Raw genomic sequence first — 115,343 nt, 5'->3', positions numbered from 1 at the left:
ACATCCTCATTTAGCCGCAGATACTCGGGCGCTCTCCCGCCGGGGATGAGCAGCGCGTCGTAGTCCTGCTCCTTTACGGCGGAAAAATCGGCGTTGAGGGTAAAGCGGTGACCGGGTTTTTCGCTATAGGTCTGGGCGCCGTCGAAATCATGGATTGCCGTTATGATGTAGTCGCCCTTCGGTTTGTCGGGGCAGACGGCATCCACCTGATGACCAACCATCTGCAACGCCTGAAAAGGCACCATGGTTTCGTAATCTTCGGCATAATCGCCCACCAGCATCAGGATCTTCTTGCTCATCATTCCTCTCCCTTGTCATTAAAGATGATTAAGATATAGCCTGGCGTGGCTGAAATGCCGGAAATAAAAAAAGCCCGTCAGAGCACGGGCAACATAAGCAAGTGAATAAGTGATTCGTTATCAACGTAGTTGGAGGATAACGACGCGTATCTTACGCGGCCGTCAGGCTGGCAGATACCTGACAAATTCGGTAGGTGAAACACGATATTAAACGTGAGTTAAGGGGCGTCGAAGGTCGGGTAAAGACTATTTTCGAGAAACTCGACGAGATACCAGATTTCCCCGCTAAAAATAAACCAGAAGCCAAATATAATAAGGAGCAAAATAATTAAGGTGAGTATTATTTCTGTTTTGCCCATTGCAGATTTTACCCACCTGACGTTAATTTATTCGAGGCAGGCATTGTAGCGGGGCTTTCCCGTATACTCCAGTTTCATGCTGCAAGGACTTTATTGCGCCCATCATTTTTAGCGCGATACAGCGCATCGTCTACACGCTTAAACAGCTCATCAATCGTCTCCCCCGGGTTATGTCGCGCGACGCCAATGCTGACGGTAAACCGTGGTAAGCCCGGAATCGTAATGCGGGCAACGGCTGCACGGATCGACTCGGCAATCTGCAACGCGGTGTCGAGAGAGGTATGCGGCAGCAGGATGACGAACTCTTCGCCCCCCCAGCGGAACACCATGTCGTTCTCCCGGCTACAGGCTTCCAGCGTTCGGGAGAGGGCAATAAGCACCTCATCGCCCTTCAAATGACCAAACAGGTCGTTGATGTTTTTGAAGTGATCGGTGTCCACCAGCAGCAGGCTAAACTGCTGTTGGGCAGGTCGATTATTCAGATTGTTGGCGTCGGTAATCGCGTAGAACTGGCGTCGGTTGAGTAACCCGGTCATGGAGTCACGTAACGCGGCATGTTCCAGCTCTTGCTCCAGTCTTTTTTGCTCGGTGATATCGTGGATGATGCACAGCATCAGCTTGTCACCGTAGATCTCAATGGGTCCGGCATACGTCTGAACATGGCGGGTGGAACCATCGGCAAGGCGGTGAACAAAGTTGAGCGGCTTATGGCCGCCGGGCAGCGCGGCAATCGCGGTCATAATGGGCATCACGTCTCGCCCCAGGGTATTGATTTCCCAGGTATGCTTGCTGCACATACCATCATGCGAGTAACCGTAAAAATTGAGCGCAGCCAGGTTGGCATCAACAATCTGACCATCGCGGGCAGGATCGATTAACAGCATCGGCGCGCTGTTGGTCTGAAAAAAACGGGCGTAAAACCCCTGTTTTTTTCGCCGGTAGGTTGCGGAGCGGCTGGCCTTCAGTCCTGAGAGGATATGTTGGGCGATCCCCTCGAAGACAATCACATCCCCCCAGGGGGCGTAACGGGCAAGCGAGAGACGACAGCTTAACGGCGTATCCAGCCCATCCCGGCTTCTTATTGTCCAGATTTCGACGATCTCCTGCTCGGTTTTCAGTTCAGGTACATACATCGACAGGAGAGCTTGTGCATTCGCGGAATAGATGCCTTTACGCAGCTGATCGAGCGTCTTATCTCCCATAAGCTGCGTTGCGACCACGTTCGCAAAAACGATCTCTTCCGAAACGGGTGAAATAAGCCACACGGGTGTTTTAATGACGTTCAGCGCTTCAAAACCGTTTTGCGACATAGGCATTTCCTGTTCATCGGCTTAATACGCCTGACAATCATGACAGACGTGACTCGTGTGTTCTGCTTTGAAACATACTCTACTAAACCCCGTCAGGCATGGTTTTTTTGTGAAATAAATGCGGCGTCCGTTTGAATTTTATTAAGGGGGATAATTTGCCTTTCTGAGTTTATCTGCAGAAGCAACCACGGCACCTGTTCGGCAGGTAAGGGGCGTGAGAAGAGGTAACCCTGCAGGTAGTCGCAGCCGAGACGGGTGAGAACCGCCTGCTGTTCTTCCGTTTCAATTCCTTCTGCCACCACGTTCATCTCCATGGTGCGGGCGATACTCATAATGGTTTCAACCAGCTTGTAGGTTTTTTCATTTTCCAGCATCGACGTTACAAAGCTTTTGTCGATCTTGAGCTCTTTTGCCGGCAGCACGCTCAGCATCAGCAGGTTGGAGTAGCCCGTACCAAAATCATCAATCGAGACGGTGATCCCCGCATGATTAAAAGCGTTGAGCAACTCAATGCTGCGATCGAGATTTTTCAGCGCGGTGCTCTCCGTGACCTCAAGGATCAGCCTGGACGGGGACAAGTTATATTTTTCCAGCATCGACGATACGATGTGGAAAATGTCCGGCTGCTCGAACTGGACGGGGGATAAGTTGAGCGATAACGTCCACTGGCTGAACCCTTGTTCAGTCCAGAAATGCAGCTGTCGACATGCCGCTTCAATGGCCCAGTTGCCCACCGGAATAATTAAGCCGGTTTGCTCCAGCGAGGGGATAAACAGACCCGGCAGAACAACGCCTTGCTCAGGGTGCCGCCAGCGCAGCAGGGCTTCAAAACCATGGATAGTCTTCTCTTGCGCATACCAGGTTGGCTGGTACCACAGTTCAAACTGATCGCGCTCAAGCGCCTGAGAGAGCTCCTGAAGAAAACCGGGTTTTGCCGGGATTGCTGTCGACATCTCGGTTCTGTAACGCGCCCAGCCGTTGCGTCCGTCGTCTTTGACGTGATGCAGGGCTGCATCTGCTTTGAGTTTCAGTTCATGCAGCGTTTCGCCATCCTGAGGATAGAGGCTGACGCCCGCACTGATTGTTGTGTTAAGCGTATGACCACAGATCGAAAGAGGACGTCGCACATCCTCGAGCAGCGACGCGAGCAGGGCGTTGAGTTTGTCGTCGTCACATTCCGGCACCAGCAGGATAAAAGCGTCTCCTCCCAGCCTTGCCAGGGTCATCTCACGCGAGAGCCGGGAAGTGATGCGCTGTGCGACGGTGATCAATAACTCATCGCCGACGCTGTGACCCCAGGTATCGTTGACGCGTTTGAAGTGATCGACGTTCAGGAATATAACGGCAAATTGCCTGTTGCTCAGCAACGCGCTGCGCAGGCAGTCCTGCATGCGGAGATCCATCTGATGGCGATTCGCGAGTCCGGTGAGCGCATCAAAGCGCGCCTGGAGCTCAAGCTGCCGATTGAGTTGTCGAAGATTATCCGTCAGCCGGCCGGTGCGACGGTGAGAATCGATAAGGGAAATAATTAACATCACGCCAAGCAGGCAGAGCGTGGTGACAGAAACCCAGATGGATAACCCCAGCTCGCCGATCCCGCCGGGGAGGGTATGCGACATTTCCGGGTAATGCGCAGCGCTCATGCCGGTATAGTGCATCGCACAAATGGCGGCACCCATGACCAGGGCGGCGAGAAGGCGCTCGATAAAAACCCCTTTGTCTCGCAGGCGGAAAGCCAGCCACAGCGCCGTGCCGGACGCCACCACGGCAATGACCACCGACAACCCCACAATACGGCGATCCCAGATAATGCTGCCATCCAGCATCAGGGCAGCCATACCGATATAGTGCATAGATACCACGCCTGCGCTCAGGATAGCCGTGGCAACGATCGGTCGAAACGAAGAACGTTTTTTTCCCGCGACGGCAATATCAAGGGCCGTGGTCGACGCAATAATCGCGACGCCCAGAGACGCAAGGGTTAACCAGAGGTCATAGCGCATCATCATCGGCATCTGCATCGACAGCATGCCGATAAAGTGCATCGACCAGATGCCGATCCCCAGCGTCATACCCCCGGCAATGCGCCAGAACAGGGCAGCCTTTCGGCTGGAAAGGGGGATCTTTCCGGCACTGTCCAGCGCCACAAAGGAGGCGATAAAGGCCACCAGATAAGAGATAGCGATTAACACAGGGTCCCACGATATATTGAGCATTATGCAATCCCACGCCTGAGAGGGTTACCGATTTCGCCTGCCGGGCACATCTTAATCTGGCAACGAACATGCGCATTCAAACAATATTAGTTATTTATCGTGAAGCATGACCAGTCATATTAATACTCTACATCGCATTAAGAATATAAAATATATTCTCATTGTTAACGTATTAAGCATTGCTAAACAAGAGCGAATAATAGTAGCAAAGCTCCTTAAATATAACGGCGATTGTATCGGTTCGCCGCAGCGGATGGTATCGCTTAACGTGGCGGCAGACCAGTATCACAGCATGCTGCGAAGAACATTTTCACTAATACGCTTTTTTCATCTGACTTAAGCTAAATCCCAGGCTGCTAACGGCGAAACAACAAACCCGTGAAGTTTCCGAGGAAAAACGTTTGTGCCAATGCTATAAGTCTAGATGCCGACCAAAATATAAAATGTGGGTATCATCATGCTAAGAAATATTAGTGTCAGAACCTTTATTATCGGGTTCCTTTTATCGCTATTTTTGGTAAACGCAGGTGTCGTTGTTCTAATTTCCAGCAAGCCCTCTCTATTTATTTCCCTTAACGCTATCAATTTCGTTGCGCTATTTTTGCTTTGGGTCTATATGACCCGGTATCTTGTGACGCCGATCAATACGGTGAAGAAAAGTATTGAAGAGGTGACTGCCGGCAACCTGGGGGTTTCTATCCCGGAGTTTGGCAATAACTGTGCGGGGCGACTCATTCCCGGGATCAACAGCCTGTCCGGCAACATTGCGACGCTGGTGCGCGAGATCAGGGCGTCATCGCAAACCGCCATGACCTTATCGGATCAGCTCTCAACACGTAGCGCTCAGCTCTCGGTCAAAACCGAACAGCAGTCTGCGTCTTTAGTGCAAACCGCAGCCAGCATGGAGCAAATGGCGGCGAGCACTAAAAATAACGCCGATAACACCCGCCTGGCGAGCGAACAGGCGAATATGGCGACGCTGCAGGCGCGTAAGGGCGGGGAGCTGATGGGGCAGGTTGCCAACAATATGCAGTCCATTACCGAATGCGCCCAGCAGATGACGGAGATCATTTCGCTGATTGACGGCATTGCGTTCCAGACCAATATTCTGGCGCTCAACGCGGCCGTTGAGGCGGCAAGAGCGGGCGACCATGGAAAAGGTTTTTCTGTCGTTGCGGAAGAGGTCAGAAACCTGGCGCACCGCAGCGCAGAGGCCGCGAAGAATATCAAAGCGCTGATTGAAGTCACCAGCAGTAACGTCACGCAGGGCGCGACCGTGGTGTCGCAGGCAGAGAAGAATATGCATGAAATCGTGACGGGCTCGGGAAACGTCAGTCGCTTAATGGATGAAATCTCCGCGTCGACGTCTGAGCAGGAGAAAGGTATTTCCCAGATCACGCTGGCGCTATCGGAGCTGGAGCGGGTCACGCAAAGCAACGTGGCGATGGCGGAGGAACTCAACGGCTCCTCGGATGTACTGCGCAATCAGGTGATTGAACTCCAGGCCCGCACGCGGAATTTTAGATTGGATCACGGGTCTTCGTCCCCATTACCGACCGGCTCCCCCTCCTTCCTCCAGCAGCCAGAACACTCTCTCTGAAAGCGACACGAAGCCTGTCATGCCAGGCTTTTTTCATACATCTGCCCACCCAGCTCAATTCCCGAGCGATTTCAGCGCGATGGAATACATAGTTGTTGCTTAACCCCTTATGAAAGCTAGACTGACACCGAAAGAGTTAAAAAGGTGGAGGTGCTGTGGAAAGCATTAAAGGATCTGAACTTAACGTTCCTGACGCAGTTTTTGCGTGGGTGCTGGACGGCCGCGGCGGTGCCCGACCGCTGGAAGATAATGATGTGATCGACAGTGCGCATCCCTGCTGGCTGCATCTGAACTATACCCATCCGGACAGCGCTGACTGGCTGGCGTCGACCCCGCTCTTGCCCAATAACGTGCGCGATGCGCTGGCGGGTGAAAGCCTGCGGCCCCGCGTAAGCCGCATGGGTGACGGGACGCTGATTACCCTCCGCTGTATTAACGGCAGCACGGATGAACGTCCGGATCAGCTGGTGGCGATGCGGGTCTATATGGACGATGGGCTGATTGTCTCCACCCGACAGCGTAAGGTCCTGGCGCTGGATGACATCGTCAACGATCTGAAAGAGGGCACCGGGCCGATCGACTGCGGCAGCTGGCTGGTGGACGTCTGTGACGCGCTTACCGATCACGCCAGTGAGTTTATTGAAGAGCTGCACGACAAAATCATCGACCTGGAAGATAACCTGCTCGATCAGCAGATCCCGCCGCGTGGTTTTCTGGCCTTATTGCGCAAGCAGCTGATTGTTATGCGCCGCTACATGACGCCGCAGCGCGACGTGTATGCGCGGCTGGCCAGCGAAAGGCTCGCCTGGATGAACGACGACCATCGACGCAGAATGCAGGATATTGCCGACAGGCTGGGCCGCGGGCTGGATGAAATTGATTCCTGTATTGCCAGAACTGCGGTGATGGCGGACGAAATCGCGCAGGTGATGCAGGAGTCGCTGGCGCGAAGAACCTATACGATGTCCCTGATGGCGATGGTGTTTTTACCGAGCACGTTTCTGACCGGGTTGTTTGGCGTCAACCTGGGCGGAATTCCGGGTGGCGCTTATCGCTACGGTTTTACGGCGTTTTGCGTGATGTTAGTTGTTTTGATTGGGGGTGTTGCATGGTGGTTGCATCGTAGTAAATGGCTGTAAATTTACGCTTTTTTCATCTTTTCCCGGGATTAAAACGCTCTTTTAATTGAGCGAAGTCAATAAACATCTACCCCGTAAGGTGCAATATTACTCCCGCAGGTGAATGCAACGTCAAGCGATGGGCGTTGCGCTCCATATTGTCTTACTTCCTTTTTTGAATTACTGCATAGCACAATTGATTCGTACGACGCCGACTTCATAGTCGGCTTTTTTTTGCCTCCTGATTCTGAGCGTCTACCCTAAAAGGGATGACAGCAAATTATGGAGGGAATGATGAGCATCCTTAACGCTCTGCTACTGCCACAATCGCGTCAATCCGATCCTATCCCCAGCGATCCGGTACCTATGCCCGATCCCATCCCGCGTCCCCAGCCGATGCCCGACCCGCCGCCCGATGAAGAACCGATTAAATTGTCGCATCGGACCGCGAGATCTGCGAGGATACGCGCCATCTGACCGCAAAGATCACCACGAGAGACAATTGTGACCGCTTTTTCTACCCTGAATGTTCTGCCCGATGCCCAACTCGCTAACCTCAACGAGTTGGGATACCTCACGATGACGCCTGTTCAGGCGGCCGCCTTACCCGCCATTCTTGAGGGCCGTGACGTGCGCGTGCAGGCGAAAACGGGCAGTGGGAAAACGGCGGCCTTTGGCCTTGGCCTGTTGCAGCATATCGATGCGGCGCTTTTTCAGACCCAGTCTTTGGTGCTGTGTCCGACCCGCGAGCTGGCAGACCAGGTTGCGGGTGAACTGCGTCGCCTGGCACGTTTCCTGCCAAACACCAAGATTTTAACCCTCTGCGGCGGGCAGCCGTTCGGTGCCCAGCGTGATTCGCTTCAGCATGCGCCGCACATTATTGTCGCGACGCCGGGACGCCTGCTCGATCACCTGCAAAAAGGCACGGTCTCACTGGATGCGCTACAAACGCTGGTGATGGATGAGGCCGATCGGATGCTGGATATGGGCTTCAGCGAGGCCATTGACGAAGTGATCCGTTTCGCACCGGCCGATCGCCAGACGCTTCTGTTCTCCGCAACCTGGCCGGAAGCTATCGCCGCCATCAGCGGGCGCGTGCAGAAAAATCCTCTTACCATTGAAATCGACAGCGTAGATGCGCTGCCCGCCATCGAACAACAGTTCTTTGAAACCTCGCAGCAGGGGAAGATCCCGCTCCTGCAGAAATTACTGAGCCAGCATCAGCCTGCCTCCTGCGTGGTGTTCTGTAACACCAAAAAAGACTGTCAGTCGGTTTGTGATGCTCTGAATGCCGCCGGGCAGAGCGCGCTGTCGCTGCATGGCGATCTTGAACAGCGCGATCGCGATCAGACGCTGGTCCGTTTCGCGAACGGCAGCGCCCGCGTGCTGGTGGCGACCGACGTCGCTGCGCGCGGTCTGGATATCAAATCGCTTGAGCTGGTCGTGAACTTTGAACTGGCATGGGATCCGGAAGTGCACGTGCACCGTATTGGCCGCACCGCGCGCGCAGGAAACAGCGGTCTGGCGATCAGCTTCTGCGCACCTGAAGAGGCGCAGCGCGCCAATATTCTCTCTGAGATGCTGCAGATTAAGCTGAACTGGATGAATCCCCCAGCCGGCGTCAGCCTTGTGCCGCTGGAGGCCGAAATGGCGACCCTGTGCATTGATGGCGGTAAAAAAGCCAAGATGCGTCCTGGTGATGTACTCGGTGCACTGACCGGGGATGTGGGGCTGGACGGGGCGGATATCGGTAAGATTGCTGTCCATCCGGCGCATGTCTACGTCGCGGTTCGCCAGGCGGTTGCCCATAAGGCATGGAAGCAGCTGCAAAACGGGAAAATTAAGGGTAAAACCTGCCGCGTACGTCTGCTGAAATAAAGCATGAAGCGTCTCAGACGGTGTTTCTGAGACGCTAACCGCTTACTTCACTTCAAGCACGTTCAGACGCAACGCTTCAAACTGATTGTCATCGTCTTCCGGCTGCCAGCCTGCTGGCTGCATCGGGATCTCTTCCCGGTCAAACGCCAAATCTCCGCCGTTCACGACTTCTGACTCGTGATTGATGCCTTTAAAGTCGAACAGTTCCACATCCGCGAGATGGGAAGGGACGACGTTCTGCATGGCGCTGAACATGGTTTCGATACGTCCCGGATAGCGCTTATCCCAGTCGCGCAGCATGTCGCCAATCACCTGACGCTGCAGGTTCGGCTGAGAGCCGCAGAGGTTACATGGAATGATCGGGAACCCTTTCGCCTGAGAGAAACGCTCAATGTCTTTTTCACGGCAGTAGGCAAGCGGGCGGATCACAATATGTTTACCGTCATCACTCATCAGCTTAGGCGGCATACCTTTCATCTTGCCGCCGTAGAACATATTGAGAAACAGCGTTTGCAGGATATCGTCGCGATGATGGCCCAGGGCAATTTTGGTCGCGCCCAGCTCGGTCGCGGTGCGATACAGAATACCGCGGCGCAGACGAGAGCACAGAGAGCAGGTGGTTTTCCCTTCAGGAATTTTCTCTTTCACAATACCGTAGGTATTTTCTTCGACGATTTTGTACTCAACACCCAGATTTTCGAGGTATTCCGGCAGAATGTGCTCCGGGAAGCCCGGCTGTTTCTGGTCAAGGTTGACCGCCACCAGGGAAAAATTCACCGGCGCGCTTTGCTGAAGATTACGCAGGATCTCCAGCATGGTGTAGCTGTCTTTACCCCCTGACAGGCAAACCATAATGCGGTCGCCTTCTTCAATCATGTTGAAGTCTGCAATGGCTTCGCCCACGTTACGGCGCAGTCGCTTTTGCAGTTTATTCAGGTTGTATTGCTCTTTTTTGTTAATCTCTTGATTCTGTTGCATTGAGTAATACCTTCGGAGCCAGCAGGGGCAAAAATTGTATGCCGCGTATGGTACGGATTCCGGCGGCGAATGCCAGCACGTTTTACTGTTGCGTGAAATCTGGCGCCGATACGTGATAAAGGGTAGTGTTCAGACGTTTGGATACGATAGCGACTTTACGGCAAACGGCGCAGTTGTGGCGCAATCATCTCCGCCAGTATCAATGTTGAAGATTAGCAGTAAGCATGCTGTAATGAGCTTACTTAATTTGAGGGTAACTTGAGCTTAGATTTAAAAATGATAAAAACTTCTACTCTTTTCCTTTGTACTTTCTTATTTTCAAGTATGGCTTTTGCAGAAAATTACTACATACCTCTACTTTATAACTTATCGACTAGGTTTGATTTCAATCCAGTTAAGGGGGCTGTTAAATCCTTAGATACTGATGTTGAGGAGAATGGAAAAATCACTTATAAAATCTCCATCAGACTGAATAAAAATGGTTGTGTTGATAGCTTAAACCTTGATAATGTTTCTTCTGGGCATGAAACCATTCTAAAATATACAAATGGAAGTCTTATTGGCCATAGAGATGGCAAGCCTTTCTCAATACAACTTGATGAAAAATGTCACATTTTGAGTGAAAATGAAAATGGTGACGAGTTGCGTTACACTCTTTACCCGAATGGATTAATTAAAGACACCTATTTTTTAGGCAAAAAAATATCTGAACATTTTTATGATGAAGACGATAATTTGACGCGCTCTGAATTTTATAGTTCAGAAAGCGTTATGTCTAAAAATGAAATATCTTATGTTGATAAAAAAAGAAAGCCTCTTGATTATAAACTAATAAACTCATCAGTTTTCTCGGAGGGGTATACAGCAACCAGCTCTTGTCATTATAACGAAATGCTTGTGCCTGAAATATGTAATGCCACAGTACAGAACGCAGGTAATCCGGCACCGAAACCAGTTTCAATGACAGCACATACGAAAGTTGAATTCTACTAGATTAAAACGATTCCAATAAGCTACCTCCGGCGTCATGGTGTTTTATCGGGACGAGTTCAATGAAGGCACTGGCTTAATGTAAGAGGAATTTAAGATGAATATAGAAACGGTCCGCTTAATCCTGGAACCCTTTAATGATTCACATTATGAAGGCTTAAGGGTAATGGATAGTGATGCTGAGGTGATGCGCTATATCAATAAGGGTATCGTTAAAACGCCCGAAGAAACCTGGGAGGGCATCAGAAAGGTGCAGGCTCGCTGGGATAAGTATCACTTCTCGTGGTGGGCTATCAGAGAGAAATCTACTGGTGCGATCGTTGGTGCGGCATGCCTCCAGCACCTGGCGAACGTGGAGGGGGCACCATTAGAGATTGGCTGGCGCCTCGTGCCTGAACACAATGGCAAAGGCTATGCTACAGAGGCAGCGAAAGCGATCGTTGATTACGCTGTAGAACGGGTGGGAGCATCTTATCTGGTGGCCGTGGCCGATCCAGAAAATATCGCATCGCAGCGTGTAATGAAAAGGTTAGGTATGTCTTATAAAGCCATAGAGCGGCATTACGATACGGAATGCGTTGTGTACGAGCTTAACATGAGTAAGCCTGCTTAATTAAGCGACACATCACTGCCACTTTATCTCAGCTTACAGCACCTCAACCAATTCAAATTCTTCTGCGATCAGTTCCATATCTTCAGAAAAATGGCCTTCGCGGAAGAAAAATCGCTGATGCTCTTTCCGCCAGTATTCAAGGCTTAAATCACCTTCACCCTCTTTGCGAGCGAATTCCTCATTAACATCGCAAAAACGCACCAGTCGCATGGAAACCAGCCGGATCACACAGACCGGGACATTCTGACCATCAAGGATTATGTTGTAGCTTCCTATCCGTGGAGCAGAGACATCCTGCGAGTACGAGGCAAAAGATCCGCAGGTGGCCGTTTTGAGCCCTTTTTTAATCAGGTCCGCAAGCGCGTTCGCCAGTTCCGGGCTGTCACCCATTTGCCAGGCCGCTGCGCCTGGGTACTTCATTTTTAATTCCTCAACCTTAACCATTGAAATCCCTTCTCAACCCTTGACCATAAGAAACATAATAGCGGTTTTAGCATAAACTCCCTCGATATTTGAAGCGTAATCGGCTTTACTTCTACTTTTGAACACAGGCTGGCTGGAATACAAAGGGTTGCATGCATTGGTTGTGTAAATATATTCTTATGGGGGTATCTGTGTGGTGAATCTGCTGCCTGCAGCCCGGCGCGTGACGTTATAATCAGTAACGAGTCATCGGGATGCTATCGGCACCACGCATTTTCTGTAACTTTTATCCCATTGGAAGGGGTTAGCGTGTTCAAGCTTAATACATCTCTACTGGCGGTTTTGCTGCTGTCAGGCTGTAGCTCCGATCTGGTTCTCAACCCACCTAAGCAACCTGAATACAAGTCGATGCCTGAAATAACGCAGTCTGTGACGCCATCACAACAGCGTGCAATCATGGCTGGCGAGCGGCCTGACTGGTCAGAAAGAACGCCGGTCAAGACAATAAAGCAATACTGATAAGCACTTAACAACCAGGGCTGCCGTTCGGCGGCCTTTTTATTTACCCATTTGAGAAGGTGCAAAGACGGAGCCTGGTTTGGGGAAAATTTCTGACGGCGGACATGGTATTTCTTTCTTTATCAACCATGCTTAAGGCGAAGATAATTCAATCACTTCAGCATCACCGAAGCGGCAACGTCACTCGAGTCGAGAACCCTGAATGCGCCATGCACCTATCTCCATAGCTGCAGCCACGGCAATTTTTGTGCTGGGCGTTTTTATCATCAATATCCAGGTCTGGTACTCGGCGCGGGCTGACAGCCTTGCCGGGGCGCACTACGTCGTCAGGAATATGCACGTTATTCTTACAGAAGCGCATCATGCGACCCAGGTTGCAATGCGGCTTGCTGAGAATGAGTGTGATGCTGAAGGACAGTATCGGCTCGGCACTGAAGCGGCATTACAACCCCATCTGAGAACGATCGTTATTCTGAAAAAAGATGCGGTATGGTGCTCCTCCTTGCCGGGAAACCGCGTGTTGTTGGTGAACGGCTCAGCGCTGCCTGAAGCGCCATTGCTACTTGTTCCATCGAAAAGTACGGTCAACGGCCTGCCGGTTCTCTTATACCAGACAAATCATGCCGGCAGCCGAATCATGGTGAGCATCAGCGACAGCCATATCCGGGATGCGCTGAATATGCCACTACGTGGCGTGGCGTATTCGCTGCTGGTCGGCAATCGTCGTTTAGGCCAATCAGGCGATGTCTTGACGGCAGCCCATTCAAACAACGATGTTCTGACGGTAAAAGCCGCTGATTATGCCTTCGCGATTCAATTTAACGCTCCGCCTCTTTTTAGCCTGACGCGATTATTCGACCAGGCCGGTGGAGTGGTGTTATTTCTACTGCTCGTTTCCTCTCTTTCTGCTTATCTTCTGCAGCGATATCTGTCTAAGGATATTTCACCGGAAGAATCGCTGCGTACCGCCATCTACAGAAATGAAATTATTCCCTATTACCAGCCCGTCGTGAGCGGAAAAGAGGGCACCTTGCGCGGTGTAGAGGTGCTGGCAAGATGGAAGCATCCGCAATCCGGGTTTATTTCTCCCTCGTCATTTATTCCTCTTGCTGAGAAAACAGGGCTAATAATTCCACTAACCCAAAGCTTAATGCGTCAGGTTGCAACGCAGATGAATGCTATTTCTACGCTGCTGCCGGAAGGATTTCATGTCGGGATTAACTTCAGTGCGTCTCATATCGTTGCCTCTACCTTTTTTGAAGAGTGTCTGAATTACAAGCGCAGCTTTGTTCAACAGGATCTTAATCTCGTTGTGGAGGTGACCGAGCGTGAACCTCTCCACGTAGATGAACATCTCGTTAAGACCCTGAATGCGCTACATGAAATAGGGTTTGCCATTGCCCTGGATGATTTTGGAACGGGATATTCCGGCCTGTCCTACCTGCAGGACCTGCACATTGATTACATCAAAATCGACCAAAGCTTTGTTGCCAGGGTTAATGAGAATGAGGATTCCACCCTGATCCTGGATTCGGTACTGGAACTGGCAAAAAAACTGTCAATCCGTATTGTGGCGGAAGGGGTTGAAACCCAGGAACAGCTTGATTACCTCATGCGCAATAACATCACGTTTTTACAGGGCTACTTCTTCTACAAACCCGTTCCTTTTAAGGAGTTGATAAAAATTCTGTTATCGAAGCCAAAGGTTAAAGTGAGGGTGGAGTGACTTTGTCCCGTTGTCAGCAATTCCCGCCCGATACATTCATAAGTAGCGTATAATGCGGCGTCGAAAACCGCTCAACACTTCTCTGGCCAGTACTATGACCCTCAATCGCGTTTGTTATTTACTCCTGCTCTTTGCTGCGATCGGCAGTCTTTTTACCTCGAGCCCTTTGGCTATGTGGTTTCTGCTGATCAATATGCTGACGTTGGTCATGTATGGCGCCGATAAAATAGCGGCGCGGAAAGGCATGCGCAGGGTTCCGGAAGCCACGCTGCTGGTATTTGGCGTAACGGGCGGCTGGCCTGGCGCGATTGTGGGCCAACAGCTCTTTCGCCATAAAACACAAAAGCAGCCGTTTAAAACCTACTTTTTCTTAAGCATTGTCGTTAGCATCGCCGTGATGGCGGCGGTTTACCATTTCTCGCCTGTTTCTTCTTTATGGCCGTTTTGACATCAAGTTAACCTGAGTTTTTCAGATGCCAGCACTACGTTGATAAGAACGGTCATTCGGATAGCGCGTCGTGAATAAATCCTCCATCACTGCCAATAGTAGTAGGACTATTCTTAAGTTGTTGCTGTTTTTTGCACAATCTGAATAATACGTGCAACTACACGGACGACAACATCCCATGAAAATAGTCTCTATTACGCTGGCAGCGCTGGTGCTTTATTCTGCACCTGCCTGGTCCGCTTTTCAGGAGCGGGAATATAATACCTGGTATATGAAAAATGCGGTGCTTTACGATATGACGCAGACCTCAGAAGGTTTTCCCGTCATGGTGAGCGTATCCCAGCCTGGGAAAAAATCCGCTAATTTGCTGGTGTCATATATTACGGAAGGCCGCTGTGGTGAGAATAACCTGCCGCTTAATGTGAATGGTAAGGTGCTGCCCGCCAAATATAATTGTGTTCAAATAGGAAAGAACAGAATTGAACATTTTTCAGTGGTGGATGCGGAAAGCGTCAATGGCATGGTGACGCATCTGAAATCTGATTTCACTATTCTCCTGCAAAACGATATCAAAATTTGGGCAGCAAATATCAAAGCGCCAAAATACGGGCTAACCCCGCGCTTTTAAAATCATGCTACGCTTGTTTGTTGTATCAGGAGCATGAGTATGAAGAACAAAGACGAACAAACAGGATTAGTGGGGCTGGCGATTGGGGCGGCCGTTATTGGGCTGGTTTCTGCCCAGAAACCAATCGATCGCGACAGCATTGTTGATGAGCTGGTCAGGCTCGGCAGGCAGAAAGGCGATGGTGTAGAAGATGAGGTTTTCGTCAAGGCTGCTGACCTGGTGAGGAAGGGGATCTAGCCATGGCTGATATTCGTCATGCGCAGTGCCATTGTGGCGCGGTGGCCTTTACCGTTGCGCTAACGGATGGCCTGAATACCGCGCGGCGCTGCAGTTGTTCCTTTTGTCGCATGCGGGGGGCGGTCGTCGTCTCTGCGCCGCTGTCAGGGATTACCGTGACCAAAGGTGAGGATAAGCTCACGGAGTACCGCTTCAATACGGGAACGGCACGGCACTTTTTCTGCTCGGTGTGCGGAATTTACACGTTCCATCAGCGGCGTTCTAATCCAAACGAATATGGCGTGAATGTGGCCTGCTTTGATAACGTCTCACCGTTCGATTTCCCTGAAGTGACGGTGATGGACGGGGTTAACCATCCCTCGGATGGAGATAGCGGGGTGTTTGGCTACCTCTCTTTTCGCAAGAAAGGAACAGGTCAGGCGTAATTGCCGCCTGGCCACTCTGTAATTAGCCTGGCTATAGTGGAGGGTGGTTATCTGAAACAGGAGAAACTATGCTTTGTGTTGAAAAAGACGATCCGCGTGAGGCCCCTGAATCAGGTGATAAAAAGCCTCAACCCGTAAAAAAATAACGCAACCTGTGCGTTTTCCCGCCACCGGCACTGCTGGTGGCTTTTCATTTCTCAGGGAATACTGTTAACCGCCATCCAGGTGGTTCAACACAGCACTGAGATGCCCGACAATATCAGCAAAATCAAAAATTAACGCCATCCAGATGAGCGCTAAAAGAGTTAGTACGACAACGGATACACGACCAAACAACGCTGTTATCCTTAGTGATGGAAAGGCTATCACCTGAGTTTAAACAGCTTTACCTCAACTTACCCTCAACCACGTGATTTCAGAACCTGCTTTTTGTGATGAACGTCAAGAGATGGGTGAGCCCGCATACTGATGCGGGCTCTGGCAATCAGAACTGGTAAACCAGGCCCAGTGCCACGACATCATCCGTGCCGATGCCGTTGTTTTTGTAGAAGCTGTCATCTTCATCCAGCAGGTTGATTTTGTAATCAACGTAGGTGGACATGTTTTTGTTGAAGTAATAGGTTGCGCCGACGTCAGCGTACTTAACCAGATCCTGGTCGCCCTGGCCGTTGCCAAGGTCCTTGCCTTTAGACTGCAGGTAGGAAAGGGACGGACGCAGGCCGAAGTCGAACTGGTACTGTGCGGTCACTTCGAAGTTCTGGGTTTTGTTGGCAATACCGCCGCCTGAAGTGCTGTCACTGGAACCGTATGGCGTCATATTGCGGGTTTCAGAGTACATTGCCGCCAGGTAGATATTGTTAGCGTCATATTTCAGACCCGCGGTCCATGCGTCCGCTTTATCGCCGCCAGCATATTGAGATGCTGCACCGGTGCCTGCGATCACCTGGTCATTAGTACGATCTGAAGAGGTATACGCTGCACCCGCAGTAATCCCCATGCCAAAGTCATAGGTTGTGGAGATACCGAAACCGTCACCGTTTTGGTTACGAATGTTGTTATCAGAACGGTTGTTCGTTCCTTCCTGAGAACAACCATTCTCGTCACAGTTGCTGCCTTCATTTTTGCCCTGATACTGCAGCGCAAAGTTCAGACCCTGCACCAGACCATAGAAGTCGGTGTTACGGTAGGTTGCTACGCCATTGGCGCGGCCGGTCATGAAGTTGTCGGCTTTGGTGTAGGAGTCGCCGCCGAACTCAGGCAGCATATCGGTCCAGCCTTCCACGTCGTACAGTACGCCATAGTTACGACCGTAATCGAAGGAACCGTAGTCGCCCACTTTGATACCGGCGAAGGCCAGACGCGTCCAGGACTGGTTATCAGACCCTTCGGTGTTATTGGCCTGAATGTTGTATTCCCACTGTGCGTAGCCAGTCATCATGTCGTTGATCTGGGTTTCGCCTTTAAAGCCCAGACGCATGTAGGTTTGATCCCCGTCAGCGCCTTTATCATCGGAGAAATAGTGCAGACCATCTACTTTTCCGTACAGATCTAATTTGTTACCGTCTTTATTATAAATCTCTGCTGCATGAGTTGCGCCAGCCATTAACAGAGCCGGAATCATCAGGGCCAGTACTTTTCTTTGCATTTTGATATTCCTTTGCGGTTGTTTTTATTTAATTACCTGTTGAACTTTCCGAATACGAAAGTTGTCTCATGCTAAATCACTCCCGTGTAAGAGTAATAAATTATAATTGTTACGAACTAAGTAAAATCTAAACTGAATACATCAACGGTAATGGTCATTGGTTTGGTGAATGTTTTAAGGCTATACATAATAAATTAAAATTATTAATCAGGTGTGAGTTAAGCTATTCTTGATGGCGTTATATGCCTTTAAGATTATTTATCCATAATTCGCATGAATAATATTTAGGGAACTAAATAGATATTTAATGATTATCTGGATTCGCCCGGTGTGAATACACCGGGTTTTTTTATGGCAAAAAAATGCCCGGACGCGCCGGGCAGAGAGACTAGTCGCTGGTCGATTTTTCGGCTTTACCCGCCAGCTGCGCCAGGAAGTCATACCGTTTTTGCAGATCCGCCGCAGCGTCTTTCCATAGCTGTTCGGCCACTTCCGGCTGCTGCGCGTTAAGGCGACGGAAGCGCTGTTCCTGCATTAACGTCTCGGCCAGAGCATCTGACGGCGGACGCGAATCCAGCGCCAGCGGTAATTTACCCTCGTCCGCACGGCGCGGATCGAACCGGTACAGCGGCCAGAAGCCGGTCGCGGTTAGCTGTCGCATCTGATCGTGGCTGAGTGCCAGGTCGTAGCCATGCTCTTCACACGGGCTGTAGGCAATGATCAGCGACGGGCCGGGATACGCTTCCGCCTCCTGGATCGCCTTCACCGTCTGGTTAAGCTGTGCCCCCAGCGAGATTTGCGCGACGTAAACGTGACCGTACATCATCATGCTCACCCCGAGATCTTTGCGTGCCTTGCGTTTCCCGTGCTCACCGAATTTCGTGACGGCACCCAGCGGCGTGGCTTTCGACGCCTGACCACCGGTGTTGGAATAACACTGCGTATCCAGCACCAGGATATTGACGTTTTCGGTCAGGCTTAGCACGTGGTCCAGCCCGCCAAAGCCGATGTCATAAGCCCAGCCGTCGCCGCCAATCAGCCAGATCGATTTTTCGACCAGGGCGTCCGCGTCGGTCAGCAGCTGTTCAGCGCCCGCCACGCCCTGAAGCGCCTGACGCAGCTCTGCAACCTGCTCACGACGTACCTCTGGCGTCGCGTCGGCGTGAAGCGCGTCATTGAGCCCGGCGGGGATCTGCCCGGCAAACTGCTCCAGCAGGCGCATCACGCGCGCGCGGTGCTGGTCAACGGTCAGGCGGAAGCCCAGACCAAATTCGGCGTTATCCTCGAACAGCGAGTTGGCCCACGCGGGACCGCGGCCGTTGGCGTCAGTGGTATACGGCGTAGAGGGCAGGTTGCCGCCATAGATAGACGAACAGCCGGTAGCGTTGGCAATCAGCATCCTGTCACCGTACAGCTGGGTAAGCAGCTTGATATACGGTGTTTCACCGCAGCCCGAGCAGGCGCCGGAGTATTCAAACAGCGGCGTGATCAGCTGCGAAGTGCGAATATCAATGCGTTCCAGTTTGCTGCGATCGATTTCCGGCAGATTCAGGAAGAAGTCATAATTCACTTTCTCTTCTTCGACGTGCTCCAGACGCGACATCATATTGATGGCTTTAATCTCCGGGTTCTGCCTGTCTTTCGCCGGACAAACCTCGACGCACAGGTTACAGCCGGTGCAGTCTTCCGGCGCGACCTGCAGAACGTATTTCTGTCCGCGCATATCGCGGGATTTTACATCCAGGGAATGCAGGCTGGCCGGGGCGGCCTCCATCTCTTCCGGCGACACTACTTTGGCACGAATGGCAGAGTGCGGGCAGGCCGCCACGCAGTGGTTGCACTGGGTACACAGATCTTCTTTCCAGATGGGGATCGCTTCGGCGATGTTGCGTTTTTCCCAGCGGGTGGTGCCCATCGGCCAGGTGCCATCCGGCGGTAGGGCAGAGACGGGCAGGGCATCACCCAGCCCGGCCAGCATCGCCGCCGTCACGGTCTTCACGAAATCAGGTGCCGCATCAGACACCACCGGAGGGCGGTTCGGGCTTGCGGCGTTGACCTGCTGCAGCGGGACCTCAAACAGCGACTCGCGCGCCAGGGCCAGCGCCTGCCAGTTACGCTCGATCAGCTCCTGGCCCTTGCTGCTGTAGCTTTTGGCAATCGCGCCCTGCAGTTCCGCCAGCGCGCTGTCGCCCGGCAGGATATTCGTCAGATGGAAGAAGGCCATCTGCATAACGGTATTAATACGCGCGGCAAGGCCACATTCGCGGGCAATTTTCGCCGCGTTAACCACATAGAAACGGGCTTTTTTCTGGTTCAGCACCGCCTGCACTTCCTGCGGCAGGCGCGACCAGACTTCATCCGCGCTGTATGGCGTATTCAGGAGGAAAATACCGCCAGGCTTCAGGCGCTCGGCCATCTGGTACTTATCAATGAACTGCAGCTGGTGACAGCCAACAAAATCAGCCTGAGAAATTAGATACGCAGAGCGGATGGGCTGTTCGCTCACCCGTAGGTGGGAAACGGTCAGGCCGCCGGCTTTCTTGGAGTCATAGACGAAGTACCCTTGGGCGTACCACGGCGTGGAGTTCCCGATGATTTTGATGTTGTTTTTGGTCGCGGAGACGCTGCCGTCACTGCCCAGACCATAGAACAGCGCCTCGAGTTTGGCGGTCGAGGGCAGGGTGTTTTCCGGCAACGTCAGGGACAGATTCGTCACATCATCATAAATGCCGACGGTAAAGCGCGGCTTGGGCTTCGCTTCGCTGAGCTCGTTGAAGACCGCCAGCACGCAGTCCGGTCCGAACTCTTTGGAGGACAAACCGTAACGCCCCCCGATCACGCGCGGCAGCGTTTCACGTTCGCCATGATTAAAGGCCTCGGCCAGGGCGGTCATCACATCCAGATACAGCGGTTCCGCCTGCGCGCCCGGCTCTTTGGTGCGATCGAGCACCGCAACGGTACGCGCGCTTTCCGGCAGCGCAGAGAGGAGATGTTTCGCCGAGAACGGCCGATAGAGACGCACTTTCAGCACGCCAACTTTTTCGCCGCGCGTCAGCAGCTCATCAACAACTTCCTCGCAGGTGCCAATGGCCGATCCCATCAGCACAATGACCCGTTCCGCCTGCGGATGGCCGTAATACTCAAAGGGTTTGTATTCCCGACCCGTTGCGGCAGCAAAGTCATTCATCGCCTGTTCAACATGGTCGTAAACCGCGTTGTACCACGGGTTGGTGGCCTCGCGGGACTGGAAATAGGTATCCGGGTTCGCCGACGTGCCGCGAATCACCGGGTGTTCCGGATTCAGAGCGCGGGCGCGATGCGCGTCAATGTCCGCCTGCGGAAGCAGATTCAGAATTGTCTCGTCAGCCAGCGGAACGATTTTGTTAATTTCGTGGGACGTACGGAAACCATCAAAGAAATGAATAAACGGCACCCGGCTTTTGAGCGTGGCGATATACGAAATCAGGGCAAAGTCCTGGGCTTCCTGAACGCTGCTGGCGCACAGCATCGCGCAGCCGGTCTGGCGAACGGCCATCACGTCAGAGTGATCGCCAAAGATAGAGAGCGCGTGGGTGGCAACGGTACGCGCAGCGACGTGCAGAACGAAGGGAGTCAGTTGTCCGGCAAGTTTGTACAGCGTCGGGATCATTAATAACAATCCCTGGGAAGAGGTAAACGACGTGGAAAGCGCGCCGGTCTGAAGCGCGCCGTGGACCGTGGCAATCGCACCGGCTTCCGACTGCATTTCAACCACTCGCGGGACATCGCCCCAGACGTTTTTTAACCCGTTACCCGCCCAGGCGTCCGCCTGCTCAGCCATGGTAGAACTTGGCGTAATCGGGTAGATGGCGATAACTTCACTGGTGCGAAACGCGACTGAGGCAACTGCACCATTACCGTCAATAGTTTGCATAGGACAACACCCTTACATTGCGCAAAAAAATAGGGGTCTGTATTACGGCAACAAACCCTGAATATTATCTGTGTATTCTAGCAAACGGGGGATTTTTCGATTTTCGCTTTTGTGTCCTCGTTATTCCTGCCATCAATGAGTAGATCAAACTTTTGGCAGAAAAATTGCGAGAAATTGTTTCAGGAGCGCATAAATACGCACTTCCGCTCTCGACGACACGGGATGGGATGCCTATTATGCATAGGTTTCGCATTATTCATGGGGGAGAGAGCATGCGCTCAGCATTTTTGGTAGGGTGTGCCGCATTATTGTTGTCGGCATGCAGCAGTGAACCTGTCCAGCAGGCAACGGCCGCGCATGTGGTGCCGGGTATGAAAGCCGCGATGTCCAGCTCCGGTCAGGCCAACTGCGCGATGATTGGCGGTTCGCTGTCGGTAGCTCGCCAGCTTGATGGTTCAGCTATCGGGATGTGCGCCTTGCCAAACGGCAAACGCTGCAGTGAACAGTCGCTTGCCGTTGGAACTTGCGGTAACTACTGATTATTCTGCACGCTTAAACATCAGCGTTTTATCGGCTGTCGCCAGCGTTAACTGGTCTTCAGTCAGGTCGACCTGCGCACCTTTGCGCAGCATGTCGCCGATGGCCTGATCCAGCTCGTTAAGCTGCGGCTCACTACAGAGCTTGCGCGTCATGGCCAGCGTTTTCACCTTCAGCTCGCCTTCGGACAATTTCCCCTGTCCGTTGAAGCGGTTACACATCTGGCCAGAAACGCTGATGTTATTCACCAGGCTGATATCTGGCAGTGCGCTAAAACCGATCTCAGGTTGCGTTGTCGCGGTCTTCACGGCCTTACCGTCCACACTTTCCAGCACAAAGCGGTGGTTCTTAAGTTGCTCCGGCTGAACGGAGGCTTTACCCGGATTAACGCAGCCGGTAAGGACAAGACTGATAACACTTAACGCAATGAGCTTTTTCATTTTTCTTCTCAAACTATAAACACTGTGAATCTTTTTCCAGTGTAACGATACTCTGCCATGCGTTAATGGGGTTTATCTGAAAGTGCGGGGAGGAGCCGGGCAACGCAGCGGTTGCCCGGGATGACGTTAATGTGATTTAAACCCTGCCGCCGTCATCAGCATACGGAAGAGCATACTGACCGCAGCCAGCGCCAGTACGCTGCCGCCCCAGATAATGGCCAGCCACAGTAATCTTTTCCAGACCGGTTGTTGCATCAGTGATAACCCTCCCCATGCTGAACTTTGCCGCGAAAAACGTAGTAACTCCAGAAGGTGTAGACCAGGATAACGGGAATGATCAACAGCGCGCCGACCAGCATAAAGCCCTGGCTTTGCGTCGGTGCGGCGGCCTGCCACAGGGTGATTGACGGTGGAATGATGTGCGGCCAGATGCTGATCCCAAGCCCGCTAAAGCCGAGGAAGATCAGCCCCAGCGTCAGGATAAACGGTCGGCTATGGCTGTCGGGATTATTCAGGCAGCGCCACTGATACAAACTAAAAATCACCACCAGGGCCGGGACGGGCAGCAGATAGAACAGATTCGGCAACGTAAACCAGCGCGCCGCGATGGCCGGCTGCGCCAGCGGTGTCCAGAGGCTGATCGCCGCAATAAACGCCAGCAGTACGAGTAACAGGGTCTTCGATACCTGACGCATCCGCTGTTGCAATGCATTTTCGCTTTTCATTACCAGCCAGGTCGAGCCTAACAGCGCGTAGGCCACCACCAGGCCCGCGCCGCAAAACAGATTAAACGCGGTAAACCAGTCAAAGGGGCCGCCGGTATAGGCCCGGCCGGTGACGGTAAAGCCGTTAATGACGGCGCCCACCGTCACGCCCTGGGTAAACGTCGCCAGAATGGAACCGCCTATAAACGCCTTATCCCAGAAAGGACGGTGTGCTGGCGTGGCTTTAAAGCGAAACTCAAACGCTACGCCACGAAAAATAAGACCGATCAGCATTAATGTGAGCGGAATGGTGAGGGCATCGATAATCACGGCGTAGGCCAGCGGAAAGGCGCCGAACAGGGCGGCCCCGCCAAGCACCAGCCAGGTTTCATTCCCGTCCCAGACCGGCGCGACGCTGTTAACCATCACATCGCGATCGTCGGCGTTCTGCGTGGCCGGGAACAGAATGCCAATCCCCAGATCAAAACCGTCCATCACGATATACATCAGCGTGGCAAAGACGATGATCACAAACCAGATAATGGAAAGATCGATACCCATTACGGCTGCTCCTTATGTTCAGTTGTGACGGCAGAAAGCGGGCGCGCCGGACGTCCGTCGGACTCGGTGGCGAAAGATTCATGCGGCTGCGGGCCTTTTCGGATGAGGCGCACCATATAGCTGTAACCCACGCCAAATACCGAGGTGTAAACGACGAAGAAGGCCAGCAGGCTCACGCTCATATGCAAATCGCCATGGGCAGAAACCGCATCCTTCGTGCGCTGGAGCCCATAGACCACCCACGGCTGGCGGCCCACTTCGGTGGTGATCCACCCGGCCAGAATGGCAATCAGCCCGGATGGCCCCATCAGCAGCGCAAACCACAGGAAAGGGCGCGATGAATAAACGCGCTTTTTATAGCGCAGCCAGAGTGCCGTTACCCCAAGCAGCAGCATCAGCATGCCCAGGCCAGCCATAATGCGGAACGACCAGAAGACGATGGTGGAATTTGGGCGGTCTTCCTTTGGAAACTCTTTGAGCGCCGGAACCTGTTTATCCAGACTGTGTGTCAGAATAAGGCTTCCCAGCGCCGGGATCTCGAGCCCAAAGCGGGTGCGCTCCTGTTCCATATCCGGCCAGCCAAACAGCAGTAGCGGGGTAGGCTCGCCCGGCGGGTTTTCCCAGTGCCCTTCAATGGCGGCAATTTTCGCGGGCTGGTGCTTTAAGGTGTTCAGCCCGTGCATATCGCCCACCATGGCCTGGAGGGGCGCGACAATCAGCGTCATCCACAGCGCCATTGAAAACATTGCCCGGATGGCGGGGGTATTATTCCCGCGCAGCAGATGCCATGCCGCGGATGCGCCAACAAACAGGGCGCTGCTCAGGAACGCGGCTATCGACATGTGCAGCAGGCGGTAAGGGAAGGAGGGGTTAAACACCACGGCGAACCAGTCCACCGGTACCACCTGACCGTTGACGATCTCATAGCCCTGCGGGGTTTGCATCCAGCTGTTGGAGGAGAGGATCCAGAAGGTGGAGATAATGGTCCCCAGTGCCACCATGCAGGTGGAAAAGAAGTGCAGCCTCGGCCCGACTTTATTCCAGCCGAACAGCATCACGCCGAGGAACCCGGCTTCGAGGAAGAAGGCGGTAAGCACTTCATAGGTCAGAAGCGGGCCGGTAATACTGCCCGCAAACTGCGAAAAGCCGCTCCAGTTGGTGCCAAACTGGTAGGCCATCACCAGCCCGGAGACCACGCCCATGCCAAAGTTGACGGCAAAAATCTTCGACCAAAAATGGTACAGCGAGCGCCATACCGGATTTTTTGTTTTCAGCCACAGCCCTTCGAGTACGGCAAGGTAGCTTGCGAGACCAATGGTGATGGCCGGGAAAATAATGTGGAAGGATACGGTAAAGGCAAACTGTATCCGCGCAAGGTGAAAAGCATCTAAACCAAACATGCACAGCCTCAATGTCAAACGGTGTGCTGTTATGGTATAGGGGCGAAGATCGGACGAGCAGACGCAGAAAAGCGAATTTTAACCATAACAGTTGGCGTAAATTTCACGCTTTAGCCATCTGATATACCTCGCCGTTGTGGAATAAAAATATTCTTTTTATGATTTTTCCGCATTAAACCGCTTGCTTTGTCGTCAGCGTCGTGCGTTAATGGCCTTCTGGTTTTGAGTCCAAATAAATATCTGACGTAGTTTTATAAAGCAGTTCTCATCACGTTGTGCCTCTCCGCAGCCTCTCTTGGGTCTTTATCTACATTCCGATTCGTTTTGTTTAAAACCATTATGCCCAATCGGCCCATTAGTAATTTACGTTTTTACGTTTCAGGAGAAACCTATGACTTCATATATCCATTTTCGCTGCCCATGCTGTCATGGCTCGCAGTACCGTACCTCAGCCTTTGATGTGTCTGAGAAAAACCCGTTTGGCGCGAAATGCATTTTTTGCAAATCGTCGATGATCACGCTCGACCACCTGGCCGCCGCGCGTTCCGCTCAGAGCCACGTGACCGAATACCGTAAGTAAATCATCTTCCAGACTATAACAGTTCGCTAAATCTTCTCTTTTTCTCCTGCTGATATACACTGTCGGTCTTAAGGAGAATCTGATGAAAAAATACCAGCGTCTGGCGCAACAAATAATCTCGCAGATTGAGCTTGGCGTATGGCTGCCGGGCGATAAGCTGCCTTCCCTGCGAGAGCAGGTGGCAAGCAGCGGCATGAGTTTTATGACCGTTGGCCACGCGTATCAGATGCTGGAAAGTCAGGGGCGCATTGTCGCCAGACCGCAGTCGGGCTATTACGTTGCCTCGCGCCCGACCGCACAACAGCCTGCGCCACCCGCTCAGGTGATGCGTGACGAAGCGGTGGATATCAATACCTACATCTTCGACGTCTTACAGGCCAGCCGCGACCCGTCCGTTGTTCCTTTTGCTTCCGCGTTTCCCGACCCCAGGCTTTTCCCGCTTCAGCAGCTCAACCGTTCGCTGGCAAACGTCAGCAAAACCGCGACGGCGATGAGCGTGATTGAGAACCTGCCGCCGGGAAACGTCGATCTCCGCCACGCCATTGCCCGCCGCTACGCGCAGCAGGGGATGAACATCTCCCCGGAAGAGATCGTGATCACCGCAGGCGCGCTCGAAGCGCTGAATCTTAGCCTTCAGGCGGTAACCGAGCCGGGTGACTGGGTGATTGTCGAAAACCCCTGTTTTTACGGTGCGCTGCAGGCGCTGGAACGCCTGAAGCTCAAAGCGTTGTCGATTGCGACGGACGTTCGCGAGGGGATCGATCTCAATGCCTTAGAGCAGGCGCTGAATGAATACCCGGTTAAAGCCTGCTGGATCATGACTAACAGCCAAAACCCGCTCGGCTTCACGCTGAGCGCGGAGAAAAAAGCCCAGCTTGTCGCCCTGTTAACCCAGCACAACGTCCCGCTGATTGAAGATGACGTCTACAGCGAGCTCTATTTTGGACGTGAAAAGCCGCTCCCGGCGAAAGCGTGGGATCGTCAGGACATGACGCTACACTGCTCGTCCTTTTCAAAATGTCTGGTGGCCGGTTTTCGCATCGGCTGGGTGGCGGCAGGAAAACACGCGCGGCGCATTCAGCAGCTGCAGCTGATGAGCACGCTTTCAACCAGTTCTCCCATGCAGCTGGCGCTGGTGGATTACCTGGCGACCAAACGCTACGACGCCCACCTGCGCCGCCTGCGGCGTACGCTGGCCGAGCGAAAGCAGCAGGCCTGGCAGTCACTTCTTCGCCATATGCCTGCAGGCGTTAAAATTCACCATAACGACAGTGGCTACTTTTTATGGCTGGAACTGCCGGCGCAGCTGGACGCGGGGCTGCTGAGCGAAAAGGCCTTAACGCACCATATCAGCATTGCTCCCGGAAAAATGTTTTCCACCTCTGACGCGTGGACGCCGTTCTTTCGTTTTAATACCTCCTGGGCCTGGGGAGAGCGGGAAGAGCAGGCGGTCATTCAGTTAGGAAAATTAATTAGCACGATGCTGGAATAATCCTTTTTCCGTTATTTAAATAATCAATTCTTATCCTGATGACGGCGCTGCGACTATTTCGCGGTGACCCGTCATAGGAAATCTGCATACCGTCTCTCGCGCCTAACCCCTTGTCTATAATCCAGTTAACGGGGAATGCGCCCTCGGTCACACCTTGATGAAATTTCCTGAAGCCGAACGGTGCGGCGCATTTGCGCGGTCTACGTTTAATAAGGGAGATATTTTTACGGCACGGCTGCCGCTAAATTTCATTGCGACAGGAGTAACTCTTATGAGCAAAAAATTTGCCCGCAGCAGCCTGTGCGCGCTCGGCATGACTATCATGACAGCGCAAGCCGCAGAACCACCAAAGGCCATTGGCGACGGGGAAGGTCGACTGGATATTATCGCCTGGCCGGGATACATCGAGCGGGGGCAGACGGATAAAAACTACGACTGGGTCACCCAGTTTGAAAAAGAGACCGGGTGTGCGGTCAACGTCAAAACGGCGGCCACGTCGGATGAAATGGTCAGCCTGATGGCGAAAGGGGGATATGACCTGGTGACCGCCTCAGGCGATGCCTCCCTGCGGCTGATCATGGGCAAACGCGTCCAGCCGATTAACCCCGATCTTATCCCCAACTGGAAAACCCTCGACGAGCGGATTGTGAAAGGGGAATGGTTTAACGTCGGCGGTAAAGTCTACGGCACGCCGTACCAGTGGGGACCAAACCTGCTGATGTACAACACCAAAACCTTCCCGACGCCGCCGGACAGCTGGAGCGTCGTCTTTACCAAACAGGATCTGCCGGACGGTAAAACCAATCAGGGACGCGTACAGGCGTATGACGGCCCGATTTACATCGCCGATGCGGCGCTGTTCGTTAAAGCCACGCAGCCGCAGCTGGGTATTAAAGACCCGTACCAGCTCACCGAAGCACAGTATGCCGCTGTGCTTAAGGTACTTCGCGACCAGCATGCGCTGATCCACCGCTACTGGCATGACACCACCGTCCAGATGAGCGATTTCAAAAACGAGGGCGTGGTGGCCTCCAGCGCCTGGCCGTATCAGGCGAATGCCCTGAAGGCCGAGAACCAGCCCATTGCCACCGTCTTCCCGAAAGAGGGGGTGACAGGCTGGGCGGACACCACCATGCTGCACGCGCAGGCTAAACACCCGATGTGCGCCTACAAATGGATGAACTGGTCGCTGACGCCGAAAGTGCAGGGCGATCTGGCCGCATGGTTTGGCTCCCTGCCCGTGGTGCCGGAAGGGTGTAAAGCCAGCACGCTGCTGGGCGATAAAGGCTGCGAAACAAACGGGTATAACGAGTTCGACAAAATCATGTTCTGGAAAACCCCCATCGCAGAAGGCGGCAAATTTGTGCCTTACAGCCGCTGGACGCAGGATTACATCGCCATCATGGGCGGTCGTTAATTGCCCGGGAGCAGAACATGACGTACGCAGTCGAGTTTAACAATGTTTCCCGTCTGTACGGCGACGTCCGGGCGGTGGATGGGGTCACCATTGCGATCCGCGACGGAGAGTTTTTCTCCATGCTGGGGCCTTCGGGCTCCGGCAAAACCACCTGCCTGCGTCTGATCGCCGGTTTTGAACAGCTGTCAGGCGGGACGATTTCCATCTTCGGCAAAGAGGCGAGCGAACTGCCCCCCTGGGAACGGGACGTGAACACCGTCTTTCAGGACTATGCGCTGTTCCCGCATATGTCGATCCTCGACAATGTCGCCTACGGGCTGATGGTCAAAGGCGTCGACAAGAGAAAACGCCATGCCCAGGCCCGCGATGCTCTGGAAAAAGTGGGCCTGAGCTTTGCCATCGCCCGCAAACCTTCGCAACTTTCCGGCGGCCAGCGTCAGCGTGTCGCCATCGCCCGCGCGCTGGTAAACGAACCGCGCGTCCTGCTGCTGGACGAGCCTTTAGGGGCGCTCGATCTCAAGCTGCGGGAACAGATGCAGTTCGAGCTGAAGAAGCTTCAACAAGAACTCGGCATCACCTTTATTTTCGTCACCCACGATCAGGGCGAGGCCCTTTCCATGTCGGACCGGGTGGCGGTGTTCAATAACGGGCGCATCGAGCAGGTGGATACCCCACGCGATCTCTACATGCGTCCGCGCACGCCGTTTGTCGCCGGTTTTGTCGGCACCTCAAACGTTTTTGATGCGGGCCTTGCGCAGACGCTTTGCGGCATGGAGGGCACCTTTTCCCTGCGCCCGGAGCATATTCGCCTTAATGAACAGGGTGACGTTCAGGTTCAGGGCGTCGTGCAGGCCGTACAGTATCAGGGGGCTGCCACGCGTCTGGAGCTGAAGCTCGCCGATGGCGCCAAACTGCTGGTGAGCCAGGCTAACTTCAGTGACGCCTCGCCGCTGAGCGGCATTGCGCCGGGGCAGGCGGTCATGGCGTCATGGTCGCGCGATGCGATGATCCGCCTTCACGAGGAGAGGTGAAATGGATATGAGCGTTGCGCATCCTCCCGCCCCGCGCGGCCGTCTGAGCCGCGTGACGGCCCTGTTCTGGCGAAAGCCGTCGCTCGGTCTGTTCCTGCTTCTGCTTGCGCCGCTGATGTGGTTTGGCATCGTCTATTTAGGATCGCTGCTGACGCTGCTGTGGCAGGGGTTTTATACCTTTGACGATTTCACCATGGCGGTCACGCCGGATCTCACGCTGGCGAACATTCAGGCGCTTTTCAACCCGGCAAACTACGACATCATCCTGCGCACGTTAACGATGGCGATTGCGGTGACCATTGCCAGCGCCATCCTTGCGTTCCCGATGGCCTGGTACATGGCGCGATACACCAGCGGCAAGTGGAAAGCGTTTTTCTATATCGCCGTGATGCTGCCAATGTGGGCGAGCTACATCGTCAAAGCCTACGCCTGGACGCTGTTGCTGGCGAAGGACGGCGTGGCCCAGTGGTTTCTCAGCCATCTCGGCCTGGAGCCGATTCTGACCTCAATCCTGACGCTCCCGGCAATTGGCGGCAACACCTTGTCCACCTCCGGGCTGGGACGGTTTCTGGTCTTCGTTTACATCTGGCTGCCGTTTATGATCCTGCCCGTCCAGGCGGCGCTGGAACGCCTGCCGGCCTCGCTGCTGCAGGCCTCAGCCGACCTCGGCGCGCGTCCCCGGCAGACGTTCCGCTATGTCGTTCTGCCGCTGGCCATCCCGGGCATTGCGGCGGGTTCAATCTTCACCTTTTCCCTGACGCTGGGGGATTTCATCGTTCCTCAGCTGGTCGGCCCGCCGGGCTACTTCATTGGTAACATGGTCTACTCCCAGCAGGGCGCTATCGGCAATATGCCGATGGCCGCCGCGTTCACGCTGGTTCCCATCGTGCTGATTTCTCTTTATCTGGCGTTCGTGAAACGTCTGGGAGCATTCGATGCACTCTGAACGCGCACCGCTGTTCCTGAAAGTGGCAGCGTGGGGAGGCGTCATCTTCCTGCACTTCCCGCTGCTGATCATCGCGACCTATGCCTTCAACACCGAGGACGCCGCCTTCAGCTTTCCGCCGCAGGGGCTGACGCTGAAGTGGTTTAGCGTGGCGGCGGGGCGCGGCGATATCATCGATTCCGTGACGTTGTCACTTCAGATTGCCGCGCTCTCTACCGCGATAGCCCTTGTGCTTGGCACGCTTGCTGCAGCGGCGCTGTGGCGAAGCGCGTTTTTTGGCAAGAATGCGATCTCTCTGCTGCTGCTGTTGCCGATTGCGTTACCGGGGATCATCACCGGCCTGGCGCTGCTGACGGCTTTCAAAACGATCAATCTTGAGCCGGGGTTTTTCACCATCGTGGTCGGACACGCCACCTTCTGCGTGGTGGTGGTGTTTAACAACGTGATTGCCCGGTTCAGACGCACCTCCTGGAGCCTGGTGGAGGCGTCGATGGATCTCGGGGCTGACGGGTGGCAAACCTTTCGCTATGTGGTGCTGCCCAATCTGGGTTCCGCGCTGCTGGCCGGGGGAATGCTGGCGTTTGCCCTGTCGTTTGACGAGATCATCGTCACAACATTTACGGCGGGACACGAGCGCACGTTACCGCTGTGGTTGCTCAACCAGCTCGGGCGTCCGCGTGACGTGCCGGTCACCAACGTCGTGGCTCTGCTGGTGATGCTGGTGACAACTATCCCCATTCTGGGAGCCTGGTGGCTAACCCGCGACGGCGAAAACATTGCCGGCAGCGGGAAATAACAGTGAATTCAACAGGAAAATGCTATGCAAAAACATCTGCTGATAAACGGTGAGCTGGTTGCCGGAGAGGGTGAAAAACAGCCGGTTTATAACCCGGCCACCGGAGAGGTATTGCTGGAAATTGCTGAGGCGTCAGCGGCCCAGGTCGACGCGGCGGTGCTGGCGGCTGACCGTGCTTTTGCGGCGTGGGGACAAACGACGCCGAAAACCCGCGCCGAGTGCCTGCTGAAGCTGGCGGATGCGATTGAAGCGCACGGTGAGGCGTTTGCCCGGCTCGAGTCCCTCAACTGCGGCAAGCCGCTGCACTGCGCGCTGGGGGATGAAATTCCTGCGGTGGTCGACGTTTTCCGTTTCTTTGCCGGGGCCGCCCGCTGCCTGAACGGTCTGGCAGCGGGCGAGTACCTTGACGGTCACACGTCGATGATTCGCCGCGATCCGGTGGGCGTGGTGGCCTCTATCGCGCCGTGGAACTACCCGCTGATGATGGCAGCCTGGAAGCTGGCCCCCGCGCTGGCGGCAGGGAACTGCGTGGTGATAAAGCCCTCTGAGATCACGCCCCTGACCGCGCTGAAGCTGGCAGAGCTGGCAAAAGATATCTTCCCGGCGGGCGTTCTGAACGTGCTGTTTGGTCGCGGGAAAACGGTCGGCGACCCGCTCACCGGGCACGAGAAGGTCCGCATGGTTTCGCTAACCGGTTCGATTGCGACCGGGGAACATATCATCGGCCATACGGCGTCCTCGATTAAACGCACCCATATGGAGCTGGGCGGCAAAGCGCCGGTGATCGTGTTTGATGATGCCGATCTGGATGCGGTGGTCGAAGGGGTGCGGACGTTTGGTTTCTACAATGCCGGGCAGGACTGTACGGCAGCCTGCCGCATTTATGCCCAGAAGGGAATTTATGCCCAACTGGTGGAAAAGCTGGGCGCCGCGGTTGCCAGTCTTAAAATGGGTGCCCCGGAGGACGAGGCTACCGAACTCGGTCCGCTCAGCTCGGCCGCCCATCTATCACGCGTCTGTCAGGCCGTCGATGAGGCGAAAGCGCTCGGCCATATCCGGGTTGTCACCGGCGGGAGCAAAAAAGAGGGGGCGGGCTACTACTTCCAGCCAACCCTGCTGGCGGGGGCAAAACAGGACGATGCCATCGTTCAGCGCGAGGTGTTTGGCCCGGTGGTGAGCGTCACTGAGTTTGATGACGAGGCACAGGTGCTGGCCTGGGCAAACGACTCACAATACGGCCTGGCGTCATCGGTCTGGACCAAAGACGTGGGGCGCGCCCATCGCCTGAGCGCGCGCCTGCAGTACGGCTGCACCTGGGTGAATACCCATTTTATGCTGGTGAGCGAAATGCCGCACGGCGGCATGAAATTATCGGGCTACGGGAAAGATATGTCGATCTACGGGCTTGAGGATTATACGGTTGTCCGGCATGTCATGATCAAACACTGATCCGCTTAGCCTGTCCGCTTGCGCGGTCAGGCGTTCTCTTTGCCCGCCAGATGTGTTACGTAAGATACTCAATTGTTATTAGCCATAATTTTTAAGTGGTTATTCTGTAACGAAAAAACTTGATCTGTGTCAACATATGACGCATATTGCGTGCGGTTATTTTTTCGGCTCTGGTATACAGAATGACGTTGTATCAAAAGATGTTGGTTTTTTACGCAATCATGGCTTCCATCTGCGCGTTAATCACCTGGTTCCTCTCAAAAGACCGCAAACGTATCCGCCTGCTGAGCGCTTTCCTGGTGGGGTCAACCTGGCCAATGAGCTTTCCCGTTGCGCTGTTGGTCTCGCTTTTCTGAAGCACGCTTCCAGTTTTAAAAGATGAACATAGCATTCCTGATGTGATGACTGTATAAATACACAGTGCATCATAAAAGGAGTGCTTATGAACAGTTTTTACTCGCAGCAGGCCGGTTGCACCGTGCGCTGGCACGACTTGCCCGGCTCCGGCGATCCCGTGGTGTTCATTCACGGGCTGGGCTGCGCCGCTTCCTATGAATATCCCCGCGTCGTTCGTGACCCGCTGTTTGGCGCGCGCAGAGCGATTCTCATCGACTTGCCCGGCAGCGGCTACAGCGATAAGCCTGAGCACTACAGCTACAAAACCACCGACCAGGCGCACGTTGTGGCGGAGCTGATTGACCATCTTAAACTGGATTCCTTCTGGTTATACGGCCACAGCATGGGCGGCAGTATTGCTATCGAAACGGCGGGGCTTTTGGCTACGCGCGTGAAGGGGCTGATGGTGTCAGAACCCAATTTTCACGCGGGTGGGGGGATGTTCAGCCGGTCAATCGCGGCGCAAAGCGAGCAACAGTTTCTGGAGCAGGGTTACGACGCCATGCTCAGCGCAGAAAAAACGGCGTGGGCAGGGTGCCTGCAGAGCAATGCGGCTTATGCCGTCTGGCGCGGTGCATCCAGCCTGGTGGCGGGCGTTGAACCGGAATGGGAAGCGCAGTTTCTGTCACTTCCTTGCCCGGTAACGTTGATTTTTGGCGAGCTCTCTCTGCCGGATGACGATGTGAAAAATCTGCAACAGAAAGGCGTTGAGGTAAAAATTATCCCTGCGGCGGGGCACTCTATGTCGTGGGAAAACCCCTCTGCGCTGGCGCAGGCATTAGCCGGGTGTATGACGATGTGATTATTGTGCAATGTATCATCGTTGCGCAATGTAGGCCGGGTAAGCGCAGCGCCACCCGGCAAGAAGGCGGCTACATTATTAAAGCACGTAGTGCCTGACGAGCGTCAGGCTGAACATCATGCGGGTGATGGTAATCAATGTTCTCGATCGCGCGGCTATAGAGTGCGACCAGCCAGTCGTAAACGTACGCGGTAGCCGCATGGACCGGCTGTTCACCCAGACGCGTCAGGCGGGGCTCGGCGCTGCTCACCACCGGGGTGACGAAGATGGCCTGCCCCTTGCGGATGCGGCTTGCCGGGCGCGTCGCCACGGGGGTCTTGTCGTAACCCAGCCAGCCAACGAAATTGCCCATCACGGCATGCAGTTGCGCAGCGCTACTCTTATCCGCTTCGACAATTCGCTGCAGCTGCTGAGGCAGATCCAGCCGGTAGCTGGTGACCACCAGCACATCCGCAATTTGCTGTAACACCGCAGGATCCAGCCCAAGACGGGCGGCTGTCGCCTCGTTGCGGCTCCACTGGCGCAGATGATTTATCCAGACTTTGTGCGCCAGGCGCGCTTTGTCTTTGGTCTGGTACAGACCGGCGCTTTCCTGGGCGTTCTCGGCAAACAGGTCAATGGTATCCGTAAATAGCCCGTTAACCTGCTCCTCGCGCGGCTGCTGAACGGCCAACAGTGTTTCAAAGGCCTTCAGCGGCGGCAGCAGGCCTTCAAGCAGCTCGCCGTGGCGGGCGGCACTGCTTTGCAGCGTGCGCACCATGTTTTCTGCCTGAGCGCGTCGAATACCTGGCTCCTCAACCAGCGGTGCCAGGTAGGTTTGCATCATCGCCGAGAGCTCCAGACGCAGCGCGTTTTTGAGCGTGCCGAGACGCTTCTGTCGCTGCGCGGGCAGCGTGGCCTGAGACAGCCACTCAATGACGCGCTGCATGCTGTGGCTGTCCAGAGCCTGCAGCGTGCCCCAGCGCAGGCCGGGCTTCCCGAGCAGATGCTGTACGGCTTCATCGAGATTCTGCCGGGTGGTAAAGCGAGCGTCGTGCGGGGTGATCGCCCATACCAGACCCGGCAGGGCAGATTCTTCCGCAGGCTGCGTCTCCCTGACCCAGTTCATTAACACTTTTGCTTTTTTGGCCGTCTGTTCGTGCTGCGCCGTCGCGTTGCAGATGACCAGCACATCCGGCTGGAGCTGTTGACGATAGTGCTCAAGCAGCCACTGGGATTTTGCCTGGCGTAGCGGATCGGCATGGCGGTCTTCAAACACCGGGATATCAATGATATCGACATTATCCAGCGCGCCGTTCTCAACCGGAAGCACCAGCTCGCGGGTCAGGAAGGCCAGCACATCGACGGGGAGGCTGATGGCGTTCAGCATCTCACCGTTGTTCAGCGGATGGAGAAGCGTCTCTTGCGTATTCTGCAGCGCTACCGAGCCGTCGTGCGTTAGGAACCCTTCGCCAGGCAGCCCAAAGCTGTCCACCAGCAGGCTAAGGGGGGCCGCAATCTCGCTGGCATGGCTGGTCTGGTGCAGCACATGGGCCAGATTTAACCACTGCTGGGTCAGTTCCTGCTGCTCGCCCCACAGCAGCGACCAGACGCTGGCGCGGGTGCTGAGATCGAGCGAAGGCACCAGTTGGGCGAACTCGTGCCACAGGGCATCATCAATTTGCTGTTTCGCGGCGGGTACCGTGCTCTGCCAGAAGCGGGCAATCGCCCCCACGTCCTGCGCCGTGATGCCGGGCACGCTCTGCGGCTGGCGCAGACCGCGCCATTTCTCCAGGCGGGTCTCAATGACCGCCTTATCCACCGCGCGCATCTGCGGGTGCAGCGTCGTGCGGGCAATAAACAGCTGCACCAGCTCGGCCTCGGTGACCAGGCTCAGGCGCAGCGGAAACGCCTCGTCAAGCGCTTCCGGGGTTTCCCGGGTGAAGCGGACGGCCATGTTGGTCAGGGCATGTCCCGGATTGATATGCGAAAAATAGTCAAAGGTGCGCTGGCCTGGCGTCACGTTCAGGCGTCCATTGCCGCTGCCGCACAGCGACAACAGCAGGTGCGCTTTCGCGCTCTGCGAATGGCCGTAAAGCCCGATGCTGCTCTGGCGGGTCACGGCGCGTTCAATGGCCTGCTCGCGCGCCTGCGCCGCGTTGATGCGGGCAAGCAGGGCGTCGGCATCGTTATCCAGCACGGGGGCGTTCAGGCGCGTCTCGTTGATCCACCCGATTAAGGCCTGAGTGGTGGTGGTCGTCGCTGTCATTTCAGGTATACGCTCCCGCTGTCGATCCAGTAGTGGCTGCCGCTGTGTCGGCGGTCGGCCAGGGTATTCAGTTTGAAGGTTAAGGCGTCAGGCGCCACCGGCGTGCCGTCCTGCAGCCAGGCATCGCTCAGCTCGAAGGCCTCCGGGCCTTCATGCTTGCTGCCGCCGCAGAGCTTGAGCCGCACGTTCAGCACGCCGTCGCCGGCAATCGCTTTTGCCAGTTCGGCCGAGTTAATGCTGAGCGTGTAGAGCGGCGTGGCAGGCCAGCGCGCGTTCGCCAGCTGGCGGAAGCCGAGGGTGACGTTACCGCGCAGCGGGAAGTGCAGACGCGCGTCAAGCTTCGCACCGGGTTTATCAAGATCGATATCCTGATACCAGACGTTTTCCTCGCGCAGGGTATTGACGGTGTTATCCAGCACGCCCAGATAGCGCACGGTGGAATACGCGCCAATGTCCGCGGCTTTAAAGTTGAAGCGCGGCAGACGCAGGTCAAGCGCAAGGCTGCAGAGCATGGCCCCCACGGCAGCGGTCGATTTCGGGTTGCCAATGCGCCCCTGCTGGCTGAACGGATACCACTCATGCACCTGGTATTTATCCAGCCAGACGATGCGGTTGACCGGCACCGGCTGCAGGTGGCGAATCAGCGCCTGAACGCCAGGCAGGCAGCCCGGGCGTCCGGTGATCAGCAGAATGTCGCAGCTATAATGGGAGATCGCCTCACACACCGCGTGGAGCGGGGAGGCCAGCGTAAACTGCCCGGCCAGCATCGCATCCTGCATTTCGCGGAAATTGACGTGCAGCGGCACGGCGAAGAGGTCAAAAGCGTCAGAACCCGCAGGCAGGGCATGGTCGATCGCCTGCTGCAGATAGTTCATCACGTTGCGGGTCGGCTTCTGCGGCAGGAGATCGCCAAAGGTGGCGTGCAGACCAGCCAGCGGATCGTCAACGTCGCTGGACTCCCACCCGGCAAGAATCGCATGGCCAAGCGGCATAAACAGCTGCAGCGCCGTCTGCTGGCGCAGTACGGCCTGGGTATCAATGCGCCCGGAGTCGCCGAACAGTGAAGCCATCAGGAGCGAGGCGTCTGCGATACCGGATTTTTGCAGCTGCGTTTGCAGGGCGGGCAATACGTAGCGCTGAATCACGTCCAGAAGCGTATCGTCGCCCGCGACCTTAAACCCTTCCCGGAACAGCAGCTGCGGGGTGATTTTGACGTTATTGCCGGAGCCGTCGTCCAGCTGGTAATGGGTGATCGCCATATCCGTTGTGCCGCCGCCGATGTCGATGGACGCGACGCGCAGCGCGCGTCCCGGCTGGCTGCCCGGCTCAGGCTCACGGTCCGGACGGGCAAGGGAGGCGAAGAAGGCTTCGGTCTGGCCGCCAAAGCGGGAGATGGCTTCGTTATACAGCCAGACCAGCTGACCGCAGCTGGCTTCATCCCACTCCATCTGGATTTCCGGTACCGGCACCACGCTTTTTTCCTGCTGTTTGCGGGTGACAAAATCCTCATCCTGCGGGTGCCAGCCCATCGCTTTCCAGACAATGGCGATGGCTTCAAACATGCGGCGTCGGAAGATCTCGCGCTCCTGCTTTGGCATGGCGGAGGGCAGCGTCAGGATCAGCGTGCGCAACTGGCGCGGCGAGGCAGGGAAGCCCAGGCGCAGGCGCGTGGCGACGCTGTTGATCTGCCCCAGCGCCTGTGCCAGCAGCTCGCACAGCATATGGGTCATCAAGGTGCTGCGGCTGTACTGCGGCGAGAAGACCGGCAGGCGCTCGTCCTGCGGCAGCGTGAAGAGCGGCTCGCCGTCATCGTTCATCAGGTTCATCAGCGGGAACGCGGTGGCAAGCGGTTCACGCTGGGTCTTGCTGTTCATCTGGCTAAAGCGCCAGTCCTGCACGACCGGGGTTTCATCCCACAGGTAGCGACGCGGGCTGGAGATACCGCTGTTGCCCTCGGTGCCCAGACGCTGCATCGCCAGCTTGCGGGCTTCATCACCGACGCGGACAATCGACGGCCAGACGAAGGCATCTTCGCGACCGCTTTCCACCGAGAAGTGCTGCTTGCCAAAACGCGCTTCCGAAAACTCGAGACGGCTGGTGAACAGCGGTTCGTTCAGGAACTGCGGCTCGCTGAGCGAGCGGACCTGCAGCTCGGCGGTCTGGCGCAGCCCATCGTTGGCATCGCCGTGGTCTTCAATAATGACGCCGCAGGTGTGGGTATTGCCCACGTCGAGGATCAGGTCGACCGGAATGGCAGGCGTGCTGAGCGTATGGGTGACAAATTTCACTTCCGGCACGGTGAGCTGTTCACCGAGCATGGTCAGCAGGTTGAGCCAGTGGGCCTGATACTCAAAGCTGCGCATCGCCTGCTGCAGGTCGCGTTCAGAGCGGTTCTCAACGCCGTCGGCATACTGGGTAAACGCCTCGCGCAGCCAGCCGTCAATCCAGGTCTGATCGAGGAAACTTTCTACCTCGCTATCGCGCCAGGCCAGCGCGAAGCGGGTGCCGTTCAGAATATCGTTTTCCACCGGAGAGAGCGCGGACGTGGCATGGTCGGCAATCTGGCTGTCAAGCGCGAGGGTCACGCGGTGGGTATTGCCTGCCGTGTCCGGGGTCTCAAGCTTGCGCACCTGAACGCGCGCCCAGTTATCCGGCCCTTCCACAAACGTCCGCGGCGGGTTGAAGCGCAGGAACGGAACCGGAAGCCAGACGCCATCCAGTACCGCCAGCGACTGATGTAGCGGGATAGTGGTTTCCGGCTTGACCACTTCAGGCTGGCCGCCGTTCATGCCGGGCAGGGTATAGCGACCGTTGACCAGGTCGAAATCGAGGCGCAACAGCGGGCCGTTCGCGGTTTTACGTACGAAGCGCCCGTTGCTGGCGGAGTCCTGCGGCGTCAGACCGAAATCGAGGAACTGCACGCCGCTGTTGGCAATAAGCGTGACGCTTTGTTTATAGTCGCAAAGATTTACCAGCATAGGATCAGGCACCTGCTTTCTTGAACGTCAGTGGGACGACGGTGTTGGCATCATAACGGGCGCGACATTCTGCGATATCGCTGGTGCCTGCTTTACAGGCCACTTCCGGCATCGGGTAGCGGGAACCGTCGGTGCAGCGGGCAGTGCCGCGACTCTTGATCATCAGTTCGCCATTGCTGTGCAGCCCGGAGAAAACCTCCGCGCGGCAGACAATGTTGTCGCCGTGGACAACGCGGGCGAAACCTTTGTTGTTCTGGATCTGATAGCGCAGCGACGGCGGCTTGCCGGTGACTGGATCCTTCACGTCGAGGATGGCGCGCCAGGTGCCGTTCAGGAAGCGCGTCGATCCTGCTTTCACCTGATTCGCTTCCATCACCATGGCGTCTTTCGGAATGGCGACAATCACCACCGGAGCGGGTTGTGGCGCAGCTTCAGCTGGAGCCGCTTCTTTTTCTTTGCTGGCCATGACCTCCGCCTGATGCAGCGGTAGCTTCATCGCCAGCGGTTCAACCGCCTTGATCTGCTTTGGCGCAATCTCCACGGGTTCAGGTGTGGGAGCCGGGGCGGGCTCAGCGGAAGGTGCCTGTTTTGGCCACAGCAGCGGGGCGGCAATGGCGGCGACGATCACGGCGGCAACCGGCAGGGTCCAGAGGGGAACGCGGCGCTTTTTCACGACGTTCGCCGGAGCAGGCGCCTGAACAGGTTGTGCAACGACGGGGGCCGGTTCGGGCTCATACAGCTCCTCCGGCGTAATACGCACCACCGTGGATGGGGCGATCAGCGGCTCGTCAGCGTGCTCAAAGGTCATCACCGGCTCTGGCTCAGGCTCGGGTTCAGGATCGTCAATCACAACGGGGGCTGGCTCAGGGATCAGGGACTCACGCAGGCAGTCGAGGACATCGTCGCGCGCGTTCTCGTTCAGGTTTACAAACCCCCAGAAGCTAATGACCGGCTTTCCGTCCACCAGGAAGAGGAAGTTTTCGCCCGGGAACTGAAATGCTTTCGACAGCAGAGAGCCAAAGAGCTGTTGCGCGGTTTTGGGCGACTGCAGGCATTTCTTGCTTAATGACTCGACGCTGGCGAGCGTGTTTTCCAGATAGCGCAGGGCGCGATAGCGATCATCTTCATCGGCCGCTTTCCAGCTGGTTACGCTCCCTTCAACCGGGGAATACCAGTCCACGCGGTCGCCGCTGTCGTTGACCTGAGGGATCGCCAGACAGTCGACGATGGCCTGTTGTTTGCGCAACCGGAGCGCTTCCCGGATTTGCAACGCTGATTCGAAAACGGCTTGTCCGCCGCCGCCAACGGCCTGAAAATCATCCAGATTACCGCTGCGTAAAAGAGTTTTTGCCACGATTTGATCCCATATACTTCTTCACACCATTACTTTAACGAACCGAGGACGCAACCAAACGGAGGAAGAGACGCTAAAAGCGCCGATTTCTTGCGGCATAGAAAGTGACGGTTGTGCTTGACGAATAATGGCACTTAAGGCAAATCGTCTTTCTGGGTGCTGGCGGTTAAAACAGCAAAAACCGCGGCTTTAGAATAACCTGATAGTGTTTCGTTATTTGCCAGGTCAAAACGCCTGTGCTGTTATTACTGTCCTATATAATAAAACTGTCAGGGTTATAACCATGTCTACAGGGAAAACACTGCTCGCCCTTGCGCTGAGCGCGCTGTTACCAGCCGGTGCCGCATGGGCGGCAAACAACGACACCCTTATTTACTGTTCAGAAGCCTCCCCCGAGTCCTTCAACCCGCAAATCGCCAGCTCTGGCCCGTCTTTTGTGGCCAGCTCTCAGGTGCTGTATAACCGCCTGATCAATTTCGACCCGGTGAAAAATACTCCGGTGCCGTCGCTGGCGGAGTCCTGGACAATCTCCCCGGACGGCAAGACCTATACCTTTATCCTGCGTAAAGGGGTGAAGTTCAACAGCAACAAATACTTCAAACCGACGCGCGATTTTAATGCCGATGACGTTATTTTCTCGGTCATGCGCCAGAAAGACCCTAAACACCCGTACCACAACGTGTCGCAGGGCAACTACGAATACTTTAACGATGTGGGTCTCGATAAGCTGATCCAGGACGTTAAAAAGGTCGATGATTACCACGTTCAGTTCACCCTGAGTGAACCCAACGCCGCGTTTCTGGCCGACTGGGGGATGGATTTCGCCTCGATTCTCTCCGCGGAATACGCCGACGCAATGCTGAAAAAAGGCACGCCTGAAAACGTTGACACCTGGCCGATTGGTACCGGGCCTTACGTGCTGCAGCAGTACAAAGTGGATTCGCTGATCCGCTACGTCGCGAACCCGAACTACTGGGAAGGCGAGGTGCCGACGAAGCATCTCATCTTCTCCATTACGCCAAACGTGGAAACCCGCCTGGCGAAGCTGCAGACCAACGAGTGCCAGATTATTCCTGCGCCATCCCCGGTTCAGTTTGACGCCATCAAGAACAACAAAGACCTGACGCTGCACGTCGTCGATGCGCTGAACGTCGGTTATCTGGCGTTTAACACCGAGAAAAAACCGTTTGATAACGTGCTGGTGCGTCAGGCGCTCAACTACGCGACCGACAAGAAGGCCATCGTTAATGCGGTCTTTATGGGATCGGGCACGGTGGCAAAATCGCCGATCCCGCCAAATATGCTGGGCTTCAATAAAGACCTGAAGGACTACAGCTACGATCCTGAAAAAGCGAAAGCCCTGTTGAAGCAGGCGGGTCTGGAGAAGGGTGCGGAAGTCACGCTGTGGTCAATGCCGGTGCAGCGTCCGTATAACCCGAACTCGCGTCGTATCGCGGAGATGATCCAGAGCGACTGGGCGAAAGTCGGCGTGAAGGCCAAAATTGTCTCCTACGAGTGGGGCGAATATCTCTCCGGAATGCGTAAAGGCGAGCATGACTCCGCGCTGTTTGGCTGGATGTCCGATAACGGCGACCCGGACAACTTTGCCGATGTGCTGCTCGGCTGCAACAGCATTAAAACCGGCTCAAACGCCGCGCGCTGGTGCGATAAGGGGTATGATGCCCTGGTACAAAAAGCGAAGCTGACCAGCAGCCCGGCCGAGCGCGCGAAGCTTTATGGCCAGGCGCAGGAGATTTTCTATCAGCAGGCGCCGTGGATTGCGCTCGCAAACGGGAAAACGTTCTACGCGACCCGCAGTAACGTGAGCGGGTACAGCGTAAGCCTGATGGGCAGCGATTTCTCAAAAGCGAAGCTGAACTAAGCCTTTTTAGCCGGGTGGCGGCTCCGCCTTACCCGGCCTACATTTGGCACCTGTAGGCCCGGTAAGCGTAGCGCCACCGGGCACATAACGAGGAGTGACAATGTCACATTTAAACGAAGTTATCGCCCGCGTCGATGCCGCTATCGAAGAGAGCGTGATTACCCACATGAACGAACTGCTGATTGAATTAAGCGATGATGCGGAGCTGAGTCGTGAAGATCGCTACACTCAGCAGCAGCGTCTGCGCACCGCGATTTCGCACCACGGCAAGCAGCATAAAGAGGAGATGGACGCGCGTGAGGAACAGCTGACGAAAGGCGGCACCATACTGTAACCATCAAAACTGGCGTCGCGCTACCAGCCAGGCCCCGACCACCAGCATCACCGCGCCGCACACCGGGCCGATCAGGGCGCGCAGCGGGATGCCCTGGCTCCTCAGCACGTCCAGCACCAGCCCGCCAATCAGCTGGCTTGCCACCAGCACGGCGATGGTCGTCGCCGCGCCAACGTTCTGATAACCGCTGATGCTGGCAAACACAAAAAACGACCCCAGCAGCCCCGGGATAAGCGTCCACCAGCGCACCGTTGCGGCGAGCTCGCTGAACCCGGCGACGCCCTGTTTCAGAAGCAGAATGCTGACAAACAGCACGATGCCGACCAGCGAATTCAGCAGCATCGCGATAAGGATGGTGGAGGAGGACTGGGTGATACGCACCATCAGGGTGTTTTGCACCACCAGGCCAATGCCCGCCGCCACCAGAAACGCCAGCGTCAGTGACTGATTCATGGGATCGCGTCCGGGTCGCTGCGCTCGTCCAGCTGCAGCTGCATAAAGGTTAAGTCCAGCCAGCGGCCAAACTTGGTTCCCACCTGCGGCATTTGTCCGGTCGTCACAAAGCCGAGCGTTTCATGGAGATGAATCGAGGCATGGTTTTGCGCTTCAATCCCGGCCACCATCACGTGTTTCCCGATGGCGCGGGCCTCGTTAATCAGCGCCTTCATCAGCGTGCGGCCAATCCCTTTGCCCTGATGGGCCGGGTGGACATAAACCGAGTGCTCAACCGTATGACGAAAGCCGTCAAAGGCGCGCCAGTCGCCGAAAGAGGCGTAGCCGGTGATTACGCCGTCTTCCTCGCTCACCAGAACCGGGTAGCCCGCAAGCGAGCGCGCCTCAAACCAGGCGATTCGGTTATCGGTATCGACGGTTTTATCGTTCCAGATCGCGGCAGTGTGCAGCACCGCGTGGTTGTAAATCTCGCCTATCGCAGCGCAGTCTTCTTTGCAGGCATGACGAACGATCATGATGAAGCCTCTGTGTGTTGTTCACTATAGTATTACGTTATCACTACGATATTACACAACTGTATCGCCCGGTCGCTACGGCATAAGCCATATTTTTTTGTTATCAAAAGCCCATTGAATTGCCGTTCATACACTATAGTATGACGTCATGAACACCATAACAGACACAATGAATCAACGGATTAGCGCAAGAATTCGCCTTGAACGCGAGTCTCGCGGGTGGTCCCTGAGCGAGCTGGCGGAGCGGGCAGGGGTCTCCCGCGCCATGATCCATAAAATCGAGCGCGGGGACAGTAGCCCGACAGCCACCTTGCTTGCCCGCCTGTCGGGCGCGTTTGGCATCAGCATGTCAACGCTGATTGCCCGGGCCGAAATGCAGGAGGGCAAGCTGCTGCGCCTGGCAAATCAGCCCGTCTGGCGCGACCCGCAGACGCACTACCTTCGCCGCCATGTTTCCCCCCGTACCGATCTGCCCATCGACCTTGTTCAGGTTGAACTGCCTGCGGGCAGCGATGTTCCGATGCCGGCCTCTTCTTACGCGCTGGCGCGTCAGCTTATCTGGCTGCAGTCCGGTGAGCTGGTGTTTCAGGAGGGCGATACGCGCCACGAGATGCGCGCCGGAGACTGTCTTGAGCTGGGGCCGCCTAATGACTGCCGGTTCATTAACGAGACGAACGAAACCTGCATCTATCTGGTTGTACGGCTTAACCAGTCTGGCTCGTAATGCTAATGCGATAACGCCGAACGTGAGCCAGGCTGTAATGACATTTGTACCAGAAGGAGATCCTGATGAATCACTCTGTTTCGCATAACCGCCGCTGGGTGCTGGCCTCTCGTCCACAGGGCGCACCGGTCGCGGAAAATTTTCGTCTGGAAACGCAGCCTGTTCCGGAAGCCGGGGCGGGGCAGCTTCTGCTTCGTACCGTCTGGCTGTCGCTGGATCCTTATATGCGGGGTCGCATGAGCGACGCGCCATCCTATTCACCGCCGGTTGAGCTCGGTGCGGTGATGGTGGGGGGAACGGTCAGCCGCGTTGAGCAGTCAAACCATCCCGACTACAAAGCCGGTGAGTGGGTGCTGGGCTACAGCGGCTGGCAGGAGTATGAACTCTCGGACGGCAGCGGCCTGGTGAAGCTGGGCGAAAATCCGTCGCATCCTTCCTGGTCGCTGGGCGTACTGGGTATGCCGGGCTTTACCGCCTATATGGGGCTGCTGGATATCGGGCAACCGAAAGCGGGTGAAACGCTGGTGGTGGCGGCGGCGACCGGCCCGGTGGGCGCGACGGTTGGGCAGATCGGCAAAATCAAAGGTTGCCGGGTGGTCGGCGTCGCCGGTGGCCCAGAGAAATGCCGCCATGCCGTTGAGGTGCTCGGGTTTGACCTGTGTCTGGATCACCACGCCGCGGATTTTGCCGACCAGCTCAAGCAGGCCTGCCCGAACGGCATTGATGTCTACTATGAAAACGTCGGCGGGAAAGTGTTTGACGCCGTGCTGCCCCTGCTGAACACCTCCGCGCGCGTGCCGGTGTGTGGCCTGGTGAGCGGCTACAACGCGACGGGCTTGCCTGACGGGCCAGACCGCCTGCCGCTTCTGATGGCGACCCTTCTCAAGAAACGCATTCGGATGCAGGGCTTTATCATCGGCCAGGACTATGGACATCGCATCCATGAGTTCCAGGAAGAGATGGGGCGCTGGGTGCAGGAGGGAAAAATCCACTATCGCGAACAGGTCACGGACGGGCTGGAAAACGCCCCCGAGGCGCTCATTGGCCTGCTGGAAGGACGAAACTTCGGCAAAGTCGTGATTCGCGTCGCGAGTGACAATAAATAAAGCGCAATATGGCGGGGTTTCCCGCCATATTTATTTGTGAAGATACGATATATTGTCTTTAATTACTGGACATGACTTTTCGCGCCATCATCCCCGATGAGCCCGAAAACGATAAAAAAAATGACGTTTACTTTTTTTGCTGTTTTTTGTACTTCCCACCACCAGGCATGACGATACAGGATATATCGTACCGGCGCCGTTTTATTAAAACTGGCGTTTAAAAATAGCATTAAGTTTTAGCTACAGGAATTCCACATGCTTGATTTGGATCACTTAGAAAAAGCCCAAAGGGTTAGCCTTACCATGCAGGTTGAACACAGTTTGAAAGGGGCGTTAATTACAGGCTCTCTCAAACCAGGAGCACGACTGATTACGAAAGAGATTGCTGATAAATTAGGCACCAGTATTACGCCGGTCCGCGAAGCGCTGCTGCGCCTGGTCTCCTCAGGCGCGCTTCACGCCACGCCCGCACAGGCATTTCTGGTCCCTGAAGTGACGCTGGAGCGTTATAACGAGATTAACGCCATCAGAAAACAGCTTGAGCCAATGGCGGTCGCCGCAGCATGCCAGAAGATGTCAGACGGCAAGCTGGAGGCGTTGCGCAAAATGTCAGAGGCTTTCCATGAGGCCATGCGCAATGGAAACGTTCAGCAGGCATTGCATGCGAATCGTATCTTCAGGTTTACGCTTTATCAGTATGCGGAAATGCCTACGCTTAATGCCTTAATTGAACAGCTATGGGTCCGCATCGGGCCCTGCATGAACTACCTGCATCACGAACTTAACGACATCAAAACGGCAACGTATCACTATGACGAGCTTCTTTCGGCCCTTGAGCGGAGAGATGTTGATGCGAGCCAGAAGGCGATTGATAAGTTGATTGATGAAGCAGATTCTCTTTTACAGCGACAATATTTTAACTGAGAGATTATTTATCAGAGCGACTATATACCGCCGCTAATTATTTATCTGGTGAATAACTCCTGATGGCTTATTGCCATCAGGAGGGTTATTTCATTTATAAAATAAACTTTTCTTTTTTGCTTACTCGAAGCGATAAGAGACCGACAGCCCGACGCCATAGTTTCGGCCTGGTGCAGGCTCGTAATAACGACCGTTGGACTCGTTTACAATTACCGAGCCTGCGTACTCTTTGTCGAACAGGTTATCGACGCGGCCAAAGACGTCCATTCCCCAGTTGCCGTAGTTAAATTTATACCCGGTATTCAGCCCGACTACCGTATAGGAAGGCGCTTTCGCGGTGTTTTCGTCGTCGGCCATGATATCGCTCATGTAGCGCACGTCTGTCCCCGCATACCAGCCTTCCTCCGGCTGCCAGCCAAACGAGGCGAAGCCCATGTTGCGCGCAATCCCCGGCATACGGTTACCGTTACAGTCTGCGTCGCTGCAGACGTTAGTCCGGTAGGTGGCATCCAGGTACGTCCAGGCCATCTTCAGCTTCCAGTTCTCAGCGAACTGCTGATCCAGGGAAACTTCGACACCCTGACGACGGGTTTTCCCGGCATTTTTATAGGTTGTACGGCCGCCGGAACTGGAGTCCACCACGATCTCGTCATCCGTATCGGTGCGGAACAACGCCGCCGTCAGCAGGCCGTTGCCGATGCGGGTTTTGCTGCCCACTTCATACGTATTATTCGTGGACGGCTTCAGGCCAATATTCAGACCGCCCTGGTTATCGGCGCGATAGGAGAGCTCGTTGATGGTTGGCGTTTCAAAGCCACGCCCTGCGGCAGCGTAGAGGTTCCACGCATCCGTCACCGCATACTTCACGGCGCCCGCCGGGAGCCACTTGTGGTAGCTCGCGTCACCGCTGTCATCGCCGTTGCCCGGCGTAACGTAGTGGTCGTTGGAATCAAACCAGACCGAACTGTAGCGGACACCCGCGTCGACAGAGAGTTTCTGCGTCAGCTGCCAGCTCGTTTGCAGATAAGGATCGACGTTCCACATCAGGTTGCGTTCGTCACGACGTTTATCGCCTTTGACGCCGTAGTCCGGCACGCCGTTGCGCATCACGAAGTTCTCGTATCCGCGACGGTCTTCGCTCATGTTTTCGTAGTTCAGACCGGTGGTGAAGGTCACCGGAACCAGCAGCTCGCCGCGGTGTGTCCAGCGAGTGTCCACGCCCTGATAGTGGCGCTGCATATCAATCACCCCGCCGGAGTGAGTGGCTTTTAGCTGCGGCTGATACGGAATCGACTGATACTGCGTCATTTCACGCTCGCCGGCGTACATCATCACGCTGAGGTCGTCCTGAGCGCTGAGCTGGCGATCGTAGCGCAGGCCGGCCTGGGTCTGCTTGATGGTCTTACGGGTGTTGTACTGATCGCCGCGCGGCGACTGACGCGGGTTGTCCCGCCACTCCTGGTAATTCAGTCCACCCGGATCGTTGGCCTTCATGTCCACGCTGTTGAAAATCAGCGTCAGCTTGCTGGCGTCGTCAATCCGTACACCCAGTTTGGCGTTAGCGAGATTTTTCCGCGCGCCGCTGTGGTCGCGGTAGCCTTTGGTGGTGAAGCGGGTGGTGGAGACGGTGTAATCCACGTCCCCGGCGTGGGTGCCGTCACCCATCGCGCCGGTGGCTTTCATGCCATAGCGCCAGGTCCCGTAACTGCCGTAATAGCTGCTGGCTTCAATGGTTGGCGGCTGCTGCCCGGTCTGGGTGTTGATGTTGATTACGCCGCCAGAGGCGTTGCCGTACAGGGCAGAGAAGGGACCGCGCAGCACTTCAACGCTCTCCACGCTGGAAAGGTCGATGTTGGAGGTCTGGCCCTGTCCGTCCGGCATGGTGGCTGGAATACCATCGACGTACATACGGATACCGCGCACCCCGAAGGTTGAGCGGGCGCCAAATCCGCGCATCGAAAGCTGGAGATCCTGGGCGTAGTTTTGACGGTTCTGAATTTGCAGCCCGGGTACGCTGCCAAGGGATTCAGACAGGTTAATGCGGGGCGCGGCCTGGCGCATATCGTCGCCATTGACGACGCTGACCGCGGCCGGAGTATCAAGCTCCGATACGGTTTGCGGCGTGGCGCTGACGATCATGGTCTGTTCCTCTGCGCTCACGGCGGTGAGCGGCGCAAAAATAACAGGAACCAGCAGCAGCGGGAGAGAAGCCTTACGGGCAGAAATGATTTTCATGAATAAAACCGGTTGTGGTGTATAAACGAACCAAATGGAACATGTCCATATATGTTAAAGGTTTTGTAAAAGTTTTGAAAACTATAACCGCACATTGCGTTAATGGAAGGCGAAGCGGGAAAGAAAAACTCCACATTTAACACATTAATGATTACTATTCTCATTATCAAAAGACAATGCCATGACGTTGTCTGCCGGAAGTGATGTCAGCCCAACCCCACTTTTCAGAAAAGGAATTGATATGTCTTTACGTCAACTGTGCTCGCCGCGTCTGAGCCTGTCGCTGCTGTCTGCCACTTTACTGCTTGCCGGGACGTTCCAGGTGCATGCCGCCGAAGAGGTGCTGCGTAAAGCGGTGGGCAAAGGGGCGTATGAAATGGCCGTGAGCCAGCAGGAGAATGCGCTGTGGGTGGCAACCTCGCAAAGCCGTAAAACCGACAAGGGCGGGGTTGTCTACCGCCTTGATCCGGTCACGCTGGACGTGACGCAGGCAATCCATAGCGATCTGAAACCCTTTGGTGCCACCTTTGACAAGGCGACTCAAACGCTGTGGTTCGGCAATACGATCAACGGCGCGGTAACCGCGATTGATGCAAAAACGGGTGACGTAAAAGGGCGGCTGGTGCTGGACGGGCGTCAGCGCAGCGAAACCGTCAAACCGCTGCAGCCGCGCCAGCTGGTGGCAGATGACGCGAGCAACACGATTTACATTACCGGTGTCGGTAAAGAGAGCGTGATTTGGGTCGTGGATGGCGCCACGCTGAAGCTGAAAGAAACCATTGCCAATACGGGCACCTACAGCACCGGCCTGGCGCTGGATGCGCAGGCGAAACGTCTGTACACCACGAATGCGGACGGCGAACTGGTGACGATTGATACGGCCAGCAATAAAATTATTGCCCGTAAAAAGGTGCAGGATGACGGTAAAGAGCACTTCTACCTGAACCTGAGCCTCGACACTGCCGGTCAGCGCGCGTTCCTGACCGATTCAAAACAGCCGGAAGTGCTGGTGGTGAGCCTGAAAGACGGTAGCGTGATCGAGAAAATCGCCGCGCCGGCATCCCTGGCGGTCCTGTTTAACCCGACCCGCAATGAAGCCTACGTGACGCACCGTGAAGCCGGCAAGGTAAGCGTCATTGATGGGAAAACGTATAAGGTGACTAAAACCTTCGACACCCCGGTCTACCCGAACAGCCTGGCGCTCTCTGCGGATGGCAAAACCCTGTACGTGACGGTGAAACAGAAATCCACCCGCCAGCAGGAAGCCACCCAGCCTGACGATGTGATGCGTATTGCTCTGTAAGATGGGATTGCCCGGTGGCGCTGCCGCTTACCGGGCCTACAAAACCATGAAATGTAGGCCGGGTAAGGCGAAGCCGCTACCCGGCTTTTTTATTAACGCGAGGTTTCTTCTACCAGCGGGGCGTCGTGTTTTTCATCGTCAGGATGAACCGGCGCGGTGCTGTGAATTTCATGAACGCGTTTACGCACGCCGAACCAGCCCGCAATCAGCAGCACGGCCAGCAGCGGAATGGTCGCGATGGTGTAGGTTCCGTTCGGGTAGTCGAAGGCCATCAGCACCAGCACGCTGAACAGGAAGAGCAGGGTGAGCCAGGAAGTCACCGGCGCGCCAGGCAGCTTAAAGCTGACGTCAGCGGCTTTGCCTTCTTTAATCGCCTTGCGCAGACGCATCTGGCAGACCACGATAAAGCCCCAGGACGCGATAATCCCCAGTGCCGCCACGTTCAGAACGATTTCGAATACCTGAGACGGCACCAGATAGTTCAGGAACACGCCGAAGACATAGACCACCAGCGTCGCCAGAATACCGGCGTACGGCACGTGCTGCTTGCTCATCTTGGACATGAACTTCGGCGCAGAACCGCCCATGGACATGGAGCGCAGGATACGTCCGGTCGAGTAGAGGCCGGAGTTCAGGCTGGAGAGCGCTGCGGTCAGGACCACGATGTTCATGATGCTGCCCACGTACGGCACGCCCAGCTTCGAGAAGAAGGTCACGAATGGACTCTGACCCGCCTGATAGGCGTTCCACGGCAGCAGCAGCACCAGCAGTACCACGGAACCGACGTAGAACAGACCGATACGCCAGATCACGCTGTTGATGGCTTTTGGTACCATCGTCTGCGGATCTTTACATTCACCTGCTGCGGTGCCCACCAGCTCGATGGAGGCGAAGGCGAACACGACGCCCTGAACCAGCACCAGCGCAGGCAGCAGACCGTGCGGGAAGAATCCGCCGTTATCGGTTATCAGGTGAAAACCGGTGGCATTGCCATCCAGCGGCTTACCGCTGCCGAGGAAGACGGTACCCACGACCAGGAACACCACGATGGCCAGCACTTTAACCAGCGCAAACCAGAACTCCATCTCCGCGAACCACTTCACGCCGATCATGTTCATGGTGCCGACAATCGCCAGCGCGCCAAGCGCAAAGACCCACTGCGGCACATCGCCAAACGCGCCCCAGTAGTGCATATACAGCGCAACGGCGGTGATGTCGACGATACCGGTCATCGCCCAGTTGACGAAGTACATCCAGCCCGCGACGTAAGCGGCTTTTTCACCGAGGAATTCACGGGCGTAAGAGACGAAGCTGCCGCTGGAAGGGCGATGCAGTACCAGTTCGCCCAGCGCGCGGAGAATGAAGAAAGAGAAGATCCCGCACACCAGATAGACCAGGGCGAGAGCCGGGCCAGCCATCTGCAGGCGTGCACCCGCACCTAAAAACAGACCCGTTCCGATAGCGCCGCCGATGGCGATCATTTGAACCTGACGGTTGCCCATCGCTTTGTGGTAGCCCTCTTCGTGGGAGTTCAACCAGCGACGTTTAGCAGCGTGATGATCGGCTGCGCTTTTATTGCTTGTTTTCATTGAGTTACCTGTTTGCCTGTCTGAACCATTATCGTGATAGTCCTGCCTGGCAGAGCGCAATACAAACGATTGCTTCTGCGCAAACACATGTCGCCTTCCCAGTCATTCTGCGTATGGATAAGGCGAAACATGGCGAGGCATCCTACCTGCAATTCATAAGCGACGCAAAATATAACCGTGCCGAAAGTGATGCACGTCGAAGGAAATCGTGTGGTCAGAGCAGACGGGGATCACAACACGCTGAAACGTGGTGAGTTTTTAGTCAAAACAATGGCGGGGTTGATTATTTAATCATCAGATTCTCTTAATTATTACCAGATGGTATAAATTTTTGCTGCTGCAGGGCATCGAGAAGTAACCTGAACGCGGTTGTGTGCTGCCGACGGCTCGGATAATAGAGGTGGTATCCTTCAAACGTGGGGCACCACGATTCAAGGACCCTGACCAGCCGTCCCTGATTCAGAGCGTCCAGAACCGAGGACTCGGGCACGTAGGCTAATCCGAGACCATTCTCCGCGGCGTCGATGCGCTGCGACAGGTTATTCAGCGTAAGCTGTCCGTCAACCCGCACGCGAAGCTCGCGCCCGTCGCGCTCAAATTCCCAGTCATACAATCCCCCTCGGGTGGGCAGGCGGAGATTGATACAGCGGTGTTCACCCAGCTGCTCCGGCACGAGCGGCACGCCAAAACGAGCCAGGTAATCCGGGGAGCCGACAACCGCCATGCGCATGTCCGGCGCAATCCGCACCGCAATCATGTCTTTTGCCACCTGTTCACCCAGGCGAACCCCCGCGTCGAAGCGGCCATCGACGATATCTGTCAGGCCATTGTCGACCGTCACTTCGACGTTAATGTCAGGATACTGCAGCATAAAAGCCTTCAGTACCGGCCAGAGCACGGCGTCCATCGCGTGCTCGCCGGCGACGATGCGGATAGCGCCTGCGGGTTTGTCGCGGCTGCTGCGAAGCGCCGTGAGTTCCTGTTCGATCTCCAGCAGATGCGGGCTGAGGCGCGAAAAAAGCTGCTCACCCGCGGGTGTCGGAACCACGCTGCGGGTTGTGCGGGTTAACAGGCGAACGTCTAATCGTGCTTCAAGCTTGCGCATCGCATGGCTCAGTGCCGATTGCGAGACGCCCAGCTGCGCCGCTGCGCGCGTAAAGCTGCGCTCGCGGGCCACCACCATAAAGGAGAGCAGATCGTTGAAATTATCTTTTAGCATCGCGGTTCTATTTATGAGTTTCAGTCATGTGTCCTATCTGATTATGCACCCTAATGCTGCGGAGTGCTTTGCGCTACTGTTAACGCAACAGTCAACGAGGAGCATAAGATGAAAATTATCCGTAGCGGTTCATTACCTTCAGTACGAGGACCGGAAGCCTGGTTCACCGGGGCTGTTCGCATTGACGCGCCCTTTCAGGCGACCGAACCTGCCAGCGTCGGCGGGGCAACCGTAACCTTTGAGCCGGGCGCGCGCACGGCCTGGCATACGCATCCCCTGGGACAAACGCTGATTGTGACGCAGGGTCGCGGCTGGTTACAGGCGTGGGGCGAAGAGGCGGAAATCCTGAATCAGGGCGATATCGCCTGGATCCCACCCGGCGTGAAGCACTGGCACGGCGCAAGTGCGCAAACGGCGATGACGCATCTTGCCATCGCCGAAGCGGTAAACGGCAGCCCGGTAACGTGGCTGGAAAAAGTGACCGACGAGCAGTACCCTAACGGCTAACCGCCAAAAACGGCAATCGCCTGCTGCAGGCGCGTCGTCCGCTGCGTCAGGTGATTCGCGGCGTGAGTGACATTATCCACCATCCCCGTATTGCTCTGGGTCATTGCGCCGATACGGGAGAGGGAGGCGTTGATGAGCGTCAGCGCCTGGGTTTGCTCCTGCGTGGCGAGGCCAATCTCCTTAATCAGGGTGGAAACCTGCAGAACATGGTCGATCATAACCGTCAGCTGTGATTCGGTTTGTCCCACCTTCTCCACGCCAGCGTTGACGCTGGCAACGTTTTTCTCGATCAGCGCTTTGATCTCTTTCGCCGCCGTCGCGGAGTGCTGCGCAAGATTGCGCACCTCAGCTGCGACCACGGCAAAGCCGCGGCCGGCTTCACCCGCGCGCGCCGCTTCCACGGCGGCATTCAGCGCAAGAATATTGGTCTGGAAGGCAATACGATCGATAACGCTGATAATATCGACGATCTGGCCGTTATCCTGCGAAACGGACTGCATCATACCGATGGTCTCTTTCATCATCGCTTCACCGCAGTGGGCGCTGTCGCGGGTGCGATCCGCCATCTGAATCGCCTCGTTCGCGGTTTCGGCCGTCTGCTTCACGGCGCTGGCGATCTCTTCCACCGCAGATGCGGTTTGCTGCAGAAAATCGGCGGTTTCTTCAGAGCGCGTCTGCAGCGCCGCGCCTTCTTTCGCGACCTGCTGGCTGATGGTGCCAATACCGCTGATTTGCGCCCCGACATCATCAACCAGCGAGTTCAGGTTTAAACCAGACTGATTCACCAGGCGCATCATCAGCCCGATATCATCGATTCTGTCAAAATGGTAATAGTCCGTTTTACGTCCTGAAACCACGCGCTGCATCTGTTGAACAATGGATTTTACCGGCCGGGCGATCTGCGCATGGAGATAACAGGACAGCGCAGAAAAAAGCAGCACCAGAGTGGCGGCCTGAACGAGACGATCGCGGAATAAATACATCGCCAGGCAGGAAAGTAACGCCGTCGCAGTAATACCAAGCTGAATTCGTTTTCCGGTACTGAGACATTTAAAGAGCGACAAAAAGGAAAATATACCGCGCCGAACGAACAGTCCTTTATAAAAACGATGATGTTTTAATTCGTTATTACGCACTTTTGCATACAGTTTTTCACTGGCCGCGATCTCTTCCCGTGAGGGGATATTGCGCACCGAAATATAGCCGGTCAGGGATTCCCCCTGCCAGACCGGCGTCACGTTGGCCCGCACCCAGTAGTGATCGCCATTATGACGACGGTTCTTCACCAGACCTGTCCAGGTCTCGCCCTGCTGGAGGGTAAACCACATGTCGCCAAACGCTTCGGCAGGCATGTCGGGATGGCGGATGAGGTTATGCGGCTCCCCCAGAAGATGCTCTTCTTTATATCCGCTGGCTTCTATAAAAGCCGAGTTAGCATAGGTAATATGACTTTTTATATCGGTAGTGGACATTAACGTCGAACCGGCGTTAAGCAAATACTCGTTTTGTGTAACGGGGGTGTTACGCCTCATGAGTAACTCCATGATGTTGTGCAAGAATAAAAAAGCCCGGAAAGCGCTCCGGCAAGATAAGTGTGATTATTTTAATAACGGTCTGGATATATTCTCGCTGAAATTGAGACTCTCCGAAATACCCGGCATTCATTATTTTTAATCTGTTAATGTTGTCGAATGTAATAAAATTGAAAATATTTTAGTGGGTGTTATTTTGAATCGACTTAAATAAATGACATAAGCCAAACTGCAAGAGGGAGATCGTCTCTCTGGAAAAATTGTCATGCTGAAATAGCGTTTCGTTAACAGGATGAAAACGCTATCATTTGGTCACATTTTCGTAAATACAGGGAGGCTGAGGTGAAAATTAACGTCATCGGTACCAGCGGGAGCGGAAAAAGCACGCTGGCGAAGCAGATTGCGACCGCGCTGTCTATTCCCTGTATCGAGATGGACAGACTCTACTGGCAGGCTAACTGGCAGGGCACGCCGGACGACGAGTTTCAGGCAAAGCTGGCGCAGGCGCTACAGGCTTCGTCAGACTGGGTGCTCGACGGTAACTACAACCGCACGCGACCGGTGAAATGGCGCAATGTGGATGTGGTGGTCTGGGTGGATTATGGGTTTACCCGCACCCTCTGGCAGGCCGTCACGCGAGCAATAAAGCGGGCCTGGCGTAAACACGAGCTTTGGCCGGGAACGGGAAACAAAGAGAGTTTCCGACGCGCGTTCTTCAGCAGAGAATCCATTATCATCTGGACGATGAAAACCTGGCGTAATAACCGTACGCGCTATGAAGCCGACCTGCAAAACCCGCAATATAGCCATATTCGCTTCGTCCGCATTACCCGTCGGGAGCAGGTGGAAACGCTGATTGCCTCCTTAAAATCTTATTCTTAGCAGGGTTTTATATATCTGTTTTCCGGCAAACTAAATGTAAATTAATTGTTTCTCAGAGGTGAAATGCGCCTTTAATAATGTCGACATGTTAAGTCAAACGAGAACGCAACATGTCATGGCGAATCAGCATTCTGGATAAAAGCCCCATCGCTGAAAACGAAACGGCTGCCGATGCACTGGCGCGTACCCTGGCGCTGGCGCAGCAGGCAGAAAATCTGGGCTATCACCGCTTCTGGATTGCCGAACACCACAACACCCCACAGCTTGCCAGCCCTTCGCCGGAGCTGCTGATTGCCTGGATCCTCGGGCAAACCACGCGCATTCGCGTCGGGTCCGGCGGCGTAATGCTCCAGCACTACAGCCCTTATAAAGTCGCCGAGAACTTCAACGTGCTGGCCGCGCTGGCGCCTGGCCGCGTCGATCTCGGCGTTGGAAAAGCCCCCGGCGGATTACCGCTCTCAACCCGCGCGCTGCAGCAGGGCCTGAATCAACAGGAAAAGGGCAGCTTTGCCGAACAGCTGGCCCAGCTCGACCGCTGGATCCGTCCTGAGCATCACGCTATTGAAGAGGCCGTCCGCGCCACGCCGCTGCCGCCGTTGCCTGCTGAGGCTTTCCTGCTGGGCGCGAGTACCGAAAGCGCGCTGCTGGCCGCCAGGCTCGACTGGCACTTTGTGTTTGCCGCACACCTGAACGGTGACCCGGACCTGCTGCGCGAGGTGGTATCGACCTGGCGTGAGAACAGCGCGCGGGACGTGATAGTGGCGGTGCAGGCGATTGTCGCGCCGACGCAGGCCGAGGCAGACGCGCTGGCGCAGAAGGTCGAAGTGTGGGGCGTTGAGCTGGCAAACGGGCAGCGTGTCACCGTGGCCAGCGAAGAGCAGGCCTACGCGTTTGCGCGCCAGGCGGGCAGTGAGCCGGTGCGCATTGCACGCCGGGCGCAGTCGCTGCTGGCGGGCACCGCTGAGTCGGTAGTGGAACAGCTCAACGCGCTGCACCAGCAGTGGGGCATTGACGAATTTATCATCGACACGCCGGTGGCGGAGGGGGCTACGCGCGTCGCGTCGCTGCGTCTGCTTGCCGGGGCGCGTCTTTACAAGGAGGTCACCGTATGAGTTTTGGCGAACAACTGATTGCCTGGCGCCGCGAACTGCACCAGAACCCGGAGCTGTCCGGCCAGGAGGTCGAAACCACCGCGCGCCTGCGCCAGTGGCTGACGAATGCCGGGATCGCCCCGCAGCCTTACGACCTGTCGACCGGGCTGGTGGCGGAAATCGGGACGGGCAGCAGGCTGGTTGCGCTGCGCGCCGACATTGACGCGCTGCCGATCGAGGAGCGCAGCGGCGTACCGTTTAGCTCACAGCATGCCGGGGTGATGCACGCCTGCGGACACGATATCCACACCAGCGTCATCCTCGGCGCCGCGTTAAAGCTGAAAGAGCGGGAGGCCTCGCTTAACGGCCGGGTGCGCATCCTGTTTCAGCCTGCTGAAGAGAACTTTGGCGGTGCGAAGAGCATGGTGCGGGCCGGTGCCCTGCGCGACGTCAGCGCGATTTTCGGTATGCACAACGAGCCTGGCCTGCCGGTTGGTGAGTTCGCCACCCGCGGCGGGCCGTTCTACGCCAACGTCGACCGCTTCGTGATCCGCATTACCGGTAAAGGCGCGCACGCCGCACGTCCTCATGAAGGCAACGACGCCATCGTGCTGGCAAGCCAGCTGGTAACGGCGCTGCAAAGCGTCGCCAGCCGTAACGTCAACACGCTGGATTCGGTGGTGCTGAGCGTCACCCGCATTGCGGGCGGCAACACCTGGAACGTGCTGCCGGAAAGCGTCGAGCTGGAAGGCACGCTGCGTACCCATCGCACGGAAGTGCAGCAGAATGTGAAAGCCCGCGTGGGTGAAATTGCCGCCGGGTTTGCCAGCGCCTTCAGCGCGCAGATTGACATCACCTGGTATGCCGGGCCTACCGCGCTGGTGAATGACGAACGCTGGGCCGACTTCGCCACCTCGGTCGCGCGTGAGGCCGGTTATGAAACCCGGCACGCGGAACTGCATATGGGCGGGGAAGATTTTGCGGTCTATTTGCAGTCTGTTCCCGGCGCGTTTGTCAGCATTGGCAGCAACAGTCCGTTTGGTTTACATCACCCGGCCTTTAACCCGGATGAAGCACTGATTGAGCCCGCCGCCCGCTATTTTGCACAGCTTGCGGAAAAAGCCCTGCAACACGTTTAATTCAGGAGAGGTAAAGATGTCAGCAACCCGACAACTGCGGCTGGGCACCATTCTGCATGGTGCATCCGGGAATATGTCCGCCTGGCGCCATCCTGCGGCGATCGCCGACGCCAGTATTAACTTTGACTTCGTGAAAGCAACGGCGTTAAAGGCCGAGGAAGGGAAGCTCGATTTTCTCTTCGTGGCCGATGGTCTCTATATCAACGAGAAATCGATCCCCCATTTTCTGAATCGGTTTGAACCGTTAACCGTGCTTTCCGCACTGGCCAGCATTACCTCGCGCCTGGGGCTGGTGGGAACCTTATCCACCTCCTACAGCGAGCCCTTTACCACGGCGCGCCAGTTCGCCAGCCTCGATCACCTGAGCAATGGCCGCGCGGGCTGGAACGTGGTGACCTCACCGCTGGAGGGGTCGGCGAAGAACTTTTCCCGCGAAAAACACCCCGAGCATGCGCTGCGCTACCGGATTGCCGATGAGTATCTCGACGTGGTGAAAGGGCTGTGGGACTCCTGGGAAGGGGACGCGTTTATCCGCAACAAAGAGAGCGGCCAGTTTTTTGACCCGGCCAAACTGCATACGCTCGATCACCACGGTGACTTCTTCCAGGTCGCCGGTCCGCTGAATATTGGCCGCACGCCGCAGGGGCGACCAATTGTCTTTCAGGCCGGGGCGTCGGACGACGGGAAAAAGCTGGCGGCGAAACATGCCGACGCCATTTTTACCCACCACGAGACCTTCGACGAGGCAAAAGCCTTTTATCAGGACGTAAAACAGCAGCTGGAAACAAACGGCCGCCGCGCGTCGGATCTCCATATTTTCCAGGGCGTTAGCGTGATTGTGGGGAAAGATGCCGATGACGTGGAACACCAGTACCAGACCACGGCGGCGCTGGTGTCGATTAATGACGCCCTCAATTACCTCGGGCGTTATTTCGAACATCACGATTTCAGCCAGTATCCGCTCGACGAGCCGTTCCCGGATATCGGCGACTTAGGCAAAAACAGCTTCCGCAGCACCACGGATGAAATCAAGCGTAACGCCCGAGAACGCAGCTTAACCCTGCGTCAGGTGGCGCTTGAAGCCGCTTCGCCGCGCCCGCGCTTTTCCGGCACGCCGGAGGAGGTGGCTGACGGCCTTCAGGCCTGGTTTGAAGGTTATGCCGCAGACGGCTTCATCATTCAGGGCGGTACGCCGGACACCTTCCCGCGCTTTGTTGAGCAGGTGGTACCGATTCTTCAGTCTCGCGGCCTGTTCCGTACCGACTACCCGGGCACCACGCTGCGCGAAAGCCTTGGCTTAGACCAACCGAAAAACCAGTACACACAACAATAAAAGAGAACCCCGCTATGCAGAAATCATCGCTTGTTCTGGCGCTCGCGCTGGCCTTTACCCCTGCCGTCTGGGCAGAGAACGTCAATATTAACGGCACCGGTGTAAGCATCGAGGCCAATAAAACGCCGATTAACACCGCGAAAAATAGCGAGGCGGTGGCGCAGCTGCCGAAAGACTATCGCTTTGCCGTGCCGGGGAAATTTACCGTGGCGGTGGCGGGACTCAATCAGCCGCCGCTGACGGTCTTCTCCGACGACAACAAAACGCTGCTGGGGAGCGAAGTTGACGTCGCCCGTCTGGTGGCCGACAGCCTTGGGCTGGAGCTGAACGTGGTGCCCACCTCCTGGGAAGACTGGCCGCTGGGCGTCGCGTCCGGGAAATACGATGCCGCCATCAGCAACATCACCGTCACTAAAGAGCGCAAACAGAAGTTTGATTTTGCCACCTACCGTAAGGATTCCCTCGGTTTCTACGTGAAATCGACCAGCCCGATCAAATCGCTTCAGAAAGCGGAGGACATCGCCGGGCTGCGGATTATCGTGGGCTCCGGCACCAACCAGGAGGCCATCCTGCTGGCGTGGAATGCCGAAAACCTGAAGAAGGGACTGAAGCCCTTTACCCCGATCTACACCAAAGACGATGCGGCCCAGACCCTGGCGCTGCAGTCCGGGCGCGCGGATGCCTACTTTGGTCCGAACGTGATTGGCGCCTGGAAAGCCGCGCTGAACGGGAAAACCAAACTGGTGGGCAGCGTCGACGGCGGCTGGCCGAAGGCGGCACACATCGCGGTGACGCTGAAAAAAGGCAGCGGGCTGGTTGAGCCGGTGCAAACCGCGCTGAACGGCGTCATCAAAAACGGCGATTACGACAAAGTGCTGAACCGCTGGGGTGAAGGGGTTGAGCGCATTCCTCAGTCCGAAGTGAACCCGGCGGGCCTGGGCGATTAAGGAGGCGTGATGAGCGAACGATTTCGTGATGTTTCACCGGAAGATGCCGAACTTCAGCCCATTATCGAGGGGCTGTTCGGGGAGTATGCGGCCCGCTACGGGGACTACTTTTCCAAAGACGCGGAAGTGGAGCTCACCGAGTGGTATTTAGCGCCGCAGGGGCTGTTTATCGTCCTGGAGCGCGACGGGAAGATTATTGCCACCGGCGCGTACAAACCGTTCGACGAACGCACCGCGGAAATCAAACGCATCTGGACGGACAAAACCCTGCGTCAGCAGGGGCTTGCCGGGCGCGTGGTGCAGGAGCTGGAGCGCAGGGCGGTGCTGGCAGGCTATAGCCAAATCTACCTGACAACCGGCTTTCGTCAGCCGGAGGCGGTCAGGCTCTATCTTAGCCAGGGCTATCAGCCGCAGTTCGATCTGAACCGCGATCCGGAAGAGTATAGCCAGCCGCCGTTTGACGGTCGGCTGCGTTTCACCAAAACGCTGGTACGTGAAGCGTTCAGCAAAACCGCATGAGGAACGACGATGAGCAACGTTGAAACCATTAAGGTGGTCCCGGCGCGTTATCCGCTGCGGGCCGTCGGCGCCGCGGTGGCGCTGTTTGTCCTGGCGGTCGTGATTCAGTCAGTCGCCTTTAACCCGCGCTGGGAGTGGGCGGTGTTCGCCCGCTGGTTCTTCGACCCGGTAATCCTCGAAGGCGTCGGGCAGACCCTGCTGCTGACGCTGATCGGCACCGCGCTGAGCGTGGTGTTTGGCGGCATGCTGGCGCTGGCGAGACTCTCGTCATCCTGGCTGCTGAGCAGCCTGGCGTGGGCGTACATCTGGCTGTTTCGGTCGCTGCCGCTGATCGTCGTGCTGATCATCCTGTACAACTTTTCCTATCTCTACGACACGCTCTCGCTCGGCGTGCCGTTCACCGGCATCACCTGGGGCAGCTTTGAAACCATCAACGTGCTGGGGCAGTTCTCTACCGCCGTGGTGGGGCTAACGCTGGTGCAGAGCGCCTATACCGCCGAGATCATTCGCGGTGGTTTCCTCGGGGTCGATCACGGGCAGTATGAGGCCGCCGCCGCGCTCGGCCTGCCGGCCTGGCGCCGCACGGTGCGCATCATTTTGCCTCAGGCGCTGCGCACCATCCTGCCGTCGGGGTTCAATGAAATCATCAGCCTCGCCAAGGGCACGGCGATGGTCTACGTCCTGGCGATGCCGGAGCTGTTCTATACCATTCAGATGATTTACAACCGCACGCAGGAGGTGATCCCGCTGCTGATGGTCGGTGCCGCCTGGTATCTGGTGATTACCACCGTCTTGTCCGCTATCCAGTACGGTGTTGAGCGCGCACTCGCCCGCAGCGAACGCCGCTCTGCGGTTAATCAGAACCGTGCCGCCCGTCGCACCCGTTCCGTCACCACCACGCCAGCACAGGAGCCTATCCATGCAAGCCTCTCCTGAAGGACATATCTCAATCACCGGCGTCAGCAAGTATTTTGGTCGCCATAAGGCGCTCGACAACGTGTCGCTTGAGATCCCGCCCGGGTCCGTGACGGTCATCCTAGGGCCGTCCGGGTCGGGAAAATCGACGCTGCTGCGCACCATAAACCACCTGGAGCGCGTCGACGAAGGCTTTATTCAGATCGACGGGGACTACATTGGCTACCGTCGCCAGGGCGACAAGCTCTACGAGCTGAAGGAGAAAGAGATCCTCAAACAGCGCGTCAACGTGGGCTATGTGTTTCAGAACTTCAATCTCTTTCCCCATCTCACGGTGCTGGAAAACCTGATTGAGGCGCCCATCGCGCATAAAAAGCTCAGCAAAAGAGAGGCGGTGGAAAGCGCGTACAGCCTGCTGGACGTGGTCGGGCTACGGGACAAAGCCGACGCCTGGTCCCGCCATCTCTCCGGCGGCCAGCAGCAGCGCATTGCCATTGCCCGCGCGCTGGCGTTACGTCCCCGCGTGATGCTGTTTGATGAACCCACCTCGGCGCTGGATCCGGAGCTGGTAGGGGAAGTGCTGGACGTAATCAAAAAACTGGCCCGGTCAGGCACTACGCTGGTGGTAGTGACCCACGAGATCGGCTTTGCCCGCGAGGTGGCGGATCAGGTGGTGTTTATGGTCGACGGAAAAATCGTGGAGCAGGGCAGCAGCGACGCGGTGCTGAACCGGCCGTCGCACGCGCGAACGCGCCAGTTCCTGTCAAAAGTGCTGTAAGGAGCGCAGATGAAATACGGCCTTCTGGCAGGACTGCTTTTTACGACGGCGAGCCACGCCAGCATCGATCTGAAAGCCAACGAGCAGCCGCTGCCGGTGACGGTGGATCGGCAGGCCGTGGCGAAGATCCCCGCCGGGTATAAATTCGTTGAGCCAGGTACGCTGACGGTCGCCGTCTCGATGCTGAACTCCCCGCCGCTGGCGCTGCTGGCCAGCGATAACCGCATGCGGATCGGCAGCGACCCGGATATTGCCCGCCTGCTGGCGGGCAGCCTGGGGCTGAAGCTAAAGCTGGTGCCGACGGCGTGGGAAGACTGGCCGCTGGGGATCGCTTCCGGGCGCTACGACGTGGCGCTGGTGAACATTGCGGTGACCGAACAGCGTAAAGAGAAGTTTGATTTTGCGACCTACCGCGTCGATTCGCTGGCATTTTCGGTGAAATCCACCAGCGAGATTCAGTCAATCAAAAGCGCGGAAGATCTGGCCGGGAAAAAGGTGATTGTCGGCTCGGGTACCAATCAGGAGCGCATCCTGCTGGGCTGGAACGAAGAGAATAAAAAGGCGGGACGGGCGCCTGCGCTGCCGGTCTATCTTCACGACGATGCCTCGGGCAATCTCTATATCCAGTCCGGCAGGGCGGATGTGTTCTTCGGCCCCCAGTCGGTTTCAGCTTACAAAGCGGCGCTCACCGGCAAAACCCGCGTGGTCGGTTTAGGGCCGAAGAAAGCTTATGTCGCCACCACGACCAAAAAAGGCAATCAACTGGTTTATGCCCTGCAGGCCGCGCTGAACGGTGCGATTGAGCGCGGAGAGTACCAGAAGGTGCTGGCGCGCTGGGGCGAGCAGGGCGAAGCGGTGACGCAATCGGAGGTCAACCCGCCTGGGATAACCTACTAATGGTGCTCTACACTTAGGATTTTCACTCCTGAGGGGGCAACATGATTAAACTCTATGGCGTACCCGGCTGGGGCTCGGCAATCAGTGAGGTGATGCTGACCCTGGCTGATATCCCTTATCAATTCATCAACGTGGACGGGTTTGACCAGCCCGGTCCGCAGCGTGAATTGCTGCACAAGCTCAATCCGCTGTGCCAGGTGCCGACGCTGGAGCTGGAAAATGGCGCCATCATGACCGAAACGGCGGCGATTGCCCTGATGGTGCTCGACAGATGTCCCGATCTTGCTCCACCCGTGGGGCAGGCAGAGCGTCAGCAGTTTCAGCGTTTGCTCATCTGGTTCGTAGCCAACGTCTATCCCACGTTTACCTATGCAGACTATCCCAAACGCTGGGTGCCGGATGCGCCGGAACAGCTGCAGAAAAACTGCATCGCATACCGGAAATCCCTCTATTTGTGGTTCGAAAGCCAGCTTAAGGCTACCCCGTTTGCGCTGGGGGAACGGCTGACGCTGCTGGATGTGTATATTGCGGTAGCGCGCACCTGGGGGCCCCGTTACGCCTGGTTTGCCGAAAATACCCCTAAATTCACGGCGATTGCGGACGCTGTATGTCAGCGACCGGAACTGCACAAGGTGTTAAAGGCAAACAAAATTATCTGATAACGTGGAGCCCACATTCACAACCGGAAGCCTGCACATGCCACACGTAGATATTAAATGTTTTCCCCGTGATTTAAACGACGAACAGAAAGCTGCCCTGGCGGCGGATATTGCCGACGTGATTATTCGCCATTTCAACAGCAAAGACAGTTCCGTGTCGGTGGCGCTGAAGCAGATCGCGCCTGAAGACTGGAAGGCTCAGGTCTGGGATACCGAAATTGGACCGAAGCTGGAGGAGCTTATTAAGAAGCCCGGGTATTCGATGTAAGATCTTCTGCCGGGGAGCGGATAAATCCTTCCCGGCTCGTCTTCCCGTTTTTCGCAAAAATCGATAAAAATGCGTTTTGTCTTATCCGCTACAATTAACGTTTCTGACTGGCATATTATTCATCCTTAGGAAAGATTTCCAACAGAATCAATTAAGGACAGACACGTTAAAGGATAATTTTCTGATGACAAAATTACCCCGTTTTTCATTCGCCTTTCTTCATCCCCGTTACTGGCTAAGTTGGGCCGGCATTGCGGCTCTGTGGCTCATCATGCTGCTCCCTTATCCGCTTCTGTTCAGAATCGGTCATGGCCTGGGTCGACTGGCGATGCGCTTACTGCCTCGCCGCGTCGAGATTGCCCGCCGCAACCTGGAGCTTTGTTTCCCGGAGATGAAAAAGGATGAACGCGAGTCATTGCTGCAGCGTAATTTTGAATCGGTAGGAATGGGGGTAATCGAAACCGGAATGGCATGGTTCTGGCCTGCGTGGCGGGTAAAGAAATGCTTTACCGTGCAGGGTTATGAACACATGGAAAAGGCGAGGGCGCAGGGAAAAGGCGTGGTGCTGGTAGGGATACATTTTCTGACCCTTGAGCTGGGCGCGCGGATATTTGGCATGCTTAACCCCGGTATCGGGGTTTATCGCCCTAATAACAATGCTCTGCTGGACTGGCTTCAGACGCGAGGGCGCCTGCGCGCCAACAAAACCATGCTCGATCGCCATGATTTAAAGGGCATGATCCGCGCGCTGAAGCAGAATGAAATTTTGTGGTACGCCCCGGATCACGACTATGGCAAAACCAACAGCGTGTTTGTGCCGTTCTTTGCGGTGCCGGATGCCGCGACGACGGCGGGCAGCTATATGCTGGTCAAAAGCGCTAACCCTGCCGTTATCCCCTTTGTGCCGCGCCGCAGGGCGGATGGCACCGGTTACGAGCTGATTATTCTGGAGGATATCAGCGAGGCGCTGCAGGGCGGCGATAAAGAAGCCGTGGCGACGCAGATGAACAGGGCAATTGAGCAGGCCGTACGCATGGCGCCTGAACAATATATGTGGCTGCACCGTCGCTTCAAAACCCGTCCTGAAGGGGTACCTGACCGGTATGCCCGTCTGAAACAGGCGGCAACTCGGGGTGATAGTCTCACCGCCAGCGATTTTTCTGACCGTTCACGCATACAGCACTGACACCACAGCGATGCCCTCACCCTGCGGTGAGGGCATGACCGACGCTACAGCGCGGATCGGCGGTACGGCGCATAGTCCGCCTGCCACCAGGTTTTCTCGATACGCGCCATCAGGGTATCATCATCTAACGCTGGCGCCACGCCTTGTTCAATGGCGGCCCGGGCGACGGCAACGGCAATCTGGCGTGAGACCGTTTCAATCTGATCTACCGGCGGCAGCAATCCTCCTCTTTCCGTGGTCACGAGCGGAGACTGCGCGGCCAGGCTGCGGCTTGCTGCCATCAGCATCTCTTCCGTCACCCGGCGAGCGTTACAGGCCAGCACGCCCAGCCCCAGGCCCGGGAAGATATAGGCGTTGTTGCACTGGGCAATCTCATAGTGCGCATTCTCCCAGAATACCGGGGCGAACGGACTGCCGGTGGCCACCAGCGCGGCACCCTGGGTCCAGGCGATTAGGTCCTGAGGCTGGGCCTCCGCCCGTGACGTTGGGTTCGAGAGCGGCATGATAATCGGGCGCGGACAGTGGCGATGCATCTCTTTGACGATCTCTTCACTGAACAGCCCCGGCTGGCCTGAAACGCCGATCATCACCGTGGGATGTGCGTTCTTCACCACGTCCAGCAGGGAAATATTTTGCGAGTCTACCTGCCAGCGACTAACGGCGTCGCGCGCGGTAAGCAGGTTTTTCTGGAAATCGAGCAGGTTGGTCATATCGTCGGTCAGCAGGCCGAAGCGATCGACCATAAAGATCCGGCTGCGGGCTTCCGACTCGCTCAGGCCGTCATCGACCATCAGCGCCACAATTTTTTCAGCAATCCCGCATCCGGCAGAGCCGCTGCCCAGGAACACCACGCGCTGGTCGCGAATGCGCGTCCCCGCCGCGTGCGCCGCCGCGATCAGCGTACCGGCGGTGACGGCTGCTGTGCCCTGGATATCATCATTGAAGCAGCACAGCTGGTCGCGGTAGCGCTGCAGAAGTCGGGTGGCGTTTTTCTGCGCAAAGTCTTCAAACTGCAGGAGAACGTTGGGCCAGCGCGCCTTAACCGTGCTGATAAACATATCCATAAATTCAGCGTATTGGTCGTCGCTGATGCGCGGGTGACGCCAGCCCATGTACATCGGGTCGTCGAGGTGTTGCTGATTATTGGTGCCGACATCCAGCATAATCGGCAGGGTGGAGGCCGGATGGATCCCTCCGCAGGCGGTATAGAGCGACAGCTTGCCAATCGGAATGCCCATACCGCCGATACCCTGGTCGCCGAGGCCTAAAATGCGTTCTCCGTCCGTTACCACAATCACCCGAACGTCGTTGCGCGAGAAACTTTGCAGCATCTCATCAATGCGGTGGCGGTTAGGCCATGAAATAAACAAGCCGCGCGCGCGGCGATAAATCGTGGAGAAATGCTCGCAGGCTTCACCCACCGTCGGGGTATAGATAATCGGTAACGTCTCTTTCAGATGCGAACGCAAGAGGTTGTAAAAGAGGGTTTCATTGGTGTCCTGAATATTGCGCAAATAAACATGGCGGGAAATATCGCTTTTAAAATGGCAGAACTGCACCCAGGCACGCTCCGTTTGCTCCTCAATGGTTTCAACGTTATGCGGCAATAATCCATGCAGATTAAAATTATCCCGCTCTTCCTTAATAAAGGCGAGGCCTTTATTTAATAACGGGTTTTCCAGCAGTACGGCGCCATTATAAGGCGTGTACAGAACGTCTTTACGAGACATGGTTAACTCCTGAATATTTAAACGAAACAGAAATAAGACGAGCAGAAACAGTGACTTTAAGGATGATAAAGACACGGAGTTTTCTGTGTTTTGTTGGGGAGCTAATTTAGCGCTTAGCTAACGTAGCAGGAGTGATAAGGGTCACATTATTTCTGGTTTTATTAATTTCAAAAGAATTGCATTGAATGCCATGAATAACTTTAGTTACATAATAATGAATTAAATTATTTAAAAGGAAAGGGCTGTTGTGTTCACATTTCTCTTCGAAAGCCCATGTTAATTTCACGCTGAGCCTGTTTTTGAGAAAAGGCCACCAAAGTCATTATTTTCTATTTAAGAACATTTATTCGAATCAGGAATAGTTTTCCGCTTATTCCTTACTCTGTATATCCGAACACAAATTTCAGGTGATTATATGAAAGATAATCCTGTACCGACTTCCGCGCTGTCGACCTCGCGTTTTGCTTTTGGGCTGAACACGACCGAGGTGGGCGCGGTTCCGCTGATGCTGTTCGTCGGGATTGCCGCGATTGTGGCGACGTCCGCCTGGGCAGGGCTGCTGCCGAAAAATATGATAGGCGGACTGGCGGTCATCATGACCCTTGGCTTTGCGTTTGCCAAAGTGGGGCGTCAAATCCCCGTGCTGAAGGACATCGGCGGCCCGGCGATCCTGTGTCTGATGGTGCCTTCCGTGCTGGTCTATTTTGGCGCATTCGGGAAACAAACCCTTGATACGGTGCATCTGCTGATGAAGGAGGCGAATCTGCTCTATTTCGTCATCGCCTGCCTGGTGGTCGGCAGCATCCTGGGGATGAACCGGGTGCTGCTGATCCAGGGCATGATGCGCATGTTTGTTCCGCTGGTGGCGGGGACACTGATGGCCGTGCTGAGCGGGCTTATTGTGGGAACGCTGTTTGGGTATACGCCTTACCACACCTTCTTCTTTATCATTGTCCCTATCATTGGCGGTGGAATTGGCGAGGGGATTTTGCCCCTGTCTCTGGCCTATTCGGCAATCCTGGGGCAGACGCCGGACGTCTACGTGGCGCAGCTGGCTCCCGCTGCGGTCGTCGGAAATATCTTCGCCATTATTTGTGCCGGCTCGCTGGCGCGTCTCGGGACGAAACGTCCTGCGCTTTCGGGGAATGGCATGCTCACGCGGAGTAAAGACGACGCCAGCCTGTTCGCCGGGACGCCAGGCGCTCAGCAGACGGATTTTCATTTGATGGGCGGCGGATTGCTGATGGTGTGCGCGTTTTTCATCGTCGGAGGCTTGTTTGAAAAACTGGTCCATATTCCCGGCCCGGTGCTGATGATCCTGATTGCCGTCCTGTGTAAATACTTCAGGGTGATCCCGGCCTCAATGGAGCAGGGGGCGCACAGCTGCTATAAATTCGTTTCGGCTGCGCTGGTCTGGCCGCTGATGATCGGCCTCGGGATGCTATACGTGCCGCTTGAAAGCGTGGTGTCGGTCTTCTCGGTGGGCTATGTAGTGGTATGCGGATCGGTGGTGATTGCGATGGCGCTGAGCGGCTACGTGATTGCGTCGCGTCTGAATATGTATCCCGTGGAAGCGGCAATTGTGACCTGCTGCCACAGTGGGCTGGGCGGTACTGGAGATGTGGCCATTCTGTCTGCCTCCAACCGCATGTCGCTTATGCCGTTCGCGCAGATCGCGACGCGTATTGGCGGTGCCTCAACGGTGATTTTCGCCACGCTGCTGATGGGCTGGATTATGGCGCACTGATTCGAATCGGCAGGATACTGAATCGCAACGACATTTACAGCGTGTCGCTGCGGTTCAGTCCTTTATAAAACTCACCGCGCTGTATAGAATTACCGCAGCCACAGCGACGGGATACCACACGATGACCGGAAGAGTTGATTATCAGATTGAAAAATATCTCCTGACCGAAGCTGCCGAACCGGAGCGCCTGACGCGCCAGTGGGCAGAGGTTCTGGAGGAGTGTCGTGAGCAAAAGGCCGGTGCAGAGGAGCGGCTGCGCCTCGCGTTGCTTAATGTGGATTACGTCACCAGCTTCGAGCTGCCCTTCAGGCTGCTTCTCACCCGTGCGCCCCAGTTGATTGATGCCGTCAGGAAAGAGCTTCAGCTCAGTCAGAAAAATGTTCTGTTTAACGGCAAGCGCTTTGGCTGCGTCTACAGCCTTAAACGGGATCTGGACGGCATACCTGACGAGTTTACCTATCACCTGAAGACGCGGATCCAGCGCAGTGACGCCACGGGCGCGACGGAAGCGTCCTACCGGCAAATTGCCCAGCAGGTGAAAGCGCCAAAGGAGCGCCTCAAACTGGCGCTGGACAACGGGCTGTCTGTAACCGCGCTTGACGGGCTTTTCTGGTTTGGCATTCAGCGCATCGCGGCTGATATACAACGGTTACGCAAAACAGGGATGCGGATCGTGACGTCCAACGCCGAGGTGTTCGATACGCTTACCAAAACAACCCGGCAGGTCCCGGTCTATCGCCTGGAAGGGACTGAAATTACTTAACCTGCAGCAGGATCGCCATCAACCCTGGAAAACGGGTATCCAGATCGTCTCGTCGCAATGAAATCATGTTTTCGCGTCCCTGCGGACGCTGCCAGATGACCCCGCTGTCGCGCAATACGCGCCAGTGATGGGTCATCGTGGACTTCACCACATCTTCCGGGCGCAGCGCGTTACAGCTCAGTTCGCTGCCGTCGGCGAGCCGGCGAATAATCGATAGCCGGAGCGGGTTGCCGAGGGCAAAGAGCACATTTTCCAGCAGTATTTGTTCAGTTTCAGGGTGGTTAGGGATCATCGTTTTCCTGCGTATGGCGTCAGATTGAGCTATATCAACAATAGGTCAACCCTTAAAAAATAGTTCGATAATACTCGTACAATAGGACTATTATAGCAAACGAACGAATGCACGACCATCCTGGTCGTCACAAACACGTCATACTGACTAAGGAAATATCATGCCCCGACCCATCCCTCTCGAACGTTATCGCAACATCGGTATCTCCGCGCATATCGATGCCGGTAAAACTACCACCACCGAGCGCATCCTGTTTTATACCGGGATGAGCCACAAGCTGGGTGAAGTACACGATGGCGCGGCAACCACTGACTGGATGGCGCAGGAGCAAGAGCGCGGAATCACCATTACCTCCGCGGCGGTCAGCTGCTTCTGGCCAGGCATGGACAGAGGCTATGAGCCGCACCGGATTAACATCATCGACACCCCGGGGCACGTGGATTTCACCATTGAGGTGGAACGTTCCATGCGTGTCCTCGACGGTGCCGTGATGGTATATGACTCCGTGGGCGGCGTGCAGCCGCAGTCGGAAACCGTCTGGCGTCAGGCCAATAAATATCACGTACCGCGTCTGGCCTTCGTCAACAAAATGGACCGTCCGGGTGCCGACTTCTTCCGCGTCGTGCGGATGATGCAGGAACGCCTGAAGGCCAATCCGGTGCCGATTGTCATCCCGGTGGGGGCCGAAGATCACTTCACCGGCGTGGTGGATCTCATCAAGATGCGCACCATTCTGTGGGACGATGCGACGCAGGGCATGGTGTTTACCTATGCGCCCGTGCCGGACGATTTAGCCAGTACCGCCCAGGAATGGCGGGAAAAAATGGTCTCTGCGGCGGCGGAAGCCAGCGATGAACTGATGGACAAGTACCTGGAAACCGGCGACCTGACGGAAGCGGAAATTATTAAAGGGCTGCGTATTCGCACTATCTCGGGCGAGATCCAGCCGATGCTCTGCGGCAGCGCGTTTAAAAACAAAGGGGTGCAGCGCATGCTCGATGCGGTGATCGAGCTGATGCCGTCGCCGCTGGACGTGCCGGCCATTGATGGCGTGGATGAAAAAGGGCAGCACGCAGAGCGTCACCCGAGCGATGATGAGCCGTTCTCGGCGCTGGCGTTCAAGCTGATGAGCGATCCGTACGTCGGGCAGCTGACCTTTATCCGCGTCTACTCTGGCGTGCTGCGTAAAGGCGACGCGGTGTATAACCCGGTGAAAGGGAAGAAAGAGCGCATCGGGCGAATCGTGCTGATGCATGCCAACGATCGCCACGAGGTGGACGAACTGCGCGCCGGGGATATCGCGGCCTGCGTCGGGCTGAAAGACGTAACCACCGGCGACACGCTCACCGATCCGAACGCCGTCATTACGCTTGAACGCATGGAGTTCCCGGACCCGGTGATTTCGCTGGCGATTGAGCCGAAAACCAAAGGCGATCAGGAGAAAATGGGCATCGCGCTGCAGCGTCTGGCGGCGGAAGATCCGTCTTTCCGCCTGCACACTGACGAAGAGTCCGGTCAGACCATTATCTCCGGGATGGGTGAGCTACACCTTGAGATTATCGTCGACCGCATGAAGCGTGAGTTTGGCGTCGAGGCAAATATCGGTCGTCCGCAGGTGACCTACCGTGAAACCCTGCGTAAAACGGTGAAGGACATCGAAGGCAAATTTGTCCGACAGTCCGGCGGTAAAGGGCAGTACGGCCATGTGGTCCTGAGTCTGGAGCCGCTGGAGCCCGGAAGTGGTTTTAAATTTGAAGATGCCACCAAGGGCGGCGTGGTGCCGCGTGAGTATATTCCGTCCGTTGAGAAAGGGCTGCGCGAAGCGATGAACAGCGGCGTGCTGGCGGGCTATCCGGTCGTCGATGTCAAAGCGACGCTGACGTTTGGCTCGTATCACGACGTCGACTCCTCGGAGATGGCGTTCCGCATGGCGGCGATCCTCGGCTTTAAAGAGGGCGCCCGCAGGGCGGATCCGGCGATCCTTGAGCCGATCATGCACGTGGAGGTGGAAACACCGGAAGAGTACGCCGGTAACATCATGGGCGATCTCTCTTCCCGCCGCGGCATGGTGCAGGGGATGGCAGAGCAGTACGGCAGCCAGATTATTCGCGCTGACGTGCCGCTGGCGGAGATGTTTGGTTATGCCACGACATTGCGCTCGATGTCCCAGGGACGCGCGACGTATACGATGGAGTTCCACCATTTTGCGGAAGCCCCGCGGAATGTTGCGGATGAGATTATTGCACGGCGTGCGAAGTAATACGGTCACCCTCTCCCATTAGGGGGAGGGTTTTCTCAATCCAGCGCCTTCACCATCTTCCCGCTCGCCACAAACGTCCCGGCTCCAAGATGATGCAGGGTATTGAGCTTATCCCCGTCAAACTGCCAGCGTCCGGCAATAAACGCCCGTTCATCGGCTGCCGCTGAAACCACTTCACCAAACAGCGTGTCGTATTTCTCTGCCGCAGAGGTCACGGGTAATAACCGGCATTCCATCCACGCCAGGCATTTCTCTTCAATGACCGGCAGGCCGAGCTCCGGGCCATTCACGACCGGGATCCCGTAACAGTTGAATTTGTCCTCGTCGCGCCCGCTGACGCTGCCCACCGCGTAAGTCCAGTTGGCCGCCGCCACGCCGGGGATGACGATGCCAAATTTCCCGCTGCGCTCAATCAGCTCGCGCGACCAGGTACTTTTATCCACGACTATTGCGATACGCGGCGGCTCAAACTCAACGGGCATTGACCAGGCGGCGGCCATTACGTTGCGTCTGTCTATCGTTTCATCACGACTGGTGATCAGCACGGTAGGGCCGTGGTTCAGCAGGCGGCTGGCATGACGTAATTCAACAGGGCGAAAGTGGCTCATAGGATCTCCTCATCTGTAACGATGAGTATGACGAAAAAGCACGTAAATCAAAGTGAGCGCGTAGAATTAGTTTATAAACACAGCATCACTATCAAAGGAAACTGATATATGTCCCCCTTTCTGACCGCCTATTTCGCCCGCATCGGCTGGAAGCAACCGGCTTCTGCTGATATAGACACCCTGCGCGCACTGCATTTACATCACAACTGCGCGATCCCGTTTGAGAATATCGATGTCGTCCTGCCGCGCGAAATTCATCTCGAAGACCAGTGTCTGGTCGACAAATTGCTGATTGCCCGTCGTGGGGGATACTGCTTTGAGCAAAACGGCCTGTTTGAGCGGGTATTGCGTGACGTCGGGTTTACCGTGCGCAGCGTATTGGGGCGCGTGGTATTAGCGAGCCCGCCGCAAATGCCACCACGCACGCACCGGTTGCTGCTGGTTGAGCTGAACGGCGAGCGCTGGATCGCCGACGTGGGGTTTGGCGGCCAGACGCTGACGGCGCCGATTCGTTTGATCGCTAACGAGGAGCAGGAAACGCCGCACGGTCTGTATCGTCTGCTGAGCGAAGGCAACGACTGGGTGCTGCAGTACCGCCACCACGAGCACTGGCAGTCGATGTACCACTTTGACCTGACGACGCAGTATTTCAGCGATTACGTGATGGGAAATTTCTGGTCGGCGCACTGGCCGCAGTCGCATTTCCGCCATCATCTGCTGATGTGCCGCCATCTGCCAGACGGCGGCAAGCTGACGCTGACCAACTTCAACTTTACCCACTGGCAGAACGGTCATGTGGAGGAGCAGATCCATCTTTCCGATGCGGCAGCGCTTTACCAGCTGATGCAGGAACGCTTTGGGCTGGGCGTTGACGATGCAAAACACGGTTTTTCACTTGCAGAATTGACGGCGGTGATGGCGGGCTTTGATACACATCCTCAGGCGGGAAAATAATGCGCAAAGGGGCCTTAGCCCCTTTGTCATGTCATGGCTTACAGCTGAGTAAACTTGCCGATCCACGGGCTGTTGTTTTCCGCTGACCATAGCTGTACAAGCAGCTCTCTGAATTTTTCCGCCGCCGGGCTGAGAGGGTTTTCCCGGCGTTGTACTAGCCCCAGCGTTCGCCGAATGACGGGTTCAATCAGCGGGCGACTGACAAGGACATGATGTTCATCGGTCGGCATCGCCAGACTCGGCACAACAGACACCCCGAGACCCGCCTCTACCATCCCCAGTGACGTTGACAGGTGACGCACTTCGTAAAACCAGTTCGGCTTCCAGTCCATCTTTTCAAAAGCCTGATCGATAAGCGAACGGTTCCCGCTGGAACGCCTGACTCCAATCAGCTTCATGCCTGCCAGATCGTCCCAGGTCACCAGCGGTTTTTTCGCCAGTTCATTGTCGCGGCGGCATGCCAGAACAAAGGGTTCGTTTACCAGCGGGGCAAAATCGATATTCGGATGTGTGATGTTTATCATATTTATGCCGAAATCTGCGTCGCCATTTAAAACCGCTTCGAGACAATCGCTGGCACTGTGCTCAAGGATGCGGATCCGGATGTTTGGATAGTCATTGTTATAATCTCGTATCACTGAAGGCAGAAAATAGAAGGCGGCAGTAGGGATACAGGAAACCGTAATAACCCCGGCCTGATGCGTCGCCATCTCTTTAATACTCAGGACTGAGCTTTCATAAAAATCGATTAAATTCTTTGCCTTAGGTAAAAATTCTCTTCCCACCGTCGTGAGCTTGACGCTGCGCGTTGAACGCTCAAATAGCGTGGTACCCAGACTTTCTTCCAGTTTTTGAATTCTTCGTGTTAACGCCGGTTGTGAAATATGAAGAAATTGCGACGCTTTTGTAAAACATCCGATTTCTGCAATTTTTACAAACGCTTGTATTCCCTGTAATTCATGTTGCATGTCTGCATCCCATTTTTGCTTTTCTTAAACCACGATAACGCAAGGGCTATTAATGTGCAAAACGTATTAATCCCGCTTTTTTTGACATTAGAGTTATCAACTGGAGTGTGAAAACCTTATTGCGTTCCTGATAAAACGAAATGAGAAAAACACATGTTAAAGATCCCTTGCGTATTAATGCGTGGCGGTACGTCAAAAGGCCCCGTTATTTTGGCCAGCGACCTGCCTGAGGAAACCGAAGCGCGCGACGCGGTGTTACTCAGCTTGATGGGCGCAGGTCATGAACTTGAAATTGATGGCATTGGCGGTGGAAGCCCGCAAACCAGTAAGGTGGCCATCGTCAGTCCTTCCGACAGCCCGGACGCTGATGTGGATTATTTATTCGCACAGGTGATGGTGAATGAACGTCGCGTCGATACCACGCCAAACTGCGGCAATATGCTCTGCGCGGTGGGGCCCTTTGCGATTGAAAAAGGGCTGGTGAAGGCGCAAAGCCCGGTGACAACGGTGCGTATCCGCAATCTGAACACCGGAACACTGGTCGACGCCGAGGTGCAAACGCCGGATTATCGCGTTGTGTATGAATGCGATACCCAGATTGACGGAGTTCCGGGTACTGCCGCGCCCATTGGTTTAACCTTCCTGAATTCAGCGGGTTCCAAAACAGGGAAATTGCTTCCGACCGACAGCGTTACAAACGTATTCGACGGTATTAACGTTACCTGTATTGATATGGCGATGCCGATGGTATTGATTGAGGCCTCGGCACTGGGGAAAACAGGAGGGGAGTCACCCGCGGAACTGGATGCCGATGCGGCGTTTAAAGCAAGGCTGGAGAGCCTGCGTCGTCAGGCGGGTGAGGCGATGGGCTTAGGGGATGTGTCAAACAAAGTGATCCCTAAACCGGTTCTCCTCAGCCGGGCGCGCAACGGCGGAACGCTTCAGGTGCGGTATTTCATGCCACACACCTGCCATAAATCCCTGGCCATTACCGGCTCGATTGGTATTTCGACCGCGACGCTTATAGAAGGCTCCGTCGCCGCTAAAATTGTCGCTGGTCGTCCAAAAGAGCGCTTTACCAATATTATTGATATTGAACACCCAAGTGGAAAAATATCCGTGTCATTGTTGAGGGACGGGAACAATATCGAAAATACCCGAGCTGCGGTAATTCGTACTTCCCGTAAGCTATTTGAAGGTGTCGTCTGCGTACCTGAAAAAATGCTCTCTGAAGTTGATTAGGTAAAAGCCAAACTTAGAAACATACCTGTCTTAAACAATTACATTCTGTACCTTAACTATAATACTGAGGTTATTATGGCGTTCACGCATGCTAACAATACCCTGAAAGCGCCCGATCCTGTAAAAGCCAGCGCGCATATTCGCGTAATTCTGGCACTCGCATTATCCGGGCTTGCAGAACTTGCTTCTCTGTTTTTTATTCAGCCACTGCTTCCAACGCTGGCCGTGGAATATAATGTTCCGGTCAGCCAGGTGAGTATTATCTTATCCGCAGAAACGGCCTTGCTGGCAATTGGGTTGCTGTTTACCGGGACGTTATCCGATCATTATGGCAGGAAGCGGTTAATTATCGTCTCCCTCCTGCTGGGCGGCATTCTGACGCTGCTCTGCCCGCTGGTAGAATCCTGGGCGATGCTGGTGGCGCTGCGTGCGGTGATTGGTCTGGCGCTGAGCGGCATCGCGGCGGCAGCAACCGCCTACATCAGTGAGGAGGTCGCACCGGTGGCAGCTGGCATCGTGACGGGCTATTTTGTCTTCGGTAACTCGATGGGCGGCATGTCCGGCCGTATTGTTGCCAGCCAGCTGATCGACCACGTTTCCATTAATGTCATCTTTTACGGCTTTGCCGTCAGCCTGATTGCGGTTGCTATTCTGGTGAAATTCCTGCTGCCAGAATCCAAAAATTTTACCCCTACCCAGAACCTGAACGTGATGCGAATGGTGAAAGGGGCAGCATCGCATTTCAAAAATAAAAATCTGGCGCTGGCGTTTGTCATCAGCTTTATTATCTTCGGCGCATTTACCTCACTGTATAACTATCTGGCCTTCTTCCTGAAAGGTGAACCGTTCCATATTTCACCGGCAAATGCAGGCCTGCTCTCCTTTAGCTTCGCCCTGAGTTTCTTTACGGCACCGCAGGCAGGCCGCTTATCGGCAAAATATGGCGCAATGAAAGTCCTGCGCGTGTTGTTCTTAATTATGGCGTTCGGCATGCTGCTGACGCTCACGTCGAACGTTGTCACCTTTATTGTTGGCGCAGTGATTTTTACCGGCTGTTTCTTCGGCTGCCATTCTATCGGCTTAAGCTGGGTCAGTAAAAATGCCACGCATGCAAGAGGTCAGGCCGTCGCGCTCTATTTATTCTTCTACTACATGGGCGGTTCGGTGATTGGTTTTATCAACGGTTTTGTCTTCCATTCAATGGGCTGGCAGGGAATGACCGGATTTATTCTGGCATTACTTGGCGTTGGCGTAGTCGTGGCTACGTATCTGGCATCTGGTAATAAGCAGGTTCTGGTTCCAGCGCAGTCAGCCGAGTAAGTAGCATGACAATGTGTTCACGCTTCGATGCGTGAACACAGAATGAGCACGTATATCAATCAGGTATTATTATGAAACTAGCAAGTTATATTCATCAGGGCCGTAAAAGCTACGGAATGTATACTGAGTCGGGCTTTATCGACCTGGGTAATAAAATTGGCCATCAATATGCGACACTGAAAGATCTCCTTCAATGGGATGCGATTGATGTCGCCAGACAATATATCGATTGCCCGGTGGATATTAGGCCTGAAGACGTGACCTTTTTGCCCGTTATAGAAGCGCCCGGAAAAATTTTCTGCGTTGGCATGAATTACGCTGAAAAAAGAAAAGAGTTTGCCGAGACCAATAATGCCCCCACGCTGTTTATCCGTTTTCCTGATTCGCAAACCGGGCATGCGCGGCCGGTGATAAAACCGGTTCTCTCCAGCGAGTTCGATTATGAAGGCGAGCTGGCCGTTATTATCGGTAAACCCGGTAGCCAAATTGGCGTCAGTAACGCGCTCAGCCACGTCGCGGGATACAGCTGCTACATGGACGGCTCCGTGCGCGACTGGCAGCACGCCTGGTTCACCGCCGGTAAAAACTGGACGCAAACCGGCGCCTTCGGCCCCTACATGACCACGGCGGACGAGATCCCCGATCCTCACGCCCTGACCATTCACACCTGGCTGAACGGCATGCTGGTTCAGGATGACTCCACAGGCAGCATGATCCACAAAGTGGCGGATCTTATCGCCTACATCAGTACGTTCACCTCTCTTAGCGCCGGCGACGTCATTATTACCGGTTCGCCAGGCGGCGTCGGCAAAAAGCGCAATCCACCTCTGTTTCTGCACGACGGCGATCGCGTTGAAGTGGAGATCGAAAACGTTGGCCGGCTGGTCAATACCATTGTGGAAGCCCAGCCGCAGCCACAAGCGTTAGCTGTCTAAACGCTCAGGAGAGAGAAGATGTACACCGCCAGAACACCCGAGTTTGAGGTTATTAACGCCGGTAACGCCCAGTCCCGGGAAGAGGTTGTCCGCTTCCTGTCCCGCAACGGTTTAGGTATTGATGACGATATTGCGCAATTTATTGTTGCCCGCTATCAGCGCCATCTTGTCGCCTGCACCGGCATTGCGGGTAACACGTTGAAGTGCATCGCAGTGGATGCCGGGTGGCGGGGCACGTCGTTAATCCTGACGTTAATCCATGAGGCCGAACTTCAGGCGGCACAGAACGGTGAACATCAACTCTTTCTCTTTACCTGTCCGGATAACGTGAAGTCATTTCGCGGATGCGGGTTTTATCCGCTGGTGACGGTCGAGAACCGTGCGTCATTAATGGAGAATACGCCGGTGGGTATTCATCGTTATTGCAGCCAGCTGCGCCGCCATCATTTCGCGCCGGGGAAAAATATTGGCGCGATTGTGATGAACGCCAATCCGTTCACCCTCGGCCACCAATATCTTATCGAGCATGCGGCGAGCCGGTGCGACGCGTTACATGTTTTCGTGGTCCAGGAAGATGTCTCGGCATTTTCGTTTAAAGAACGGTTCGCGATGGTCAGGGACGGATCGCAGCACCTGCCGAATGTCACCGTTCATCCGGGGTCGGCGTATATTATTTCGCGCGGGACATTCCCGAGCTATTTCCTGAAAGATAAGCAGGTCATCGATAAAACCTACGCGGCAATTGACCTCATGCTGTTCAGAAATTACATCGCCCCCGCGTTGAATATTAACCATCGTTTCGTGGGTACCGAGCCGTTCTGTCCGTTAACCGCCGAATATAACCGGGCGATGCACCGCTGGCTGGAAGAAGAGACGAGCACAGCGGCCCGTATTAGCGTACACGAAATAGAAAGAAGAACGGATGGTAATAATGTGCCGGTATCGGCTTCAGCCGTTCGTCGTTTATTAAAAGAAAACAACATCGCTGCCGCCAGCCGCATGGTGCCTGCCACCACGCGCGCGTTTCTGAATAACGGAATACAGCATCAGCCCTGTTTATCCGAGCCGCTGACGGCAGCGGTTTAAGTGCATTATCACAGGAAAATGAATATGAAAATTGTGCAAGCCGCGATGGCGGGAACGCTGGAGTCCAGCGACCTCATGGTTAAGGTCAGTCCCGTCGAGAGCGGGCTGGACGTGGTCATCCAGAGCGAAGTGTATAAGCAATTCGGCGACCGAATTGCAGAGGTGGTCCATGAAACCCTGGCTGCGTTCAACATCGAACAGGGGCAGATCATTATTGATGATAAAGGCGCGCTGGACTGCGTGATCCGCGCCCGCGTGCAGGCTGCACTGCTCAGAGGGACAGCCCGGGAAGACATTGCATGGGAAACGTTATAATGAAAAAGTTACGTCGCAGTATGTTATTTATTCCCGGTTCAAGTGCTGCCATGTTGTCGACGGCATTTATCTATAAACCAGACTCCATTATGTTTGACCTGGAAGATGCCGTTGCGCTGAAAGAAAAAGACAGCGCGCGTCTTCTGGTATTTCACGCGCTGCAACACCCGATGTACAACGATATTGAAACCGTTGTCAGAATTAACCCGCTTAATACCCCTTTTGGTTTAAAGGATCTGGAAGCCGCCGTCAGGGCAGGGGCGGATGTTATTCGTCTGCCGAAAACCGACACACCGGAAGATATTTATCAGCTCGAACGTGAAATCGTCCGCATTGAAGAAAGCTGCGGGCGTCCTGTTGGCTCAACGAAATTAATGGCGGCAATCGAATCCGCCGTCGGCGTCATTAATGCCGTTGCCATTGCGAAATCCTCCGACCGTTTAATGGGGATTGCGCTCGCCGCCTTTGACTACGTGATGGATATGCAAACCGAGCGGGGCGACGGAACAGAGCTGTTTTATGCGCGGTGCGCGGTATTACATGCCGCGCGCGGGGCAGGGATCGACGCTTTCGACGTGGTCTACGCCGATGTCAATGACGAGGCCGGTTTCCTGAAAGAAGTGGATCTCATCCGCCGGATGGGTTTCAACGGAAAATCGCTGATTAATCCGCGACAAATTGAAATTCTTCACAACGCCTACGCGCCCACGCAGGAAGAAGTGGATTACGCCCAGCGCGTGATTGCTGCCGCAGAAGAGGGCGAACGCAACGGACTCGGGGTGATCTCGCTGAACGGCAAAATGATCGACGCGCCGATTATCAACCATGCCCGGGTTGTTATCGAACGCAAAAATGCCTCTGGCATTCGTCAGTAATCACCTTTTTTCGCAAGCGACAGGATGAATAATGAAAAATCTCACAGAAACCCTGCACCACATTCCCGGCACGCGTCGTGAATACGTCGCCTTCAGCGGCGCTAACGCGACGACGCCGTATCTTTCTGATACACAGCAAAAATATCAGCGCAAACTTTTTGCCAGCGTGGACGAGGTACTGGACCGTTGCGATTTGCATGACGGCATGACCGTCTCCTTCCATCACGCGTTCCGCGAAGGCGACAAGGTGATCAACTATGTGATGGATAAGCTGGCTCAGCGCGGTCTGAAAGGGATCACGCTCGCGTCCAGCTCGTTAATGTCGTGCAATGCCCCGCTTATTGAACATATTCGCAGTGGCGTGATTGGCAAAATCTACACCTCCGGCATGCGTGGCGAGCTGGCGGATGCGATTTCACACGGGCTGATGGATGAGCCGGTACAGATCCACTCCCACGGCGGGCGGGTGAACCTGATTCAGAAGGGTGAAATTGCCATTGATGTCGCCTTTCTGGCGGTGTCCTGCAGCGATGAATATGGCAATGCCAGCGGCAACGGCGGCACATCGCAGTGCGGCTCGCTCGGTTACGCTATGGTCGACGCGCAATATGCCAAAAAGGTGGTCTTGCTCACCGAAACCCTGAAGCCGTTCCCCAACCTGCCGGCCAGTATCGTTCAGGACCGGGTTGACTATGTGGTGCAGATTGAGAGCGTCGGCGACCCGGCAAAAATCAGCGTCGGCGCCGCCAGGGTGACCAGTAATCCACGTGAACTAATGATTGCCCGCTCTGCTGCCGACGTTATCGAACACTCTGGCTACTTCCGCAACGGCTTTTCCATTCAGACCGGTTCAGGTGCGGCGTCCACCGCCTGTACGCGGTTTATGGAGGCCCGTATGCGTAAACACAATATTGTCGCCCGTTTTGCGCTCGGCGGGATCACCGGCAGCATTGTCGATCTGCATCAAAAGGGGCTCATTGAAAAGATCCTCGATACGCAAAGCTTTGACGGTGCTGCGGCCGCTTCCATGACCGTCAATCCTGGCCATGTGGAAATCTCCACCAACGTGTATGCGAACCCGGCTGCAAAAGCCGCCTGCTGCGACAGGGTGGACGTGGTTATCCTCAGCGCGCTGGAGGTGGACACCCGGTTCAACGTCAACGTGCTGACCGGTTCCGACGGGGTGATGCGCGGCGCGTCGGGCGGGCATTGCGACGTCGCCGCGGCGGCAAATCTCACCATCGTGGTTGCCCCGCTGATCCGCAGCCGAATTCCTACCGTTGTCAGGCAGGTCACCACCCTGGTGACGCCGGGCGAAAGCATTGACGTTCTGGTTACCGATCACGGTATTGCCGTTAACCCGGCGCGCCCGGAGATCCGCGAACGCCTGATTCACGCGGGGCTGGCCGTCGTCGACATTGAGGCGCTGTATCAGAAGGCGTTGCTCATCTCGGGTGAGCCTAAGCCGGTGGCGTTTACCGACCGGATCGTTGGCGTGGTGCGCTACCGCGACGGCAGCGTGATTGATGTGGTTCACCAGGTGAAGGAGTGATCCCCATGACGGATAACGCATCGAACGCCCCTGTTTCGCTGGAACAGGTTCTGACATCAAAAGAGCAGCGCGCACGCCGACAGCAGGCGTGGCTGTTTCAGTCGGATCATACCGTGGTATCCGTCACGCTGGTCTGGCCGGGGGCGGTGAAGGATACCGGTCTGGCCCGACGAGTGATGGCCGTTGCGAATGAGGCGCTCGGAGAGCTATTCCGCACGCATCAGTGGACGGTCTGTCGCCAGCACACTCTGCAGCCGGTCACCGGGCCGGAAGCGCTCTGGTCGGTGGCGGCCCCGGCCTGGATGATCAAGCACGTCACCGCGCATCTCGAAGATAACCATCCTCTGGGACGCCTGTGGGATATCGACGTGCTGTGTCCGAAAACGGGACTGCTGAAAAGAAGCGCCATCCAGCAACCGATGCGCAGATGCTTTATCTGTCATGAACCTGCTCACGTTTGTTCCCGCATGCGACGTCATTCGCTGGCCGAGCTCATGCGCGTAATCGAGGCGTTAACCGATGACTACTTCGCTTGCCAGATGTAATGCGCCAGACGTTCAGCACCCCTTCGCGGAGCTGGCGGCCGAGGCCCTGTACCGTGAAATTCGCTTGACCCCGAAACCGGGTCTGGTAGATCGCGTCAACAGCGGGGCGCATCGCGATATGAATTACGCGCTGTTTATGGCCAGTATCGCGGCCATTGCCCCGTGGTTCACCGCGTTCTTTAACGTCGGCAGGGAGACGGCCCGTCTTGCCGGGCCGCAAACGCTGCGGGCAATAAGGCCGGTCGGTCTGGCCTGCGAACAGGCGATGTTCAACGCCACCGGCGGGGTGAACACCCATAAAGGCGGCATCTTCTCTCTGGGGCTGTTGTGTGCCGCGGCAGGGCGTCTGACGCAAAGGCAGGAAAGCCTCACGCAGCGCAGCCTGTGCGATGAGAGCAGGGCGATTTGCGCTGGCATCGTTGATCGGGAGCTGAAAAATCGCGGCGTGGCGAAAACGAAGGGCGAGCAGCAGTTCCAGGCATACGGTTTAACCGGTGCCCGAGGGGAAGCTGAAAGCGGTTTTGCCACCGTCCGCCACGCCGGGCTACCTCACTTTGAAATGGCACTGCGCCAGGGAGCCTCTGAGGATGACGCGTTACTGAGAATGTTGCTCGGGCTGATGGCGGCGAATCCGGATACCAATCTTGTTTCACGGGGGGGAATAAAAGGGCTGAATTATGCCAGACGCTATTCCAGACGAATTTTAGCGGTGAAACATCTGACGCCGGAGAAACGCGTTAACGCCTTAACCAATATGGACGTTCAGTTTATTCGCCGGAATTTAAGCCCGGGCGGGAGCGCAGATCTTATCGCCGTCGGATGGTTATTGTCGCAGTTTCCGTGCGAATAATCGAAAAGGAAAACGTCATGATTGAACAACGCCTCAAGCAGCTCAGTAGCGTCTATACCGTGGTTCTTGTGCCGGGTCTGAGAGACAGCGATGAACATCACTGGCAAAGCTGCTGGGGGCGACGTTTTCCTTTCTGGAAGCGAATTCAGCAGAAAAACTGGTTCGAGCCCGATATTGAAAACTGGGTCTCCGCCATTACCCGCGAGCTGGCAGCGTGTCAGCTGCCCGCCATCCTCATCGGCCATAGCTTTGGCGCGCTGGCGTCATGCCGGCTGCTGCAAACGCGGCGGGTAAACGTCGCCGGGGTGGTGATGGTCGCACCGGCAGAGCCCGCGTTTTTCGGCCTTGAAGAGGCCATTCAGCCTGCGCCATTACCGGTTCCCTGCCTGATGTTTGCCAGCAGAAACGATCCCCTGATGCGCTTCTCCCGCGCGCAGTTCTGGGCTGCCTGTTGGAAGGGGCAGTTAATCGATATCGGCGAGGCCGGACATATTAATGCCGAATCTGGCCACGGTGAATGGCCTTACGGACTCGAACGGCTAACAGAATTTTGTGAACAACTTTAGCTTTAACAGGAGAACCTATGTTAGATGATTACACTCAGCACCGGAAAGCCCGCCAGGAGGCGGGTATTCCGGCGAAACCGTTAACAGCGGAACAGACAGCGGCGCTGATCCAGCGTTTACTTCACGATGCGCCGACACATCACCCGCAATTAATTGATTTATTAACCCACTGCGTCCCACCGGGAGTCGATCCTGCGGCACAGTTAAAAGCTGAATTTTTATTTAAGGTGGCTTTGCAGGACTACCGTGTTAACGGCCTCTCTCATGAAGCGGCCACCACGCTGCTGGGTACCATGCAGGGCGGCTATAATGTCCAGCCGTTGATTGCGCTTCTTGATCATCCGGATCTGGCACCGCTGGCCGCACAGCAGCTCTCTTCGACCATCCTCATTTTTGACAAATTCAGCCAGCTTGAAACCAAAGCGATGGCCGGTAACGTCCATGCGAAAGCGGTGCTTCACGCGTGGGCGAATGCCGAATGGTTTACCCGCCGCCCGGCGATGGCTGAAAAAATCACCCTGAAGGTGTTTAAGGTGCCCGGCGAAACCAATACCGACGATTTGTCTCCGGCACCGGAGGCGTGGTCACGCCCGGATATTCCACTGCATGCGCTCTCCATGCTCAGTAACGCCCGGGAAGGGGTTGAGCCGGATGAGCCCGGCGCGCGCGGGCCGCTGCGCCAGCTGGCAGAATTAAAAGCGGCTGGCTGGCCGCTGGTCTATGTTGGTGACGTTGTGGGAACGGGATCGTCACGTAAATCCGCCACCAACTCCATCTTATGGCACATCGGGAACGATATTCCTTTCGTGCCGAATAAACGCAACGGCGGGTTTGTGTTTGGCGGCAAGATTGCCCCCATTTTCTTTAATACGCTCGAAGATTCCGGTGCCTTGCCGGTAGAGATGGATGTTTCCACGCTGACGACCGGGATGCTGATCGATCTTTATCCCCGGAAAGGCGAAATTCGTGAGACCGAAAGCCAGCGTCTGGTGACGACCTTTACGCTTAAAACCGAGGTGCTGCTGGATGAAGTGCGTGCCGGCGGGCGGATCCCGTTGATTATCGGACGCAGCCTGACGGCGAAAGCGCGGGAATCGCTGAAGCTCGCGCCTTCAGATGTCTTCCGTAAGCCTGCGGCGCCTGCGTCTTCCACCGCCGGTTTTACGCTGGCCCAGAAGATGGTTGGTAAAGCCTGCGGCGTCGCGGGGATCCGTCCCGGGCAGTATTGCGAGCCAAAGATTTCGACAGTCGGTTCACAGGATACCACCGGCGGGATGACGCGTGATGAGCTGACCGATCTGGCGTGCCTGACGTTTTCAGCCGATCTGGTGATGCAGTCTTTTTGCCACACCTCTGCGTATCCAAAGCCGGTGGATGTTCGGCTGCATGAAACGCTGCCGCAGTTTATCACCCGTCGTAACGGGGTCGCGCTGAAACCGGGGGACGGCATTATCCACTCCTGGCTTAACCGCATGCTGCTGCCAGATACGGTGGGCACCGGTGCCGACTCCCATACCCGCTTCCCGCTGGGGATCTCCTTCCCGGGCGGCTCCGGACTGGTGGCGTTCGCCGCGGCAACGGGCATTATGCCGCTGGATATGCCGGAATCGGTGCTGGTTCGCTTTACGGGCGAGATGCAGAAAGGGATCACCCTGCGCGACCTGGTTCACGCCATTCCGCTCTACGCCAGAAAGCAGGGCCTGTTGACGGTCGAGAAAAAGAATAAGCGCAATATTTTCTCGGGCCGGATCATTGAAATTGAAGGGCTGGAAACACTGAGTGCAGAGCAGGCGTTTGAGCTGGCTGACGCCTCCGCTGAACGGTCTGCTGCCGCTTGCGTGATGCGCCTGTCGGAGGACAAGGTCGCACAATACCTGCGTTCCAACGCGGCCCTGCTGCGCTGGATGGTTAAGCAGGGATATGAGAACGCCGACACGCTTGAACGACGCATCGCTGAAATCGAGGCGTGGCTGGCTAACCCGTCGCTGCTTTCGGCCGATCCTGATGCGGAATATGCCGCAGTCATTGAGATTGATCTCAATGAAATCACCGAACCGGTGGTCTGCGCGCCAAACGATCCGGATGATGCTCGCTTACTTTCTGAGGTGGCCAACACGCCGATAGAGGAGGTCTTTATTGGCTCCTGCATGACCAACATCGGTCATTTCCGCGCTGCGGGTGAAATCCTGGCCGATGCCGGTGAAAGCCAGGCGCGGCTGTGGATCGCGCCTCCGACCAAAATGGATGCCCGGCAGCTTTCCCGTGAGGGCTATTTTAGCCAGTTTATAAAGTCGGGAGCGCGAATCGAGCCCGCGGGCTGCTCCCTCTGCATGGGGAACCAGGCGAGGGTGCGCGAAGGGAGCCACGTGGTATCGACGTCAACCCGAAATTTCCCGCATCGTCTGGGAACGAATGCCAGCGTTTTCCTTGCCTCGGCAGAATTAAGCAGCGTCGCGGCCATCCTGGGTAAAATGCCCACCGTTGACGAGTATTTTCGCTATACCGATAAACTTCACGGCGCGCATGAAAATATCTATCGTTATCTCAGTTTTGACACCCTGACCGAATATCAAATCACAGAAGGTGATAATATTCCGGTTGTTAGCGTGTAGTTTCTTATTATTTATTTAGCAAATGTATTTATCCGGCAGAGGCGTCTCTCAGGAGAATCCTCTGCCATTCAGGGACCCTTTTCTCATGGGTGAGATATGCTTAAATCCAATGTTTTAAAAACAATCTTACTTGCCGTAATAATATTATTATCAATATTTATCCCTCCGCCTGATGGATTAACCAAAGAGGCGTGGATACTGGCAGGAATATATTTATCCGCTATCGTTGGCCTGGTCATTAAACCTTATCCCGAACCCGTCATCATGCTCGTCGCGGTCGCGTTAACCTGTTTTACCGTGACAAAATTCCCGGATTCACCCGTCAAATCAATGGATGTGCTGAGCGGATACGCTTCCGGCACCACCTGGCTGGTGTTCAGCGCCTTTACGCTTAGCGCGGCGTTTGTCACCACCGGTCTGGGGAAACGGCTTGCCTACTGGTTTATCCTCAAATTTGGCAGCACGACGCTTAGACTGGGCTATGTAACCGCCTTGCTGGATTTGGTACTGGCACCTGCCACTCCCTCAAATACCGCGCGGGCAGGTGGGGTGGTTTTCCCTATTATTAACAGTATCGCGACCGTATTGGGGTCAACACCACAAGAGTCACCGCGCAAGGCAGGACGTTATTTAATGGTCAATGTCTATATGGTCACTAAAACGACCAGCTATATGTTTTTAACGGGCTTTGCCGGGAACGCGTTAGCGCTTCAGCTCATTTCAGATATTTTCCATATTCATATTAGCTGGATCGGCTGGATGCTGGCGGGCGCCCCGCTGGGGTTATTGATGCTGTGTATCATTCCCTATATTTGCTACCGGGTTGCTTCCCCGGAAATTAAACATATTGATAATGTCGCAATTGCGACCAACGGTCTGCAAAGCCTCGGGGCAATGAGCATCAAAGAGAAAGGGCTGGTGGTGATTTTTATCGCCGCGTTACTCGGTTGGATCTTCTCTCGTCACCTTGGGCTAAATGAATCCGCCGTCGCCATTATCGCGATGGGGGCAGCGCTGCTGTTTAATATTATCGGCTGGAGCGATGTTCAAAAAAATAAGGGCGGCTGGAATACCCTGATGTGGTACGGGGGCATCATCGGTCTGAGCGCCACCCTGAGCAAGGAGGGATTTTTCCGCTGGCTGGCTGATTTCCTCTCTGCTCATCTGGATTTTCTCAGCGCCGGTAATATGACCATCGTGATTATCGTGTTTCTCAGCGTCCTGGTTCGCTATTTCTTTGCCTCCGGCGGGGCATACGTCGCGGCCATGGTGCCGGTGTTTGCCACCGTAGGTCTCGTCACCGGAACGGCGCCCGTCCTGCTGGCGCTTGCCATTCTGTTTTCCAACTCGTATGGCGGCTGTATCACGCACTATGGCGGCGCGGCAGGACCCATTATCTTCGCCTCGGGGTATAACGATATTAAGTCATGGTGGACGATTGGCACCGTCGTGGCGCTATGCACGTTTCTGATCCACATGTTCCTCGGCATTCCGTGGTGGGGTTTCCTGATGCAGCACGGTATGCTGCAGTATTAATCGCCCGGTGGCGTCTACACCTGACCGGGCCTACATGCGTGTGAACGTAGGTCGGGTAAGGCGTAGCCGCCACCCGACAAATCAACGGCGCGATCTCACCACCTGATACCGCCGCGTAAAGTACTCAAACGGCGCGCTCCACACGTGCACCAGGCGGGTGAAGGGGAAGATGAGGAAGATCGTCATCCCCAGCACCAGATGCACGCGGAAGATCGGCGCCACGCCGCTCAGCATTTCTGATGAACCGCCCTTAAACGTCACAATCCCCTGCGCCCAGCCCACCAGCTTCATCATCTCGCTTCCGTCAGGATATTGCGCGGAGAAAGGAATGGTCGATAGCCCCAGAATGCACTGTATCAGCAGGATACTCATAATGATGATATCCGGCGTGGTGGAGGTGGCACGCACCCGCTGGTTGAACAAGCGGCGAATCAGCAGCATCGACCCGCCGATCAGCGTCAGCACGCCGCAAATTCCGCCCGCAATCATGGCCAACTGCTGCTTAACCGCGACGGGTAAAAACCAGGCGTACATCCAGTGCGGGGTTAACATGCCGAACAGGTGCCCGAAGAAGATCCCCAGAATCCCGATATGAAACAGGTTAGAGGCCCAGTTCATCCCGCGCTTGCTGAGCATCTGGCTTGACGAGGCGCGCCAGGTGTACTGTCCGTAGTCGTAGCGCAACCAGCTACCGAGGAAAAACACGGTGGCGCAGATGTACGGATAAATGTCATAGAAAAACACGTTCAGGTAGTGTGTCATTTTGGGCCTCCGGCGCTGACGTCCACGTACTGCGGCGCGACGTCCTGGCTAAAGCGTCGTTGATATTGCTGCATCGGCGAGCTGTCGCACGATGTGGCGTTGTCTTCGATAAACTTCACCTGTTCCTCTTCCCACACGGCGTCCAGCGCCTGACGGGTATCATCCCGTTTTTCACCGGACACCTGTTTCGCCACGCTGTCGCTGGAAAGCCGCGTTCCCGCCAGCGCCAGCAGGGCGTCAAACAGCTGATAGTGCGCCACGCCGCGCTGCTTCAGGCGGCCGCCGATCAGCGCCAGAATTGGTGCGACGTTTTGCAGCCCGTCACGCGCTTCGTCATCGGATACGATGCTCAGGTATTCCAGGTAGAGCGGCAGGTAGTCCGGCAGCTCGCGGCAGTCCAGCTCAAGACCCGCTTTCTCATACTGGCTCATCAGGTCGACCATCGCCTGGCCGCGATCGCGGGACTCGGCGTGAACGTGCTCGAACAGCAGCAGCGACGTCGCGCGACCGCGCTCAAACACTTCGCACCATTCGGCCTGTTTATCCAGCAGCGGGGCGCTCAGGTGCTGGCTGGCAAACGGCAGCAGCATGGGCGCGTCCTGCGCAATTAACGAAAGCGCTTCATCACGGTTTTCCCACAGGGTCTCATCGGGATACTCGATCAGCAGCGCGATGATTTTGAGGATCTGCATTACTCTCCCTCCCCGTGTTCGCGCACCTCGGTGATGTTAATTGCATCAATGCGGCTGCTGTTGAAGAGGTTGAATTTCGTATCGGAGCCGTGGCAGCCGTCGCCGAAGGTGAAGCCGCAGCCGTTTTTCTCCGGGAAGGCGTCGCGCGCCATTTCGCGGTGGCTGGTCGGGATCACGAAGCGGTCTTCGTAGTTGGCAATCGCCAGATAGCGGTACATCTCCTCAACCTGCGCTTCGGTCAGGCCGACCTCTTCAATGGCGCGGGTATCGGTCACGCCTTCCACGGTCTGGGAACGCTTGTAGTGACGCATTGCCATCATGCGCTTCAGCGCGCGCAGCACCGGGCCGGTATCGCCCGCGCTGAGCATGTTCGCCAGATACTGCACCGGAATGCGCAGGCTTTCGACTGCGGGAAGAACGCCGTCGCTCTGCGGCAGGCCGCCGGCGTCCGCGTAGGACTGGATCGGCGACAGCGGCGGCACGTACCAGACCATCGGCAGGGTGCGGTATTCCGGGTGCAGCGGCAGGGCCAGCTTCCAGTCCATCGCCATTTTGTAGACCGGGGAACGCTGGGCGGCGTCAATCACGTTCTGCGGAATACCCTGCTTCAGCGCTTCCTCAATCACCGCCGGATCGTTCGGGTTGAGGAACACGTCGCACTGGCGCTCGTACAGATCGGTTTCATGCTCGGTGCTGGCCGCCTCTTCAATACGGTCCGCGTCATACAGCAGCACGCCGAGGTAGCGGATGCGCCCGACGCAGGTTTCCGAGCAGACGGTCGGCTGGCCGGACTCAATGCGCGGGTAGCAGAAGATGCATTTTTCAGACTTGCCGCTCTTCCAGTTGAAGTAGATTTTCTTGTACGGACAGCCGCTGATGCACAGGCGCCAGCCGCGGCATTTGTCCTGGTCGATCAGCACAATGCCGTCCTCTTCGCGCTTGTAGATCGCGCCGCTCGGGCAGGTGGCGACGCAGCTCGGGTTGAGACAGTGCTCGCACAGGCGCGGCAGGTACATCATGAAGGTGTTTTCGAACTGGCCGTACATCTCCTTCTGGATCTTCTGGAAGTTGCGGTCGCGGGCACGTTTTTCGAACTCGCCCCCCAGCAGCTCCTCCCAGTTGGGGCCCCAGACGATTTTGTCCATGCGCTTGCCGTCAATCAGCGAGCGCGGGCGGGCGGTAGGGAGGTGATCCCCCTCCGGGGCGCGGTGCAGATCCTGATAGTCAAAGGTGAAGGGTTCGTAATAATCGTCAATCTGCGGCAGAACGGGGTTGGCGAAAATCTTCGACAGCACGCCCATTTTGCCGCCGAGGCGTGGGGTCAGCTTGCCGTGAATGCCCCGGATCCAGCCGCCTTGCCACTCCTCCTGATCCTCCCAGTTTTTCGGGTAGCCGATCCCCGGTTTGGTCTCCACGTTGTTGAACCACGCATATTCCATCCCTTCGCGCCCGGTCCAGACGTTCTTGCAGGTGACCGAGCAGGTGTGGCAGCCAATGCATTTATCGAGATTCAGAACCATGCCAACCTGTGAGCGTATTTTCATTTTTTCGCCTCCTGGACCTGATCCCGACCTTCGCCGTCCAGCCAGTTAATGTTTTTCATTTTGCGGATCATGATGAACTCGTCGCGGTTGGAGCCGACGGTGCCGTAATAGTTGAAGCTGTACGCCAGCTGGGCGTAGCCGCCGATCATATGCGTCGGTTTCGGGCAGACGCGGGTGACAGAGTTGTGGATCCCGCCGCGCCGTCCGGTCACCTCTGAGCCCGGAATGTTCAGGATGCGCTCCTGAGCGTGGTACATCATGGTCATGCCCGGCGGCACGCGCTGGCTGACTACCGCGCGGGCGGTGAGGGCGCCGTTGGCGTTGAAGGCCTCGATCCAGTCGTTGTCCTCAATGCCCAGCTCGCGGGCGTCGGTTTCGCTGATCCAGACAATCGGCCCGCCGCGCGAGAGGGTCTGCATCAGCAGGTTTTCGCTGTAGGTGGAGTGAATGCCCCATTTCTGGTGCGGCGTGAGGAAATTGAGCGCTTTTTCCGGGAAGCCGTTCGGCGGGATCTCGCGCATATGGGTGACGCTGCGGGTGTCAATCGGTGGACGATAGGCCACCAGGCTCTCTCCGAACGCGCGCATCCAGGGATGATCCTGATACAGCTGCTGGCGGCCAGACAGCGTGCGCCACGGGATCAGCTCGTGAACGTTGGTATAGCCCGCGTTATACGACACGTGCTCGCTCTCCAGGCCGGACCAGGTCGGGCTGGAGATGATTTTACGCGGCTGCGCCTGGATATCGCGGAAGCGGATCTTCTCATCTTCCTTGTTCAGCGCCAGATGGGTGTGATCGCGCCCGGTCAGCTCGCCGAGCGCTTCCCAGGCCTTCACCGCCACCTGGCCGTTGGTTTCTGGCGCAAGGGCGAGGATCACCTCTGAAGCGTCAATGGCAGTTTCAATGCGCGGGCGGCCTTTCGCCGGGCCGTCGAGCTTGACGTAGTTGAGCTTGCCGAGGAAATCGACCTCGCTCTGCGTGTTCCACGATATGCCTTTCCCGCCGTTGCCGAGCTTATCCATCAGCGGGCCGAGGGCGGTGAAGCGTTCGTACGTTTCCGGGTAGTTCCGCTCGACGACCGCGATGTTCGGCGCCGTTTTACCGGGGATCAGATCGCATTCCCCTTTGCGCCAGTCCTGTATGTCAAACGGCTGCGACAGCTCCGCGGGGGAGTCGTGCTGTAGCGGCTGTAGCACCACGTCCGTTTCGGTGCCGAGATGCCCGACGCAGACCTCGGAGAAGACGTTGGCGATGCCCTTGTAGATCTCCCAGTCGCTGCGGGACTCCCACGCCGGGTCGACGGCGGCCGAGAGCGGGTGAATAAACGGATGCATGTCCGAGGTATTCATATCGTCTTTTTCATACCAGGTGGCGGTCGGCAGGACGATATCCGAGAACAGGCAGGTGCTGGACATGCGGAAGTCGAGCGTCACCAGCAGGTCGAGCTTGCCCTCAATGGCGGCGGTCTGCCACTCCACTTCCTCAGGCTTCACGTCGTCGGTTGAGCCTAAATCCTCGCCCTGAATCCCGCTCTCGGTGCCGAGCAGGTATTTTAGCATGTACTCGTGGCCTTTCCCGGACGAGCCGAGCAGGTTAGAGCGCCAGACGAACAGGTTGCGCGGATGGTTCTTGCCGCTGTCCGGCTGCTCGCAGGCGAAGCGGATATCGCCCGATTTTAACGCCTGAACGGTGTACTCCTGCGGCGTGATGCCCGCCGCGTCCGCGCGGGCCTTGATGTGCAACGGGTTGAGGTTGAGCTGCGGCGCCGACGGCAGCCAGCCCATGCGCTCGGCGCGGACGTTGAAATCAATCAGGTGGCCGGTGAACCTCGAGGCGTCCGCCAGCGGGGAGAGCAGCTCCTGCGCGGTCAGCTTCTCGTAGCGCCACTGGCTGGCGTGGTTGTAGAAGAAGGAGGTGCTGTTCATCTGGCGCGGCGGACGGTTCCAGTCCAGCGCGAAGGCCAGCGGCAGCCAGCCGGTTTGCGGGCGCAGCTTCTCCTGGCCGACATAGTGCGACCAGCCGCCGCCGCTCTGCCCGACGCAGCCACAGAAGACCAGCATGTTGATCATCCCGCGGTAGTTCATGTCCATGTGGTACCAGTGGTTCACCCCTGCACCGAGAATGATCATCGACCGGCCGTGGGTTTTGTGCGCCGTGTCGGCAAACTCGCGGGCGATTTTTTCAATCAGCCGGGCGGGCACGCCGGTGATCTGCTCGCCCCAGGCGGGGGTATAGGCTTTGACCTGGTCATAGCTCTCTGCGGCGTTGCTGTCCTCCAGACCGCGATCGAGACCGTAGTTCGCCAGCACCAGATCGTAAACGCTGACTACCCGTTTCTCGCTGCCGTCGGCGAGGGTCAGGGTTTTGCTCGGCACGCGGCGCGTCAGCACCGGCTCCTGCTTCACGCTGCGGAAATGCGGGTTCTCGTTGCCGCCAAAGTAGGGGAAGGCGACGTCCGCCACGCTGTCGTGGGTAATGAGCAGCGACAGCGTCAGTTCGGTGTCGTGGCCCGCAGCCTGTGGCTCCAGGTTCCATTTGCCTTTTTCTCCCCAGCGAAAGCCGATGGAGCCGTTTGGCACCACCAGGTTTCCGGCTACGTCAAAGGCGACGGTCTTCCATTCAGGGTTATTGGCTTCCCCCAGCCCGTCGACAAGGTCCGAGGCGCGCAGCATACGTCCCGGCACCACGCGACCGTCAGCCTGCTCGTCCAGCAGCACCAGCATCGGCATGTCGGTGTAGCGGCGGCAGTAGTTGAGGAAGTAATCGCTCGGGTTATCGAGGTGAAATTCTTTGAGGATCACGTGGCCCATCGCCATGGCGAGGGCGCTGTCGGTGCCCTGTTTGGGGGCCAGCCACTGGTCGCTCAGCTTCGCGACTTCCGAGAAGTCCGGCGTGATGGCGACGGTTTTGGTGCCCTTGTAGCGCACCTCGGTGAAGAAATGGGCGTCCGGAGTACGCGTCTGCGGCACGTTCGAGCCCCAGGCAATGATATAGCTGGAGTTGTACCAGTCGGCGGACTCCGGCACGTCGGTCTGCTCGCCCCAGGTCATCGGCGACGCAGGCGGCAGGTCGCAGTACCAGTCGTAGAAGCTCAGGCAGGTACCGCCCAGCAGGGAAAGATAGCGCGTACCGGCGGCGTAGGAGACCATCGACATCGCCGGAATAGGGGAAAAACCGGCCACGCGGTCCGGGCCGTAGTTTTTGATGGTCCAGACGTTGGCGGCGGCAATCAGCTGGTTCAGCTCCTTCCAGTTCGAGCGGATAAACCCGCCTTTACCCCGCGCCTTCCTGTAGCTTTGCGCCTTTTGCGGATCGCTCTGGACGGCGTCCCAGGCCAGCACCGGATCGGTATGCTGCGCCAGCGCCTCGCGCCAGAGCTCAATCAGCCTGCGGCGCACCAGCGGGTATTTAAGACGGTTGGCGCTATAGAGATACCACGAGTAGCTCGCCCCGCGCGGGCAGCCGCGCGGTTCGTGGTTGGGCAGGTCAGGGCGGGTGCGCGGATAGTCGGTCTGCTGGGTTTCCCAGGTCACGAGGCCGTTTTTGACATAAATCTTCCAGCTGCAGGAGCCGGTACAGTTCACGCCGTGGGTGGAGCGCACGATCTTGTCGAACTGCCAGCGCTGACGGTAGCCGTCCTCCCAGTCGCGGTTGGTGTTATATACCTGCCCGTGCCCGTTGGCGAAGCTGTCCCCCTTTGTTTTGAAATAACGAAAGCGATCCAACAGTTTGCTCATGACATTTCTCCTGCTTCGGACGTGTAGTTATTCTTGTTTTGCGGATTTGCGGCCATACACCAGCCAGGTAACGAGCACGCAGACGATGTAAAACACGAGGAACACCTTCATGGCGCCGACCGGCGACCCGGTCATCGCCAGCGAGGTGCCAAAGGCTTTGGGAATGAAGAACCCGCCAACGGCGCCGATAGCGGAGATAAAGCCCAGCGCGGCGGCGGTCTCTGTCACCGCTTCGTGCTGCGCCTGCTCGTCCGTACCGCCCTGCTTTTTGACGCGATCGAGCGTGATTTGGCGGAAAATAATCGCGATCATCTGGAAGGTCGATCCGCTGCCGAGCCCGGCGGTGAGGAACAGCCCCATAAAGACCAGATAGAACGCGACAAAGCTGCCGGAGCCAGAGCCGGGCAGCGTCAGGAAGATCAGGGCGCTGAAGAGGGCCATAAAGACGAAGTTAATCAGCGTGACCCGCACGCCGCCCAGTTTGTCAGAGATCATCCCGCCCGCTGATCGTGCCAGCGCACCGATTAGAGGGCCAAAGAAGGCGAGGTGCAGAATGTTGACGTCCGGAAACTGGGTTTTTGACAGCATGGCAAAGCCCGCCGAGAAGCCGATAAACGAGCCGAAGGTCGCCAGATAGAGAAGGCTCAGCAGCCAGAGATGAAAGCGCTTCAGCACCGGGAGCTGGCTGGCGATAGAGGCCTTGGAGCTGGCGATATCGTTCATTCCAAAGAAGGCCGCAAGGGTGGCCAGCAGCAGCAGCGGCGCCCATATCCAGGCCGCATTGGCCAGCCACAGGGTGGAACCGTCATCCTGCGGTACGCCCTCCACGCCCAGGAAGGTAAACATCGGCAGGAAGATCACCAGCGGCGCGACCAGCTGCATCACGCTGACGCCCAGGTTGCCGAGCCCGCCGTTAATACCGAGCGCGCTACCCTGTTTTGCTTTGGGGAAGAAGAAGCTGATGTTGCCCATGCTGGAGGCAAAGTTGGCGCCTGCAAAGCCGCAGAGCAGGGCAATCACAATAAAGATCCAGTAAGGCGTCGCGGTGTTCTGAATGGCCATCCCCAGCCAGACGCAGGGAATGATCAGGATGACGGTACTCAATACCGTCCAGTAGCGTCCGCCAAATATGGGCACCATAAACGAATAGGGGACGCGCAATATCGCGCCGGAGAGAGAAGGTAATGCCGTTAGCATAAAAAGTTGATCGGTGGTGAAATTAAATCCGACTTTATTCAGATTGACGGCAATGGCGCTAAATAACATCCAGACGCAAAACGCTAACAGCAAACAGGCGACAGAAATCCACAGGTTTCTTCGCGCGATATGTTTTCCTTTGTTTTCCCAAAATTGCACATTTTCCGGTTTCCAGTTACTTAACAGATGCGGATTACTCTTCTCACTTTGTTGTGACATATCACCCTCTTGCTCGCCAGAATGAAGAGAAAACAAATGAAAACAGTTAGATAGATGTGTGTGTGCTGGTTGGTTTATTGGATGTTTTTAGATACAACTGAAAGGATAGATAAAAAAGCGAACCCCTGAGATTCGAAAGGAAATATGGGTTCGCTTAATGTGTTACTAATTGTAAAACTCGTGGTAAATAATACTCCGTTGGGAGTATTAACCCAATTCGAGGGAGATAAGTTTATCGAGATGCTTATTAAACGCCGCATCGTCCATTTCGGGCATATTTAAAATCGTGATCCCGTCAAGCCCACAAACCAGCCCGATCAATCGCCAGGCAATATTTTCCGCGCGATCGGTAAGCGTAAAGGCGTTGGCCTCCGCCCCGGCGCGGATAATCGCCACGGTCTCCTGATGCCACATCTCCATGGTCAGGGCGTAAGCCGCGTTGATTTCAGGATCCCGGCTGGCGAGAATTTGAGCTTCCCGCCAGAGGCGAATGTAAGGCTCAAGCCCGCCGTCGTCACTGCCGAGCATGCTGTGCAGCCGTTCCCGCCAGCTGGCGTTTTCACCCACCACGTCGGCATCCAGCAGCTCGCGGATCACGCGCACAAAGGCCAGCGATTTTAGCTCGCCGCCGGAGGCGAAGTGGTGGTGGACCTGTCCGGTCGCGACGCCCGCTTCAGCGGCAATTCGCCGTACCGTCATGGCTGCCAGCCCCTCGGCCAGCGCTACGCGCATCGCGGCCTGCAGGATCGCTTCCCGTCTCTCTTCCTTGCTCAAATATTGCATTTTTTCACTACTCTCAATAGGAATGAAACGAGTGTAACAAAAAGCTGGACACACGTTCAACTTTACGTAGGATCGCAATCTGGACATGTGTCCAGGTTTGAGATGAAAAGGAAATCTATGTTTCGTCAGTGGTTAGCGTTAGTGATTATCGTGCTGGTGTATATCCCGGTGGCGATTGACGCGACGGTGCTGCACGTAGCGGCGCCGACATTGAGCATGACGCTGGGCGCCAGCGGCAATGAATTATTGTGGATCATCGATATTTACTCGCTGGTGATGGCGGGAATGGTGCTGCCGATGGGCGCCCTGGGTGACCGCATCGGTTTTAAACGGTTGTTGATGATCGGCAGCACGCTGTTTGGCCTGTCATCGCTGGCGGCAGCGTTTGCTCCCTCAGCAGGGTGGCTGATCGCGGCGCGCGCCTCGCTGGCGATTGGTGCGGCCATGATCATTCCTGCCACTCTGGCGGGGATCCGCACGCTCTTTACCGACGCGAAAGATCGCAACATCGCGCTCGGCGTCTGGGCGGCGGTCGGTTCCGGCGGGGCAGCGTTTGGCCCGCTGATTGGCGGTATGCTGCTGGAGCATTTTTACTGGGGATCGGTGTTTTTGATCAACGTGCCGATTGTGCTGGTGGTGGTGTCGCTGGCCGCGCGTTTTGTCCCCCGTCAGCAGGGCCGACCGGAGCAGCCGCTGAATATCAGCCATGCCATCATGCTGATTGTGGCGATTTTGCTGCTGGTCTACAGCGCCAAAACCGCGCTTAAGGGCGCTCTGGCGCCGTGGCTGGTGGCGTGTACCCTACTGACGGGTGTCGTGATGCTGTTTATTTTTGTGCGCATCCAGCTGCGCGCCCGCGTGCCGATGATCGACATGCGCCTGTTCTGTCACCGCATCATTTTAAGCGGCGTGGTAATGGCGATGACGGCGATGATCGCCCTGGTGGGCTTTGAATTGCTGATGGCGCAGGAACTGCAGTTTGTCCATGGCTTTACGCCGTTCGAGGCGGGCATGTTTATGCTCCCGGTAATGGTGGCCAGCGGGTTCAGCGGACCGATTGCCGGTGTGCTGGTGGGCCGTCTGGGGCTACGCATTGTCGCTGCGGGTGGCATGGGGCTGAGCGCGGTCAGCTTTATCGGCCTGTCGACGCTCGACTTCAGCACGCAGCAGTGGCAGGCGTGGGGGCTGATGGTGCTGCTCGGCTTCAGTGCCGCCAGCGCGCTGCTGGCTTCGACCTCGGCCATTATGGCGGCCGCGCCGAAAGAGAAGGCGGCTGCCGCCGGAGCCATTGAAACCATGTCCTATGAGCTGGGGGCCGGGCTGGGGATCGCCATTTTTGGTCTGCTGTTGACCCGCAGCTTCTCGGCGTCGATTGCGCTGCCGCAGGGGCTGCATGCCTCGCTCGTCGATAAAGCCTCGTCATCGATTGGTGAAGCGATGAAGGTGGCGCAGGAACTGACGCCGTCCCTCGCGGAGCCGGTGATTGAGGCGGCGAAAAGTGCGTTTATTACTTCCCACAGCGTGGCGCTGGGGAGTGCGGGCGGAATGCTGCTGTTGCTGGCAGTGGGGATCTGGTTCAGCCTGGCGAAGGTGCCGAAGGGGTAAAACACGCCCGGTGGCGCTGCGCTTACCGGGCCTACGGGCGCGGTTGTCCGAGCCGCGCCACTCGGTTTATTGTTCCTGGGCCGCGGCCAACACGCTGTGCAACAGCACGTTCGCCCCTTTTTCCGACCACTCCGGCAGGATCCTTTCCGCTTCGTTATGGCTGATGCCCTTCACGCAGGGGATAAAAATCATGCTGGCAGGGGCAATTTTGCTCACATAGCAGGCGTCGTGTCCCGCGCCGGAGACCATCGGTTTCGCCGAGTAGCCCAGTTCCGCCACGGCCTTCTCCGTGCGGGCCAGACATTCGGCATCAAACGCGATGGGCGCGTAGTCAAAGATGCGCTCAACGACAGCCGCCACCCCGCGCAGGCTCAGGCTTTCAGCCACCTTATGCAGCGCCGCCTCCATGGCTTCCAGCGCCGTCTGCGCCGGATGGCGAAACTCCACGCTGCAGACCACCCGAGACGGCACGACGTTGCGCGAGTTTGGCGTAACCTGCGCCATACCGATCGTCGCCCGTCCGTCCGGCGCATGCCGATAGCCAATCTCCTCCACCTTCAGCGCCAGCTCCGCGAAGGCGGTCAGCGCGTCGCGGCGGCTGTGCATCGGCGTCGTTCCTGCATGGGCGGCAAATCCGTCCAGCGTCAGGGTGAACCAGCGCTGGCCCATTGCCGCGCGGACGAGCCCGATATCCAGACCTTCGTCCTCCAGAATCGGGCCCTGCTCGATGTGCAGCTCGTAGCAGGCGTAAACCGGAAACGCGCGGGCAGGGGCTTCACCCCGGTAGCCGATGTTATCCAGGGCTTCACCCACGGTGATGCCATCGTGATCGGCGCGGGCATGGGCGTACGCTTCGCTAAATTGCCCCGTCCAGACCCCTGAAGCGAGCATGGCTGGCGCGAAGCGCGCGCCTTCTTCGTTGGTCCAGTTGACCAGCACAACGTCACGTTCCGTCTCAATGTGATGGTCGTTGAGCGTTCGCAGCAGCTCCAGCCCGGCCAGCACGCCGTAAACCCCGTCGTAGTTCCCCCCCAGCGGCTGCGTATCCACGTGCGAACCGGTCAAGACCGGGGCAAGCTGCGGATTTTTCCCCGCACGACGGATAAACATATTGCCCATGCTGTCGACGTCACAGGTAAAACCGGCGTCCAGCGCCCAGTCGCGAAGCAGATTACGCGCAACGCGATCTTCCTCGCTCAGTGCCAGACGGGTGACGCCACCGGCGGGCGTGCCGCCGATCTGCGCCATCATCTCAAGCGTTGACCACAGCCGTTCGGCGTTGACGCGGATCATGGCTTGTCCTTACTGCTGCGGTAACGGAAATCACAGCACGCGCCGCCCTGCATAATGGTGGTGGTGCGGGTTAGCTCTACGTCGGGCGCATAGCCCACGATGAATTTTTCATCGCGCGCGCAGGAGAGCAGGTGACCAATTTCGCCCAGCCCCATCTCGTGGTACATCTCCGCGTAGCGACAGCGGGTCACGTTGTAGTTGTACTGCTGGTCGTCGGCGTCAATCACCTTCACGTCCAGGGCGTTATCTTTCTCCCACAGATACTGCAGGGCGATAAAGCTCTTGATGTTTGCGCCGTTGGGTTCTTTGCTGGCAAACCCTTTGCCAGCATCAATCGCGGCCTGCTCAATGGCCTCACCAATCACCGCCTGGGCGCGGTCTTTCCCTATCTCGCGCACCAGGATTTCATAAATTGGCTTAATAATTTCGGCTTCAATTTTGCGGCGGGCGAGAATGCCCAGCTCGTTATTATCACTCATCACATTGCCTCGCTGCGTTACTTCACTTTTGCGCCGCCCAGCACGGTCTGCGGCTGCCATTTGCCGTCGACAACCTTATAGACCGTGAACGACGGCGATTTCAGGTTGCCCTCTTTATCAAACGCGATCTGTCCGGTGACGCCGGAGTAGCTGATGGCGCGCAGGGCGGGCAGATAGTCGGACGGCTCAACGGAGTCTGCTTTTTCCATCGCCGCCACCAGCACGCGGGTGGCGTCATAGGCGAACGGGGCGTGCAGTTCGATATGGGTGTGGTAGCGGGACTGGTACGCCTGCTCGAACGCTTTTCCACCCGGCATCTGGTCTACGGGCAGACCCGGCTCCAGCGCCACAACGCCTTCGCCTTCTTTCTGCGCCAGCTTGAGGAACGTCTGGCTGACGAATCCGCCTGCGCCCATCAGCGTGGCGTTCATGCCCAGCTGTTTGATGCGGCGCGCCAGCGGTGCGGCCTGGCTGTCGACGCCGCCGAAGAAGATCAGATCGGCGTTTTTACTGCGGATGGCGGTCAGTACGGCGCTGAAATCGACTGTTTTGTCATCCACGTACTGACGATCGACAATTTTCACGCCCTGGGCTTCCAGCGATTTAATAAACTGGTCTGCCAGACCCTGACCGAAGGCGGTACGGTCGTCGATCACCGCAATGCGTTTGGCTTTCAGGGTGTTAACCGCGTACTGACCGGCGAGCTGACCGCCGTCATCGTCGTGGCCCATCACGCGGAAGCTGGTGTCAAAACCCTGTTGGGTATAGGCATGACCGGTTGCGACCGGCGCCACCTGGGCGATACCCGCATCGTGATAAATACGGGCCGCCGGAATGCTGGTGCCGGTATTCCAGTGACCGACCACGCCCGCCACGCCGCTATCCACCAGACGCTGCGCGACGGCTACGGCAGTGCGCGGGTCGGACTGATCGTCTTCGGACTGCAGTTTGAAGGTCACCGCTTTGCCGCCGATGGTCGGGTGCTGCTTGTTAATGTCGTCAATGGCCAGCTGCGCGCCGTTCTCCAGATCTTTCCCGATACGGGCAGACGGGCCGGTCAGCGGGCCTGCCAGACCGATGACCACGGTTTCACCGTCAGCGGCCCACGCGGACGTTGAGGCAAAGCTGCCGAGCAGAATAGCGGCGCTGAGCGCGCTGATTTTTACTGTTTTCATTGTATTTCCCTGATGTTGGCTGGTGTGGTTAAACGGGCATTTCGCCCAAATAAATCTGTGCAATCTGGTCGTCGTTGAGCAGCGCTGTCGATTCGCCATGATGAACAATGCTGCCGCTGTCCATCACCCACGCGCTGCCGGTCACCTCCAGCGCGAGCCGGGCGTTTTGTTCGATAAGCAGCAGGGCGACGCCGCGCTCGCGTAGCCCGGCAATAACGGCAAATATGTTCTCGACCATCTTCGGGGCAAGGCCCATTGACGGCTCGTCGAGGATCAGCAGGCGCGGGCGGCTGAGCAGGGCGCGGTTAAGGGCCAGCAGCTGTTGCTCGCCGCCGGACAGCAGACCGGCAAGCTGATGCTGGCGTTCGCCCAGACGCGGGAAGCGCTCGAAAATTTCGTTCATCTCGCGCCTGATGGTGACAGTGTCACGCCTGAGCCAGGCGCCCATCTGCAGGTTTTCCAGCACCGTCATGCGGGAGAATATCCCGCGTCCCTCCGGGACCATCACCAGCCCGTCGCGAAGCAGGGTCTCCGGGCTCTGTTTACGTACCGCTTTACCGCTGAAGTCAATGCTGCCGCTAAAGCTTTCCAGCCCGGTAATGGCGCGCACGGTGGAGCTTTTCCCCGCGCCGTTAGCGCCGATCAGCGTAGCCTGTTCGCCCTCGCGCAGGGTAAAGGAGACATCGCGTACGGCCTGAATGCCGCCGTAATGCACGTCCAGACGTTCCACCTTCAGTAATTCAGACATGAGCGTGACCTCCAAGCCAGGCGGCGATCACTGCCGGGTCGCGCCGCACGCTTTCCGGCGTGCCGCTGGCGAGCGTTTTGCCGTAATCGAGCACCGTCAGGCGATCGCAGATGCCCATCACCAGCTTGACGTCATGCTCAATCATCAGCAGGGTTTTGCCGTCATCGCGGATGCGGATGAGCAGCTCGCCGAGCGCCACTTTTTCCGCCGCGTTCATCCCGGCAGCGGGTTCATCCAGCGCCAGCAGCAGCGGATCCGTTGCCAGCGCGCGGGCGATTTCAAGCCGACGCTGATGGCCATAGGCCAGGTCGCAGGCGCGATAGTGGGCGAACTGCGCAATGCCGGTATAGTCCAGCCAGTGCCAGGCCAGCTCGCGGGTCTGCTTCTCTTCCTCGCGGGCGCGTTTGTGGCGGCTCAGCGCGGCCCACAGGCCGTTACGGGTGCGCACGTGGCGGCCCACCATCACGTTTTCCAGCACCGACATCTCGTTGAAGAGGCGCACGTTCTGGAAGGTGCGGGCAATCCCGGCGGCGGTCACTTTCTCTATCTGCTTCGGGAAGTAGGGCTTATCGGCAATCGAAAACTCGCCGCTGTCCGCCGGATAAAGCCCGGTGATCAGGTTAAAGCAGGTGGTTTTTCCCGCGCCGTTGGGGCCGATCAGCCCGTAGATCTCGCCTCTGTTCACGGTAATCGAAACGTCATCCACGGCAGTCAGCCCGCCGAAGCGTTTTGTCATGTTGCGTACGGTTAACAGACTCATGCCTTCACCTCCTTGTGGCGTACCGGCCAGATGCCGGACGGGCGCACCAGCATCACCAGCACCAGTGCCAGACCGTAAAACAGCTGGCGCAGCACTTCCGGGTCAATCAGCACCGTACCGAACAGCGCCTGCTGCACCGGCGCTGCCTGGCTGCGCAGCAGTTCCGGCAGGGCGGTAAGCAGTACCGCGCCGAGGATCACGCCCGGAATGTGCCCCATACCGCCCAGCACCACCATCGCCAGTACGGCAATCGATTCCTGTAACGTGAAGGATTCCGGGGAGACAAAGCCCTGAAACGCGCCGAAAAGCGCACCCGCCACGCCGCCAAAGGAGGCGCCCATCGCAAAGGCGAGCAGCTTATAGTTACGCACGTTGATGCCCATCGCGCGCGCCACATCTTCATCCTCGCGAATGGCGTGCCAGGCGCGGCCAATACGGGAATGCTGCAGGCGCAGGCAGACGAAGACGATCGCGATAATCACCAGCATCAGCAGGTAGTACCACAGCCACAGCGCGGGTACTTTGAAACCAAACCAGTGGTATACGCCGCTGAACTTCAGGCCGAACAGGTTCAGCGTATCCACTCCGGTTATGCCCTTTGCGCCGTTGGTGATGTTCACCGGACGGTCGAGGTTACGCATCAGGATGCGGATAATTTCGCCAAAGCCGAGGGTCACTATCGCCAGGTAGTCCCCGCGCAGCTTGAGCGTAGGAGCACCGAGTAACATCCCGCAGACGGCCGCGACGAGGGCGGCCAGCGGAATAATGAGCAGATACGAGGTATGCAGCCCCTCCGGGAACCAGACGCCGAGGATCGGGAACACCTCCAGCAGGTGCGGGGAAGCCATCAGTGCCGCGAGGTAGGCGCCGACCGCGTAAAAGGCGATAAAGCCCATGTCCAGCAGGCCGGTATAGCCGACCACAATGTTAAGCCCGAGCGCCAGCATGATGTAGAGCAGGGCGAAGTCGATGACGCGCACCCAGTAGTTGCCGCCAAGCTGCGTGGCCACCACGGGCGCAATCAGCAGCGCGAGGCAGAACAGGCTCATGCCTGACCAGAATTTGCGCGTCGTCGCCGGGGTCTGGAGTTGAAGTGTTGTCATGGAAATCCTTACGCCCTGTTCGCCACGCGCTCGCCCAGCAGGCCAGCCGGACGGAAGACCAGCACCAGGATCAGCACCATAAAGGCAAAGACATCCTGATAGTTGCTGCCAAATACGCCGTGGGTCAGTTCACCCAAGTAGCCTGCGCCCAGCGCTTCGATAATGCCGAGCAGGATGCCGCCAATCATGGCGCCACGAATGTTACCAATGCCCCCCAGCACGGCGGCGGTAAAGGCCTTGATCCCGGGCAAAAAGCCCATCGAGAAGCTGGCGTTACCGTAGTTGCTGGCCATCATCACGCCTGCCAGCGCGGCAAATACGCCGCCAATGGCAAACGTCAGGGTAATAATGGCGTTTGGGTTAACCCCCATCAGCGTGGCCACGCGCGGGTTTTCCGCCACGGCGCGCATGCCGCGCCCCAGACGGGTGTATTCCACCAGCAGCCACAGCCCGGTCATCACCGCCAGCGCCAGGACAACGGTGACGATACCGGTGATGGTGACGATGGCAGGAGGATGCGCTTCGCTGCCGGACGTGACGGCGATAGGGTCCATCGGCAGGATCTGCGGGAACATCAGCGGGTTGCGCGTCCAGATAATCATCGCCACGGTTTGCAGCAGGACGGACACGCCGATACCCGAGATCAGCGGCGCGAGGCGCGGCGCGTTGCGCAGTCGACGGTAGGCAAAGCGTTCCACGGCCATCGCCAGCAGGGCGCAGACGGCCATGGCAATCATCAGGGCAACGCCGAGCTGCAACAGCTGCGGCATATGCGGAAAAGTGGTATTCAGGGCATTACTGGCGGAGAGCGTGGTGAGCGCGCCGACCATCAGAATATCGCCGTGAGCAAAGTTAATAATGCGCAAAATGCCATACACCATGGTATAGCCCAGCGCGATCAGCGCGTAGATGCTTCCCAGCATCACACCGTTGATCAGTTGTTGTATGAGTGTATCCAACGTCTGTACCCGCAAAGTGCTCGTTCTGCGGCTACCATCCAATAAATGAATAAAATTGTAAAATACACATCTATTATTTCTTATGATAAATAGATATTGTTCTATCTTTATGATTTATATAAATATAATGAAGACCTGTTTTTGGGTGAAAAGCCTAAAGAAATCAACATATGAATAAAACAGAACAATTGGTTGGCCTGCCTGCGTATGCAGAAAGTCGCCTTGCAAACGATCCGCCGCTTCGGGCTGTGCGTGCCTTTGAGGCCATTGCCCGGCTGGGCAGCGTCACGCTGGCCGCGCAGGAGCTGGACATTTCTCCGTCGGCCGTCAGCCATCAGCTCAGGGTGCTCGAAGGGTACCTGCAAATGCCGCTGACGGAGCGTCAGGGGCGCAGGCTGGTGCTGAGCCAGCACGGGCGGGAATACTACCGCTCGATCCGTGCTGCGTTTAACGTGCTGCGCCAGGCGACGGAGCACCTGGCGGAGCAGGCGCAAACGCGTCAGGTCACCATCAGCCTGATCCCGCTTTTTGGTATGGGGTGGTTTATCCCGCGCTTGCCTGCGTTCATGCGCGCCAACCCGCAAACCGAGATCAACGTGGTGTATGCCAACCACCGTAACTATCTGAGCGACGCGTCGGACATGTCGATTCGTTTTGGTAACGGACAGTGGGCGGGCTATCAGAGTGAAAAGCTGATTTCCGGGCAGATGGTGCCGGTGTGTAGCCGCGCGTTTTTGCGCGTGCATGGCCATATCGACACCCCTGAGCAACTGCTGCAGATGCCGCTGCTGCACGATGAGGAGCGCACGACGTGGGCGCAGTGGTTTGTACAGCAGGGGGTGAAGCGTCCCGTTCGCCGCAGCGGTCCAATGTTTGAGGACGGTCTGCTGACGCTGGCGGGCGTACAGGCGGGTCTGGGGTGTGCGCTGATGCGGGAGCCGCTGATTGCGCCGTATCTTGAGAGCGGCGAGCTGGTGAAGATCTTTGACCTACCGATTGATGACGGACGCGACTACTACCTCTGCGTGCGCTCAGATTCAGAGATGACCGAGGACGGCAAGCTGCTGCAAAACTGGCTGCGACGGGCAGCGGGCGGGGAGTCGTCTGGCGGGTAAAAGAGGGCGATAAAAAAGCCAGCTGTTCAGCTGGCTTTTGGAGAGACAAGATTTAGAACTGGTAGGTCAGACCCAGCGCTACGATGTTGTCGGTACCGATGCCTGCCTGGCGAGTGAACTTGTTGTCATCGAGCAGGTTGATTTTGTAATCCACGTAGGTGGACATGTTTTTGTTAAAATAATAGGTCGTGCCAACATCGATGTATTTCACCAGATCCTGGTCGCCGAAGTTTTCGATGTCTTTGCCTTTAGACTGCAGGTAAGCGATAGACGGACGCAGGCCAAAGTCGAACTGATACTGGGCCACAACTTCGAAGTTTTGCGCCTTATTTGCAAAGCCGTAAATGTCGGTACGCTTGTTGTTAGAGGTACCGAAACGGGTTGCATTGTAGGTCTGAGAGTATTGCGCCGCGAGGTAAATGTTGTTCGCGTCGTATTTCACACCACCGCTGTATACTTCTGCGCGGTCGCCTTCACCGTATACGCCAGCCGCATTCTGGTCAGCGGTACGACGGGAGGAGGACATTGCACCACCTACGCTGAAGCCTTCGCCCAGATCGTAAGTCAGGGATGCGCCATAGCCGTCACCGTTCTGGTTCAGCAGGCTGCGGCCGCTGGTGTTTTCACCACTTACGCTGCCGTTTTTACCCTGATACTGCAGAGCAAAGTTCAGGCCATCAACCAGACCAAAGAAGTCCTGGTTACGGTAGGTTGCCACGCCGTTAGCACGAGACTGCAGGAAGTTGTCGGCACCGTAGGTGTCACCGCCGAATTCTGGCAGAACGTCGGTCCAGGAGGTCACGTCGTAAATCACGCCGTAGTTACGACCGTAATCGAATGAACCTGCTTCCGCGAACTTCAGACCTGCAAACGCCACACGAGTCCAGGACTGGTTGTCGCCTTCGTCTTTGTTGCCCTGAATCTGGTATTCCCACTGGCCGTAACCGGACAGCTGATCGTTAACCTGGGTTTCACCCTTGAAGCCGATACGCATGTAGGTTTTATCGCCATCTGCGCCAGCATCATCAGAGAAATAGTGCAGACCTGTCACTTTACCGTACAGATCCAGCTTGTTACCGTCTTTGTTGTAAATTTCGGCAGCGTTAACAACGCCTGCTGCCAGCATGGAAGTGACTGCCACTGCAACTAATTTAAGTTTCATCTTAAATGTTCCTTATAATTTTTTTCGGTATTTCCTGAACCACTTTGAACGATTTCTAAACGAGGCTGTTCGTCAATGGCATGCTATTCTTAAAAATCTCGTAGTCTTATTTCAATAATAAGTTTCAAAATATTAGAGATAATTTCAATTAGTGTGATCTCGATCGTCTGAGAAGGCGATCATTCAAACAATGTGGTTGGAATTTATACGATTAATAGTTATTTAGTCAGTGGGATTATTGCTTTTACTATAATTTCTGATGGTTTTTGTTTATCGCGTTAAATTTCGCAATTTCCGAGGGTTTAATGAGGGTGGTATTGCTGCTTTTCTTTAAAAACAATGGGTTATTTAATTTTTCAGCGTCTATTCCGCATATTATCATAAAACTGTCAGAGCTGAATTATTGCACGCCATGCTATCCAGAGCGTTAATATTCATCATTCACTAATTTCATTGGGTTGTCAGTTTGTGTCAGCTCGCTTCAGGTGCCTTTACAGAAGGCGTTCAATATAAACCGAACTTAAACAGACGCTCTATTATCATGATAAATATTCTGATGCCTGATCACATTTTAAATTTATGTTAATTATGTTGCCGGGTTGAAATTCCCCCGGCCAGTCGAGCAGCGTTATTTTCGTGTGGCGTACCAGCAGAGCAACGACCCTGCGCAGACCATCAGCGCGCCTTGCCAGAACGAGAATGACAGGGGGGAGCTTAGCACCGCGGCGGCAAGCGCGGCAGAAAGCACGGGGGTAAAATAGGATACGGCAGCCAGAACCGTGACGTTACCGTGCAGGATGCCAATATTCCAGGCGGCGTAACCAAACCCAAGCGCGATACCGCACATAACCAGCTTCACGACTACCGGAAGCGTGAACACCATGTCGGGCTGATCGCTCAGGGCATATTTCACCCACAGACTCAGCGCGGTCAGCAAAACAAACAGGGTGATGCCGTTTTGCCCTTTCGCAAATTTGCTGGTGACGGTGCAATAGGCGGCCCAGATAAAGGCCCCGGCAAACGCCAGCGCATAGCTCAGAGGGCTGGAAACGACATTCCGGGTTATTTCCTCAAGGTGTAATCCTTCTTCGCCGCCCAATACCCAGCACACGCCCAGCAGCGAAATGAGCAAGCCGGGGATCACCCACAGGGTAGACTTTTGCCCGTTGAACAAAATCGCAAATACGATCGTCAGGCTCGGCCAAAGGTAATTGACCATGCCCACTTCAATCGCCTGCGATCGCGTTGCGGCATAGCCCAGCGACAGCGCCAGACATATTTCGTAGCTGACAAATAAAACGCTGCCGGCAATAAGATAGCGGGGAGAAAACCGTCGGATATCAGGAAATCCTACCGTCACCAGACACAGTAATCCGCTGAGGGTGTAAATCATCGCTGCACCGCCTACCGGGCCCAGTCCCTCACTCACGCTGCGAATAAGGCCGACCATGGTGCTCCATAACAGTATTGCCGCCAGCCCAATAAGCGTTGCTCTCTTTCTGTCCATTACTCGCCATCACAATAAAAATTAAAGGAAAAATGTATCGCATTACGCCTGTCGCTGTCGTGAATTATTCTCTTAAGCCGTTAATCAAAAAGGGGTAATGAAACGTTGCTGAGGTGACTATTAAGGGGGGGAAGGCTGATGACCTTGATTTGACGCAATAAAATCAGGGGCTTTGCTGTTAGTTTGCGGCGCGAAGTCTTTTCAGATAACGAGGACAGCAATGGACGTCAGCCGCAGACAATTTTTTAAAATCTGCGCGGGCGGTATGGCCGGAACAACAGCCGCAATGCTGGGATTTGCTCCCAAAATGGCGCTGGCTCAGGCGCGCAACTATAAACTGCTGCGCGCCAAAGAGATCCGTAACACCTGCACATACTGCTCCGTGGGTTGTGGGCTTTTAATGTATAGCCTGGGCGATGGCGCGAAGAACGCCAGAGAAGCGATTTATCACATTGAAGGGGATCCGGATCATCCGGTGAGCCGCGGGGCGTTATGCCCGAAAGGGGCGGGGCTGCTGGACTACGTCCACAGCGAAAACCGCCTGCGCTACCCCGAATACCGCGCGCCGGGCTCCGACAAATGGCAGCGTATCTCCTGGGATGAGGCCTTCTCCCGTATTGCGAAATTGATGAAAGCCGACCGCGACGCCAACTTTATTGAAAAGAACGCGCAGGGCGTGACGGTCAACCGCTGGCTTTCCACCGGCATGCTATGCGCCTCGGCGGCCAGTAATGAAACCGGCATGCTGACGCAAAAATTTGTGCGCTCGCTCGGCATGCTGGCGGTAGACAACCAGGCGCGCGTCTGACACGGACCAACGGTAGCAAGTCTTGCTCCAACATTTGGTCGCGGTGCGATGACCAACCACTGGGTTGATATCAAAAACGCGAACGTCGTGGTGGTGATGGGCGGTAACGCCGCTGAAGCCCATCCGGTGGGATTCCGCTGGGCGATGGAAGCGAAAAACAACAACGATGCGACGCTTATCGTCGTCGATCCGCGCTTTACGCGTACGGCATCGGTGGCCGATATCTATGCGCCGATCCGCTCCGGTACGGACATTACGTTCCTGTCCGGCGTGCTGCTGTACCTGATCGAAAACAACAAAATTAACGCGGAATACGTTAAGCACTACACCAACGCGAACCTGCTGGTGCGGGATGATTTTGCCTTCGAAGACGGGCTGTTTAGCGGCTATGACGCCGAAAAACGCCAGTACGATAAAACGTCCTGGAACTATCAGTTCGATGAAAACGGCTATGCGATGCGCGATGAAACGCTCACGCATCCGCGCTGCGTGTGGAACCTGCTGAAGCAGCACGTCTCCCGCTATACGCCGGACGTCGTGGAGAACATCTGCGGCACGCCGAAAGCGGACTTCCTGAAGGTGTGTGAAGTGCTGGCTTCCACCAGCGCCGCCGACAGAACCACCACGTTCCTGTACGCGCTGGGCTGGACGCAGCACACCGTGGGCGCGCAGAACATCCGCACCATGGCGATGATCCAGCTGCTGCTCGGCAACATGGGGATGGCAGGCGGCGGCGTGAACGCGCTGCGCGGCCACTCAAACATTCAGGGCCTGACCGATCTCGGTCTGCTCTCCACCAGCCTGCCGGGCTATCTGACGCTGCCGTCTGAAAAACAGACGGATTTGCAAAGCTATCTGGCGGCGAACACGCCAAAAGCGACGCTGCCGGATCAGGTGAACTACTGGAGCAACTATCCGAAATTCTACGTCAGCCTGATGAAATCCTTCTACGGCGATGCGGCGCAGAAAGAGAACGACTGGGGCTTTGAGTGGCTGCCGAAGTGGGATCAGGCTTACGACGTTATCAAGTATTTCAACATGATGGATAAGGGCGACGTCACGGGGTATATCTGCCAGGGCTTCAACCCGGTGGCCTCCTTCCCGGACAAGAACAAAGTCGTTCGCAGCCTGAGCAAGCTGAAGTACATGGTGGTTATCGATCCGCTGGTGACCGAGACCTCCACCTTCTGGCAGAACCACGGGGAATCGAACGATGTCGATCCGGCCTCGATTCAGACCGAAGTGTTCCGCCTGCCGTCCACCTGCTTTGCGGAAGAGGACGGCTCCATTGCCAACTCCGGCCGCTGGCTGCAGTGGCACTGGAAAGGCCAGGACGCGCCGGGCGAAGCGCGAAACGACGGCGAGATCCTCGCCGGGATTTACCACCGTCTGCGCGAAATGTACCGCACTGAAGGCGGCAAAGGCGCTGAGCCGCTGCTGAAGATGAGCTGGCACTACAAGCAGCCGGATCGTCCTGAATCCGAAGAGGTCGCGAAAGAGAACAACGGCGTGGCGCTGGCGGATCTGTATGACGCAAACGGCAATCTGGTGGCGAAGAAAGGCCAGCTGCTGAACAGCTTCGCGCTGCTGCGTGACGACGGTACCACGGCATCATCCTGCTGGATCTACACCGGCAGCTGGACGGAGCAGGGTAACCAGATGGCGAATCGCGACAACGCTGACCCGTCAGGCCTGGGCAACACCCTGGGCTGGGCATGGGCGTGGCCGCTGAACCGTCGCGTGCTCTACAACCGCGCGTCGGCGGATATCAACGGCAAGCCGTGGGATCCGAAGCGCATGCTGATCCAGTGGAACGGGGCGAAATGGACGGGGAACGACATCCCGGACTACAGCACCGCCGCGCCGGGCAGCAACACCGGGCCGTTTATCATGCAGCCGGAAGGGCTGGGGCGCCTGTTTGCCCTCAACAAGCTGGCGGAAGGACCGTTCCCGGAACACTACGAGCCGATGGAAACGCCGCTCGGCACCAACCCGCTGCACCCGAACGTGGTCTCCAGCCCGGTGGTGCGGATCTACGAAGACGACGTGCTGCGCCTGGGCAAAAAGGACAAGTTCCCGTACGTAGGGACGACCTACCGCCTGACCGAGCATTTCCATACCTGGACCAAGCACGCGCGGCTTAACGCCATCGCGCAGCCGGAACAGTTTGTGGAGATAAGCGAAACGCTGGCGAAAACCAAAGGCATCGCCAACGGCGACCGCGTGAAGGTGAGCAGCAAGCGCGGCTTTATTCGCGCGGTGGCGGTGGTCACCCGTCGTTTGCAAAGTCTGAACGTGCACGGCCAGCAGGTAGAAACTGTCGGTATCCCGCTGCACTGGGGCTTTGAGGGCGTTGCGCAAAAAGGTTACATCGCCAACACCCTGACGCCAAACGTCGGCGATTCCAACTCGCAAACGCCGGAGTATAAAGCGTTTCTGGTCAACATCGAGAAAGCGTAAGGAGCGATTAAATGGCGATGGAAACACAAGACATTATTAAACGCTCCGCGACCAACCCCATAACGCCCGCGCCCCGCGCGCGGGACTACAAGGCAGAGGTCGCCAAGCTTATCGACGTCTCCTCCTGCGTGGGCTGTAAGGCCTGTCAGGTGGCCTGTTCGGAGTGGAACGATATTCGCGACGAGGTGGGGCACTGCGTTGGGGTCTACGACAATCCGGCGGATCTGAGTGCCAAATCCTGGACGGTGATGCGCTTTAGCGAAACCGACCAGAACGGCAAACTGGAGTGGCTCATCCGCAAAGACGGCTGCATGCACTGTGAAGATCCGGGCTGCCTGAAGGCGTGCCCGTCTGCCGGGGCAATTATCCAGTACGCCAACGGGATCGTCGATTTCCAGCAGGACAACTGCATCGGCTGCGGGTACTGCATCGCGGGCTGTCCGTTTAATATCCCGCGCCTCAATAAAGAGGATAACCGGGTATACAAATGCACCCTGTGCGTGGACCGCGTCAGCGTCGGGCAGGAGCCTGCCTGCGTGAAGACCTGTCCAACCGGCGCCATTCACTTCGGCACCAAAAAAGAGATGCTGGAGGTGGCGCAGGAACGCGTCGATAAGCTCAAAGCGCGGGGCTACGACAAAGCGGGCATTTACAACCCGCAGGGCGTGGGCGGCACGCACGTCATGTATGTGCTGCACCATAGCGACCAGCCGGAGCTGTACCACAATCTGCCGAAGGATCCGGCGATCGATACCTCCATCAACCTGTGGAAAGGGGCGCTCAAGCCGCTGTCCGCGGCGGGCTTTATCGCCACCTTTGCCGGGCTGATTTATCACTACATCGGTATCGGGCCAAACAAAGAGGCGGATGACGACGAGGAGGAGCATCATGAGTAAGTCGAAAATGATAGTGCGCACCAAATTTGTCGATCGCGCCTGTCACTGGACGGTAGTGATCTGCTTCTTCCTGGTGGCGGTATCGGGAATTTCGTTCTTCTTCCCGACGCTGCAGTGGCTGACCGAAACCTTCGGTACGCCGCAGATGGGGCGCATTCTGCACCCGTTCTTCGGCGTGCTGATTTTCGTGGTGCTGATGTTTATGTTCGTGCGCTTCGTCCATCACAATATCCCGGACAAGCAGGATATCCCGTGGGTGAAAGGGATCGTTGAAGTCCTGAAGGGTAACGAGCACAAAGTCGCGAAGGTGGGGAAATACAACGCCGGGCAGAAGATGATGTTCTGGACCATCATGAGCATGATTTTTGTGCTGCTGGTGACCGGGGTGATTATCTGGCGTCCGTATTTTGCACACTACTTCCCGATACAGGTGATTCGCTACGCGCTGCTGATCCACGCGACGTCGGCCATCATTCTGATTCACGCCATCCTGATCCATATGTATATGGCGTTCTGGGTGAAAGGATCGATTAAAGGCATGATTGAAGGGAAGGTGAGCCGCCGCTGGGCGCAGAAACACCATCCGCGCTGGTACCGTGATGTGGAACGGCTGGAAGCGAAACAGGAAAGTACGGAAGGGATGAAGTAAAACCTGCGCCGTCGGCTTTGCCCGGCGGCGCTGCGCTTGCGCGGGCCTACTCTTCAAATCAGAACCGCTCTTCTACATACCGGAACGGATATTTCGTGGGTTTGACCTTGCCGATTTTGCGCTTCGGTAAATCCACCTTGTCGACGTGAATTTCTTTATACGGGATCTGCGAAAGCAGATGCGAAATAATATTCAGGCGCACGCGTTTTTTATCCTCTGAACGCGCCACAAACCACGGCGCCCAGGCGGTATCGGTGGCTTCAAACATGGCGTCGCGCGCAAGGGTGTACTCGTCCCAGAGGTTAAAAGACTTAATATCCATCGGCGACAGCTTCCAGATCTTACGCCCATCGTTAATACGGTCGCGCAGGCGGCGCTCCTGCTCTTTCGGCGTTACCTCCAGCCAGTACTTCAGCAGGATAATGCCAGCATCGACCATCGCTTTTTCCATGACCGGCGCGCCGTCTAAAAATTTCTCCGCCTGTTCCTCCGTGCAGAACCCCATCACCCGTTCCACGCCCGCGCGGTTATACCAGCTGCGATCGAAGATCACGATTTCACCCGCCGAGGGCAGGTGGGGCACATAGCGCTGGAAGTAGAGCTGGCTTTTTTCTTTTTCCGTCGGGGCAGGGAGCGCAACAACGCGAAAGACGCGCGGGCTGACGCGCTCGGTGATCGCTTTAATGGTGCCGCCTTTGCCAGCACCATCGCGTCCTTCAAAAACAATACACACTTTTAACCCTTTGGCGACGACCCACTGCTGGAGCTTAACCAGTTCGACGTGCAGGCGGCGGAGCTCTTTTTCATACTCTTTGGTCTTAAGCGGTGCATTCGATACGACATCAACAGCGACAGGGGTTTTCTTTTTGCTTCCCATGATTGTCATCCTCAGGTTGTCCGGTGCGGAAAAAGCGAGGCCGCACTATGAAGTGTAATCCACCTGATATTATGCGTATTGTTTTTAGGTAATTAATGTCTCGACACTTTTTTAAGCAGATACAGAGGTATTAACGAAGGTGCTAAGCACCTGTTTCCCTATGCAGATGCAATAAAATCAGCACATTTAATCCCACGCTCTATATGTGGTTAATGTGATAATTTCATTCTTATTTACTTAAAGGAACTAAGAATGAGTTGGAATAAAGACGCTGCGGTTTCGTATCTCCGTTCACACGCTCTGGGGCGCTCTCATAGTGAATGTGCTAAGTTTACCCGCCTTGCCATTCTGGCTGGCGGTGTTAAGGTAGCGAACACAGATTATGCAAAAGATTATGGGGTTGAATTATTACGTGCTGGATTCAGTGAGCTGCCGCCTGGTTCAACGTTAATTGCTGGTGATGTGGCCGTGATACAGCCATACCCAGGTGGAAATGGCATAGGCCACATGACTATGTATGACGGTACACAATGGATTTCTGATTTCGTTCAAAAAAGTATGTATCCGGGGCCTGGATACCGCAAAATGGCTTTGTTGAATAAATCAGATTTCGGGTAAGTCTCCCCCGTAGCGGGTTGTGTTTTCAGGCAATACGCACGCTTTC

General features: G+C 56.2%; 103 protein-coding genes and 2 pseudogenes (1 of these 105 running past the window's edge). 63 read left to right on the top strand and 42 right to left on the bottom strand.

The features are described 5' to 3' along the window. The 4 genes from C6A40_RS09970 to C6A40_RS09960 all read right to left on the bottom strand — a co-directional run. A protein-coding gene (locus C6A40_RS09970) for a DJ-1/PfpI family protein (protein ID WP_072204995.1) crosses the window boundary here: on the bottom strand, positions 1-299 show its 5' portion. It extends 265 nt beyond the left edge of the window; only the first 299 of its 564 coding nucleotides appear in the window; its start codon is at positions 297-299; its stop codon lies off the left edge, out of view. Between the two features lie 218 nt (positions 300-517). Beyond that, the gene (locus C6A40_RS24975) at positions 518-658 is read right to left on the bottom strand and encodes an Ecr family regulatory small membrane protein (protein WP_021240268.1); all 141 of its coding nucleotides are present in this window, start codon (positions 656-658) and stop codon (positions 518-520) included. A gap of 74 nt (positions 659-732) precedes the next feature. Beyond that, complete coding sequence (locus C6A40_RS09965; protein WP_021240267.1) at positions 733-1,968, bottom strand: sensor domain-containing diguanylate cyclase; 1,236 nt, start codon at positions 1,966-1,968, stop codon at positions 733-735. A gap of 92 nt (positions 1,969-2,060) precedes the next feature. Beyond that, complete coding sequence (locus tag C6A40_RS09960) at positions 2,061-4,184, bottom strand: putative bifunctional diguanylate cyclase/phosphodiesterase (RefSeq protein ID WP_032652090.1); 2,124 nt, start codon at positions 4,182-4,184, stop codon at positions 2,061-2,063. 457 nt (positions 4,185-4,641) lie between these two features. Between C6A40_RS09960 and C6A40_RS09955 the strand changes: the two genes are divergently transcribed. The 4 genes from C6A40_RS09955 to dbpA all read left to right on the top strand — a co-directional run bounded on the left by C6A40_RS09955 (position 4,642) and on the right by dbpA (position 8,780). Next, positions 4,642-5,784: a methyl-accepting chemotaxis protein gene (locus tag C6A40_RS09955; protein WP_023292274.1), complete on the top strand. Its 1,143-nt coding sequence runs from the start codon at positions 4,642-4,644 to the stop codon at positions 5,782-5,784. Between the two features lie 155 nt (positions 5,785-5,939). Beyond that, the gene (gene zntB, locus C6A40_RS09950; RefSeq protein ID WP_023292275.1) at positions 5,940-6,923 is read left to right on the top strand and encodes a zinc transporter ZntB; all 984 of its coding nucleotides are present in this window, start codon (positions 5,940-5,942) and stop codon (positions 6,921-6,923) included. A gap of 273 nt (positions 6,924-7,196) precedes the next feature. Next, a complete protein-coding gene (gene ynaL / locus C6A40_RS25255) occupies positions 7,197-7,379 on the top strand; it encodes a proline-rich small protein YnaL (protein WP_071530964.1) in 183 nt (60 codons plus the stop codon). A 27-nt stretch (positions 7,380-7,406) separates the two neighbouring features. Beyond that, positions 7,407-8,780, top strand: a complete 1,374-nt coding sequence (dbpA, locus tag C6A40_RS09940; protein WP_023327603.1) for an ATP-dependent RNA helicase DbpA — start codon at positions 7,407-7,409, stop codon at positions 8,778-8,780. 42 nt (positions 8,781-8,822) lie between these two features. Here dbpA and ttcA read toward each other — a convergent pair whose 3' ends face one another. Together ttcA and C6A40_RS25250 are read right to left on the bottom strand one after the other, a co-directional pair. Then, positions 8,823-9,758, bottom strand: a complete 936-nt coding sequence (ttcA, locus tag C6A40_RS09935) for a tRNA 2-thiocytidine(32) synthetase TtcA (protein ID WP_008501267.1) — start codon at positions 9,756-9,758, stop codon at positions 8,823-8,825. Positions 9,759-9,793: 35 nt separating this feature from the next. Then, a pseudogene (locus tag C6A40_RS25250) lies at positions 9,794-9,874 on the bottom strand (hypothetical protein); the annotation flags it as partial. A 142-nt stretch (positions 9,875-10,016) separates the two neighbouring features. Between C6A40_RS25250 and C6A40_RS09930 the strand changes: the two are divergent. Continuing rightward, positions 10,017-10,751 carry a YnfC family lipoprotein gene (locus C6A40_RS09930; protein ID WP_023292277.1) on the top strand — a complete coding sequence of 245 codons (735 nt, stop codon included), beginning with the start codon at positions 10,017-10,019 and terminating at the stop codon, positions 10,749-10,751. A 94-nt stretch (positions 10,752-10,845) separates the two neighbouring features. Further along, positions 10,846-11,361 (top strand): GNAT family N-acetyltransferase, encoded by a 516-nt coding sequence (locus C6A40_RS09925; RefSeq protein WP_023292278.1) that lies wholly within the window; start codon positions 10,846-10,848, stop codon positions 11,359-11,361. A gap of 33 nt (positions 11,362-11,394) precedes the next feature. On the opposite strand, the gene C6A40_RS09920 is transcribed toward C6A40_RS09925, so the two are convergent. Beyond that, entirely contained in the window at positions 11,395-11,805 is a 411-nt protein-coding gene (locus C6A40_RS09920; RefSeq protein ID WP_032663431.1) for an ASCH domain-containing protein, read from the bottom strand. A gap of 288 nt (positions 11,806-12,093) precedes the next feature. On the opposite strand from C6A40_RS09920, the gene C6A40_RS24915 reads away from it, so the two are divergent. The 7 genes from C6A40_RS24915 to C6A40_RS25245 all read left to right on the top strand — a co-directional run bounded on the left by C6A40_RS24915 (position 12,094) and on the right by C6A40_RS25245 (position 15,913). After that, the gene (locus tag C6A40_RS24915; RefSeq protein ID WP_126287803.1) at positions 12,094-12,303 is read left to right on the top strand and encodes a hypothetical protein; all 210 of its coding nucleotides are present in this window, start codon (positions 12,094-12,096) and stop codon (positions 12,301-12,303) included. Between the two features lie 202 nt (positions 12,304-12,505). Then, complete coding sequence (locus C6A40_RS09915) at positions 12,506-14,029, top strand: EAL domain-containing protein (protein ID WP_045334849.1); 1,524 nt, start codon at positions 12,506-12,508, stop codon at positions 14,027-14,029. Between the two features lie 94 nt (positions 14,030-14,123). Next, positions 14,124-14,477 (top strand): DUF1294 domain-containing protein, encoded by a 354-nt coding sequence (locus C6A40_RS09910; protein ID WP_032676794.1) that lies wholly within the window; start codon positions 14,124-14,126, stop codon positions 14,475-14,477. Positions 14,478-14,655: 178 nt separating this feature from the next. Continuing rightward, complete coding sequence (locus C6A40_RS09905) at positions 14,656-15,105, top strand: hypothetical protein (protein ID WP_023292282.1); 450 nt, start codon at positions 14,656-14,658, stop codon at positions 15,103-15,105. A 39-nt stretch (positions 15,106-15,144) separates the two neighbouring features. Then, positions 15,145-15,342, top strand: coding sequence for a hypothetical protein (locus C6A40_RS09900; protein WP_008501277.1), 198 nt, complete (start codon positions 15,145-15,147; stop codon positions 15,340-15,342). Between the two features lie 2 nt (positions 15,343-15,344). After that, positions 15,345-15,767 (top strand): GFA family protein, encoded by a 423-nt coding sequence (locus C6A40_RS09895; RefSeq protein WP_008501278.1) that lies wholly within the window; start codon positions 15,345-15,347, stop codon positions 15,765-15,767. Positions 15,768-15,835: 68 nt separating this feature from the next. Continuing rightward, complete coding sequence (locus C6A40_RS25245; protein ID WP_223239581.1) at positions 15,836-15,913, top strand: hypothetical protein; 78 nt, start codon at positions 15,836-15,838, stop codon at positions 15,911-15,913. Positions 15,914-16,251: 338 nt separating this feature from the next. On the opposite strand, the gene ompC is transcribed toward C6A40_RS25245, so the two are convergent. Beyond that, complete coding sequence (ompC, locus tag C6A40_RS09890) at positions 16,252-17,412, bottom strand: porin OmpC (RefSeq protein ID WP_008501279.1); 1,161 nt, start codon at positions 17,410-17,412, stop codon at positions 16,252-16,254. Positions 17,413-17,800: 388 nt separating this feature from the next. Continuing rightward, complete coding sequence (gene nifJ / locus C6A40_RS09885; RefSeq protein ID WP_045334843.1) at positions 17,801-21,325, bottom strand: pyruvate:ferredoxin (flavodoxin) oxidoreductase; 3,525 nt, start codon at positions 21,323-21,325, stop codon at positions 17,801-17,803. Positions 21,326-21,597: 272 nt separating this feature from the next. On the opposite strand from nifJ, the gene C6A40_RS09880 reads away from it, so the two are divergent. Further along, positions 21,598-21,864 carry a putative hemolysin gene (locus tag C6A40_RS09880; protein ID WP_008501281.1) on the top strand — a complete coding sequence of 89 codons (267 nt, stop codon included), beginning with the start codon at positions 21,598-21,600 and terminating at the stop codon, positions 21,862-21,864. On the opposite strand, the gene hslJ is transcribed toward C6A40_RS09880, so the two are convergent. From hslJ to C6A40_RS09860, 4 genes are all read right to left on the bottom strand, one after another. Next, a complete protein-coding gene (gene hslJ / locus C6A40_RS09875; protein ID WP_008501282.1) occupies positions 21,865-22,302 on the bottom strand; it encodes a heat shock protein HslJ in 438 nt (145 codons plus the stop codon). It lies immediately after the preceding gene. A 126-nt stretch (positions 22,303-22,428) separates the two neighbouring features. Continuing rightward, complete coding sequence (locus C6A40_RS09870) at positions 22,429-22,557, bottom strand: DUF2474 domain-containing protein (RefSeq protein WP_008501283.1); 129 nt, start codon at positions 22,555-22,557, stop codon at positions 22,429-22,431. Beyond that, positions 22,557-23,567 (bottom strand): cytochrome d ubiquinol oxidase subunit II, encoded by a 1,011-nt coding sequence (gene cydB / locus C6A40_RS09865; protein ID WP_032652069.1) that lies wholly within the window; start codon positions 23,565-23,567, stop codon positions 22,557-22,559. The genes C6A40_RS09870 and cydB overlap by 1 nt, the downstream gene beginning before the upstream one ends. After that, positions 23,567-24,967, bottom strand: coding sequence for a cytochrome ubiquinol oxidase subunit I (locus C6A40_RS09860; protein ID WP_021240254.1), 1,401 nt, complete (start codon positions 24,965-24,967; stop codon positions 23,567-23,569). The genes cydB and C6A40_RS09860 overlap by 1 nt, the downstream gene beginning before the upstream one ends. Before the next feature lie 391 nt (positions 24,968-25,358). Here C6A40_RS09860 and ymcF point away from each other — a divergent pair, with 391 nt between their 5' ends. The 9 genes from ymcF to C6A40_RS09815 all read left to right on the top strand — a co-directional run bounded on the left by ymcF (position 25,359) and on the right by C6A40_RS09815 (position 33,876). Then, entirely contained in the window at positions 25,359-25,547 is a 189-nt protein-coding gene (gene ymcF / locus C6A40_RS09855) for a cold shock small protein YmcF (RefSeq protein ID WP_008501286.1), read from the top strand. A gap of 82 nt (positions 25,548-25,629) precedes the next feature. Then, complete coding sequence (locus C6A40_RS09850; protein ID WP_021240253.1) at positions 25,630-27,039, top strand: aminotransferase-like domain-containing protein; 1,410 nt, start codon at positions 25,630-25,632, stop codon at positions 27,037-27,039. Between the two features lie 271 nt (positions 27,040-27,310). Further along, positions 27,311-28,456: a putative ABC transporter substrate-binding protein YdcS gene (gene ydcS / locus C6A40_RS09845; RefSeq protein ID WP_023344246.1), complete on the top strand. Its 1,146-nt coding sequence runs from the start codon at positions 27,311-27,313 to the stop codon at positions 28,454-28,456. A gap of 17 nt (positions 28,457-28,473) precedes the next feature. Beyond that, the gene (locus C6A40_RS09840) at positions 28,474-29,487 is read left to right on the top strand and encodes an ABC transporter ATP-binding protein (protein ID WP_045334841.1); all 1,014 of its coding nucleotides are present in this window, start codon (positions 28,474-28,476) and stop codon (positions 29,485-29,487) included. A 1-nt stretch (position 29,488) separates the two neighbouring features. After that, complete coding sequence (locus tag C6A40_RS09835) at positions 29,489-30,433, top strand: ABC transporter permease (protein WP_021240251.1); 945 nt, start codon at positions 29,489-29,491, stop codon at positions 30,431-30,433. Then, entirely contained in the window at positions 30,423-31,229 is an 807-nt protein-coding gene (locus C6A40_RS09830; protein ID WP_021240250.1) for an ABC transporter permease, read from the top strand. The genes C6A40_RS09835 and C6A40_RS09830 overlap by 11 nt, the downstream gene beginning before the upstream one ends. Before the next feature lie 24 nt (positions 31,230-31,253). Continuing rightward, positions 31,254-32,678 (top strand): aminobutyraldehyde dehydrogenase, encoded by a 1,425-nt coding sequence (gene patD, locus C6A40_RS09825; protein ID WP_045334839.1) that lies wholly within the window; start codon positions 31,254-31,256, stop codon positions 32,676-32,678. Positions 32,679-32,860: 182 nt separating this feature from the next. Continuing rightward, positions 32,861-33,034 carry a GhoT/OrtT family toxin gene (locus C6A40_RS09820; protein WP_013096478.1) on the top strand — a complete coding sequence of 58 codons (174 nt, stop codon included), beginning with the start codon at positions 32,861-32,863 and terminating at the stop codon, positions 33,032-33,034. Between the two features lie 86 nt (positions 33,035-33,120). Then, on the top strand, positions 33,121-33,876 hold the full coding sequence (locus C6A40_RS09815) for an alpha/beta fold hydrolase (protein WP_045334837.1): 756 nt from the start codon (positions 33,121-33,123) through the stop codon (positions 33,874-33,876). Between the two features lie 70 nt (positions 33,877-33,946). On the opposite strand, the gene C6A40_RS09810 is transcribed toward C6A40_RS09815, so the two are convergent. The 3 genes from C6A40_RS09810 to C6A40_RS09800 are packed head-to-tail and all read right to left on the bottom strand — an operon-like array spanning position 33,947 to position 40,456. Further along, the gene (locus C6A40_RS09810) at positions 33,947-36,124 is read right to left on the bottom strand and encodes a virulence factor SrfC family protein (protein WP_045334835.1); all 2,178 of its coding nucleotides are present in this window, start codon (positions 36,122-36,124) and stop codon (positions 33,947-33,949) included. Next, a complete protein-coding gene (locus C6A40_RS09805) occupies positions 36,121-39,102 on the bottom strand; it encodes a virulence factor SrfB (protein ID WP_045334832.1) in 2,982 nt (993 codons plus the stop codon). The genes C6A40_RS09810 and C6A40_RS09805 overlap by 4 nt, the downstream gene beginning before the upstream one ends. A 4-nt stretch (positions 39,103-39,106) precedes the next feature. Beyond that, positions 39,107-40,456: an SrfA family protein gene (locus C6A40_RS09800; RefSeq protein WP_045334828.1), complete on the bottom strand. Its 1,350-nt coding sequence runs from the start codon at positions 40,454-40,456 to the stop codon at positions 39,107-39,109. Between the two features lie 283 nt (positions 40,457-40,739). Here C6A40_RS09800 and C6A40_RS09795 point away from each other — a divergent pair, with 283 nt between their 5' ends. After that, positions 40,740-42,338, top strand: a complete 1,599-nt coding sequence (locus tag C6A40_RS09795; RefSeq protein WP_114191274.1) for an ABC transporter substrate-binding protein — start codon at positions 40,740-40,742, stop codon at positions 42,336-42,338. Positions 42,339-42,438: 100 nt separating this feature from the next. Further along, positions 42,439-42,672, top strand: coding sequence for a YdcY family protein (locus C6A40_RS09790; RefSeq protein WP_008501298.1), 234 nt, complete (start codon positions 42,439-42,441; stop codon positions 42,670-42,672). 3 nt (positions 42,673-42,675) lie between these two features. On the opposite strand, the gene C6A40_RS09785 is transcribed toward C6A40_RS09790, so the two are convergent. Next, positions 42,676-43,125: a DMT family transporter gene (locus C6A40_RS09785; RefSeq protein WP_023292297.1), complete on the bottom strand. Its 450-nt coding sequence runs from the start codon at positions 43,123-43,125 to the stop codon at positions 42,676-42,678. Then, positions 43,122-43,640, bottom strand: a complete 519-nt coding sequence (locus C6A40_RS09780) for a GNAT family N-acetyltransferase (protein WP_023292298.1) — start codon at positions 43,638-43,640, stop codon at positions 43,122-43,124. The genes C6A40_RS09785 and C6A40_RS09780 overlap by 4 nt, the downstream gene beginning before the upstream one ends. Positions 43,641-43,788: 148 nt before the next feature. On the opposite strand from C6A40_RS09780, the gene C6A40_RS09775 reads away from it, so the two are divergent. The 3 genes from C6A40_RS09775 to C6A40_RS09765 all read left to right on the top strand — a co-directional run bounded on the left by C6A40_RS09775 (position 43,789) and on the right by C6A40_RS09765 (position 46,394). Then, positions 43,789-44,364: a helix-turn-helix domain-containing protein gene (locus tag C6A40_RS09775; protein WP_045334824.1), complete on the top strand. Its 576-nt coding sequence runs from the start codon at positions 43,789-43,791 to the stop codon at positions 44,362-44,364. A gap of 65 nt (positions 44,365-44,429) precedes the next feature. Next, a complete protein-coding gene (locus tag C6A40_RS09770; RefSeq protein ID WP_045334822.1) occupies positions 44,430-45,470 on the top strand; it encodes an NADP-dependent oxidoreductase in 1,041 nt (346 codons plus the stop codon). A 255-nt stretch (positions 45,471-45,725) separates the two neighbouring features. After that, on the top strand, positions 45,726-46,394 hold the full coding sequence (locus C6A40_RS09765; RefSeq protein ID WP_021240238.1) for a GntR family transcriptional regulator: 669 nt from the start codon (positions 45,726-45,728) through the stop codon (positions 46,392-46,394). A 120-nt stretch (positions 46,395-46,514) separates the two neighbouring features. Here C6A40_RS09765 and pqqU read toward each other — a convergent pair whose 3' ends face one another. After that, on the bottom strand, positions 46,515-48,629 hold the full coding sequence (pqqU, locus tag C6A40_RS09760; RefSeq protein ID WP_023292301.1) for a TonB-dependent receptor PqqU: 2,115 nt from the start codon (positions 48,627-48,629) through the stop codon (positions 46,515-46,517). Positions 48,630-48,870: 241 nt separating this feature from the next. On the opposite strand from pqqU, the gene yncE reads away from it, so the two are divergent. Then, positions 48,871-49,932, top strand: a complete 1,062-nt coding sequence (gene yncE, locus C6A40_RS09755; protein WP_044596523.1) for a 7-bladed beta-propeller protein YncE — start codon at positions 48,871-48,873, stop codon at positions 49,930-49,932. Between the two features lie 92 nt (positions 49,933-50,024). Here yncE and ansP read toward each other — a convergent pair whose 3' ends face one another. Together ansP and C6A40_RS09745 are read right to left on the bottom strand one after the other, a co-directional pair. Continuing rightward, positions 50,025-51,521 (bottom strand): L-asparagine permease, encoded by a 1,497-nt coding sequence (ansP, locus tag C6A40_RS09750; RefSeq protein ID WP_008501774.1) that lies wholly within the window; start codon positions 51,519-51,521, stop codon positions 50,025-50,027. Between the two features lie 304 nt (positions 51,522-51,825). After that, positions 51,826-52,740, bottom strand: coding sequence for a LysR family transcriptional regulator (locus C6A40_RS09745; RefSeq protein WP_008501773.1), 915 nt, complete (start codon positions 52,738-52,740; stop codon positions 51,826-51,828). Positions 52,741-52,848: 108 nt separating this feature from the next. Here C6A40_RS09745 and C6A40_RS09740 point away from each other — a divergent pair, with 108 nt between their 5' ends. Next, a complete protein-coding gene (locus C6A40_RS09740) occupies positions 52,849-53,247 on the top strand; it encodes a (R)-mandelonitrile lyase (protein ID WP_021240234.1) in 399 nt (132 codons plus the stop codon). Here C6A40_RS09740 and C6A40_RS09735 read toward each other — a convergent pair. Further along, positions 53,244-54,779: a methyl-accepting chemotaxis protein gene (locus C6A40_RS09735; RefSeq protein ID WP_045333903.1), complete on the bottom strand. Its 1,536-nt coding sequence runs from the start codon at positions 54,777-54,779 to the stop codon at positions 53,244-53,246. The two genes, C6A40_RS09740 and C6A40_RS09735, sit on opposite strands and share 4 nt — an antisense overlap. A gap of 342 nt (positions 54,780-55,121) precedes the next feature. Here C6A40_RS09735 and C6A40_RS09730 point away from each other — a divergent pair, with 342 nt between their 5' ends. The 11 genes and pseudogenes from C6A40_RS09730 to C6A40_RS09675 all read left to right on the top strand — a co-directional run bounded on the left by C6A40_RS09730 (position 55,122) and on the right by C6A40_RS09675 (position 65,393). Continuing rightward, positions 55,122-55,661 (top strand): AAA family ATPase, encoded by a 540-nt coding sequence (locus C6A40_RS09730; RefSeq protein ID WP_045333901.1) that lies wholly within the window; start codon positions 55,122-55,124, stop codon positions 55,659-55,661. Positions 55,662-55,771: 110 nt separating this feature from the next. Then, positions 55,772-56,773: an LLM class flavin-dependent oxidoreductase gene (locus tag C6A40_RS09725; RefSeq protein ID WP_045333899.1), complete on the top strand. Its 1,002-nt coding sequence runs from the start codon at positions 55,772-55,774 to the stop codon at positions 56,771-56,773. Then, a complete protein-coding gene (locus tag C6A40_RS09720) occupies positions 56,770-57,891 on the top strand; it encodes an amidohydrolase (RefSeq protein ID WP_021240231.1) in 1,122 nt (373 codons plus the stop codon). Before C6A40_RS09725 ends, C6A40_RS09720 begins: the two co-directional genes overlap by 4 nt. 16 nt (positions 57,892-57,907) lie before the next feature. Further along, positions 57,908-60,171: pseudogene (locus tag C6A40_RS25240) on the top strand (NtaA/DmoA family FMN-dependent monooxygenase). A 9-nt stretch (positions 60,172-60,180) separates the two neighbouring features. After that, a complete protein-coding gene (locus tag C6A40_RS09705; protein WP_008501765.1) occupies positions 60,181-60,690 on the top strand; it encodes a GNAT family N-acetyltransferase in 510 nt (169 codons plus the stop codon). Positions 60,691-60,699: 9 nt separating this feature from the next. Then, positions 60,700-61,626 (top strand): amino acid ABC transporter permease, encoded by a 927-nt coding sequence (locus tag C6A40_RS09700; RefSeq protein ID WP_045333895.1) that lies wholly within the window; start codon positions 60,700-60,702, stop codon positions 61,624-61,626. Further along, positions 61,610-62,383, top strand: coding sequence for an amino acid ABC transporter ATP-binding protein (locus C6A40_RS09695; protein ID WP_045333893.1), 774 nt, complete (start codon positions 61,610-61,612; stop codon positions 62,381-62,383). The genes C6A40_RS09700 and C6A40_RS09695 overlap by 17 nt, the downstream gene beginning before the upstream one ends. A 9-nt stretch (positions 62,384-62,392) precedes the next feature. Continuing rightward, positions 62,393-63,280: an ABC transporter substrate-binding protein gene (locus C6A40_RS09690; protein WP_045333891.1), complete on the top strand. Its 888-nt coding sequence runs from the start codon at positions 62,393-62,395 to the stop codon at positions 63,278-63,280. 41 nt (positions 63,281-63,321) lie between these two features. Continuing rightward, positions 63,322-63,939: a glutathione S-transferase family protein gene (locus C6A40_RS09685; protein ID WP_114191273.1), complete on the top strand. Its 618-nt coding sequence runs from the start codon at positions 63,322-63,324 to the stop codon at positions 63,937-63,939. 37 nt (positions 63,940-63,976) lie between these two features. Next, positions 63,977-64,207, top strand: coding sequence for a tautomerase PptA (pptA, locus tag C6A40_RS09680; protein WP_008501760.1), 231 nt, complete (start codon positions 63,977-63,979; stop codon positions 64,205-64,207). Between the two features lie 184 nt (positions 64,208-64,391). Beyond that, positions 64,392-65,393 (top strand): Kdo(2)-lipid IV(A) acyltransferase, encoded by a 1,002-nt coding sequence (locus C6A40_RS09675; protein WP_045333888.1) that lies wholly within the window; start codon positions 64,392-64,394, stop codon positions 65,391-65,393. 44 nt (positions 65,394-65,437) lie between these two features. On the opposite strand, the gene C6A40_RS09670 is transcribed toward C6A40_RS09675, so the two are convergent. Then, complete coding sequence (locus tag C6A40_RS09670) at positions 65,438-67,123, bottom strand: NAD-dependent malic enzyme (protein ID WP_045333886.1); 1,686 nt, start codon at positions 67,121-67,123, stop codon at positions 65,438-65,440. 415 nt (positions 67,124-67,538) lie between these two features. Between C6A40_RS09670 and C6A40_RS09665 the strand changes: the two genes are divergently transcribed. Then, a complete protein-coding gene (locus C6A40_RS09665) occupies positions 67,539-68,870 on the top strand; it encodes a 2-hydroxycarboxylate transporter family protein (RefSeq protein ID WP_045333884.1) in 1,332 nt (443 codons plus the stop codon). Between the two features lie 121 nt (positions 68,871-68,991). After that, positions 68,992-69,633 (top strand): helix-turn-helix domain-containing protein, encoded by a 642-nt coding sequence (locus tag C6A40_RS09660; protein WP_045333882.1) that lies wholly within the window; start codon positions 68,992-68,994, stop codon positions 69,631-69,633. Here the strand turns inward: C6A40_RS09660 and C6A40_RS09655 are convergent. Continuing rightward, positions 69,626-69,925 carry an ArsR/SmtB family transcription factor gene (locus C6A40_RS09655; RefSeq protein WP_008501755.1) on the bottom strand — a complete coding sequence of 100 codons (300 nt, stop codon included), beginning with the start codon at positions 69,923-69,925 and terminating at the stop codon, positions 69,626-69,628. The two genes, C6A40_RS09660 and C6A40_RS09655, sit on opposite strands and share 8 nt — an antisense overlap. 160 nt (positions 69,926-70,085) lie before the next feature. Here C6A40_RS09655 and fusA point away from each other — a divergent pair, with 160 nt between their 5' ends. Next, positions 70,086-72,185 (top strand): elongation factor G, encoded by a 2,100-nt coding sequence (fusA, locus tag C6A40_RS09650; protein WP_045333880.1) that lies wholly within the window; start codon positions 70,086-70,088, stop codon positions 72,183-72,185. A 35-nt stretch (positions 72,186-72,220) separates the two neighbouring features. On the opposite strand, the gene C6A40_RS09645 is transcribed toward fusA, so the two are convergent. Beyond that, complete coding sequence (locus tag C6A40_RS09645) at positions 72,221-72,793, bottom strand: flavin reductase family protein (protein ID WP_023292319.1); 573 nt, start codon at positions 72,791-72,793, stop codon at positions 72,221-72,223. Between the two features lie 108 nt (positions 72,794-72,901). Here C6A40_RS09645 and nhoA point away from each other — a divergent pair, with 108 nt between their 5' ends. Continuing rightward, a complete protein-coding gene (nhoA, locus tag C6A40_RS09640; protein ID WP_045333877.1) occupies positions 72,902-73,747 on the top strand; it encodes an N-hydroxyarylamine O-acetyltransferase in 846 nt (281 codons plus the stop codon). Positions 73,748-73,785: 38 nt separating this feature from the next. Here nhoA and C6A40_RS09635 read toward each other — a convergent pair whose 3' ends face one another. Then, positions 73,786-74,715, bottom strand: coding sequence for a LysR family transcriptional regulator (locus tag C6A40_RS09635; protein ID WP_025910926.1), 930 nt, complete (start codon positions 74,713-74,715; stop codon positions 73,786-73,788). Positions 74,716-74,868: 153 nt separating this feature from the next. Here C6A40_RS09635 and C6A40_RS09630 point away from each other — a divergent pair, with 153 nt between their 5' ends. The 12 genes from C6A40_RS09630 to C6A40_RS09575 all read left to right on the top strand — a co-directional run bounded on the left by C6A40_RS09630 (position 74,869) and on the right by C6A40_RS09575 (position 88,149). Continuing rightward, entirely contained in the window at positions 74,869-75,957 is a 1,089-nt protein-coding gene (locus C6A40_RS09630) for a 4-oxalomesaconate tautomerase (RefSeq protein ID WP_114191272.1), read from the top strand. 45 nt (positions 75,958-76,002) lie between these two features. After that, on the top strand, positions 76,003-77,277 hold the full coding sequence (locus C6A40_RS09625) for an MFS transporter (RefSeq protein ID WP_223825748.1): 1,275 nt from the start codon (positions 76,003-76,005) through the stop codon (positions 77,275-77,277). 71 nt (positions 77,278-77,348) lie between these two features. After that, positions 77,349-78,212, top strand: coding sequence for a fumarylacetoacetate hydrolase family protein (locus C6A40_RS09620; RefSeq protein ID WP_045333873.1), 864 nt, complete (start codon positions 77,349-77,351; stop codon positions 78,210-78,212). Between the two features lie 18 nt (positions 78,213-78,230). Beyond that, positions 78,231-79,298 (top strand): [citrate (pro-3S)-lyase] ligase, encoded by a 1,068-nt coding sequence (gene citC, locus C6A40_RS09615; RefSeq protein WP_045333871.1) that lies wholly within the window; start codon positions 78,231-78,233, stop codon positions 79,296-79,298. A gap of 24 nt (positions 79,299-79,322) precedes the next feature. Next, entirely contained in the window at positions 79,323-79,613 is a 291-nt protein-coding gene (gene citD, locus C6A40_RS09610) for a citrate lyase acyl carrier protein (RefSeq protein WP_045333869.1), read from the top strand. Further along, the gene (gene citE / locus C6A40_RS09605; protein ID WP_045333867.1) at positions 79,613-80,488 is read left to right on the top strand and encodes a citrate (pro-3S)-lyase subunit beta; all 876 of its coding nucleotides are present in this window, start codon (positions 79,613-79,615) and stop codon (positions 80,486-80,488) included. The genes citD and citE overlap by 1 nt, the downstream gene beginning before the upstream one ends. Positions 80,489-80,519: 31 nt before the next feature. Then, positions 80,520-82,040, top strand: a complete 1,521-nt coding sequence (gene citF / locus C6A40_RS09600) for a citrate lyase subunit alpha (protein ID WP_023616933.1) — start codon at positions 80,520-80,522, stop codon at positions 82,038-82,040. Between the two features lie 5 nt (positions 82,041-82,045). After that, positions 82,046-82,585 (top strand): citrate lyase holo-[acyl-carrier protein] synthase, encoded by a 540-nt coding sequence (gene citX, locus C6A40_RS09595; RefSeq protein ID WP_045333865.1) that lies wholly within the window; start codon positions 82,046-82,048, stop codon positions 82,583-82,585. Continuing rightward, the gene (gene citG, locus C6A40_RS09590; RefSeq protein WP_025910943.1) at positions 82,560-83,435 is read left to right on the top strand and encodes a triphosphoribosyl-dephospho-CoA synthase CitG; all 876 of its coding nucleotides are present in this window, start codon (positions 82,560-82,562) and stop codon (positions 83,433-83,435) included. Before citX ends, citG begins: the two co-directional genes overlap by 26 nt. Positions 83,436-83,452: 17 nt before the next feature. Further along, positions 83,453-84,001, top strand: a complete 549-nt coding sequence (locus C6A40_RS09585) for an RBBP9/YdeN family alpha/beta hydrolase (protein WP_045333863.1) — start codon at positions 83,453-83,455, stop codon at positions 83,999-84,001. Between the two features lie 17 nt (positions 84,002-84,018). Continuing rightward, positions 84,019-86,613, top strand: a complete 2,595-nt coding sequence (gene acnB / locus C6A40_RS09580; protein ID WP_114191271.1) for a bifunctional aconitate hydratase 2/2-methylisocitrate dehydratase — start codon at positions 84,019-84,021, stop codon at positions 86,611-86,613. 96 nt (positions 86,614-86,709) lie between these two features. Further along, positions 86,710-88,149 (top strand): anion permease, encoded by a 1,440-nt coding sequence (locus tag C6A40_RS09575; protein ID WP_032651969.1) that lies wholly within the window; start codon positions 86,710-86,712, stop codon positions 88,147-88,149. Positions 88,150-88,230: 81 nt separating this feature from the next. Here the strand turns inward: C6A40_RS09575 and narI are convergent, their stop codons facing one another. The 6 genes from narI to C6A40_RS09545 all read right to left on the bottom strand — a co-directional run bounded on the left by narI (position 88,231) and on the right by C6A40_RS09545 (position 97,083). Next, on the bottom strand, positions 88,231-88,911 hold the full coding sequence (gene narI / locus C6A40_RS09570) for a respiratory nitrate reductase subunit gamma (RefSeq protein WP_014883923.1): 681 nt from the start codon (positions 88,909-88,911) through the stop codon (positions 88,231-88,233). Further along, the gene (gene narW, locus C6A40_RS09565; protein WP_045333854.1) at positions 88,908-89,603 is read right to left on the bottom strand and encodes a nitrate reductase molybdenum cofactor assembly chaperone; all 696 of its coding nucleotides are present in this window, start codon (positions 89,601-89,603) and stop codon (positions 88,908-88,910) included. The genes narI and narW overlap by 4 nt, the downstream gene beginning before the upstream one ends. Then, complete coding sequence (narH, locus tag C6A40_RS09560) at positions 89,603-91,147, bottom strand: nitrate reductase subunit beta (RefSeq protein ID WP_008501747.1); 1,545 nt, start codon at positions 91,145-91,147, stop codon at positions 89,603-89,605. The genes narW and narH overlap by 1 nt, the downstream gene beginning before the upstream one ends. Continuing rightward, entirely contained in the window at positions 91,144-94,884 is a 3,741-nt protein-coding gene (locus C6A40_RS09555) for a nitrate reductase subunit alpha (RefSeq protein WP_045333851.1), read from the bottom strand. Before C6A40_RS09555 ends, narH begins: the two co-directional genes overlap by 4 nt. A 27-nt stretch (positions 94,885-94,911) precedes the next feature. Next, the gene (locus C6A40_RS09550) at positions 94,912-96,300 is read right to left on the bottom strand and encodes a NarK family nitrate/nitrite MFS transporter (RefSeq protein WP_025910957.1); all 1,389 of its coding nucleotides are present in this window, start codon (positions 96,298-96,300) and stop codon (positions 94,912-94,914) included. 207 nt (positions 96,301-96,507) lie between these two features. Then, the gene (locus C6A40_RS09545; protein ID WP_021240211.1) at positions 96,508-97,083 is read right to left on the bottom strand and encodes a TetR family transcriptional regulator; all 576 of its coding nucleotides are present in this window, start codon (positions 97,081-97,083) and stop codon (positions 96,508-96,510) included. Positions 97,084-97,200: 117 nt separating this feature from the next. Between C6A40_RS09545 and C6A40_RS09540 the strand changes: the two genes are divergently transcribed. After that, complete coding sequence (locus C6A40_RS09540) at positions 97,201-98,688, top strand: MFS transporter (RefSeq protein WP_045333848.1); 1,488 nt, start codon at positions 97,201-97,203, stop codon at positions 98,686-98,688. A 66-nt stretch (positions 98,689-98,754) separates the two neighbouring features. Here the strand turns inward: C6A40_RS09540 and C6A40_RS09535 are convergent, their stop codons facing one another. From C6A40_RS09535 to C6A40_RS09505, 7 genes are read right to left on the bottom strand one after another with little or no spacing between them, the layout of a single operon-like run. Beyond that, on the bottom strand, positions 98,755-99,981 hold the full coding sequence (locus tag C6A40_RS09535) for a Zn-dependent hydrolase (RefSeq protein WP_045333846.1): 1,227 nt from the start codon (positions 99,979-99,981) through the stop codon (positions 98,755-98,757). Continuing rightward, the gene (locus tag C6A40_RS09530) at positions 99,978-100,460 is read right to left on the bottom strand and encodes an L-2-amino-thiazoline-4-carboxylic acid hydrolase (protein WP_045333844.1); all 483 of its coding nucleotides are present in this window, start codon (positions 100,458-100,460) and stop codon (positions 99,978-99,980) included. Before C6A40_RS09530 ends, C6A40_RS09535 begins: the two co-directional genes overlap by 4 nt. A 17-nt stretch (positions 100,461-100,477) precedes the next feature. Next, positions 100,478-101,635 (bottom strand): branched-chain amino acid ABC transporter substrate-binding protein, encoded by a 1,158-nt coding sequence (locus tag C6A40_RS09525; protein ID WP_045333843.1) that lies wholly within the window; start codon positions 101,633-101,635, stop codon positions 100,478-100,480. Between the two features lie 28 nt (positions 101,636-101,663). Next, on the bottom strand, positions 101,664-102,383 hold the full coding sequence (locus C6A40_RS09520) for an ABC transporter ATP-binding protein (protein WP_114191270.1): 720 nt from the start codon (positions 102,381-102,383) through the stop codon (positions 101,664-101,666). Continuing rightward, the gene (locus C6A40_RS09515) at positions 102,376-103,143 is read right to left on the bottom strand and encodes an ABC transporter ATP-binding protein (RefSeq protein WP_045333840.1); all 768 of its coding nucleotides are present in this window, start codon (positions 103,141-103,143) and stop codon (positions 102,376-102,378) included. Before C6A40_RS09515 ends, C6A40_RS09520 begins: the two co-directional genes overlap by 8 nt. Then, positions 103,140-104,246, bottom strand: a complete 1,107-nt coding sequence (locus C6A40_RS09510) for a branched-chain amino acid ABC transporter permease (protein WP_045333838.1) — start codon at positions 104,244-104,246, stop codon at positions 103,140-103,142. Before C6A40_RS09510 ends, C6A40_RS09515 begins: the two co-directional genes overlap by 4 nt. Positions 104,247-104,254: 8 nt before the next feature. Further along, on the bottom strand, positions 104,255-105,205 hold the full coding sequence (locus tag C6A40_RS09505) for a branched-chain amino acid ABC transporter permease (RefSeq protein ID WP_045333836.1): 951 nt from the start codon (positions 105,203-105,205) through the stop codon (positions 104,255-104,257). A gap of 170 nt (positions 105,206-105,375) precedes the next feature. Here C6A40_RS09505 and C6A40_RS09500 point away from each other — a divergent pair, with 170 nt between their 5' ends. Beyond that, complete coding sequence (locus C6A40_RS09500; RefSeq protein ID WP_045333835.1) at positions 105,376-106,320, top strand: LysR substrate-binding domain-containing protein; 945 nt, start codon at positions 105,376-105,378, stop codon at positions 106,318-106,320. 52 nt (positions 106,321-106,372) lie between these two features. On the opposite strand, the gene C6A40_RS09495 is transcribed toward C6A40_RS09500, so the two are convergent. Together C6A40_RS09495 and yddG are read right to left on the bottom strand one after the other, a co-directional pair. Then, positions 106,373-107,482 (bottom strand): porin OmpC, encoded by a 1,110-nt coding sequence (locus C6A40_RS09495; RefSeq protein ID WP_008501733.1) that lies wholly within the window; start codon positions 107,480-107,482, stop codon positions 106,373-106,375. A gap of 628 nt (positions 107,483-108,110) precedes the next feature. Beyond that, complete coding sequence (gene yddG / locus C6A40_RS09490) at positions 108,111-108,989, bottom strand: aromatic amino acid DMT transporter YddG (RefSeq protein WP_023292335.1); 879 nt, start codon at positions 108,987-108,989, stop codon at positions 108,111-108,113. Positions 108,990-109,209: 220 nt separating this feature from the next. On the opposite strand from yddG, the gene fdnG reads away from it, so the two are divergent. The 3 genes from fdnG to fdnI are packed head-to-tail and all read left to right on the top strand — an operon-like array spanning position 109,210 to position 113,802. Continuing rightward, positions 109,210-112,257: a formate dehydrogenase-N subunit alpha gene (fdnG, locus tag C6A40_RS09485; RefSeq protein WP_114191269.1), complete on the top strand. Its 3,048-nt coding sequence runs from the start codon at positions 109,210-109,212 to the stop codon at positions 112,255-112,257. Positions 112,258-112,268: 11 nt separating this feature from the next. Beyond that, positions 112,269-113,153 (top strand): formate dehydrogenase subunit beta, encoded by an 885-nt coding sequence (gene fdxH / locus C6A40_RS09480; protein WP_045333831.1) that lies wholly within the window; start codon positions 112,269-112,271, stop codon positions 113,151-113,153. Next, complete coding sequence (fdnI, locus tag C6A40_RS09475; RefSeq protein ID WP_032640727.1) at positions 113,146-113,802, top strand: formate dehydrogenase-N subunit gamma; 657 nt, start codon at positions 113,146-113,148, stop codon at positions 113,800-113,802. The genes fdxH and fdnI overlap by 8 nt, the downstream gene beginning before the upstream one ends. A 58-nt stretch (positions 113,803-113,860) precedes the next feature. Here the strand turns inward: fdnI and ppk2 are convergent, their stop codons facing one another. Next, positions 113,861-114,679, bottom strand: coding sequence for a polyphosphate kinase 2 (gene ppk2 / locus C6A40_RS09470; RefSeq protein ID WP_008501727.1), 819 nt, complete (start codon positions 114,677-114,679; stop codon positions 113,861-113,863). A gap of 252 nt (positions 114,680-114,931) precedes the next feature. Here ppk2 and C6A40_RS09465 point away from each other — a divergent pair, with 252 nt between their 5' ends. Continuing rightward, positions 114,932-115,297 carry a hypothetical protein gene (locus C6A40_RS09465; protein ID WP_114191268.1) on the top strand — a complete coding sequence of 122 codons (366 nt, stop codon included), beginning with the start codon at positions 114,932-114,934 and terminating at the stop codon, positions 115,295-115,297. Positions 115,298-115,343: the final 46 nt, after the last annotated feature.

Source organism: Enterobacter sp. GER_MD16_1505_Eko_090, from assembly GCF_003331015.1.
GTDB classification, from domain to species: Bacteria; Pseudomonadota; Gammaproteobacteria; order Enterobacterales; family Enterobacteriaceae; genus Enterobacter; species Enterobacter roggenkampii.
This window is presented reverse-complemented; position numbering and strand designations above follow the sequence as displayed.

Bases quoted from the DNA above. Each gene is read 5' to 3' on its own strand.
- C6A40_RS24975 (WP_021240268.1), bottom strand. From the start codon at position 658: ATGGGCAAAACAGAAATAATACTCACCTTAATTATTTTGCTCCTTATT.
- C6A40_RS09965 (WP_021240267.1), bottom strand. From the start codon at position 1,968: ATGTCGCAAAACGGTTTTGAAGCGCTGAACGTCATTAAAACACCCGTG.
- C6A40_RS09960 (WP_032652090.1), bottom strand. From the start codon at position 4,184: ATGCTCAATATATCGTGGGACCCTGTGTTAATCGCTATCTCTTATCTG.
- C6A40_RS09955 (WP_023292274.1), top strand. From the start codon at position 4,642: ATGCTAAGAAATATTAGTGTCAGAACCTTTATTATCGGGTTCCTTTTA.
- ynaL (WP_071530964.1), top strand. From the start codon at position 7,197: ATGAGCATCCTTAACGCTCTGCTACTGCCACAATCGCGTCAATCCGAT.
- ttcA (WP_008501267.1), bottom strand. From the start codon at position 9,758: ATGCAACAGAATCAAGAGATTAACAAAAAAGAGCAATACAACCTGAAT.
- C6A40_RS09925 (WP_023292278.1), top strand. From the start codon at position 10,846: ATGAATATAGAAACGGTCCGCTTAATCCTGGAACCCTTTAATGATTCA.
- C6A40_RS09920 (WP_032663431.1), bottom strand. From the start codon at position 11,805: ATGGTTAAGGTTGAGGAATTAAAAATGAAGTACCCAGGCGCAGCGGCC.
- C6A40_RS09915 (WP_045334849.1), top strand. From the start codon at position 12,506: ATGCGCCATGCACCTATCTCCATAGCTGCAGCCACGGCAATTTTTGTG.
- C6A40_RS09910 (WP_032676794.1), top strand. From the start codon at position 14,124: ATGACCCTCAATCGCGTTTGTTATTTACTCCTGCTCTTTGCTGCGATC.
- C6A40_RS09905 (WP_023292282.1), top strand. From the start codon at position 14,656: ATGAAAATAGTCTCTATTACGCTGGCAGCGCTGGTGCTTTATTCTGCA.
- C6A40_RS09900 (WP_008501277.1), top strand. From the start codon at position 15,145: ATGAAGAACAAAGACGAACAAACAGGATTAGTGGGGCTGGCGATTGGG.
- C6A40_RS09895 (WP_008501278.1), top strand. From the start codon at position 15,345: ATGGCTGATATTCGTCATGCGCAGTGCCATTGTGGCGCGGTGGCCTTT.
- C6A40_RS25245 (WP_223239581.1), top strand. From the start codon at position 15,836: ATGCTTTGTGTTGAAAAAGACGATCCGCGTGAGGCCCCTGAATCAGGT.
- ompC (WP_008501279.1), bottom strand. From the start codon at position 17,412: ATGCAAAGAAAAGTACTGGCCCTGATGATTCCGGCTCTGTTAATGGCT.
- nifJ (WP_045334843.1), bottom strand. From the start codon at position 21,325: ATGCAAACTATTGACGGTAATGGTGCAGTTGCCTCAGTCGCGTTTCGC.
- C6A40_RS09880 (WP_008501281.1), top strand. From the start codon at position 21,598: ATGCGCTCAGCATTTTTGGTAGGGTGTGCCGCATTATTGTTGTCGGCA.
- hslJ (WP_008501282.1), bottom strand. From the start codon at position 22,302: ATGAAAAAGCTCATTGCGTTAAGTGTTATCAGTCTTGTCCTTACCGGC.
- C6A40_RS09870 (WP_008501283.1), bottom strand. From the start codon at position 22,557: ATGCAACAACCGGTCTGGAAAAGATTACTGTGGCTGGCCATTATCTGG.
- cydB (WP_032652069.1), bottom strand. From the start codon at position 23,567: ATGGGTATCGATCTTTCCATTATCTGGTTTGTGATCATCGTCTTTGCC.
- C6A40_RS09860 (WP_021240254.1), bottom strand. From the start codon at position 24,967: ATGTTTGGTTTAGATGCTTTTCACCTTGCGCGGATACAGTTTGCCTTT.
- ymcF (WP_008501286.1), top strand. From the start codon at position 25,359: ATGACTTCATATATCCATTTTCGCTGCCCATGCTGTCATGGCTCGCAG.
- C6A40_RS09850 (WP_021240253.1), top strand. From the start codon at position 25,630: ATGAAAAAATACCAGCGTCTGGCGCAACAAATAATCTCGCAGATTGAG.
- ydcS (WP_023344246.1), top strand. From the start codon at position 27,311: ATGAGCAAAAAATTTGCCCGCAGCAGCCTGTGCGCGCTCGGCATGACT.
- C6A40_RS09840 (WP_045334841.1), top strand. From the start codon at position 28,474: ATGACGTACGCAGTCGAGTTTAACAATGTTTCCCGTCTGTACGGCGAC.
- C6A40_RS09835 (WP_021240251.1), top strand. From the start codon at position 29,489: ATGGATATGAGCGTTGCGCATCCTCCCGCCCCGCGCGGCCGTCTGAGC.
- C6A40_RS09830 (WP_021240250.1), top strand. From the start codon at position 30,423: ATGCACTCTGAACGCGCACCGCTGTTCCTGAAAGTGGCAGCGTGGGGA.
- patD (WP_045334839.1), top strand. From the start codon at position 31,254: ATGCAAAAACATCTGCTGATAAACGGTGAGCTGGTTGCCGGAGAGGGT.
- C6A40_RS09820 (WP_013096478.1), top strand. From the start codon at position 32,861: ATGACGTTGTATCAAAAGATGTTGGTTTTTTACGCAATCATGGCTTCC.
- C6A40_RS09815 (WP_045334837.1), top strand. From the start codon at position 33,121: ATGAACAGTTTTTACTCGCAGCAGGCCGGTTGCACCGTGCGCTGGCAC.
- C6A40_RS09810 (WP_045334835.1), bottom strand. From the start codon at position 36,124: ATGACAGCGACGACCACCACCACTCAGGCCTTAATCGGGTGGATCAAC.
- C6A40_RS09805 (WP_045334832.1), bottom strand. From the start codon at position 39,102: ATGCTGGTAAATCTTTGCGACTATAAACAAAGCGTCACGCTTATTGCC.
- C6A40_RS09795 (WP_114191274.1), top strand. From the start codon at position 40,740: ATGTCTACAGGGAAAACACTGCTCGCCCTTGCGCTGAGCGCGCTGTTA.
- C6A40_RS09790 (WP_008501298.1), top strand. From the start codon at position 42,439: ATGTCACATTTAAACGAAGTTATCGCCCGCGTCGATGCCGCTATCGAA.
- C6A40_RS09785 (WP_023292297.1), bottom strand. From the start codon at position 43,125: ATGAATCAGTCACTGACGCTGGCGTTTCTGGTGGCGGCGGGCATTGGC.
- C6A40_RS09780 (WP_023292298.1), bottom strand. From the start codon at position 43,640: ATGATCGTTCGTCATGCCTGCAAAGAAGACTGCGCTGCGATAGGCGAG.
- C6A40_RS09775 (WP_045334824.1), top strand. From the start codon at position 43,789: ATGAACACCATAACAGACACAATGAATCAACGGATTAGCGCAAGAATT.
- C6A40_RS09770 (WP_045334822.1), top strand. From the start codon at position 44,430: ATGAATCACTCTGTTTCGCATAACCGCCGCTGGGTGCTGGCCTCTCGT.
- C6A40_RS09765 (WP_021240238.1), top strand. From the start codon at position 45,726: ATGCTTGATTTGGATCACTTAGAAAAAGCCCAAAGGGTTAGCCTTACC.
- pqqU (WP_023292301.1), bottom strand. From the start codon at position 48,629: ATGAAAATCATTTCTGCCCGTAAGGCTTCTCTCCCGCTGCTGCTGGTT.
- yncE (WP_044596523.1), top strand. From the start codon at position 48,871: ATGTCTTTACGTCAACTGTGCTCGCCGCGTCTGAGCCTGTCGCTGCTG.
- ansP (WP_008501774.1), bottom strand. From the start codon at position 51,521: ATGAAAACAAGCAATAAAAGCGCAGCCGATCATCACGCTGCTAAACGT.
- C6A40_RS09745 (WP_008501773.1), bottom strand. From the start codon at position 52,740: ATGCTAAAAGATAATTTCAACGATCTGCTCTCCTTTATGGTGGTGGCC.
- C6A40_RS09740 (WP_021240234.1), top strand. From the start codon at position 52,849: ATGAAAATTATCCGTAGCGGTTCATTACCTTCAGTACGAGGACCGGAA.
- C6A40_RS09735 (WP_045333903.1), bottom strand. From the start codon at position 54,779: ATGAGGCGTAACACCCCCGTTACACAAAACGAGTATTTGCTTAACGCC.
- C6A40_RS09725 (WP_045333899.1), top strand. From the start codon at position 55,772: ATGTCATGGCGAATCAGCATTCTGGATAAAAGCCCCATCGCTGAAAAC.
- C6A40_RS09720 (WP_021240231.1), top strand. From the start codon at position 56,770: ATGAGTTTTGGCGAACAACTGATTGCCTGGCGCCGCGAACTGCACCAG.
- C6A40_RS09705 (WP_008501765.1), top strand. From the start codon at position 60,181: ATGAGCGAACGATTTCGTGATGTTTCACCGGAAGATGCCGAACTTCAG.
- C6A40_RS09700 (WP_045333895.1), top strand. From the start codon at position 60,700: ATGAGCAACGTTGAAACCATTAAGGTGGTCCCGGCGCGTTATCCGCTG.
- C6A40_RS09695 (WP_045333893.1), top strand. From the start codon at position 61,610: ATGCAAGCCTCTCCTGAAGGACATATCTCAATCACCGGCGTCAGCAAG.
- C6A40_RS09690 (WP_045333891.1), top strand. From the start codon at position 62,393: ATGAAATACGGCCTTCTGGCAGGACTGCTTTTTACGACGGCGAGCCAC.
- C6A40_RS09685 (WP_114191273.1), top strand. From the start codon at position 63,322: ATGATTAAACTCTATGGCGTACCCGGCTGGGGCTCGGCAATCAGTGAG.
- pptA (WP_008501760.1), top strand. From the start codon at position 63,977: ATGCCACACGTAGATATTAAATGTTTTCCCCGTGATTTAAACGACGAA.
- C6A40_RS09675 (WP_045333888.1), top strand. From the start codon at position 64,392: ATGACAAAATTACCCCGTTTTTCATTCGCCTTTCTTCATCCCCGTTAC.
- C6A40_RS09670 (WP_045333886.1), bottom strand. From the start codon at position 67,123: ATGTCTCGTAAAGACGTTCTGTACACGCCTTATAATGGCGCCGTACTG.
- C6A40_RS09665 (WP_045333884.1), top strand. From the start codon at position 67,539: ATGAAAGATAATCCTGTACCGACTTCCGCGCTGTCGACCTCGCGTTTT.
- C6A40_RS09660 (WP_045333882.1), top strand. From the start codon at position 68,992: ATGACCGGAAGAGTTGATTATCAGATTGAAAAATATCTCCTGACCGAA.
- C6A40_RS09655 (WP_008501755.1), bottom strand. From the start codon at position 69,925: ATGATCCCTAACCACCCTGAAACTGAACAAATACTGCTGGAAAATGTG.
- fusA (WP_045333880.1), top strand. From the start codon at position 70,086: ATGCCCCGACCCATCCCTCTCGAACGTTATCGCAACATCGGTATCTCC.
- C6A40_RS09645 (WP_023292319.1), bottom strand. From the start codon at position 72,793: ATGAGCCACTTTCGCCCTGTTGAATTACGTCATGCCAGCCGCCTGCTG.
- nhoA (WP_045333877.1), top strand. From the start codon at position 72,902: ATGTCCCCCTTTCTGACCGCCTATTTCGCCCGCATCGGCTGGAAGCAA.
- C6A40_RS09635 (WP_025910926.1), bottom strand. From the start codon at position 74,715: ATGCAACATGAATTACAGGGAATACAAGCGTTTGTAAAAATTGCAGAA.
- C6A40_RS09630 (WP_114191272.1), top strand. From the start codon at position 74,869: ATGTTAAAGATCCCTTGCGTATTAATGCGTGGCGGTACGTCAAAAGGC.
- C6A40_RS09620 (WP_045333873.1), top strand. From the start codon at position 77,349: ATGAAACTAGCAAGTTATATTCATCAGGGCCGTAAAAGCTACGGAATG.
- citC (WP_045333871.1), top strand. From the start codon at position 78,231: ATGTACACCGCCAGAACACCCGAGTTTGAGGTTATTAACGCCGGTAAC.
- citD (WP_045333869.1), top strand. From the start codon at position 79,323: ATGAAAATTGTGCAAGCCGCGATGGCGGGAACGCTGGAGTCCAGCGAC.
- citE (WP_045333867.1), top strand. From the start codon at position 79,613: ATGAAAAAGTTACGTCGCAGTATGTTATTTATTCCCGGTTCAAGTGCT.
- citF (WP_023616933.1), top strand. From the start codon at position 80,520: ATGAAAAATCTCACAGAAACCCTGCACCACATTCCCGGCACGCGTCGT.
- citX (WP_045333865.1), top strand. From the start codon at position 82,046: ATGACGGATAACGCATCGAACGCCCCTGTTTCGCTGGAACAGGTTCTG.
- citG (WP_025910943.1), top strand. From the start codon at position 82,560: ATGACTACTTCGCTTGCCAGATGTAATGCGCCAGACGTTCAGCACCCC.
- C6A40_RS09585 (WP_045333863.1), top strand. From the start codon at position 83,453: ATGATTGAACAACGCCTCAAGCAGCTCAGTAGCGTCTATACCGTGGTT.
- acnB (WP_114191271.1), top strand. From the start codon at position 84,019: ATGTTAGATGATTACACTCAGCACCGGAAAGCCCGCCAGGAGGCGGGT.
- C6A40_RS09575 (WP_032651969.1), top strand. From the start codon at position 86,710: ATGCTTAAATCCAATGTTTTAAAAACAATCTTACTTGCCGTAATAATA.
- narI (WP_014883923.1), bottom strand. From the start codon at position 88,911: ATGACACACTACCTGAACGTGTTTTTCTATGACATTTATCCGTACATC.
- narW (WP_045333854.1), bottom strand. From the start codon at position 89,603: ATGCAGATCCTCAAAATCATCGCGCTGCTGATCGAGTATCCCGATGAG.
- narH (WP_008501747.1), bottom strand. From the start codon at position 91,147: ATGAAAATACGCTCACAGGTTGGCATGGTTCTGAATCTCGATAAATGC.
- C6A40_RS09555 (WP_045333851.1), bottom strand. From the start codon at position 94,884: ATGAGCAAACTGTTGGATCGCTTTCGTTATTTCAAAACAAAGGGGGAC.
- C6A40_RS09550 (WP_025910957.1), bottom strand. From the start codon at position 96,300: ATGTCACAACAAAGTGAGAAGAGTAATCCGCATCTGTTAAGTAACTGG.
- C6A40_RS09545 (WP_021240211.1), bottom strand. From the start codon at position 97,083: ATGCAATATTTGAGCAAGGAAGAGAGACGGGAAGCGATCCTGCAGGCC.
- C6A40_RS09540 (WP_045333848.1), top strand. From the start codon at position 97,201: ATGTTTCGTCAGTGGTTAGCGTTAGTGATTATCGTGCTGGTGTATATC.
- C6A40_RS09535 (WP_045333846.1), bottom strand. From the start codon at position 99,981: ATGATCCGCGTCAACGCCGAACGGCTGTGGTCAACGCTTGAGATGATG.
- C6A40_RS09530 (WP_045333844.1), bottom strand. From the start codon at position 100,460: ATGAGTGATAATAACGAGCTGGGCATTCTCGCCCGCCGCAAAATTGAA.
- C6A40_RS09525 (WP_045333843.1), bottom strand. From the start codon at position 101,635: ATGAAAACAGTAAAAATCAGCGCGCTCAGCGCCGCTATTCTGCTCGGC.
- C6A40_RS09520 (WP_114191270.1), bottom strand. From the start codon at position 102,383: ATGTCTGAATTACTGAAGGTGGAACGTCTGGACGTGCATTACGGCGGC.
- C6A40_RS09515 (WP_045333840.1), bottom strand. From the start codon at position 103,143: ATGAGTCTGTTAACCGTACGCAACATGACAAAACGCTTCGGCGGGCTG.
- C6A40_RS09510 (WP_045333838.1), bottom strand. From the start codon at position 104,246: ATGACAACACTTCAACTCCAGACCCCGGCGACGACGCGCAAATTCTGG.
- C6A40_RS09500 (WP_045333835.1), top strand. From the start codon at position 105,376: ATGAATAAAACAGAACAATTGGTTGGCCTGCCTGCGTATGCAGAAAGT.
- C6A40_RS09495 (WP_008501733.1), bottom strand. From the start codon at position 107,482: ATGAAACTTAAATTAGTTGCAGTGGCAGTCACTTCCATGCTGGCAGCA.
- yddG (WP_023292335.1), bottom strand. From the start codon at position 108,989: ATGGACAGAAAGAGAGCAACGCTTATTGGGCTGGCGGCAATACTGTTA.
- fdxH (WP_045333831.1), top strand. From the start codon at position 112,269: ATGGCGATGGAAACACAAGACATTATTAAACGCTCCGCGACCAACCCC.
- fdnI (WP_032640727.1), top strand. From the start codon at position 113,146: ATGAGTAAGTCGAAAATGATAGTGCGCACCAAATTTGTCGATCGCGCC.
- ppk2 (WP_008501727.1), bottom strand. From the start codon at position 114,679: ATGGGAAGCAAAAAGAAAACCCCTGTCGCTGTTGATGTCGTATCGAAT.
- C6A40_RS09465 (WP_114191268.1), top strand. From the start codon at position 114,932: ATGAGTTGGAATAAAGACGCTGCGGTTTCGTATCTCCGTTCACACGCT.